Source organism: Flavobacterium alkalisoli, assembly GCF_008000935.1.
GTDB classification, from domain to species: domain Bacteria; phylum Bacteroidota; class Bacteroidia; order Flavobacteriales; family Flavobacteriaceae; genus Flavobacterium; species Flavobacterium alkalisoli.
The window spans coordinates 3,167,993-3,283,335 of sequence record NZ_CP042831.1 but is presented as its reverse complement, the minus strand read 5'-3'; the positions used below and the strand labels follow the sequence as shown (position 1 = coordinate 3,283,335).

Here is a 115,343-nt window from a genome sequence, read left to right as displayed (position 1 = left end):
TAAAAGTAAAACATGATTTTGCAGAAGAAGAGATTTTTCGAATAAATCATTTAGCAAGCAATTATTATTTTTCAGTAAAAGATTTTAATAAGACTGCCCAATTGGTAGAGGAAAACAGGTTCTTAGCCAAAAAAATGAATGTAGTTCCCAGCTGGAGGATTTATTATATATGGAAGTATAGAGTTGATTCGGCGAGAGGAAATTATAAAAATGCTCTAATTGCTCATCAAGAATATAAAAGGTTTGATGATTCCATTTCTAGTGTTAATAAATCTGAGCAGATAGCCCAACTTCAGGTACAATATGAAACAGAGAAAAAAGATCAGGATATAAAGCTAAAGCAACAAAATATAGAACTGCTTACGCAGGAAAGCGACCTGCAAAAAAGCAGGGCTGAAGATGCCCGAATCCTGCGTAACCTTACTTTTATAGGTATTATAGTACTTCTGATTATTCTTGGACTTTTATACAGAAACTATCGAAATAAACAAAAAGCCAACAGCAAGCTGGAAGAACAGCAAATTGTTATTAATGACAAAAATCATGCTCTTGAACATTTATTAAATGAGAAAGAATGGCTTCTAAAAGAAATACACCACAGGGTTAAAAATAACCTGCAAATTGTAATGAGTTTGTTAAATACTCAATCGGCTTATTTAAAAGATAAGTCGGCTTTAACAGCTATCAGGGATAGTCAGCATCGAGTGCATTCGATGTCATTAATACATCAAAAGTTATATCAAAGTGAAGATATGACTTCTATACCAATGCCTGCCTATATTACTGACCTTACAGAATATCTAAAAGACAGTTTTGACACCTCTAATATTCATTTTGATCTTACTATTGAGCATGTGGATTTTGATGTCTCCATTGCAGTCCCTTTGGGGCTTATCTTAAACGAGGCTATTACTAATTCTATTAAATATGGTTTTCCTGAAAAGGAGGAGGGTGTTATATCCATAAAACTTATACAAAATACAGAAGATACTTTTATGCTCTATATAAGAGATAACGGAGTAGGACTACCTGATGATTATGCCATTAAAAAAGAAAATTCACTAGGATTAAACCTTATAAAAGGACTTACCGAAGATCTCGACGGTTCTTTAAACCTCTATAATGATAATGGTGTGGTTATAGAAATTACTTTTATAAATAAGACATTTAAATAAAAACAGCGCTCAATTGAGCGCTGTTTTACTCTGTTATTGTTTGTGTGTTGACATTTGCTTCATCCAGTATATTAAACTCCAGTATTTTGTTCTTATCGTTAAAAAGAAAATTACTGTTTACCTTTTCTTTACTTTTTGAAGAGGTAAAGTACAGGTATATTCTGGTTCCGTTTTTTTCTTTTTTTACCTGTGTTACTTTATAAGAAGAAAAAGCGGGTAACTGCTGTATTATTTGTGGCAGTATTTGTTTTTCTAATCCCTTAGGCATTCCTGCAATGGTATAATTTTCTGCCAGTATAGGATTTAATTGGTTTATGTCTTTTTCCTGAAAGGTTTTTAATATTGTTTTTAACTGTGAATTAAATTTACTGCTATCCTGTGCGATAGCAGTAAAGGAAATAAGCAGTATGTATAGTAAATAAATCAGTTTAGTTTTCATGGTAATCAATTTTAGTTATAATTTGTAGGTTAAAGAGAACAGCAGGTATCTTGGCTGAACGGTATAAAGCGATGTGTTGCTTGAAAAAGAACTAAAGCTATCACTGTTTATGGTTTTAGTATTAAGCAGATTTGTTGCATTTATTCTGTATTCTAAAGCACTATCAGGTTTTTGGTAAGAAAGCCCAAGGTCTAAAAAGTCGTATTTGTTCTTAACAGTTTCAGAATGGTTACTATAGTTGTAGAACTGATAGTTTGATGTTAAGCTAAAGCCGTTAAGGAAATAATATTCCAGCCTGGCATTAGGCCTATGGGTAATGTAAGTATCGTTAGGATAGTTATTAACCAATAGCGAATAGCCTAGCGTTAGCGACGGTAGCTTATCAAAAGTTGTGGTTATAGAAGCATTGTAATTTTGACGATAGGATTCCTGAGGCGCTTCTGTCCAATCTCCTGTCTCATTATTTTTCTGGATATTATAGTTTTTACTCCAACCTAAAGAACCACCTAAGCCTATTTTGTAATTCCTGAAAACCGATCTTGAGTAACGGAAATCTGCATCCAGACTTTCATTAGCAAAATCAGAATTAAAAGGTGACTGAACACTGTTTACACCATTAAAGTCTGCTTTGTTATTAATACTTTCGGTTGTTTTATTATATCTTAAACTGCTACTTACACTACTCATATAGAATGAATTAAAATTTTGATAATATAACATATGACTTTGTGTTATGGAATTGTCTAGTGTACGATTACCATTAAACAGGCTATTATAACTCCCTATTACACTTCCTTCTGCCAATTGATTTATATCTGTAAAATTGTTAGCAAAAGAAAAATCATATTGTATTGACTCGTTTTTCCCCATTTGATAGTCAACTTTAAGATTAGGTAGCCAGCGTGTAAAATTGTTTTCATATAAACTACCGGACTGATTGCTTTTTGTATGGTAATTATGAAAACTTATACCGGGATTAAACGTGAATTTATCCAGAATGAATTTGTAATTTACTCCGGCAAAGAAATCATTAAAGGTATAGTCTGCATTATTGTTTACCGACGGATCATTAAAATCATTCCTGTTGCCATTGTCCAGTAACTGGAAAATATGAGAATTAAAATTTTGATAGGCATACTTGTTTGCAACCGTAAAATTTAACTGATTTCTGTCGTTAATAAGATGATAATAATCGAGCTTAGCATCAAATTTGTTTGTCTTTACAAATTTTTCCTGATTAAGGTTGTTTTTATCCTGTCCGTCAATATACTCAGGAAATATAAAAGGTGTTTGGGTTTGTATAGCATTATAAAAGGGATCTTCATCCTGATACAAATGCTGTATATTTAGGGTAAATACATCTTTTTTATTCTCCAAGGTATGGTAGATGTCTAATGCCTGATTTACAGAAAAGGGATTTTTATCTGTATTTTCAGAAACTTCCTGACCTTGTTCAATATTAGGAGAAACAGTTGTATTACTGTAACTGCCATTATTTAGCTTAGAACTTTTTAGAAATAAATTGTAATTAGCCTCAAACCTGTCATGCGGTTTAAAGTTAGTTTCCATTTTAAATAAGCCCAATGTATTAGTACTGTTACCAATACTACTTGTATTTTGAACGGTATTAACTTCGCCGGTTTGGTTGTTAAGTAATGAATTTATACTATTATTTTGAGTAGCTATGGTATTAGAAGACACTATGCCAAAACCACTAAAACTCCATGCTTTATTAGGATTAAAATTAAAGTTAGCAGCACTAAACCTTGAGATTATCTCTTTAGCCTTATTGTTTTGCATAAATAAATTTTCAATCTCAGGAGGTATAACAAAGAAATTGCTACCGCCTTTTTTCATAACATCTCTAAGTCCTCCTGAAAATTTGAAGTAATCGCCAAAGGTGAAAGGCATTTCTCCTGTATTATTAATATTACCTATATAGTTAAGGCTGTATTTAGGGCTGTAATAAAAAAGATTAGGATTTAATAAATAACGTTCGTCAGGACCGGCACCACCTTCTATATCGCCAAACCAAAAGTTCTTTTTACCTTCTTTTAGCTTAATGTTCATGGCAACATTATCCTTATTGTCTTCAACATATTTAAGCTGACTTATCTCATTATAGTTTTTAAGTACCTCTATTTTATCTACGGCATCGGCAGGAATATTTTTAGTTCCCAGTTTAGTGTCGCCATCAAAAAAATCGGTTCCTTCAACCATAAGTTTGGTTACTTGTTTTCCCTCGGCAAAAACCTCTCCTTCAGGAGTTACTTCCACACCGGGTAGTTTTTTAAGTATATCACCTAGTTTTCTCTCTGTACCATTTGTAAAGGAGTCAGAATTATAAACAATAGTATCTCCGCTTACCCTTACCGGTATTTCATGTACAATTTCTACACCTTCCAGTAATACACCTTCTTTAAGGTTTATTTCCCTTAAAACATTTTTATCGGTAGTGGTAAGTTCAAATTCCTGTGGTTCAAACCCAATAAATGATGCTTGTATTTTATAGGTTGTATTTTTTCTTAAACCCAGTGAGAACTTTCCGTCCTCATTTGTTATACTGTATGCTTCCGTCTCGTTGTTATTGCTGTTTATGGCCAATACATTAGCAGTTTCCAGTGGTATACCAAGAGTATCTTTCACAAAGCCTTCAAACTTTACCATTTGTGCATTAAGCCCCGTGGCAGCAAAGAGAACCAGCAATAAAATAATACGTTTCATAGCGGTATGGTTTAGGGGTTAATTAATTTGTTATTACTTCAAAATACACCCCGTCTTTATTATTGGGGTTTTTGCTTTTAAATTGTTTTTCAAGTTCTTCCTGCTTTTTCACCATTATTTCCTCAAATTCCTTCATGGTTACTTTTTTTCCTTTTTTAGGAGCTATTATTTCAGGCTTTTCTTTAGGGTTAAGCACAATTTTAGAACACAATATGGTTTGTTGCTCATTATTAAGTTCCAGTATTAATCCCGGCAGGCCTCCATACTCATCCGGGCCAAACTGTACTGGTATTTGTTTGGTATACCAGGCAGTAACAATACGATCTTTTGACTCTTCATTACTAAGGCTGTTACTTACTGTTATATCGCTGGCAGATATGGTGTAAGTAGCTTTATAACAGGTGTAATCACCTATTTTTTTTGTTTCATTTATCAGCTTCCAGGGATGCTTTACTATAGAGTCGGTTATAATAAATTGTTTGTCAAAGCCGGTTAACTGTCTAACAGTTTTTTTATCTTTAAGATTAGTATAAAACTTAGAATCATCACCTTCTGTCGTTATCATCACCATAGTGTTTTCTTCCAGTGATTTAGGCTTTTCAACCTGCTCGTATAAAGAAGAAGTTTTATTGAAGTTTAAGGTATAAGTATTGCGGCCTGCATTGTCCAGCTGTTCTTTTATCAACTGTTGAATGTCGTCAGGAAGTTCCTGAGCCTGTTCCTCCGGTATATCAATATCAGGAAAACTTATCTTAGACTCATAAGTTACGGTTCCGTAAAAGTCCTGTGCGTTTAAAACAGGGCTTAATAATATTGCCAAAAGGGCTACTGTTTTTACAAATAATTTTTTCATGGTTTAAATGTTTTTTGTTTGATACAAAGTAACTTCAGGCAGCTTTTTTATTGGGTTAACTAAGGTTAATGAGTGTTACGGTTTATAAAAAGGGAAGGAAAACCTTTATTAATAAGGGATTATCGCCTTATAAATAATAAAAAGGTTATAAATTGTTAACCGCTTTGTATAATGAAAGTTAACGTATGTTAACCGGCACTTTAAATGCTTTTTTGTTTATAATTTTGAGGTTATGAAAAAGAGTAATCAAACACGGGTAGTATATTTTATAGGTATAGTTATTATGATAACCTTATCTATACAGGCATACTGGAATGCAAAGAATTACAGTGTTAATAAGGCTGTTTTGACTAATGAAGTACTTTCTGCGCTCAATAATAGTGTAGATACCTATTACACTAATGTAATTAAGACAGATGTAACAACTGAAGTGACAGACTCTATTGGTAATAATCAAAGTAATATTGTTATTCAGGCTAATTCTCCCGAAGAACTACCTGGTTTACTGGATAGTATTAAAAAGAAATACAACCTTGATGATACTTCGGTTATTACTACCCATACTATTGAGAGTAATGATATGCCTATCACAACTAAAGGTACCCTAGTTAATATGGATAGTTTTATAACCTCTACAGATAGTAATACAGTTTCATTTGATAGTATTGCAAAACTTACTGAAATGGCATCTAAGGTTATTATTTCAATGTTTAACCAGAGGGTAGAACTCAATAAACTTTCAGATTATCTTAAGGATGAATTTAAAAGAAAAGGTTTTGATTTTGATTTTGCCCTTTCCCAAACCCAAAACGGAAAGGTAATAAACTCATATAACAATCCTCAGGATGCTCAATTTAAACTTTTTGTAGACTCTAAGTCGGCATATTTGCCTCAAGACAGTGCTGTAAGAATAAGTTTTCCGGATATAACTCTGTTGGTTTTAAAAGAGAGCTTTGCAGGATTATTCTTATCTTTAATACTGTCGGCTTGTACTATAGCTTGTCTACTATACCTGCTTAAAATCATTAATCAGCAAAAGCAGATTATGCTTAGTAAAAATGATTTTATAAGTAATATTTCTCATGAACTGAAAACGCCTATAGCTACCTCTATGAGTGCTATTGAAGGTATACAACATTTTAATAAGGAAGAAGACAGGGAGAAAACGCAAAAGTATCTTGGCATCGCTTCTGGGCAATTGCAGAAGCTGAGTGTCATGGTCGAAAAAATACTCGAAACAGTATCGTTAGATACTAACAGGCTTGCTATAGAGAAAGAAGATATTGACCTGATTGAACTGGTAAACGGAGTTGTGGAAAAACATCGTTTAAACACCAAAAAAGAGATACTTTTTAATCCGGACAGGAATGAACTTAAAGTAAAAGCCGATCCGTTTCATTTTGAAAATGTACTATCCAATATTATTGAAAATGGTATTAAGTATGGAGGCGATAAGGTTGAGATAAGTATTAAAGCAAATTATCTAAATGCAGATATCCTTATAGCAAATAACGGTAAGGCTATAGACAAGCATCAGAGAGAAAGGATTTTTGATAAGTTTTACAGAATACCTACTCAAAATCAGCATGATATAAAAGGGTACGGAATAGGATTATATTATTCTAAAATTATAATGGAAAAGCACAAGGGAGCATTGGTTTTGCTGCCTGATACAAAAGAAACCACATTTAAAATTACTTTGCCTTATGCCTGATACTATAAAAATATTATTAGCTGAAGACGAGCCGTCATTGGCATTGATTGTAAAAGAAAGCCTTGAAACAAGGGATTTTGAAGTAATAGTGTGTACCGATGGGGAAGAGGCCCTTCAAAGGTATGCAGAAGAAATCCCCCAGCTTTTAGTACTTGATGTAATGATGCCCAAAATTGATGGCTTTGCCGTGGCCGAACATATAAGGAAAACGGATAAAAAGACACCAATTATTTTTCTTACGGCAAAATCGCAAACCAAAGATGTGGTTGAGGGCTTTCAGCATGGAGGTAACGATTACCTTAAAAAGCCATTTAGTATAGAAGAGCTTATAGTTAGAATATATGCACTTTTAAACAGGGTAGGAGGGACAGATACCCAAAATCAGGAAGATGAGATTAATATTGGTAGTTATATATTTAACCCTACAAAGCAAACCCTTACCTACAAAGAGGATTCTGAAATACTGACACACAGGGAAACTGAAGTATTAAAGCATTTATATAAAAACAAAAATGAAATGGTAACACGCTCTTTTATATTAAACGATATTTGGGGGAATGATGATTTTTTTAGCGGTAGGAGCCTGGATGTTTTTATATCTAAATTGCGAAAAAAACTAAGTGCCGATCCTGCTGTGCAAATAATAAACAGCCGTGGTTTTGGGTATAAACTGGTATGTTAAAAAGGGCTCTTATTAAAGAACCCTTTTATTTTTTGCATTAGTAAGAAAGCTTTCAATATAGTTTACAACAAGTTCCACATGTTCATGCTGAGGTGCATGCCCCGTTTGTGGAAATACAATAAGTTGTCCTGTAGACATTTCACCTATAAGTGGATACCAGTTTTTAATATCAAAAGCAATATCATGATCCCCGCATATTATTAATATGGGAATAGTAGTGGTTTTAAATTTTTCCCTGAAATTTAAAGGGTCTTCGGCCAGGCCGGCACTGTTTTGAAAATAAAGCTGAAAAACATCCATTTGTGAAGGTATCTTAGAAACATCCAGCCGTTTTGCAATCCTGTCATGCGAAGCCTTTGCAGCAAGTTTACTTGCTTCGGATTTTGGTTCAAAAAATAAAACAATTTCATCTTCAAAATCATTAACAGGTTTTAAAGCCGCATCTAAAAAAGCCTGTTCCAATGGAACCTCTCTTTTCCCTGAAGGTCCTGTACCTACTAAAATGGCCTGTTTAAACAAATCAGGATAAGAAAATGCAGCAACCTGTGCAACCAAACCTCCAAACGACCAACCCAAAACAGCGGTATCTTTCAGTTCCAGAGCTTCGGCCACGTCTTTAGCGTCTTTAGCTACCAGTGTAATATCAGTAGGTAAAGTTCCTGTAGAATATCCTATGCCGGTGTAATCAAAAAATATAACCTGATGCTTTTGCGCCAGAGTGTCTAAAAATAAAGGATCCCAAGTGTCCAGTGTACCTCTAAACCTGTTTATTAATAATACAGGTGAACCTTCTCCTATTGAACGATAAGCCAGTGTACGTCCTTCCAGTTCAAGATATTTTGTTTCACTGGTTAATGCTGTTTGCTTTTTGTTTTGAGTTGTAGATTTCATATTTCTGTTTTTAAAAGTTCAAATACTACTAAACAAAACCTGTTCTATGTTTTTAAAATGTTTAAAATCAGTAATTTATGTATGTATATAGGTTTTTAGTTTATTATATATCGTTAAGCATTCAGCGATATATAGTGGTTAACAAGAATCGGGAGGCTACTTATATAAATAGCCTCCCGATTCTAATTGTGATAAGCCGTTAAGCTATTGATTTATCTTTTTATAATCTTTCTGGAATAAGTTTTTCCGTTTTGAGTTATCTGTATATTATACACTCCTTGTGTATAGTTGCTCATGTCAAGCGTTTTATTTTCCAAAGGAGCATTATATATTTTCTGTCCAAGCATATTATATACAGTTATGTTTACTTCATCATAAAAGTTGCCGGTAAAGTAAAGCTTATCAATAACCGGGTTTGGGTAAGTAATAAATGTTTCTTTTTCTACACTGTCTATTCCTAACATAGTATCAATTGCTGCTATAGCTTCGGGCATGTTAGGTAAGGGACCGATATTACCTGCCAATTCAGTGCCCTGAGGAGTACCTGTTACTTTCAATAATTGTCTCATCTCAACACAGCTAAGATAATCTCCTGTAAGGCTATGATAATAAGATTGTAATACAGCGGCACACGAGGCCACTATAGGTGTGGCGGCACTGGTACCGTTAAACCATCCGTAACTTTGATTCATATCCTCATTTATTACGGCAGCGGTATTATTGCCTATAGTTAACACGCCCCATCCCCATCCCTGGACATCCACACGCTGGCCATAGGTGCTAAAATAAAGACGGTTGTGAAATTCGTCATCAGATCCCGCACCAACAATTATTGCTCCGCTGTCACCTCTTGCCATGTAGGGCAGATAAGCGGGATCATCCATATTTTCTCCACCGTTTCCTGCTGCTGCAATTATAAGTATGCCGGCATCAGTTGCAGCTTTAGTTAAATCCCATATAGGGCTGTCATATTCCCCCGGGCCAAAATCACCTAAAGCCCCATAGGTTTGTAATTCATACAAAATGATATCTCCTTCTGTAGAGCTATTAAGACTTTCTGTTATGGTGCTTAGAACATCATATTCGTATTGCAATGATACCTCCGGGAAAAGTATTACTTCCTCTGCACCATAAGATAATCCGGTTACACCATAATCGCCATTATCAGCATACATAATCCCGATAACACCTGTGCCATGACTAAGGTCATCATCATCAAAGATATAGGGTATAAGTCCATATGAAACGTTTTTTTCGTTAAGTTCTTCGTGATGGGGATTAAAGCTGTATTCAATATCCCTTAGCCTTATCCCTTCACCGCTTAATCCTATTCCCCAGGCATATGTCATATTTACTCCAAAATCGGTAATATAGCTTTGCTGTTCAATAAACAACGGAGTTGCGGGAGGTATATCTGAAGGTGCTTTAACCGGACTGGCAGTTATTAGAGCACAGTAATTAACAACCTCAAATTTTTCAAGTTTATTACCCAGTTCCAATAGCTGCTCATTTGATATTGGTGCTTTAACCTCATAAGTAGCCATTAGCCTTTTTACCGATTCATCACTACCTGTATTTTTAATGGCCAGTTGTGATAATTCGTCAGCTTTTTCAGGAAGTAACGGATATGCTTTTTTTAAGCTCGCATTATATTCATCTAAAAGTGCTGTAATTCCTTCCGGATGATTGTTTTCACCCATAAAGGTTACATAAAGCCTCTGTGAGGAATTGTTTGGCAAAAGTTTTAAGTTTCCTTTGCGTGACTGGGCATTAGCTGGTATGCTTACCAATGCAAAAAGAAGAAGTAGGGTCAAGTACTTCTTTAGCGGGTTTAAAGTAATGCTTTTCAATTGTATAAGTTTTAGTTAGTTTGTGCAATTTTAGCGATTTAACCTGAATGTAATTATATGGGGTATTGGTAAAAAAGGCGACAAACAGTTTTTTTGATTATATTTTGCTGTTTGAATCATAAAACTCCCTTCCTTTTAGTAACAGAGTTTTGTTTTAGAAAAAGTTTATTAAATTTACCGCATGCAACGCATCAGGCAAATAGTAACTTCATTTCTTTCGGTATATCTTTTTATACTGATGGTTTTGCCGTGTACAGATGCGCATGCAAGAGTAAACAACGACCAAGCTGCACAAATTACTCAGGCAGACGATAATGACCATCATCATACTGATATTGAAATATGCACTCCTTTTTGTGTATGTGGCAGTTGTGTAGCAGCTGTAGTTTTACAACAGCTAACCGAGTTTACTTTTTTTATACCTAAACCTAAAAACAGGTTAATTTCTAACTTCTATCAGTCGTTAAACCACGAGTTTTATGGCTCCATCTGGCAGCCGCCCCAATTAGTATAATGATTTGCCGGTTAATAGCCGGCTGTAAATTCATGGCCTTATCCCAACCTTTAAGGCTGTTTAATAATCATTATAGTAATAAAAGAAACAGATGTTAGATAAGATTATTCATTTTAGCATTAACAATAAGTTTATCGTTGGACTTTTTACACTGGCGTTGATAGTTACAGGTATTTTTTCTTTAAAAAACCTTTCTATTGATGCTTTACCTGATATAACCAATAATCAGGTACAGATAATAACAACTTCACCATCGCTGGCTACTCAGGATGTAGAACAGTTTATTACCTATCCCATAGAAATATCATTAAAATCAATCCCGAATGTGGTTGAGTTACGTTCCATAAGCCGTTTTGGACTTAGTGTAGTAACCGTAGTGTTTGAAGAGGATGTAGATATATATTGGGCAAGGGCACAAATCTCGGAAAGGATCCGTGAAGCAGAAGATGTTATTCCTAAAAGTTTAGGTACTCCGGGAATGGCACCAATAAGTACGGGTTTGGGAGAAATATATCAATATGTTGTATTTCCCGAAAAGGGATATGAAGATAAGTATGATGCTACACAGCTTCGCACCATACAGGACTGGATTATAAAGCCGCAATTAACAGGAACTCCCGGAGTGGCTGAGGTTAATACCCTTGGAGGTTTTTTAAAACAGTATGAAATTGCCGTTCAACCCGACAGGCTTAAGAGTATGGATGTTACCCTTTCGGAAATATTTGATGCACTGAAATCAAATAATGAAAATACGGGAGGAGCCTATATAGATAAGAAGCCGTATGCCTATTTTATTAGGGGTATAGGTATGATAAATGGTATTGAAGACATTAAAAAAATTGTCATCAAGAATAAAAAGGGTATTCCGATACTGGTTCGTGATGTTGCCGAAGTTAATATAGGCAGCAGTATTAGGTATGGTGCCGTAACAAAAGATGGTAATGGCGAAGAAGTAAGCGGAATGGTAATGATGCTTAAAGGTGAAAACAGCGGTGAGGTTGTAACCCGTGTTAAAGCCAAAATGGAACAGATAAGAAAGTCATTGCCCGAAGGAGTCTCCATAGAACCTTTTATGGATAGGACCAAACTGGTAGATAAGGCTATAGGTACAGTGCGTACCAACCTTATAGAAGGGGCTTTAATTGTAATTTTTGTACTGGTTTTACTATTAGGAAACTGGCGTGCCGGTTTGGTTGTAGCTTCTGTAATACCATTAGCGCTGCTTTTTGCAATAACCATGATGCGGATTTTTGGTGTAAGCGGTAACCTGATGAGCCTTGGTGCGATAGATTTTGGTATTATAGTAGATGGTGCCGTAATTATAGTTGAGGCTATTATTCACAGACTCGAATCTGTCAAGAAGAGAGAACTTACTTCAGGAGAAATGAATGAGGAAGTTTACCAGGCCTCTTCTAAAATAAGAAGTAGTGCTGCCTTTGGAGAGATTATAATACTAATAGTATACCTGCCTATATTGGCTCTTGTGGGTACAGAAGGCAAGATGTTCGGGCCAATGGCTCAAACGGTATCTTTTGCCATATTAGGGGCTTTTCTGTTATCACTTACTTATGTGCCTATGATGAGTTCCCTAGTACTTAAAAAGGTAACGGGGCATACACCTAATTTTAGTGATAAGATAATTAACGCAATCTATAATTTTTATCGCCCTTTACTTAATAAAGCATTACAGATTAAAAAGATTATAATAGGTATGGCGGTTGCCTTATTCATAATAACCTTATTTGTTTTTAAATCGCTTGGAGGGGAGTTTATCCCTACTTTAGACGAAGGCGATATAGCAACCCATCTTATTATAGCTTCCGGAAGTTCGCTGTCGCAGGAGGTTGAGGCCACTACAAAGGCGGAAAAAATGCTTAAATCTAAATTTCCTGAAATTGAAATGATTGTTACCAAAATAGGTAGTGCAGAAATTCCAACCGATCCAATGCCTATTGAGGCAGGGGATATGATTATAATCCTTAAGGATAAGAATGAATGGACTTCTGCCGAAACCAAAGAGGAACTCATGGAGAAAATGGAAGAGGCTCTGGAGGAGATACCCGGTGCCATTACCGAGTTTTCACAGCCTGTACAAATGCGTATGAATGAGCTTATGACAGGGGTGAGAAGTGATGTAGCCATTAAGATATTTGGTGAAGACATAGATATGCTGGTGAGTAAAGGCGATGAAGTACTGCAATTGATACAGGGTATTGATGGTGTTACCGATGCCAGGGCAGAAAGAGTAGCCGGATTGCCTCAAATTACTGTAAGATACAATAAAGACAGGTTAGCCCTTTACGGATTGAACACCGGAGATTTAAACAGGGCTATCCGCATGGGGTTTGCCGGAGAGTCGGCAGGAACTGTTTATGAAGGGGAAAAACGCTTTGAACTTGTGGTTCGCCTTTCTGAAGAAAGCCGTCAGGATATTACTAATATCAAATCATTATATATTCCGCTGCCTTCAGGAAATCAAATTCCGTTAGAGCAGGTAGCTGAGATTAAATATGAAGACGGGCCGATGCAGATAAGCCGTGAGGACGGAAGAAGACGCATAGTGGTAGGATTTAATGTACGTGGTGCCGATGTGGAAACGGTGGTTAACCGAATTAAGGAAAAGCTGGATGCCAACTTTAAACTTCCGGCAGGTTATTACCTTACTTATGGAGGTCAGTTTGAAAATCTGGTAGAAGCCAATAAGCGCCTCATGATAGCTGTACCTATTGCATTGGGCTTAATATTCATTTTATTGTTTTTTACTTTTAAATCGGTAAAGCAGTCGGTATTAATATTTACGGCCATTCCTTTATCTGCCATAGGAGGTGTATTTGCACTTTGGCTGCGTGGTATGCCGTTCAGTATTTCGGCAGGAGTAGGGTTTATAGCTTTATTTGGTGTGGCGGTGCTTAACGGTATTGTTTTGATAGCTTATTTTAATCAGTTAAAAGAACAGGGTATGGATGATATTTATGAACGAATAAAAGAAGGAACTAAAGTAAGGCTGCGCCCGGTAATACTAACTGCTTCGGTAGCATCATTAGGATTTTTGCCTATGGCATTAAGTACGGGAGCAGGGGCAGAGGTGCAAAAACCGTTGGCGACTGTAGTTATTGGCGGACTTATAACTGCTACTTTACTTACACTTGTGGTACTGCCTATTCTGTATTACTATTTTGAAAAAGGATTTACTGCGAGACCTAAAACAAAGGTTTTGACACTTCTTTTCATGTTGATTTCGTTTACAGAAGTTAGTGCACAGGAACAGCCTATAGATTTAAATAAGGCTATTGGCATAGCCCTGGAAAGCAATAAAGGAATACAGGCTTCTGCAATGGATAGTGAAAGGCAGAAACAATTGAGAGGTACAGCATACGATTTGCCAAAAACAGAAGTCACAGGGACTTTTGGTCAGGTGAATACGGCAGAAAAGGATAAGTATTTTAGTATTTCTCAAACTTTTAATCCTTTTCAGTATGGAGCAAAAAGAAAGCTGTTAAATGAGAATGCTACAGCCGGAGAGCTAAAGCTGGGAGTAACCAAGCAGGAAATTGTTTACAATGTGCGTCAGTCATGGAATGCCATGCTATATTACAGCGAACTGAATAAGGTATTGCAAGACCATAATAAATACATGAAAAGGTTTGTAAAGGCATCCGATTTAAAATTCAGGGTTGGGGAAACGGGTTCTCTTGAAAGTACTACTGCCTTGGCAAAGCAACAGGAACTGGAACAACAGATAATGCAATACGAAGCATTAATTAAAGTAGAGAAGTCAAAACTTAAAGTACTGCTTGATCTTAAAGAAGGTTTTACGGTTTCTGATACTGTTTTTACCGCTTTACCCGCACTTCAGGTAGCAGATTCCTCAAAGGTTAAGGACAATGCCAATATAAAACTGGCTATGCAGAATGTAGAGATAGCGGAAGCCAATGTGAGAGTTGAGAAATCTGTATTATGGCCCGATATTACAGCGGCTTATTTTATACAGTCTATGCGTGGTATGCAGGATGTAAACGGCATTAGCGTTAATTATGACGGAGCCTTAAGGTTTCAGGGATTTTCTGTGGGAATAGGGATACCAATTTTTGCAGGAAATAATATTGCCAAAATAAAGGCTGCTAAAACCAATGCAGAAATACAACAAATGAATGCCGACTACCTGAAAGAACAGTTAAGTAGTCAGTACACTCAGCAATTAGATCAGTTAACCACATACCAGTCCTTGGTTAATTACTATGTAACTACAGCATTACCTAATGCCGAGGTTATATCAAACAACTCATCTAAGGCTTATCTAAACGGAGATATTTCTTATGTAGAGTATGTACAGGGGCTTGAAACGGCACTTAATATCAGGATCAACTATATTAATGCCATAAATAACCACAATCAGGCTGTAATTAATCTTCAATACCTTTTAAACAAGTAAACAATGAAAAAGATAAAACTAAATATTCCTCTTTATATACTTACGGCTGCTTTTCTATTTATAGGCTGTGATAAGAAGACTGATGACAGTAAAGAAGGAAATAATAATGCACAAGCGGAAGAGGCGCATAACCATGAAGAAGAAGGTTCTGCTAATAAGGAAGTAGAGTTGAATGAAGCCCAATTTAAAGCATCATCTATAGAGTTAGGTACCTATTCTATGAAGAATCTGAGTGAAGTTATAAACGCAAACGGATATACAAAACTGCCCCCTCAAAATCAGGCAGACGTATCGGTACACATGACAGGTATAGTGACTTCCATTAAAATAGTTGAAGGACAGGAAGTGAAAAAAGGACAGGTATTGGCAACTTTAGAGAGTCCTGAGTTTGCACAGCTTCAGGAGGCTTACCTGACATCTAAGAACAATCTTGAGTTTCTTGAACTGGAATATGACAGACAAAAGATATTGAGTGAGGAGAATGTAAACTCAAAGAAAGTTTTTCAGCGTACAAAATCAGACTATGAGATTGAGAAAGCCAGGTTTAATTCGTTAGATAAACAGCTTTCTATGCTGCATTTAAGCAAGACTTCGGTTAATTCTGTTATGGCAATTACAGCGCCTATTTCAGGCCATGTTACCGAAATAAATATTACTCTTGGTGCTAATGCAGAAGTTGGTAAGCCATTACTTACTATTGTAGATAATTCAAAATTGCACGTAGATCTTTTAATTTATGAGAAAGACTTGTATAAGGTTAAGCCGGGGCAAACAGTTCGCTTTATACTTACTAATCAGGATAATACAGAGATTACGGGTAAGATATTCAATATTAGTAAGTCATTTGAGAACGATACCAAATCGGTAGCGGTTCATGCTGATATAGTTAATTCCGGTCAGTCATTAATCCCGGGCATGTATGTTAATGCACTTATAGATGTAGGTAAAAGAGAAGTACAGTCATTACCTAATGATGCTATAGTTAGGGCAGACGGTAGGGAATATATCTTTATACTTGAAGAAGAACACGAGCATGATAAAAAAGAAGGCCATTCTCATGATGACGGTCATGACCATGATGCTACAGGACACTCACACGACGACGGGCATGCTCATGAGCATGATGAGGAAGAAGGCATGTATCATTTTCAGCGTATAGAGGTAAAAACAGGTACCTCACAATTGGGTTATACACAGGTTACAGTACTTCAAAAAATAGATGATGATGCCAAAATAGTGCTTAAAGGGGCATATTACATTCAGAGCCATCTTATAAAAAGTGAAGGTGGCGGAGAACACCATCATTAATAAAAAAGCTATTCAGAAATGAATAGCTTTTTTATTTGCCATAAATCTTATAGTATCTTTATCATCAAATAATAAACACCTCATGATTTATATTATACTGCTGGCAGTAATTCTTGTAGCCATTGGTTTTGTTTTAGTTAAAAAACCTAAACAGGTTGTAGTAAAACCCTTTCCTGCCGAATGGCATACTTTGTTGTTAGAAAACGTACAGTTTTACAGAAATCTTTCAGAAGGAAAACAAATTGAATTTCAAAAGCGAATTATGCAGTTCCTTAGTGAAGTGTATATAGAGGGAGTGCAGCTTGAAATAACCGATTTGGATAAGTTGTTAGTGGCAAGTAGTGCGGTTATTCCTGTTTTTGGTTTCAACGAATGGCATTATTATAACCTTAGCGGAGTTTTACTTTATCCTGATAATTTTAATGAAGATCTGGAATTTGCTGATACAGCAAGTTCACGTAATATAGGAGGCCTCGTGGGTACAGGCAGGTTTGAAAACCAGATGATATTATCTCAAAAGGCTTTATATCATGGTTTTTCCAATACAACAGATAAAGGCAATACGGGTATTCATGAGTTTGTTCATCTTATTGATAAGATGGATGGTTTGGTAGACGGTGTTCCTGAAAAATTACTGGGGCATAAGTATGCTATTCCATGGCTGGATTTGATACACAAGAAGATGGAAGCAATAAATGATGATAAGTCGGACATACGACAATACGGCGGAACCAATCAGGCTGAGTTTTTTGCCGTAGCGGCAGAGTATTTTTTTGAACGTCCCGATCTGTTAAAAAGAAAGCATCCGGAGTTATATAAAATGATGGAGGTTTGTTTTAATACAAAGAAATAGTAACTATCTTTATGGTAACGGATAAAAGCAGTTTCATATAATAATTTACAACTTATCATGGAAAATAACGGCCAGCCTTACCCTGATCCGCAATTTAACCCTTTTCAAAACATAGCCCTTGCTTTTTCAGGCGGAGGCTACAGGGCTGCTGCTTTTTCCCTGGGAGTGCTTAGTTATTTAGAAAATCTGGAACTTAACGGCTTACCACTTACTAAGCACATAAGTTATGTAAGTTCTACTTCCGGAGGTACAATTACCAATCTGTTATATACATCGGCTATTCATAAGGGAATTCCTTTTGATGAGTTCTACGAACAAACCAAAACCAAGCTTAACGGAGAGGATCTTTTGGAGAATGTTCTTACGATACTTAATGATGATAAATGCTGGGAAAAGGAAGGTGATGAAAAACGCAGAAACCTGATAAATGCCTTTGCTAAGGTTTATGATGAAATGTTGTTTATGGGAGATACTATGGAAGTGTATTCCAATAAAAAACATGTTAGTAAGTTTGAGGTATGCTGTAATGCTACAGAGTTTTACAGAGGGCTTACTTTTAGGTTTAAGGCAGACGGAACAAAGAAATGGTATCAGAGCATAGGTAACCGTTATCTTAAGTTTGATAATGCAGGGATAGAGACATTTCAAAAGCTTAAACTGGCCGATGTACTGGCAGCTTCTTCCTGTTTCCCTATGGGGTTTGAACCGATAGTATATCCGGAAGACTTTACGTATGATGATGGGGAAAAAGGAAAGTTAACATCGCAGGAACTTCGGGAGGCAATTGTATATGAAGATTATAATGAGGAGAAGCGACACCTTTCAGATGCCTTTATGACTAATGAGGAGGTGCACACCAAGCAGCCATTACAAATAAGGTCATTCGGACTTATGGATGGCGGTATAACCGATAATCAGGCATTAAAAAGTTTGATGCTGGCAGATGAGAACAGACGAAATAAAAAGAAGCCCAATCCTTTTGATCTGATGATTATTACGGATGTAAGCAGCTACTTTATGGATTATTATGAGGTGCCAAAGCAGTATGAAGCTAAAGGATGGAGAGGCAATAACATAGATCATTATGTAAAGGTTTTACAAAAAATATTAAAATACCCGAAACGAATTCAGTACCTGTCACTACTAATCGGTATTGTTTGTCTTGCTGGCGGTATTGTGTCTGAGAATTTATATGTTCGTATTCCTGGCTTGATAATCAGTGGAATTGCCATAGCATTCTTCACCATTATGCTGATTATAAGGAGATGGCCTGTTACCCGGGAAATTCTGCGTCAGCCACAATCTTTCGATCCTTTAAAGATAATACGTAATGCACTGCCTGTAGAATCCTTTTCAGACCGAATAATAAATAAAATCATTGATTACCTTAAGCTTTCTAAGCTTAATGTGTTGGAGCAGATGCTAAAAGCAAGGATAACATCGGTAATGAGTATGGTAATGGATGTTAACCTTAAACAGGTTAGGCGACTGATATATGAAATGTTTTTTGATGATAAGCGTTGGGACAACAGGCGTTTGCCGAATTTTATTTATGAGCTAAGTACTTTTAATCATACGAGCCGATATAATCGCCTGCATGATAAGGACCGTTTAGGGTGGAAATTAACCCCTGAAGATAAAAGACTGCTTTGTGATGATTTAGATAAAGTAGCTGTAATTGCTGAAAAAGCAAGGACTATGGGAACAACTTTATGGTTTGATAAAGAAGACCAGAAAAATAATCAGTTGGCTAATATTATTAAGACTGGGCAGTTTACTACCTGTATGAATCTTTTGGAATATGTTATAGCATTAGAGAGGAAAGCAGTAGATTTAAACGGACAGGAAGACAACGTAAAAAGGATTAAGGAGCTTTTAATTAGTGATATTACTAATTTCAAGAAAGATCCCGGCTATTTATATACCTGATTTTAAAAGCTGTTATTTCTTAACCTTTCGGTTAGTTCCCTTTTATATGTTATTCCAATAGGGATAAGGGTTTGTTTTATAACTACATAATCCTTGTTCATTTCGTCTACCTTTTTAATAGCGATAATGTAAGATTTATGGGCTCTCATAAATAGCTCAGAAGGCAGGTTTCTTTCTAAATCAGCGGTAGTTATAGTGGCTATATAATTTCTCTTTTGGGTTACTATTTTTACATAGTTACCATAGCTTTGCGTATATAGAATAGTATCAATAGGTATGTCTATAGTATCACTGTCTACCTTAACGCTTATGCTGTCCTGTAAAACCTCGGTAGTTTGTTTTTGTTGTGGTTCTCCTGTTTCAAAAAAGCGGTTTATAGCTTTTACAAAACGCGGATAGTATACAGGCTTTAACAGGTAATCTAAAACGCCATATTCATAACTTTCGAGAGCAAATTCGCTATATGCAGTGGTAAGTATTGTTTTTGGCGGATGTTGTAATTTTTGCAGAAGTTCAAGCCCTGTTATATCGGGCATGTCAATATCCAGAAACATCAAATCGGCATCATTTTCCTTAAGGTATTCCAGTGTGTCTTCACCATTATAGGCTTCAAATACCAACTCCAGTAAAGGATTTTGTTTTATATAATTGCTAAGCACATAATGTGCGGCAGGCTCGTCGTCTACAATTATACATCTTACGGCCTTTGTCATAATCTTTTCAGTTTTACTTTAAGGATAGCTGTATAAGTGCCATTTTCTTCAATAGTAAGATCGTGGTCAGTACCATAAAGCAGTTTAAGGCGTTCCTTAGTATTTTTAAGACCTATTTTGGTAGAAACAATATTCTTTTTCTTTTTAGGAATTGAGTTCTTAACCATAAACTCAAGTCTGTTGTCATTTACATTTATGTCAATATCCACAAAACAGTTTTCAGCTGTACAGGTCCCGTGCTTAAACGCATTCTCTATAAAGCAGATAAGCAGCATTGGAGGAATCTTATAAGTATTCTCCAAATCGATAGAGGTGTTAAGGGTAATGTTACAACGGTAGCCCAAACGCTCTTTTTCAAGTTCTACATAACTGCTCACAAAGTTTATCTCATCTTCAAGCGGTACACATTGTGTTTCATGGCTTTCCAGCTGATAGCGCATTAGCTGAGAAACATGCATGATAAGATCAGGTGTACGCTCCGGGTATTGTAGACTTATGCCGTATAGTGTATTAAAAGTATTGAAAAGGAAATGGGGGTTAAGCTGCTCTTTAAGTGAGTTAAGCTGAGCCCTGTTGTAAAGCAGTTTTTCGCTGTCCAGTTTCTTACTTTCACGGTAAAATTTAAGGATAAGTGTTACCGAGAGTATACAAATTAAGGTGGCTACCAGTGTAGCTGCCTGAAAGATGTAGCTTTTCTGTTCTGAAGTCTTATACAGGAAACAGTTTTTATAAATCCATAAAGTGGCTACCTCATATAAGAACAATGAGAATACCGACAACAATGCCAAGCTGGAAAGTATATACAGTAAAGGCTTATGCTTTTTTAAAAGTATAGGGAGCAGGAAAAACCTGTTTAATTGTGCGTGAGAATATAATAACAGAAAGTAAGCACAGCCCGACCATACACCGCGCCATGACTTAATTAATATCCAGTCGTTAAGGGTAAAAAGAACAAAGGAGAAAACCAGAATAAACAGTTCCTGCCACCATTTTTTCTCCAAAATGCTTTTTATATACTTGTTCATCAATCTACATTTTACTGCAAAGTAAGCACTTATACTTTAATATATACTCAAACGCATGACGAATTCAATTCGTCATTTAAAAAGGCAAATGCCCAAATCGGCATCATACATTTGTGCTGCATTAATCAAATGCATTTTAATAATCCTTACTAACTATTATCTAAATGTACTTCAGGAAAATTATCTTGCTATTGCTTTTTTATTCCGTATGGGGGAATTCGCAAACCCTTACACTTAAAGATGCAATAGAGACAGGAATGTCTAACTATGGTATTATTCATGCCAAACAAAACTACAGCGATGCCGCACAGGAATCGGTAAAGCAGGCCAAAAGAGATTATTTACCAAACCTTACCCTTGCTGCACAGCAGGATTATGGTACTGTAAATGGTCAAAATGGTCCTTTATATGGTTTTGGAGGGCTTGGGGTAGCCTCATCCGGGCTTCCGCTTGCCGAACAAAACTGGAATGCTGCTTTTGGTGCGTTGTATCTTGTAAACGTTAACTGGGACTTTTTCACTTTCGGAAGGGCAAAACAACGCATCAAAATTGCCAAAGCTGATGCTGAACGTTACCAGCAGGACTTTGAACAGGAAAAGTTTAAGCACAAGGTTAAAATAGCTGCCGCTTACCTAAACCTGCTGGCAAGCCACAGGCTTATGATTTCGCAGCAAAAAAACCTAGAACGTGCAGAGGTTGTACATCATAATGCTGCGGTACGCGTTAAAAACGGACTTTTACCGGGTGTAGATTCAACCTTGGCAGCAGCCGAGGTTTCAAGGGCAAAAATTGCCTTAAACCAGATTAAGCAACAGCTAAAGATTCAAAACAATGAGCTGGCAAACTATATGGGTATCGAAGCAAGGGATTTTGACATAGATACTTCTTTTGTTACCAAAGTACCTGCCGCTGTTTTAACTGCTGAGGTACAAAATGACAGCCTTAACCCAATATTAAAATTTTACAGGAGCAGGATTGAGGTAAGCAAAAGCCAGCTTAGTTTATATAAAAAAGAATACTATCCTACTTTTTCATTATTTGGTGTTTTTCAGTCACGAGGTTCGGGCTTTAATGCTGACTATGCCACAAACCAAAACTCTTATACGCGTAATTATTTTGACGGAGTTGATCCGGTTAGGAGTAACTATCTGCTTGGAGTTGGGGTTACATGGAATATCACTACTATAGCCCGTTCTTCTAAAAAAGTAGCTGCCCAAAAGCTGATTGCCCAGGGATTGCAGGAAGAATATAACGCCATAAGCAATGAACTTAAAACCCAGATTGATGCTGCCAATACCCGCATGGATTATGCCTTACAGAATTACAACGAGGCTCCGCATCAGGTGGATGCCGCTCAACAGGCATATAAACAACGTACAGCATTATACAACAATGGCCTTACTAACCTTGTAGATGTTACACAGGCATTATATACGCTAAACAGGGCTGAGACCGACAGGGATGTTATTTATACCAATGTATGGCAGGCCCTGCTGATGAAAGCAGCTGCTACGGGAGACTTTAACCTTTTTATTAACGAATTCTAACAGCATCAGATAATGAATTTAATCCGATTTGCACTTCGCAAACCCATATCCATACTCGTGCTCGTTGCCGGATTGTTCTTTTTCGGTATTGGGGCAGTGAGGACGGTTAAGGTGGATATCCTGCCAAAAATGAACATGCCGGTACTTTACCTGGCACACCCGTTTGCAGGTTATACACCAGACCAGATGGAATCTTACTTTGCAAAAAACTATATAAACATAATGTTGTTTGCCAATGGTGTAAAATCCATTGAAACCAAAAACCTTCAGGGGCTTACCTTAATGAAAGTAAGCTATTATGAAGATACTAATATGGCACAGGCTGCGGCCGAATTGAGTGCATTGGCTAATAGGATACAGGCTATTTTCCCTCCGGGATCTCAACCGCCGTTTGTTATCCGTTTCGACTCGTCTACGCTTCCTATCGGGCAGTTGGTTTTAAGTAGTAAAGAACGCAGTAATAACGAGCTTCAGGATTTGGCAAACGTATATGTACGTTCGTCGTTTACCTCCATTCCGGGATTATTATCTCCGGCGCCTTTTGGAGGTAGTCCAAGGACTATAGAAATCAATGTAGATCCGGCACAGCTTCGTGCACATAACCTAACGCCCGATCAGATTGTGGAGGCCATAAGGCTTAACAACCAAACGGCACCTCCGGGTAATGTAAGGGTGGGTGATATAAACTATCTTACCCCAACCAACAATACCATAAAAGAAATTAAGGATTTTGAAAAAATACCTTTGTTTAAAGGTGCAGTTCAAAACCTCTATCTTGGAGATGTGGCTACCGTAAAAGACGGTGCCGATGTTACTACAGGTTATGCATTGGTAAACGGTAAAAGATCTGTTTACATAAATATTGCTAAAGCCGGTGATGCCTCTACATGGGAAGTCGTTAAAAACCTTAAAAAAGCTTTACCTAAAATACAAAGTACACTACCGGAAGACGTAAAGGTTAGTTATGAGTTTGACCAGTCGGTATATGTTATTAACTCGGTTAAAAGCCTTATTACCGAAGGGGTAATAGGAGCAGTACTTACCGGACTGATGGTTATCCTTTTCCTTGGAGACAGGCGAGCAGCTCTTATCGTAATCCTAACCATACCAATATCCATTATATCGGGGGTGTTCTTCCTGAAGTTGTTTGGGCAAACCATTAACCTTATGTCCCTGAGCGGACTGGCTCTTGCCATAGGTATTCTGGTTGATGAGAGTACCGTAACCATAGAGAATATTCACCAACATCTCGATATGGGTAAACCAAAGGCCCTAGCCATTTGGGATGCCTGTAAGGAAATAGCATTACCTAAGCTATTGATATTACTTTGTATACTATCGGTATTTGCACCAGCATTTACCATGATGGGTATACCTGGAGCCTTATTCTTACCGTTGGCACTGGCAATAGGGTTCTCCATGATTACCTCATTCCTGTTATCACAAACATTTGTGCCAGTTATGGCTAACTGGTTAATGAAAGAGGGCAGACATGCAAAACACGACCACGCTCATTCACATAGTGATAAGGAAGCGGCTGCCGAAAAGCAGGCTTACTCTGAACGCGAAGATTATGATGATAACGGAAAAATAAGCCGTTTTGAAAAATTCAGGATGGGCTTCATGAGGCTTATCGACAGGCTTATGCCTAAAAGAAAAGTTATCGGAATTGGCTATCTGGTAGGGGTAACGGCTATAGCAGTTATGATATTAGGGCTAATAGGACAGGATGTTTTTCCTAAAGTAAACTCAACACAGTTCCAGTTAAGGCTTCGTGCTCCGGACGGTACCCGTTTGGAACGTACAGAGGAAAAAGCCGTTACAGTATTACACGAGGTTGAAAATATGGTAGGAGAGGAGCATATAGGTATCTCATCTATGTATGTGGGTACACACCCTTCCTTATTCTCGGTAAACCCTATTTATCTTTTTATGGCAGGACCTCATGAGGCCGTACTACAGGTATCACTAAAAGATTACCATGCCGATATGGATGACTTTAAAGATGAGCTAAGGGCAAGGATTAAAAAAGCGGTACCTGATATGAAAGTCTCTTTTGAGCCTATAGAACTTACCGATAAGGTATTGAGTCAGGGATCGCCTACGCCAATAGAAATAAGACTGGCAGGTAAAGACAAAAAGCGAAATGAAGAGTATGCCGAAAAGATAATGGCAAAAATGCGTGATGTGGACTATTTCAGGGATGTACAAATAGCACAGTCTATACACTATCCGGCACTGGATATTAATATAGACAGGGTTAAGGCGGCACAGCTTGGAGTAGATATGACCGATATTTCACGTTCTCTTATAGCCTCTACATCGTCATCACGTTATACCGAAAAAAATACCTGGATTGACGAAAAGGCCGGACTTGCATACAGTGTACAGGTACAGGTTCCGTTAGATAAGATGAACACAAAACAGGATATATCCGAAATTCCTGTATTGAGAAATTCGGCAAGGCCGGTACTTAGTGATGTGGCTACCATTACCGAAAGTGAAACACATGGTGAGAACGATAACGTGGGAGCTATGCCTTACATCTCTATTACTGCCAATATAGACCATACCAATTTAGGTACGGCATCTAATGAAGTGAATAAAATCATCGCTTCTCTTGGCGAACTGCCAAGGGGACTTTTTATAGAACCGATAGGGCTTAGTAAAGTATTAAGTGAAACCATGGATAGCCTTAGGGTAGGGTTATTGGTAGCCATTGTGGTTATCTTCCTTATGCTTTCGGCAAACTTTCAGTCATTTAAAGTTTCGCTTGTAATACTTACAACAGTACCTGCGGTAGTGCTGGGAGCATTATTACTACTATTGGCAACAGGATCTACGTTAAACCTTCAATCCTACATGGGTATAATTATGTCGGTCGGTGTGTCTATTGCCAATGCAGTTCTCCTGATAACTAATGCCGAACAGTTGCGTAAGGTAAGCGGTAATGCACTACAGGCAGCAAGAGAGGCAGCATCCATACGTTTAAGGCCTATTATTATGACCAGTGTGGCTATGATAGCCGGTATGTTACCAATGGCTATAGGACACGGAGAAAGTGGTGAGCAGGTTTCACCATTGGGTAGGGCTGTAATTGGCGGACTAATGTTCTCTACCTTTACGGTACTGGTAATCCTTCCGTTGATATTTGCCTGGGCACAGGGTAAAGCAAGTACCCAGTCGGTATCATTAGATCCGGAGGATGAAGAAAGTAAGTTTTATGTATCACCATCAGAAAGATAATATGAAAAGATATTCAGTTAAAAACATCATACTATTACCGGGTTTGCTCTTATTGATGGCAGGCTGCGGAAAAACAGATAAGGAAGTTACGACAGAGTCCAAAGCTCCGGTTTTAGAAACATTTAATCTGCAAAAGGAAATACTTTCTTCAAGTGTTTCTATTCCGGCAGAGCTAACAGGCTTCCAGTATGTAGATCTTTATGCTAAAGTAAGCAGCTATGTAAAAGAACTTAAAGTGGATATAGGAAGCAAAGTGAAAAAAGGACAGCTTCTTATAGTGCTTGAGGCACCTGAGATAAGCTCGCAACTTGCAGCAGCCGAATCGCAATTACACAGTCAGGAAGCGGTGTACACAGCGAGTAATAGTACTTATAATCGTTTTTTAGAGACCAGTAAGGTAGAAGGTACTATTTCTAAAAATGACCTTGAAGTGGCATTGTCACGTAAAAACTCTGACTATGCCAAACTTCAGGCAGCAAAAGCGGCATATAAAGAAGTACAGATAATACAGAGCTATTTACAAATAAGAGCTCCTTTTGATGGTGTGGTAACGGCCCGTAATATTAATACTGGTGCTTATGTAGGACCGGCAGGCAAAGGATCGGAACTACCACTACTAACCGTGCAGGATGATAAAAAACTACGCCTTTCGGTATCTGTCCCTGAGACTTATGCAGCCTATCTTAAGCACGGAGACAGTATAAGCTTTACAGTCAGGTCATTGCCTAATCAAACCTTTAAGGCAAAGATTGCAAGAATGTCCGGAGCGCTTGATGCTAGGCTACGTTCTGAAAAAGTAGAGATGGACATTGAAAACAATACATTGCTAATGCCGGGTATGGTTGCTGAGGTTACATTACCATTAACGTCTGCAGATAGTACGTTTGTGGTTTCTAAGTCGGCTGTTGTAACCTATAGCGAAGGCACTTTTGTGGTAAAGTCTATTAACGGTAAAGCGCATAGAATTGCTGTAAAAAAGGGTAGGACAGAAGGTGATAAAGTAGAGATTTACAGTGATAGCCTTAGTACAGATGATAAACTGGTTAAACTGGCCAGTGAAGAAATAAGAGAAGGAACAGCCTTAAATTAATTAGGCATCTTGGTTAATTGTTTTGGAAAAAAGGGAGCTTATGCTCCCTTTTTTATATAGTTTTTATTTCTGTTGAAGTATTAAAAAGCCTCACTTTATCCTAAACTATACACTCCAGTCATCTTTTTCAACAGCACTATCTACCAATATTGAATTTCATTGCTGTAAATACCCGATAACGGTAACCTATACCGACTTTGGGATGCATTTCCGGTTAAAACTAACTGTATCAAAACAGTAAATGGCAGCAAGTCGGGTAAACCCAACCATAAACATGGCTGGTGTAGAAGGCCTTAACTCGTAACCAGCATAAAATATCCATTACCAAATACGTTATGAATAACCTTATTCGGTTATAAGTGCCTCCCGCTCCCAGACACGGTGTTGTCCCAAAAGGTCTGTAAATTCATCAGTAAACTGTTTTGACGTATTGTTATTGATCAATATACCGGGTATATCATTACTCTTCATGTTTGGTTTTGTACCGATGGAGGTCTTTTTAATAAGATTCTCCAAATCATTGTCGAAACCTATAACCTTGCAATGTCTGTAAGCATTATTAATAAACTCGATTATATTATTATTTTCTGTTAATGCAGTATTGTTTTTTGAAGAAGGAACATATACGGCATCAAACAATACTGAAGAGGAAGAGAAAAAGGCAAAATCGGCCTTAATTTCTTTTCCGGTATCTGTTTTGATATTTCCGGCATTAGGCGCCACTATTTTTGCTGAGGCACCTTTTGATTCAAGTGCTTTTTTTAGTGCTGTAAGCGATTTTTCGTTTACACCCTCTCCGCACAAAAAGGCTACCTGTCTGGTCTCAATTGTGTTGGTAACAGTAGGATTTTTTATCATGCTCAATGCATCACTCAGCTCATAATTCTTATTTAGTGGTTTTGGCTCATGCTTTTTTTGATCTGCATCTGCACCAATACCTTTATTCATTGGTTTTTCAGGTTTACCGGGAACAGTTAGACCTAATCCCTCCGCTACTTTTTTTGCCAGGGTCTTATCGACCTGGCTTAATAAACCCAGCATACGTTCGCGTATGGCAACCGTTTCTACTTTGCTCAGCTCAAAACGCAGCGCATTGATGATATGGTTTTGCTCCACGGATGTCTGACTATTAAAAAACAGGGCGGCCTGGCTGAAGTGATCGGAAAAACTTTCACTTCTTTCACGAACCTTATGTGCCTCAATACGTTCATAATAACTTACAAACCCTCCTTCCGATTCTTTAGCCTGTATAGGATAGTTATCATTTAAGGAATTAGGACTGTAATGTGTTTTACCAACATTTATTTCCTGTCGCATGTGTCCGTCGCGTTGATTGTTATGCATAGGTGCAATAGTCCGGTTTATGGGTATTTCATGAAAATTGGGACTACCCAGTCTTGATAGTTGTGTATCGGTATACGAAAAGAGCCTGCCCTGTAGCAGAGGATCATTTGTAAAGTCGATTCCAGGTACTACATGGCCCGGATGAAAAGCAACCTGTTCGGTTTCTGCAAAAAAGTTGTCAGGATTTCGGTTAAGTACCATCCTGCCTATAGGGGTTACGGGTACTATTTCTTCAGGAATAATCTTGGTAGGGTCAAGAAGGTCAAAATCAAACTTATGCTCATCCTCTTCCGGTACTAATTGTACACCAAATTCCCATTCAGGGAAATTACCCATTTCAATATTTTCATAAAGGTCACGCCTGTGAAAATCAGGGTCATTTCCTGATATTTTCAGGGCTTCATCCCAAACCACTCCATGTGTACCCAGCTTTGGTTTCAGATGAAATTTTACGAAGGTCGATTTTCCTTCTTTGTTTATAAAGCGGAAAGTATGGATGCCAAAACCTTCCATCATGCGTAAACTACGTGGTATGGCGCGGTCACTCATTGCCCACATAATCATATGCATGGATTCGGGCATAAGTGATATAAAATCCCAAAAAGTATCGTGGGCAGATTGTGCCTGTGGTATCTCATTATGAGGTTCGGGTTTTACAGCGTGTATAAGATCGGGGAATTTCATGGCATCCTGAATAAAGAATACAGGCATATTGTTGCCTACCATATCAAAATTACCTTCCTGAGTGTAAAATTTAATAGCAAAACCCCGAACATCACGGGCAAGGTCGGTTGATCCCCTAAAACCTGCTACAGTAGAAAAACGTACAAAAACAGGTGTCTTTACAGAAGTGTCATTAAGAAAGGAAGCTTTGGTGTAGTCGCTTACATTTCCGTAAGCCTCAAAGTAACCATGAGCACCTGAGCCGCGTGCATGAACAATACGTTCCGGTATGCGCTCATGGTCAAAATGAGTGATTTTTTCACGCATTATAAAATCTTCTAGTAGGGAAGGTCCTCTTTCTCCTGCCTTAACGGTATTATGATCATTATTTATTTTAACACCCTGATCAGTAGTTATAAACTGTCCTTCACTATATTCTCTGTTGCGTTCAAGATCTTGTGATTTGGCATCCTTTTCAGGATTAGTTTTTGAATTTTTAGTATTATCTTTTTTCATAGTTGGTTATTTATTTCTTTAGTTTTATTTCGAAATTTCGGTTTGTTTGGCAATAGCCAATAGTTTTTCTGCCACACTGTGATTACCTTGCTGCAGGGCCAAATCAAGAGCGGTAAGCCCGCGTATATCCTTAAGAGTATAGTCTGCTCCCTGTTCTAAGAGTAGATCTGCTATAATGTTACGTCCGAACATAACAGCAAACATTAAAGCAGTTCCACCATTACCGTGTTGTGCATCCAGATTAGCTCCATTGGCTATTAGTACTTTAGCTACTTCCACATGCCCTTTAAAGCAGGCTCCCATTAATGCTGTGTTTCTTCCATTATCGGTTGTGTCAGGATTAGCCCCAGCTTGTAACAGCAGTGCTACAGCTTCAGGCTGGTTATTGTAAGCAGCAATAATCAGGGGGGTAAAACCACGTTCATCCCTGATATTCAAGTTTACATTATGAGTAAAAATTTCCTGTAGGACAGGAAGGTTTCCCTGTCTCGAAGCCGCAAAAAGTGCTTGGGTAAGAGTAGTCATAGGATTTTATTTTTGGTATAGCAAATTACAAAATGCTGATACAGAGTATCCTTAATACTATCTTTAAGTTATGCTAAATCTTTCCCAACAATGGGGGAGTAGTGGATGTTAAGCATAATTTTATCTGTTAAATACAATTCCGGATGTTCGGAATCTTCATTTATCATTTCAATTTTTTCTTTTGTAGGTGTAATTATCTAGTAAGGAATGATAATGTGTCTTATTATTGCAGGAAAAATTAATAAATAGTAATAAGAAAAATTGGGCTATATTTTTCGTGGCTGTATCCTTAAAGATTGCGCCTTTTTGAATTTTGGAAACGAACGGCTCAATACATAAAGGCTCAGCAAAAGTTTCTTAACAAGGTACAGTTTAGGAACAACTGCAAGATCAAGGGAACCGTCATTTAGTTTTTGCCTGAGGCGTAAGGCTCATGCCGTATAGTTTTTACGTACCTGATAAATTACTTTATGATTTTTTATTTTTACGATAGAAAATTTAAAGTAGATTCTTCCTCAATTTTTTCATTTATTTTAAGTAGAAATTGATCTAAAAGGTTATGATATACATTTTTTACATCACTTTCTTTAAGCAGCATTACAGCCTTATACATTGCTTGCTGTATAAATTGATCGTTTTTACCATACTTCCATATCGGTAAGATACATTGATGAAAAATTTCTTCAAAACCGGAAGAAGGGCAATATATACGGGTGGTATTGTGGTTATCTTTATAGATTTCAGGTTGTTTACAATACAAACGGTTTGCTAAAACATTTGTTAGGGCATTAAGGCTCAAAACAGCGGTTGCAGGGTCATTTATCCCGGGGCTCAACGCTTTAATGGCTATTTCTGCAAGTTGTAAACAGCCATAGTCTGCGTTTTGATCTATAGGTTGTCCGTTATATAAATCAACAGTATTTATCACCTTATTCATCATTTCCTTATTCATGGGTTTTTTGGTGAAGATCTCTAATAGTACAGTGTCTTTTAATAGAAAGCTACTGCGTTTATAACGGAACTGTACTACCATATCATTTTCTGTAGCTGCTTTAAGAAGACTCTCTTTGTTGAATCCCTGAAAATAACCCGACTCCGGAACACTTATAGGAATACCTCCGGAGTTTACTACATTGTATTCTGATTCTCCTGTTTCAAATATCCCGGATATAGCGGTAAGTGTTTTTTTTTCTACTCTATCAATAACCGTCTCATATTTTACAGTTTTTGTGACATAGTCTAAAAAGTAAATAAACATGAAAATAGCTATTACAGTAAGAACAATAAGAAGGTATATACTTAACGATGGAATAGAAGTGTTATTGCTTGTGTCTCGTATGGTACTTAAAATGGTGAGAGCATATACAATGGTACCTATGTAACACCCAAGAACAATTTGCTGAAAACGGTTTTGAATCATACTGGTTAATACCCTGTTACTCATTTGCGATGCAGCCTGATTAAGTACTATCATGACCATAGAAAAGCTAAATACAGTAAGGGAAAGAAGTGCAGCAGCTATTGTTGAAATTATTGACCGTGCAGTACTGGCATCTTTTAAGCGAAGCCAATCTGTATTTGTCTTTAGGTTTGTACCTATTGAAGAGAAATCTATTTCAAGCATTATAATTGATAGTATTAAAAAGCATAGAGCAATTATACCCGGTAAAAAAGCAATACTACCAACTATCCTTTTATATAGGATGCGAAATTGATTTTTGATATTCATAAGCTTAAAAAATCTGTTAATTCCTAACTATCTATACAGATATTACAAGTTACAATAAATCTTGTAAGAATACTACCTTAATTTGTATTTAAGGATTAAATTAATCGCAAAAGAATAACCTACAATGGACAGAATACTTAACTTTTTATTATTTAATGTTACCTAATAAAGATAAAGTGTTTAAAAGTGAAAAACCAGTTAAATTTCTGTTTTGTAACAATTTAACTGGTTTTGTTTATGTTGTTTTGCGCCTGCTATTTTCCGATGCAGAAATTAGCAAAAATATTACCTAAAAGTTCATCGTTAGTGACCTGACCTGTTATTTCTCCAAAGAAATAAAGTGCCTGCCTTATGTCTATAGCCATAAGGTCTGCCGAAATTCCTGAACGTAGCCCAAACTGTACTTTTTGTATTTCCTCTAAAGCTTTTAATAACGAATCATAGTGTCTTGTATTAGTTACTATGGTTTCGTTATTGCGAAGAGCCCCTGTATTTACAAACGATAAAAGTTTTTCTTTCAATTCCTCAACTCCTGTGTTTTCTTTTGCAGAAAGTAGGTAAAGTTCAGGTATTTCATTTATAATTTCTGATTTTTGGGCATCAGTAAGTTTGTCTGCTTTATTACCTAAAACAACCAGAGGTTTTAAAGGGAATTGGTTTTTAATTTTTTCGATCTCTATTTTCAGGCGTTTCATCTGTGTTTCTTCAGTAGCTAGTTGAGAGCTGTCTACTAAATAGATAACAACCTGAGCCTGTTCTATTTTCTCAAAAGTCTTTTTAATACCAATGCTTTCCACTACATCCTGTGTTTCCCTTATACCGGCAGTATCTATAAAACGAAAGCCTATACCATTTATAACCAGTTCATCTTCAATAGTATCTCGGGTAGTCCCTGCAATATCCGATACTATGGCACGCTCTTCATTAAGTAGTGCATTTAAAAGTGTAGACTTACCTACATTCGGTTCACCTACTATAGCTACAGGTATACCGTTTTTAATAACATTACCTACAGCAAAAGAGTCTATAAGCCTTTTAAGAACAAATTCTATTCTGTCTAAAAGGTCATGGAATTGTGTCCTGTCTGCAAATTCAACATCTTCTTCAGCAAAATCCAGTTCAAGCTCAATAAGTGAGGCAAAATTTAAAAGTTCATCCCTAAGTTTGGCAATTTCGTTAGAAAACCCACCACGCATCTGCTGCATAGCAATTTGGTGTGATGCCTCATTATCACTGGCTATCAGGTCGGCCACAGCCTCAGCTTGAGATAAGTCCAATTTACCATTTAGAAACGCCCTCAGGGTAAATTCTCCGGCATTTGCCATTCGGCATCCCTGACGAAGCATAAGCTGGATTATCTGTTGCTGAATATAGGTAGAACCATGACATGATATTTCAACCGTATTTTCTCCTGTGTAAGAATTTGGTCCTTTAAAAACCGAAAGCAGCACCTGATCGTATATCCTGTTGTCTTCGGCAATATGCCCAAGATGAATGGTATGTGTTTTTTGCTTAGTGATATCCTTGCCAGAAACAGAGCGGAAAACCTTTGAAGCAATGGTTATGGCATCGTTTCCTGAAAGTCGAATAATGGCAATAGCCCCGGCACCTGATGGTGTGGCAAGGGCAACAATGGTATCCTGAGAAATCATAAACAAAAATTTTATGCAAAGATAGTATTAAAACGAACAACTGCATTGTTTTACCATTCATCGCAAGAAAAGAGTCAATTAACTAAAAAATGATTTTCTATAATTAAGTATCAATACATTTGTATCATAATTTATAATAAACCCCACAAACAACTAAGAATGAAGATTAATTTTATGCGTTTTGGCGCACTTTTAGGAGCAGTTCTTTTAATGATTTCCTGTAATAATGATGATAACACTATCAACAATAATAATGTTCAGGAAAAAATTATTTTAAATACAGATTCTTCCACATTAAACAATCGAATCAAATTTGACAATTCAGGAGTTTTAGATATTAACCTTCCGTTTGCAGGAAAGGATAATGATCCTGTAGCCGGTAGCTTCCCTTTAGAGCTTGTAGCAGAAATTAATCCTCCTGTATACCAGGGTTTAACGCTTAAAGCTACTCACGTGGCTATTAACGGTAATTATGCTTATGTATCTTATAATATGCAGGGTGAAGCTTATGCAGGTGCAATAGATGTAATAGATATTACAAATCCTAACGTTCCACAGCTTGTTATGCAGGCTATATTGCCTAATACAGATGTAAGCTCGGTAAGTTACGATAACGGAGTATTATATATAGCAGGTGCTGCCAGTATTGATGCATACCAAGATTTAGATTCTCCTGCTTTTGTAGCTGCAATGACACTTTCTAACGGATTATTGACTACAAACTATGCCCAAACTACCCTAACAGGTAATGTAGGGACATCTGTAACTTCATCGGGTAACAAATACTTTGCAGTATCTGGTGATAACGGAGCGCTGGCTCAGCTAAACAAATCTACTCATCAGGTAGAAATGGCTATTCCTGTAAGCGATTTAAGGGCAGTAGCTTATAACAGCAATAAAGTAGTAATCCTTAGCGGTACTCAGGGGATTAAGGTTTATAACGCAAATAATCTTAACCAGCAAAACACATTTGCAACTTCTCAGGATGTTGCAGATGCCAAAAGAACTATCGATTTTCTTGGTAATAACTCATTGTTAGTTTCTGAAGGTTATAACGGACTTGGAGTTTATAACATGAACTCTGGTAATAAAACACAAACGGTTACTGTACCAACATCTGTTGAGGGTGTAGATCCGTCTGACATTACTACTAATGCAGTATCTGTTAATGACGATAAAGTTTATATAGCTAATGGTGGTGCAGGTCTTTACATTTATCAGAACGGTAACGGAAACCAGGGGCTTGACATTATGGGTTCTATAAACCTTGGCAGTTCTTGTAATTATGTTATAAGTAAAGACAAATATATTTTTGCAGCGATGGGTAACGGCGGACTTAAAATAGTTCATATCCTTTCTAATGTACAAACTATAGACTGTACTGACTTTCCTACCTATAATGGTTCTGCATGGTTAAATGTAAACTCTAACCAAACTAAAGAATATCAGGGTTCGGCTTCAATACAGGGAGCTAACATCAATTCTAACTCTAATCTTACCTTCTGTGGTTCGCTTGCAGTTTCTCAGGGGCTTAATGTAAACAGTAACGGTACTTTTTATATGAAAGGTTCTTTGGCACAAGGTCAGGCTAACAACCCTTGGTTATCGCTTAACGTAAACAGTAATGCAATATTTAGGGTAGAAGGTAGCGTGGTTATATATGGTAACCTTGTTTTAAACAGTAATTCTACTATAGAGTTTGTAGGCTCAGGCTCATCAATAACCATATATGGTAATGTTACAAAAGGAAGCAATGTAACAATTACAGGTACTTATACAGATACTTTTAATAAGCTAAACTAGAAATACAAAAACGACACAAATTATTTTGCCGGCTTTAAGCCGGCTTTTTTTTTAACAAAAACCTTACAAACAACCCTGATAAATATCATAATTTAGGTGTGTAAATTTTGTAACTTTACAGGAATCAACACTAAACTAAATTATGAAGCGTATTCTTTTTCCTACGGATTTTTCTCATGCCGCAAAAGCAGCTTATGTTTATGCACTGCGCTTTGCCGACAGTTTTAATGCCGAGCTTATTATACTCCATGTTTACGATCTTCCGATTGTAGATACTCCGCCTATGCCGGAAATGACCAAAGAGATTTTTGACATTGTGGAGATGAATCAGTTTGAAAGCTTTAGGGAAGAACTCCCTGAGCTTCATAGAATAGCAGAGAGTAAGGGACTGGGCCATGTAAAAATGAGAAACGTCCTGCTTTACGGAGATCTTGTTTATAACATCAATAAGGTTTGTAAAGATGAAGCAGCCGATTTTATAATAATGGGTACTAAAGGTGCCAGCGGATTAAAAGAAACGTTTATAGGCTCTACTACAGCATCTGTAATGTCTAATACCGAAGTACCTGTATTAGCGGTGCCGGAAGAAGCTGAGTTTCATCATCAGATAAAAAATATAGCCTTTACCACACAGTATAAGGAAAAAGATAACGATGCCCTTAGACAGGCACTTGAAATATCCGACAGGTTTAATGCTACGGTTCAATGCCTATACATTAAAAACCCTGATGATCCATCCGATATAGATGAGCGTATTGCCGAATGGAAACTGTATTACAGGGATGAGAATATTGATTTCTTTAATATAGCGGGAGACCATATAGAGCAGACAATTCTTGATTTTATTGAGAGTCAGCATGTTGATATGCTGGTTATGCGCAAGCACAAAAGAAACTTTTTTGAAAGGCTTTTCCATAGTAGCCTGACTAAAAAAATGGCCTATCATACCAAGATACCTTTGTTGGTTTTTAAGGAACAGGAAAAATAATATATTATCCCGCCATTTGGCGGGATTTTTTATGCCTTATATTATATTTGCTACTTAACCGTACTATAATGGATTTTTATACATCACGCCTTTCACAATTTACCCAGGAACTTGAACTTTTAAAAAAACGCTATAACACTATAAGTTTATTAAGGCTTATTGCTGCTGTATGCTTTCTGTTTTTTGGCTGGCAGGCTATTAAGAACAGTTGGGATATGCTGTTTAACCTTACCAGTATGTTTATTTGTGCCATTGCTTTTATAGTACTGATGAAAAAGCACTCGCAGGTAGCTAAAGCAAAAACCAGGGCAATTGCATTGGTAGAAATCAATAAGAATGAAATAGCCTATTTAAAACGTGAGGCAATTCCGTTTCCTGACGGAGGTGAGTTTGTAGATTTTCATCATACCTATTCCTACGATCTGGATATGTTTGGCAACAAGTCATTGTTTCATAATATTAACCGTACGGAAACCTATAGAGGTAAAGTAAAACTAGCCTCTATGCTTTTAAAAGTCCTGCCACAGCAGGAAATACTTCAAAATCAGGAAGCCATAAAAGAGCTTGCCGATAAGGCCGAGTGGAGGCAGGAAATAAGGGCCTTGGGGAAGGTTAATAAGGATAGCAATATTCTATATAAAAAGCTTACCGACTGGAGTAAAAAAGGGCTGTATGAAATTCCGAAATGGACAATGGTACTGGCTTATGTATTGCCAATATTATTAGCAGCCTGCTTATTAGGGTACATATTTGTTAGGGAAGAGAAACTGCTCACCTATGCAGGCTATCTTTTTATCTTTAATCTGGGTTTTGTTTCATCCCGATTTAAATTAATTAAAGCAGAAATAGCCGATACTACAGAGCTTCATGAGATTATTTATAACTACAGCCTTATAATTGAACAGATAGAGAACGAAACTTTTAAAAGTGAAAAGTTACAACAACTGCAAAAAAAGCTTTTACTGAATAACCATAAGGCAGGAGAGCAGATTAAAGTACTTTCTGAACTTTTTTCAAGAATGGATACGGTTAATAACCTCTTTGTGATGATTGCTTTTAACGGAGGTTTCCTATTTCATCTGCATACGCTTAATTCGCTTTTAAAATGGAAAAAACAGCATGCAGAGGCAGTTTCAGAATGGCTTGAGGTAATTGCTGAGGCCGAAGCCTTAAGCAGTATTGCCAATCTGTATTACAATAACCCCGATTTTGTATTCCCGCAGCTTAATAATGAATATAAAATATCCTTTACTAATGTTGCACATCCGTTGCTTAATGCACAGACGAGGGTAGGCAATGATGTTGATTTCAATCCGAAGTTTATGATTCTAACAGGATCTAACATGTCGGGTAAAAGTACATTTTTAAGAAGTTTAGGAGTAAATATGGTATTAGCTGGCATTGGGGCTCCTGTTTGTGCCACTCAGGCTAATATACACCCGATGCCTGTGTTGGTTTCCATGAGACTTTCCGATTCATTATCTGACAGTGAATCGTACTTCTATGCTGAAATAAAGCGTTTAAAACAGATTATGGACAGTCTGGAACAGGAAAAGGCATTTGTGTTATTGGATGAAATACTTCGTGGTACGAACTCTGACGATAAGCGTACGGGAACTATTGAAGTGGTTAAGAAAATGGTTGCCCGAAAGGCTATTGGCGCTATTGCAACCCACGATGTTGAAGTTTGTAATACCACTTTTAAATATCCGGAAGATTTGAGTAATAATTGTTTTGAAGCACAGATTATTAATAACGACCTTTATTTTGATTATACACTTAGGGAAGGTATTTGTAAAAACAAAAGTGCGACTTTCCTTATGGAAAAAATGGGTGTTATATAAACAGCACCTGGTTTAACTTTTATTAACAGCTAAATATTTCTTAATGAGGTAAATGCTGATTTTTGGCTTAGTAACTTTATGCTATTATTAATTCAAAACAATAAAAAGTTATGCCATTTATTACAACAAATTCTGTTAGTTTATCCGGAAGTTCAGAAGAAGTAAAGATATTTTATCAGGATATCGGTAGGGGCAAACCGGTAGTTTTAATTCACGGTTGGCCGCTTAATCATGCCATGTGGGAATACCAGCTTAACGAGCTTCCTAAACATAATATTAGAGTTATAGCTTACGACAGGAGAGGATTCGGAATGTCTTCACGCCCTTGGGAAGGTTATGACTACGATACCTTTGCTTCCGATCTTAAAGCACTTATAGAAGAACTTGAGCTTAACGATGTGACCCTTGTAGGTTTTTCAATGGGAGGCGGAGAAGTAGCCCGTTACCTTTCTAAATACAATGAGGACGGAAGAGTTACAAAAGCAGCTCTTATAAGCGCTGTAACGCCTTATTTATTGCTTACGGATGATAATCCTACAGGAGTGAATCAAAGTACGTTTGATGCTATTCATGATCAGTTAGAGCAGGACAGGGCACATTTTCTGGCAGGTTTTGGTAAAACCTTCTTTGGGGTTCATTTGTTTAGCCATCCTGTTAGTGACGACCATTTACAGCATACCCTTAATATGGCAATGAACTCTGCCGGATATGCAACCATCAAATCAATGCAGGCATGGTCTACAACCGATTTCAGGAGAGATTTACCTAAGATAAAAATCCCTTTACTTATAATTCACGGTAAGGCCGATGAAACGGTACCTATTGATGGTTCTGCCGAAGAAACCGCCAAATACGTGCCTCACAGTCAATATATAATATATGATGATGCTCCTCACGGGCTTTTCTATACACATAGGGAGAAATTTAATGAGGATATTATAAACTTTATAAATTCATAATTTGCTAATACTATTAGCAAAGAAAAAAACCGCAACTCAATTAAGTGTTGCGGTTTTTATATATAAAAAGGGTTGGATAAATAGCTTATTTAAGGCAACAGTTCTCTAATCGTGCTATGTTTACGATTAAGTTTTGTACTGTTTTAAAAACTAAGGTATTAGCTGTTTAGCATAACAGGCATTACCAGCATGGTAACGGTTTCTCCTTCATCAAGCCCGTCTATAGGGGTAAGGATACCGGCACGGTTTGGTAACGACATTTCCAGCATAATTTCGTCGCTTTGCAGGTTAGTAAGCATCTCAGTAAGGAAACGCGAATTGAAACCTATCTGCATATCATCACCCTGGTAATCACAAGTAAGTCTTTCTTCTGCTTTGTTTGAGTAATCAATATCCTCAGCAGAAATGTTTAGTTCTGTACCTGCAATTTTAAGACGTATTTGGTGGGTAGTCTTGTTAGAGAAGATGGCCACACGACGAACAGAGCTTAAGAAAGAAGTCCTGTTTATTAAAAGCTTATTAGGATTCTCTTTAGGTATAACCGCTTCGTAGTTAGGGTATTTACCGTCAATTAGTCGGCAGGTTAATACGTAGTTGTCAAAAGAGAATGTAGCGTTAGAATCGTTGTACTCAATTTTAACTTCAGCATCAGATGTTGCAAGGATACCTTTAAGTATGTTAAGCGGCTTTCTTGGCATGATAAAATCGGCCACCTGAGAAGCTTTTACATCAGTTCTTGCATATTTAACCAGTTTGTGAGCATCGGTAGCTACAAAAGTAAGTCCCTCCGGTGAGAACTGGAAAAATACACCCGACATTACCGGACGAAGATCGTCGTTACCGGCAGCAAAAATAGTTTTACTTACTGCTGTTGCAAGTACATCTGCAGGAACCAGGGTAGAAGAAGGATCTTCAAGCGATACCGCTTTAGGGAATTCTTCACCTGCTGCATAAGCAAGTGCATATTTACCCGAGTTTGAGCTTATTTCTATAGTGTTGTTATCTTCTACAGTAAAAGTAAGCGGCTGCTCCGGGAATGTTTTTAAGGTTTCCAGTAACAGTTTTGCAGGCACGGCAACGCTACCCTGACTCTCTGAATCTATTTCAAGAGTAGCAGACATTGTTGTTTCAAGGTCTGAAGCAGAAACCGTAAGCTCATTGCTGTTTAATTCAAAAAGGAAGTTATCTAGAATAGGCAGTGTGTTACTGCTGTTGATAACGCTTCCTAAAACCTGAAGCTGTTTTAGTAAATATGAACTGGATACTATAAATTTCATTTCTTTATTCTTTGATTTTCGTAAAAATTACGTTTCACAAATATATCGTAATCAAACCGAATGTGAAATATTTTTTATTAACACTATCGGGAATACTTCCTTTTTCTGATGAACGTAAACAGCAAGCCGAATACAAGCAAAATTATTATTGGTAATCCGACAGTTATAAACTGCGCGGTTGTATATTGTTCATAAACTTTTTCCTTATCCAGTAACGGAAGGTCTACATCTTTGCTTCGGATGTTAATAAGTCCGTTATCATCTAACAGATAATTTACGCAGTTCATAAGGAAAGGCTTGTTGTCATAAAGGCTGTTTGTCCATTTGTCATAACCAAGCTCAAGCGGCTGATACGATTTGTCCAGCTGGTTTTTTATAATGTCTCCATCAGATATGATAATCATTTTGTTTTCACCCCCTACAGGCTTAAAAGAAGAGTCTTTAAACGGTAATACCCTGTTCTCGTAAACCGAATGGAACTTACCTTCTAAAAGGACAGAAACAGGGATATCGCCCTGCCCTTCATAATCAGAAGGATTCGTTTTCTCATTAACCATGCTAAGGCTTATCTGGGTAGGTATACCCAGTCTTTTAGAATAGGGTGATGAGTGTAGTAAAACAGTCTTCTTGATATCATTTTTAAGCGTATCTATCGAGTTAGCGAACTCAAAACGGATACCACTCATATTCTTAACGATAGGGTTTTCTGAATCAGGATATACAAAAGGAGATAGTTTCCAAAGGAAGTCCTGATATTCTGTTTGGCTGCCTCTTTGGCCTACAGCAAGTTTTATTGAAGTTGCCAACTCGTCTTTAATAAGATCTGGATTGACTCTTACTCCATATTTAAAGAACATATCGGTAAGATTCAGATTTCGGTTAAAGGCAAGAGTATTGCCGGTCTCGTTATACAGGCTATCCATCTCAGCCTGTACCTGATCTATCATCCACAGCGTTTTACCGCCATTTATTATAAACTGATCCAATACCTGTTTTTCCTCTTCGGTAAACTCTTTTGTAGGTTTTGCAATGATGGCAAGGTCAAAATCGTTTAAAAGCTTTAATGTTTTGATTGGGTCTTTTGCAACCGAATCCAGTGTTACAGGACCTATGAAATAGCTTTCTCCGGCCTGTTTAAGAAAATCGGCAATAAGAAGGTCGTGTAACTCACCATTACCTTTAATAACCGCTATTTTTTTCTCTTTTTCATTTATAGCTTTGCTGATAGCTTCGGCAAAAGCATATTCTAAATGCTGTACAGAACTTACCACTTTTTCTGCGGTTGAAGTGGTCATTACATTTTTAAGTAACTGTACTTTAGATGTTTTTGTCCCGTAGTTTACCATTGCCCAGGGGAAAACCACCTCCTGGCTTTGTTTTCCTTTATCGTCAACAGTTACACTTATAGGAGTAAGGCCTCTGCTGTAAAGCATACGCATATCTTCCTGCATGTTATCCTCGTTTTCAAGAGGGTTTTCAAACTGGAAAATAATATTAGAATTATGCGCCTTAAACTCTTCTAAAAGCTGCCTTGTTTCTGTTTGCAGCCTTTTAAACTCTCCCGGAAATTTTCCGTCAAGTAAAACATCTATATATAAAGGCTCATCTATCTGGTCGATAAGATTTAAAGTAGCTTGAGATAGGGTGTAACGTTTATCCTGGGTAAGGTCAAAACGTTTAAATAAATAACTTCCTGCTATATTCAGGGCTATTAAAATTACAACGGTAATAAGCAGTTGTTTCCTTATGTGTTTTTTAGTCTGTTCCATTACCATTTAAGAGTTTTAAGTTTATAAACAGTAAGCGATAAGAACAGGATAGTAATGCTGACAAAGTAAATAACATCTCTGGTGTCTATTACACCGCGGCTCATACTCTTAAAGTGGTAATCCATACCAAGAGAGGAAATAAACCCGCTAAAGCCTCCTATAAGACCTGAAGCGCCCTCAAAACCAAAATAGAACAAAAAGCAAAGGAATACCGAAACGATAAATGCTACAATCTGATTATCTGAAAGGGCAGAGGTAAATATACCAATTGCAGTATATCCCGCTATAAGGAACAATAGCCCGAAATAAGAGCCTAAAGTGCTGCCCATGTCAATATTACCTTCAGGGTTACCAAGTGATGATAGTACGAATACATACACTACTGTAGGTAGTATTGCTAATACTATTAGCAAAAGGGCACCAAAAAATTTGCCGTTAACTATTTCCCAAACGGTAAGTGGTTTTGTAAAAAGTAATTCTATAGTTCCCTGTTTTTTCTCGTCGCTAAAGCTACGCATGGTAACTGCCGGGATAAGGAATATAAGTATCCACGGTGCAAGGGTGAAGAAAGGGCTTAAATCGGCAAATCCACTGTTAAGTATATTAAAGTCGCCATCAAAAACCCACAGGAACAACCCGTTTAGTAAAAGGAAAATTGCAATAACCAAATACCCTATGGGCGAACCAAAAAAGGATTTGATTTCTCTTAGCAGCAAAGCTTTCATTAGTAATGCCTGTTTTTAAATCAAAGGTTAATAGTTGTATTCTTAGGGTAAAGTTACTACTTTATCCACACTCCATGCCTGAGGCTTGTCTTTAAACAGTTTTTTTGTAAAAGACCATACTTCATCAAACAGGTCAGAATAGCGGTAACTTTCAAGATCTTCTTCGGTTTCCCAATAGCTATAGGTAAAAAATACCGAAGGGTCCTGTTTGTCCCTGTATAATTCTAAAAAACGGTTACCCGGATAGTTTCGTATGTGTTGTTTGAATTCGTGGAAATTATTAAGGAACAAATCAACCTTATCTTCCTGGAAACTCATTTTTACAATTCGTACAAACATACTGCTTTTATATTAATATTATAAGTGTTTATAATTATACCAAACTATTTAAAAACCACATTAACCACATCCCTGAACTTAAGCCCTAAAAGGGTTCTTGCGGTACCTACGGTTTGAGGGTTACTTCTGTAAATGGCAATTTCAAGGAAGCCTGCCTCGTTAAAAATAGCCAGCTTTTCGCCTTCATAATCTTTAAGTGAAAATTTAGTGTTCACGGCAAAATCAGAATAACTCTCCTTAACCGACTTGATGGTCTTAGTACTGAAGGTAATTTCAAAATCCCTGCCTCTTGCTACCTCTTTAATAAGCTTTTGCGAAATATTGGTCACACAGTTACCAAAGTGGTCTATATATACCACATAACCCTTAATGGAGTTTTTATCTCCCGCAACAACAGCCTGCAGTTCATTAGTTTCCTTAAGTGACTGTATTTCTTTCCCTATAACACTTAATGATCCTCCTTTAGCCAGATGACAGGCGACAGTTACAAATGCATCCATATCGGTTGAGCCACCTGGCAAGCGGTCGTGAATATTTATTTCAACAATGCGCTGCGGAACCATTTTTCGTGTAAGTATACTAAGGATACCGTTATCGGCACAAACAAAATAATGGTCGTTCCATTGCATGGCTATGTGCCTGTTTTCCTTAGTAAGCTCTGCGTCAACCCCTATTAGGTGTACCGTACCTTTAGGGAAACTGTTATAGGCTGCGCCCACTACATAACTGGCTTCCGATACGTTAAAGAGATCTATGTCGTGAGAAATGTCAATAATACGGGCATCTGCATAATCAGATATAATTTTCCCTTTCAAAGCGCCCACAAAATGGTCTTTGATACCAAAGTCAGTAGTAAGGGTAATTATTGACATAAAATTGTGCAAAAGTTTTAAAAAGTGGTTTTAAAAATTCACTAAATTTGAATGCAAAGCTAATAATTATATAGCTATCATTTCTAATTAAAAACAACTGCTTTTGAACGAAAGAACTATTGAACTTGTTGACATCGCTCCGAAAGATTTTTGGGGCGCTCAGGATTCCCATCTTGAAACCATTAAAAAATACTACCCTAAGCTAAAGATTGTAGCACGCGGTACCACACTTAAAGCCTTTGGCGAAAAGGAGATGCTCGACGAGTTTGAAAAGCGGTTTAAGAGGCTTATGCTTCACTTTTCACGCTATAACAATATAGACGATAATGTTATTGAAAGGGTAATACAGAGTGATTCTCAAGTTGAGATGATGGACTCTAAAGATAAAATTTTAGTGCATGGTGTAGGAGGTAAGCTTATTAAAGGCAATGACTCCAAATCAGCAAAAGCTGGTAGATTACATGGCTAAAAATGATATGGTATTTGCCATAGGCCCTGCCGGTACAGGTAAAACCTATACAGGTGTTGCCCTTGCTGTAAAGGCACTAAAGGAGAAACAGGTAAAGCGTATTATACTTACACGCCCGGCTGTAGAGGCAGGGGAGAACCTTGGTTTTCTTCCGGGGGATATGAAAGAAAAGCTTGACCCTTATATGCAGCCATTGTATGATGCCCTTAGGGATATGCTTCCTCCCGAAAAACTGGAGGACTATTTACTGAAAGGTATTATACAGATAGCGCCGCTTGCTTTTATGAGGGGACGTACGCTTGATAATGCTTTTGTAATACTGGATGAGGCTCAAAACACCACGCATTCGCAAATGAAGATGTTCCTTACCCGTATGGGGCGTAATGCTAAGTTTATGATAACCGGTGACCCCGGACAGGTAGACTTGCCGAGAAGAACCATATCCGGGCTTAAAGAGGCAATTTTAATATTAAAAGATGTTGACGGTGTAGGTATTTTATACCTGGATGATAAAGATATCGTTCGCCACAAACTTGTGAAGAAAATTATTGATGCTTATAAAAGCATAGAGAACCACGATTAATAATTCGGGGCTATTGGCCCCGTTTTTTTTCCATCTCAATGCTTTTTAAAACTATAAAAGATGGAAGAATCAAAAAAACTTTTATCCCTTATTGATGCAGTAGCAAAATGGGGGGTATACACAAATCCGACTGAAACCGCTCTGGAGGAATTAAGGCGCAGCCTGGCAGAACTTTATGCGTTTTGCGTAAATATTCACTATGATTTTGATGAGGAGTATTATCCTGATTCGCCGGATACGGATTATAATGCCATAAGGCAAACCATTGCAGTTAATTTTCCCGATTTTGGGTATTATTACGTGCTTTCTACTTTTAATCCTAATGAAAATCCGGAGCTATACATGGGCGACGCTATTGATGACCTGGCAGATATAATAAGTGATTTGCTGGAGACCAAATGGCGTTATGAGCATAATGGGGAGACCGATGCCTTATGGTTTTTGGAATTAAGTTTTGTTTCTCATTTTGAACAACATATTATAGATTTGCTGCATTATATAAGAAATACATAATTAATGATGGATTTTGCTAAACCAAAGAATGCTGTTCTTTTTACATTTATTTTATTAATTCTAACGGCTATTTACATAGAGTTTGAGTATGGAATGGAAAATTTCGGAATTAATAAAACAGTAGGCTATACCTGGGAGTTCAGTAATATAAAAGCTGTTTTGTCTTTGCTAGTGTTATTTCTTTCTTTTTTTAGTTACTGTGTAATGTGGTTTTTTGATTTGAAATTAAATAAATCACTTACTCTTTTTAATTTAGCCTTCCTTGTTTTTTGCCTGGCAGTGATGAGTTCAGGTTTTCAGACTGTTTTAAGTATATATGCATTACTAATACTTATTGTAAATATAACTTATGCAATAAGAATTAAAATGTATGATAAAAAGCAAAATTTGCAATAATAAGTTTCTTATTTTTGCAGCTTGTTAAACATGAAATAATAATACATAGGTAATGAACACCATCACGACCACTGATTTCAATTTTCCGGGACAAAAATCGGTTTACCGCGGTAAGGTAAGAGAAGTATATAATATTAACGACGAGCTGCTTGTTATGATAGCTACAGACAGGCTTTCTGCTTTTGACGTGGTTATGCCTAAAGGTATACCTTACAAAGGTCAGATTCTTAATCAGATAGCTACTAAATTTATGCGTCTTACCGAAGATATCGTACCTAACTGGTTAATTGATACTCCGGATCCTAATGTTGCAGTAGGTCATTTATGTACGCCTTTTAAGGTGGAAATGGTTATTCGTGGTTATCTTTCAGGACACGCGGCGCGTGAGTATGCAGCAGGTAAAAGAGTGCTTTGTGGTGTAGAAATGCCAGAAGGCTTAAAAGAGAATGATAAATTCCCTTCACCTATTATTACCCCAACTACTAAGGCAGATAATGGTGAGCATGATATGGATATCTCTCGTGAAGATATTCTTGCAAATGGTATAGTAACAGAGGAAGATTACCTTGTACTTGAAAAATATACAAGAGACCTTTTTCAGAGAGGTACCGAAATTGCTGCTTCAAGAGGCCTTATTCTTGTTGATACCAAATATGAGTTTGGTAAGACTAAAGAAGGTAAGATTGTACTGATAGATGAGATACATACACCAGACTCTTCCCGTTATTTTTATGCAGACGGTTACCAGGAGCGTCAAAATAAAGGAGAGGCTCAAAAACAGCTTTCTAAAGAGTTTGTTAGACAGTGGCTTATTGCTAACGGTTTTCAGGGAAAAGAAGGCCAGCAGATACCGGAAATGACCGAAGAGTACATTGAGAGTGTTTCTGAAAGGTATATTGAACTGTATGAGAATATTTTAGGAGAGAAGTTTGCCAAAGCGGATATTTCTAACATAAATGATCGTATTGAAAAAAATGTTGTCGCTTTTTTAAACAAATAATTTTTTACATAAAAAATCGTTGAAAGCGTCCTGCATATGCAGGACGCTTTTGTTTTTATATGCCTGCATAGTAAGATGATTTGTGTTAAAATAATGTTAAAAATAATATAACTCTGTAACGATTAGGTTTTTGTGAACGTCTATTACAGTAAATCAAATCATCAATTAAAAATCAATCATCATGAAAAAAACGATCATTTATTTAGGCCTTGCCATATTTACATTCAGTAATGTTACAATGGCATCAACTTCTGTTAAACCTGCTACCGGATTTGAGTTAGTAAAGGAGTATAAAACCAACACTCCGCTTTGCAATGCTGTTTGCAAAGGTGATGTGGAGACAGTTAAAAAATTCATTGAATATGGTGTTGATGTAAATGAAACATCAAACGGTAAAACGCCTTTAATGCTGGCAGCTCGCTATAACAATGTTGAAATTATAAAGTTATTAGTTGATAACGGCGCATACATTAATGCAAAAGACGAAAAAGGTTATACAGCCTTAAAATATGCAGAGGCGTCTAACGCAAAAGAAGCAGTGGAGTTTCTTAAAGATGCATAATTAATACTTTATGTCCTAAATGAAAAAAGCACCTCTTAGAGGTGCTTTTTATATTATTTGAAGTAAGAGAAAGTCTCTTCGTTTTCAATTTTTAAAAGTGATTCATAAATCAGCTTTATTACATTTTCAACGTCATCTCTGTGAACCATTTCCACCGTGGTATGCATATAGCGAAGAGGAAGCGAAATAAGAGCAGAGGCCACACCGCCATTACTGTAAGCAAAAGCATCGGTATCTGTACCTGTAACACGAGAAGAAGCCAGTCTCTGGAAAGGTATTTCGTTTTTCTCAGCAGCCTCAATTATAAGTTCTCTTAAGTTATTTTGTACAGCAGGAGCATAGGTAATAACCGGCCCTTTACCTATTTGAGTTTCGCCTTCAATACGTTTGTCTATCATTGGTGTTGTGCTGTCATGGCAAACATCTGTAACAATAGCAACATTAGGGCGTATGGTTTTGGTAATCATTTCTGCACCTCTTAGGCCAACTTCTTCCTGTACCGAGTTTGTTATATAAAGTCCAAAAGGCAGTTTCTTTTTATTTTCGTGAAGTAGTCTTGCTACCTCGGCAATCATAAATCCGCCAATCCTGTTATCTATAGCTCTGCAAACAAATTTATTGTCGTTAAGTACCATAAAATCGTCAGGATAGGTAACAACACAACCTACATGTACACCCAGTTTTTCAACCTCTTCTTTAGATGAACAGCCCAGGTCTATAAAGATATTCTCTATTTTTGCCTGCTCTTCCTTATCGCGTAAACGGGTATGTATAGCCGGCCAGCCGAATACACCTTTTACAATACCTTTTTTGGTATGTATGTTTACACGTTTAGAAGGGGCAATCATATGGTCAGATCCTCCGTTTCTGATAACATAAATAAGTCCGTTATCCGTTATATAGTTAACGTACCATGAAATCTCGTCGCTATGTCCTTCTATTACAACTTTATATTTGGCATCAGGATTGATTATACCTACTGCAGTACCATAAGTATCAGTTATAAAAGTATCAACATAGGGCTTAAGGTATTCCATCCATATTTTTTGGCCTCCGGACTCATATCCTGTAGGAGACGGATTGTTTAAATATTTCTCTAAAAAGGCTAAAGAATCGTTGTTAAGTATAGATTTTGTAGACATAAATATAATTTTTGGCTAAAATATAAATAACATTACAGAGTTAGGTATAATTGTATAAATTTGACATAAATTTTCTTATATGAAAGCAGGAATTTTCTCTTTATTGCTATTTTTCGGTACAGCTTTTTGCTTTGGGCAGGAAGTTGTAAATGATACTGTGAAAAATGGTATTGTAAATGAGGCAGAGACCGATAGCATAACTTTTAATTATGAGTTGGAAGATCTGGTGATTTCTAATGTAAATGATGAGCTTTCTGCAGATGAGAAAAAAAGGCTTTTAATTCTTAAAAGAAGAGTACTAAAGGTATATCCCTATGCTAAAATAGCGGCTGACAGGCTTACCCTGCTTAACGCTAACATGGCTAAGCTTAAAACCGATAAGGAAAAGAAAAAGTACTCTAAGATAGTTGAAAAATACCTAGAGGATGAGTTTGAAGCCCAGCTTAAAAAACTATCAAGAAAAGACGGTCAAATTCTGGTTAAGCTTATACACAGGCAAACAGGGGAGTCTACTTTCGATTTAATAAAGGAACATAAAAGTGGCTGGAAGGCTTTTTGGTCTAACCGTATGGCTAAACTGTTTGATATAGATATTAAAAGAAAATACAGCCCTGCAACCGTACCGGAAGATTATTATATTGAAGGTTATTTACTTGAAGCTTTTGATGCGCACAGACTGGCAAGACAGGAACCCGCTTTTGAAATTGATTATGAAGCCATATCTGAAATGTGGCGTGAAAAGAATAAAAAGGATAATTAAAAATTACTTAATACCTGCTTATCAATTACTTAAACTTTAAGCCGCACCTTTGCACCAATGCTAAAGCAATGCATTATGGAGAACCTGACAGGTAAACCCAAAAAGCAAAAGAAGGTGAAGAAAGAGCAGTTAAACACCCCACAGGAACTGGCTACACTACTGCAGGCCAGAAATATTGACACCGCCCGTTTTGAACCTATAGGGGCAGGATTTTACCACTTATATGAAGATTGTTTTAATGCCTCGGTTATTTGTATAGACCGAAAAAAGTTTGAGGAAGGAACTCCTTATTTGGTAAAAATAATTCTTGAAGATTTTACTAATGATGAATATCTGGCTTTTCGTAAGCGTTTTGAAGTTATTATTAATCCGGAGTATCGCAATTATTATAATTTAAACATTGCAGACGAGCTGCTGCAAAGCCAGATAGCTTAAATATCTAAGTCGAAAGTTTTTCGTAGTACTTCAAGAGCAGGATTAATAGCCTTTAGTTTTTCATAACGTTCTTCAGGAGTAAACGCATATTTCTTTTCTACAACCTCATTTACATGTGTCTCTACTACTATGTCGTGATTATGAAGTTTGCCTCTTAAATAGCCTAAAAGGTCTATTTTATTGTTATCAAAATCTACTTTAGATCCTTCGTTTGGCAACTCAAGCTTAATGGTAAACCCGTCATCCTGTAAAACAGGGTCGTTAATCTGCATGTAGGTAGCCATAATCTTTTGGCCGCTATCGCTTAGTCGTTGCGCAAATTTATTCCATAATAAGCGCATGTCCGTTTCATTAAAAGCTTCTTTAGGAAGCTCATCATGATGCCTTTGGCTAACCTTTTGCTGTTCGGCGATTTCACGTTTCTGCCTGATGCTGTTAAGCGATAAAGCAGATACTTTTACGGTACCGTCAGGTTCTGGTTCCGGTTTAGGTGGTGCTTTTACTTCAACAGGCTCTTCAACTTCAAGTTCTTTTGCCGGTAATGGCGATATTCCTGTTGCCTTTTGTTCAGTAACAACTGGAGCAGGAGGGGTGGTGTTAGTAGTTTGTATTGATGAATTTGCAGGAGTGCTTTGCTGCGTACCGTTTACAGGTGCAGTTGTTCCTTTATAATAATGTGGTGGAATTATAAATTTGTCAGCTTTTTTTTTTCTCCATCAAAAGTGATAGAGGCAAGCTGCATAAGGCAAAGTTCAACTAAAAGCCTTTGATTTTGGCTTGCCTTATACTTTAAATCGCAGTCGTTAGCAATATCTATAGCTGTTAGTAAAAAATCCTGAGGTGCTTTTTGAGCCTGTTGGCCATACATAGCCTGTGCAGCTTCTCCGGCTTCAAGTAATACCAGTGTTGCAGGGTTTTTACAAACTAACAAATCACGAAAGTGTGAAGCCAGTCCCGCTACAAAATGATGTCCGTCAAATCCTTTTGCTAAAATATCGTTATAAGCTAAAAGTAGCTCAGGTATTTTGTTCTCTAAAACAAGGTCGGTTACCTTAACATAGTACTCATAATCAAGTACATTTAGGTTTTCTGTTACAGCCTGACGTGTTAGGTTAGTGCCACAATAACTAACTACCCTGTCAAAAATAGAAAGGGCATCACGCATGGCGCCATCAGCCTTTTGAGCAATTATATGCAATGCATCGTCTTCAAATTCAATGCCCTGGCTTTTAGCTACCTCTGCAAGGTGTTCTTTCGCGTCTTTTACCGTTATACGCTTAAAATCAAATATCTGACAGCGCGATAAAATTGTTGGAATGATTTTATGTTTTTCGGTAGTCGCCAATATAAAAATGGCATGTCTTGGTGGTTCTTCAAGTGTTTTAAGAAACGCATTGAAGGCCGCCTGAGAAAGCATATGTACCTCGTCGATGATATAAACCTTATATTTTCCTGTTTGCGGAGGTATCCTAACCTGGTCAATAAGATTACGAATATCGTCTACAGAGTTGTTTGATGCCGCATCGAGCTCAAATACATTGAATGCAAAATCTTCGTTAGGGTCATCATAACCTTCCTGATTAATTTTACGGGCAAGTATACGCGCACAGGTTGTTTTTCCAACTCCTCTCGGGCCTGTAAAAAGCAGTGCCTGCGCAAGGTGGTTGTTATCTATGGCATTTAGAAGCGTATTGGTAATAGCCTGCTGACCTACAACATCCTTAAAGGTTTGCGGGCGGTATTTACGGGCTGATACTATAAACTGTTCCATAGAAAAATCTGTGCAACAAATATAATAATTGCAGGGGCAATGACAATATTGTTTAAAAGGTAATAATTAAAAGTTACTAACATTTAGGCTACCACTTCGGCAATATCTTCCGTTGTTAGCAGTTCCAAAAGTGCTTTCTCTTCGGCATTAAAACGGTCTTCTTCCTTATTTACAGGTTTGTAGTTCCAAATGGAGCCATTTTCATAAGAAGCTATAACTGTAGGGTGAACATAATATTTTTTACAAACAGTTCTTGTGTTGCCCAGTTTTGCTGCTACACTATCCAATACGTTTACAATTTTCTTTTTGCAATCTGTAATATTAGTATGTTCACCTATTTCATGAAAAGCGCATAGCGCGTTAAGGCTTCCTGCCCACGACCTGAAATCTTTTGCGGTAAAATCTTCTCCTGTTATTTCTTTTAAATAGGCATTTACATCGGCCGAGCCTATACTATGATGGGTACCATCATCGTCATAATACTGGAAAAGCTCATATCCGGGAATATCGCGGCATTTTTTTACTAAAGCTGCTAACCTGCGGCTTTGCAGTTTTATTTTATGTTTAACCCCTTTTTTTCCTGTAAAATCAAATAGTACAGTAGTATTTTCAAACTTTACATGTTTATCCCTAAGGGTAGTTAACCCAAAGGAGCCATAAAGCTTTTTATAAGCATCATTACCTATACGGATATTAGTTAGTTCGATAAGTTTAACTACCAGTGCCACAACCTTTTCATAGGGAAGTCCTTTGCGCCTAAGGTCTTTTTCTACCTGATCACGAATATCAGGGAGAGCCAGGGCAAATCTCCTTAATCTGTAAAATTTTGATTGATTACGTATTTTATTCCATTCCGGATGATAACGATATTGTTTTCTGCCTTTAGTATCTGTACCTGTTACCTGCAAATGGCCATTTTCAAATGGCGATATCCATACATTTTCCCATGCGGGAGGGATAACCAGTTTTTTAATACGGTCTAAAACTTCGGAATCCTCAACTTTATTGCCGTCATGGTCCAAATAGGAAAAGCCATTGGGTTCCCGCTTTCTGTAATAGCCTTTATCGCAATTTAAAGAATAACGTAAGCCAACGGCTTTTGCGGTAACTTTTGGATCGGTACCTATTTTTTCGAGTTTATTTTTAAGCCTTCGCATTGTTTTCGGCACAGCCTTGGTCTCTTCCTTTAATACTCAAATTATGTAGCATTTTTGCAGCACTTTTTTCTGTATAAGCACCTTGTCCAGCTACAAAAACCCCTTTTTCCCCATCATTAGAAATTATACCGTATACGGTTGCCTCGTCACCCGGATCGGTTTCACCTTCATAACGATATATATGCTCTATGGTGAAATCTTCGCAGTGCTGCTTAATACGGTCTTCCTCAAGATTAAAATCGGTTGTAAACCCTTTTTGATACAGCTCTTCCAAAGCTTTGGAAACAGTTGCGTAATGATACATTTGCCTATCCATAATTTCTGTGTTTTAAAGTTAAGTTTGTTTGATATTTAAAATTAACCATTTAGAATCTAGGCTGCTGCCAACTAAATGTTAAACAAAAAGCCTCTAGTTATAAGAAAATCTTAAATGATTTGTAAGGCTTTACATGTTTTCTCCAAACACTTTAAAAACTTAATGTATCTTTGCCGCCGCAGGCCGCCTTATCGCTGCGCTAACGCGCGGAGGAAAGTCCGGACACCATAGGGCAGCATAGCGGGTAACGCCCGTCATTCCGTGAAAGCGGGAGAGGACAAGTGCAACAGAAAGGATGTACAGGTAATGCTGTAGTGAAATCAGGTAAACTCTATGCGGTGAAATGCCATGTATACCGGCAACTAAGAACTGCCCGTTCAATGCCGGGGGGTAGGCAGATAGACCCCTGCAGTAATGCAGGGGCCAGATAAATGATAAGGGTTCCGTAAGGAATACAGAATCCGGCTTACAGGCCTGCTTTTTTTATAATTTGTAGCTAAACATTATACCTGCCCTATAAGGCAGCCATTCACCACTTTTATTATAATTTTTTACGTGCTCGTAGCGAATATCGGTACCCAGGTAATAGCCTTTATAGCTAGCCTGCTGATTACCGCCTCCCATAAACATGTCAACCATCCACTTTTCGTTTATTTTTAGTTGATAGCCTACGGTAACACCAAAAAACAAAGCGTATCCTTTTTGGTAAAGATTGGAGTTGATGTAATTCCATTTTTGTAAAGTGAATTTACTGCCTCCAATGTGACCGCCCACGTAGATACCATTATAATTTTCGGTGAAATGATATCTTAATTCAGAAATACCCATGATTGTTTTAAACGGAGCACCATTTAATGATTGCCAATACGCTCCTAAAACATCAAACTGATAAGTAACTTTTTTACCCAATGAAGTCTCCACCCCAACCTGAGGGATTCCCAAAATAGTTGAAGGTGCATTAAACTTAAAATAAGTTTGTGAAAATGAAAGGGTAACAGTAAATAAAAGAACAATTAAAAAAAACTTTTTCATAGCTAAAAAAAGACCCCTTGTGTGGCCTGTATTATTGGTAAGATTAATGATTATTCCAATTCATCATCTTCTGAAATACCGGTGTCTTCAAATTCTTCATTATCAAATTCGAAGAAAGTAAAGTAGGATCCCCCATAATTTTTCTGGAAAGAGAAATTCATCAGGTGATCCATTTTGGTATACTTTGAATGCTCGATAATCATAATGCCATCTTCCTGCAACAGTTCGTTTTCAAAAACAAGTGTTGCAATCTCTTCAAAATTCTCCTGACTCATATCGTAAGGTGGATCGGCAAAAATTATATCGTAAGAAGATTTGTTGGTTTTCAGGAACTTAACAACATCACTTTTTATGGCAGAAATTGGCAATTCAAATTCAGCAGCGGTTTGCTTAATGAACTTGATACAACCAAAATCGGCATCAACCGATGTTATATTATCCGCACCTCTTGATCCGAACTCATAACTTATATTCCCTGTGCCTGAAAACAGGTCAAGTACTTTAAGTCCGTCAAAATCAATGCGGTTATTAAGGATATTGAACAGCGATTCTTTAGACATATCTGTAGTTGGTCTTACAGGCAGGTTCTTAGGGGCTGTAATCCTTCTTCCTTTATATTTTCCTGATATTATTCTCATGAGTTAAACAGTATATAATGCTGCAGTGTCTGGTCCATGCTTCTGTCCCATTTCTCCTTAAGGGCAAAAGGCTCAAACAACACAACATTTCTTATGTATTTATAAGCTATTTCATAACACGGATGCATCTCATTTATTTTACCAAGTAATGAAACTTTTATGAACTCAGGGTTAAGCTGTAGTTGTTCAAAAGTAAACAGGAGGTAATAAAGAAAGTCTTCCGGGGTGTTATATTCAAACGAATTAAACAGCAACAGTTTTTGGTTACGTACCACAATAATCTCAAAATGAGTGGCCTGTATGTGCACAAAAACCTGCTTGTCATCTATATTTCTTGATGTGTCAAGAAGTTTAGAAACCAGTATGCTGTTTGTATTCTTATATTCAAAAGAGCCGTAGCGGTCTATTAAAAAGTTGTTTACGTCCATAAACGGAACGTGAACGTTGTTTATATCGTAATTTTCAATAGTATCGTAGGCAAAAAAGTCGGTATCAAAAACCTTTGTGTTGTATTGAAGGTAACTACCTAAAAATTCGTCGTCAAAAAGGGCGGTAGGAACAAAGGTATTAAGGCTGTTGTCATGAAGCACCACAATCTCATCATAGTCATACATCAACTCAGGGTGGTTAACAAATGCCTTCCATAACTGGTCTTCCAGTGGTTTTAATATGGAAAATGCAATACTGTGGCAGTCTGTTATCTTCTGATTCAAGGTGTCAAAACAACAAAAAGACATTTCGTTCAGCGAAATCTGCATCGAAAGTTTCTTATAGTTTTTTGTTGTGATGGTTTGGCTCATTTAGTAATTTTTGATGAGTTACAAATTTACATTCTTTTTTGGTTTGGCACGGGCTACTCATAAAAATCCCCTTATCTTTGAGCTTCAATTTAAAAAAGACTTCAATTATTAATGACTTCAGCCGCTTTTTACAAAATACTCCGCAAACAGTTTCCTTACAATCCAACTGTAAAACAGGATGTATTTTTACAAAAAATAGCCGAATTTATAACCAATAACGAAAATAATGACCTCTTTGTTTTAAAGGGATATGCGGGTACAGGTAAAACTACCATAATAAGTACGCTGGTAAACCATTTAAGGGAAGCGGAAAAAAAATATGTATTACTGGCACCAACGGGCAGGGCAGCCAAAGTAATAGCCAATTATTCCCAAAAACCGGCTTTTACCATCCATAAACGTATTTATTTCCCTAAAAAGAGTAGTGGCGGTGCTATGGGTTTTACCATGCAGCAAAACAAGCATAAAAACACCATTTTTATTGTAGATGAAGCATCGATGATATCTGATGTGGCAGCAGAGTCTAAAATGTATGAAAACGGCTCTCTGCTGGACGATCTTATCTCATATGTATATTCGGGTCAGAATTGTAAAATGATCTTAATTGGGGACACCGCACAGCTTCCTCCGGTAAATTTAGATATAAGTCCTGCGCTTAATATTGATACATTATCGCTGAATTATGATAAAAATGTTCAGCAGATTGAACTGGACGAGGTAATGCGACAGGAAACAGACTCGGGTATCCTTTACAACGCTACAGAATTGAGGGAAGTACTTAAATCTCACTTTATAGATACTTTTCAGTTTAAGGTAAGGGGATTTAAGGATATAATGCGACTGGTTGACGGTTATGATATACAGGATGCTATTAATCAGGCATACAGCAATTACAGTATAGAAGATACGGCTTTTATAGTGCGCTCTAACAAACGGGCTAATTTATACAACCATCAAATAAGGACAAAAATACTTTCAAGAGAGAGCGAACTTTCTACCGGAGATTTTTTAATGGTGGTAAAGAATAATTATTTTTGGCTTACCGAAAAATCGGAAGCAGGATTTATTGCTAACGGTGATATTATTGAAATACTGGAGATATTCCGTATACAGGAACTTTACGGTTTTAAATTTGCAAGTGTTAAGATAAGGATGGTAGATTATCCAAATCAGCCTGCCTTTGAGACAGTATTATTACTGGATACCATAACAAGCGAATCGCCATCACTTACTTATGAGGAGTCTAACAGGCTCTATCAGGAAGTGCAAAAAGATTATGAAGGAGAAAGTAATTACCGTAAATTCATGAAGGTAAAGAACAATCCTTATTTCAATGCGTTACAGGTAAAATTTTCTTATGCCATAACCTGCCACAAATCGCAGGGAGGGCAATGGAATACTGTTTTTATAGAGCAGCCTTATTTGCCCGAAGGTATAGACAGTGACTATATAAGATGGCTTTATACTGCTGTAACACGTGCTAAAGACAGGCTTTACCTTATCGGTTTTAAGGATGATTATTTTGAAGAATAAAATTTTAATACACTGAAAATGAAAATTATAGCAGTTATACCGGCACGATATGCCTCAACACGTTTTCCGGCAAAATTAATGCAGGATTTGGGAGGTAAAACAGTTATTTCACGCACTTATGAGGCAGCTGTAAAAACAGAACTGTTTGATGATGTGTTTGTTGTGACGGATTCTGATATAATTTTCAATGAAATTACTTCAAACGGAGGTAAGGCTATAATGAGCGTTAAGGAACATGAGAGCGGTAGTGACCGTATTGCCGAAGCTGTAGAAAACCTTGATGTTGATATAGTGGTAAATGTTCAGGGAGATGAGCCTTTTATAAACAAAGAGCCGCTTGCCGATTTGCTTGAAGTTTTTAAAAGCGATGCAGCCCGCGAAATTGACTTGGCTTCTGTAATGATGCATATAACCGATTGGGAAGATATAGAGAATCCTAACAATGTAAAGGTTATTGTAGATCAAAAACATTTTGGCCTTTATTTTTCACGATCAGTAATTCCGTACCCAAGGGATAAGGAAGCAGGAGTGAGGTATTTTAAGCATATAGGTATTTATGCTTTCAGGAAACATGCCCTTATGGATTTTTACAAACTACCGATGCAAAGCCTAGAAGCTTCTGAAAAACTGGAGCAGCTTCGTTACCTGGAATACGGAAAAAAAATCCGTATGGTGGAAACCTCACATGCAGGTATTGGTATAGATACTCCTGAGGATTTGGAAAAAGCCAGAAAAATGTTAGGTTAATTTACATTCAGTTTTTCAGCCCATTTAATTTCTTTAGGTAATTCCATATTACTGAATTCAATATGAATAACCCTTCTGTTGCTATTGTTTACTGTTCTGGCAGAGCTATGTAATATTAGTGGTTTCATTATCATGACACCTCCTTTGTCTACGTTGCAGGTAGCCTCTTTTTCTGTATTCCAGTCAATGGTTTCCGGGCGGTATATCTTTTTAAGATGAGATTCCGGTATTACTTTAAGTGCTCCGTTATTCTCATCGGTATCATCGAGGTGGATACGGATAGTGAAAATATTTTCTAATATTTCAATAGGGGGCTGCACGGCAAACTGATTTTGCTTTACAGTCCACGGACCAAAATTTTCAATTTCAGTCTTTTTATCGACCGATATGGTTAAATCCTGATGGTAAGCCACAAACCAGTTTGAATTACCCGGTTTATCAAAATAAATGGATTTTATAGAAAAGTAATCGTTTCCAAAAAGAGCACTGATTATAGTTTTAAGTTTTCCATTAAAAACCAAAGGTTGTACATCAGGAATTTCTTTTAAAAACTGCCTTATCGCAAAAAGGTCTTTAGATTTTCTAAAAGTATCTCCGGTATTTTTTGTGCTATTTATTATGGCTGCGATATCTTCTGTTTCCTGTTTTGTATAGATGTTATTTAAAACAGTAAATCCGTTGTTTTCAATCTCGTTTTTGTTAACAGCAAAATCCATAAACTTATTGTAGTTTTTTTATGGTGAACAGTTCGTTGTGGTCCTCAACTTTCGGGTACATTCTAACGGAATAATCCTCTGTAAAACGGGAGCGGTAAAGCAAATTACGCTCTTTATCTTTTTTGTTTAAAGTCATGGTATTAAAAAGTATAAAACCATTTACCTTAAGTAGAAAATTAATTCTGTTTATAAAGAATTCTTCAAATAAAAAATTAGGCATTACCGTATCCTGGAAGATGTCAATTATAATTAAATCGTACTTTTCTTTTGTTTTTAAAACAAACTCAAAAGCATCATCATTTATAAGGGTTAGGTTAGGTATTTCGTTAAGCTTAAAATAATCGTTGGCAATTGTAATTACATCGGCATCCAGTTCAACTCCAGTAATCCGGCCTTTAAAGCCTATTTCGTTGGCAATAGTTTTAATAACACTTCCGCCGGCAACACCTAATACAAGTACGTTGTCAAATTTTTTAATTCGCTCAAAGCCAATGTAGTGAAGCCCTTTTCTTAGTATACGTTGCAGACTACCATAAGAATAATTTGTACTTTTAGAGTCAAGTACCAGTTGTCCGTTATTCCAGGTAACTTCAAGGGTTTTATTAATTGCAGAATTTCGTTTATAGATATTTACGGGGATAAAATAGCTAAGGAATTTCTTAAGCATTTCAATGTATTTCGTTATTGTAAATATATGCTATTTTTGCGCCTGTTTCTTTAAAAGCCTATGAAAAAAATATATCGATTTATCTTCTTTAAGTTAATGGGTTGGCGCTTAAACGGTTCTATGTCGCCCGAACTTAAAAAATGTATTATAATAGTAGTTCCCCATACCAGTTGGATGGATTTTGCTATTGGGGTTTTTGCCCGGGGGAGTATAGGTCTGGAAATGCACTATGTTGCTAAAAAAGAGCTTTTTGTATTTCCGGTAGGGGCGTGGTTTCGCTGGATGGGAGGTGCTCCGCTTGACAGGCAGAAAAATGAGAACAAAGTAGAGGCTATTGCCAATATCTTTAAAAACAGGGAAGTGTTTAGGTTAGCTATAGCACCTGAAGGAACCCGTAAAAAAGTAGATAGCTGGAAAACCGGGTTTTATTATATAGCACTTGAGGCTAAAGTACCTATAGTAGCTGTAGCTTTTGATTACGGTAAAAAAGAGGTGAAATTAGCACCGCCGTTTTATCCTACAGGAAATAAGGAAGAAGACTTTAAAATACTGGAGTCTAACTACAAAGGTGTTACGGGCTATATACCCGAAAACAGCTATAAAAATGATTAAGAATAGTTTAACTAAAAATTATATTTGTTTAACATTTAATAGATGTAAATTTACAATACACCAATAAAAATAATATTAAGTGTATTTAAAAACAGCCGGGAGAAGGCTACTTTTTAGGAGAAAATAAATTTGTGTTTGTTTTATTGGTTAATGGACCCCGGAATTCTGGTTGAATTTCGGGGTTTCTTTTTTTATGCTTTAGGTTTATAATGTTTAAAAGTCCCGTCTTTATAGAAAATCACAACCTGTTCCACTTCAGAGTGATTATAAGTGATTGGTATATTGTTAACTTGAGCAGCGGCTTTATTCTTTTCTTCAATATGCTGTTCAGTAACTTCCGGCTCATTTATTTCAACTTCTTCGGTTTTCTTTTCTGACACTGAAAACAAATCTTCAAAATTAGTTTTGGTTTCATTTACCGAAGGAGGAGGAGGGGTAAGCTGAACTATATTTTCATTTTCATGTTTTGCCTCACCTTTAGGAAAAGATCCCTTACCATTTAGTAACCAATACAAATCTACCTCAGGATAATTGTCTGTAATACGCATTACAAAATCCAGACTGGGTTTATTTCTTCCGGATAAAAGATGTGATAATCCTGATCGCTGTACACCAATCTGATCTGCAAAAACAGAAGCAGATATACTGTAGTAATCTAAAATTGTTTCAAGTCTTTTAATGAAATCTTCTGTGTTTATCATTGTAAACAAGTATTGATTTATTAGTATTTTACAAATGTAAACAAATATATTTGATTACACAAACACGTATTATAATATCTAAAAAACACTAAACAAAAAGTTTAACTATATATACTTAAATCCCTGATAATTAAAATAATAATACTTGTATTTAAGAGACTGTTAAAGTGTTTGCTGTAATAATGAAGGTATTGTTTACAAAAGTAAACAAAAGAATTAATTTCATTGTTTACAATTGTAAAAATTAAGATGTTTACTTTTGTAATCTAAATTATTAAGCATGGATTTTGAAGGGATTTTCAGTAAATATGTAAACACTCAATTACGAGGAAGATACATTACTAATAAACATATTGAACCAATATTAAACGACTTAAAAAACGATTTTGAAATTGGTGTTGCAGGTCATTCAGTTTTAAATAAACCTATATATAGTATTAAAACCGGTACTGGATCAACCAGAGTTTTTATATGGTCTCAAATGCACGGAAATGAATCAACCACCACTAAAGCGGTTTTTGACTTCTTAAACTTCCTTAAAAGCGATGATGAACTTGCAAAGTCATTTAAACAACATTTCACCTATTATATATTGCCCATAGTTAATCCTGACGGTGCTGAACTTTACACGCGTGCTAATGCTAATGAAGTGGATTTAAACCGCGATTCGGTAAATCTTTCACAACCGGAAGCTAAAGTACTGAGGGGAGCTTTTGACTCCTTTAAACCGCATTTTGCATATAACATGCATGATCAGCGTACAATATTTGGATTAGGAGATGATAATCCCAAACCGGCTACTGTATCATTCCTTGCACCATCTTATAATGAGGAGCGAGAGGTAAATGAACCGAGACAAACAGCGATTAATGTTATTGCTGCAATGAATGAAACTTTACAGGAGTTTATACCGGGGCAGGTAGGTAGGTTTGATGACGGATTTAATATTAACTGTATAGGTGATATGTTTCAATCAATAGGGGTGCCAACAATCCTTTTTGAGGCAGGACATTATCAAAATGACTATTTAAGAGAAAAAACACGAAAATTTGTGTTTTTTGCAATATTATCAGGATTTAATGCTATTTACGAAAACGTTATAGTTGTTAACAAAAGAGAAGATTATTTCAGAATTCCTCAAAATAAGGTAATATTTTTTGACTTCATGTATAAAAATGTCAAAATTAATTATGAAAATAAAGAAATTATCACGAATTTTGCATCTCATTACAAGGAAGTCTTAATTGATAATTCTGTAATTTTTGAAGCTTTTATTAAGGAAATAGGGGATTCTGGTAATTTTTATGGTCATGAAGAGTATGATTGCCAGCAAGAACTTTTTACAGGGGAGGGCGGAAGTCATTTGCCAAAAAGTGAAGAAAAAGCAGATTTTATAATAGGTAAAAACAGAGAATTTGTTAATGGATTAGAAAAAAAATAACAATATTCTTTTTTTATTGAAAATAAATTAATTTTTTTGTAGTGGTTTTATTATTAACAAATATATAATCTACCTAAAAAAAGTTACGCTTATGAGCAAGTTTCGTTTAGATGAAGTTGATCACCAGATATTAGATATGCTGATTGACAATACTAGGGTTCCGTTTACTGATATAGCCAAAAAACTATTAATTTCTGCAGGAACAGTCCATGTAAGGGTTAAAAAAATGGAAGATGCAGGAATTATTCAGGGTTCTTCTCTTACTTTAGATTACGAAAAACTTGGATATTCATTTATCGCTTATGTAGGTGTATTTCTTCATAACACTTCACAAACTAAATTTGTTCTTGAAAGGATAAACGAAATACCGTTTGTAACTGTTGCACATGTTACTACTGGTAAATTTAATATATTCTGTAAAATAAGAGCAAGAGATACCAAGCACGCAAAAGAAGTTATCTTTATGATAGATGATATTGAAGGTGTTTACAGAACGGAAACTATGATATCACTTGAAGAAAGCATAAACGACAAAAAACGTTTAATGCACACAATCTTCAAAGATCTGTAAGATTTTTTATAAAAAGTTTATAACCCTCATGTTAGTCGCATGAGGGTTTTTTTATTAAATTCAGTAAAAAATAATAAGTATGTACCCAGCAACCAGAATAGAACGTTTTAAAGAGAATGTTGAGCTTAAATATCAGCTATTTAACAGCATTTTCATGACGCTTCCTTTTGATGCCATTGATAATACCGGTGTGTTGTTACCATTGTTTACTGAAACTTGTGAAAATGGATTTAAACAAAATAAGAGCCCACGGGAAATTTTTGATGCATTTATAGAAAAATACCAACAGGACAGTACCGAACAGCAAAAAATAGACCTTATGTTCCGCTTTATACAATATGTGGAGCGGCAGGTTGTGCTTTTTGACGCAATAGAGGATGCTGCTTTTTTGAATCTTCATAATATAGAAGGAGCAGGTTCTTTAAGGGAAATCCGTGAAAAGGCAGAAATCCAGGGTTATGGCGATGAATTAAAAGATTTTTTAGAGGAGTTTCAGGTAAGGACTGTGTTGACCGCGCATCCAACGCAGTTTTATCCAGGATCAGTATTAGGTATTATTACCGATTTGACAGAAGCCATTAAAAACAATAACCTTTCTGAAATAAAAACATTACTGGCTCAATTAGGAAAAACCCCTTTTATAAAAAAAGAAAAACCAACCCCTTTTGATGAAGCGGTAAGCCTTATATGGTATCTGGAAAATGTTTTTTATAAAACAGCTGGTGAGATGTCTTTTTATATTCAGGATACTATATATAAAGGAGAGAATCTTAACCATCCGGTTATGTCTTTTGGCTTTTGGCCCGGAGGTGATAGGGACGGTAATCCGTTTGTAACTACAGAGATAACTCTTAATGTTGCTGCAAGATTACGTACTTCCATACTCAAATGTTATTATAGGGATATCAGGAAAATGAGGCGCAAGCTTACCTTCCCTGGGGTAGAGCCTTTAGTAATTGAAATTGAACAAAAGCTTTACCGTTCGGTATTCTATTCTCAGGGAGAATTATATATTGAGTTGGACGAGCTTAAAGCATTGCTTAATGAAATTAGGGAAATAGTAGTTGAAAGACATCAGTCACTTTATATAGATGAAATAGATAAACTTATAAATAAGGTAAATCTTTTCGGTTTTCATTTTGCAACACTGGATATAAGGCAAAACAGCCGCATACATGATAATGTAGTTAAAGATGTGCTTAGTAATCTTGACGGCAAAAATAGTACTGATGTGGCTTCAGGATATGATTCATTAGCCGAAAAGGAAAAGCTAAAAGCTTTATTAGGACTTAAGGGTACTATTGAAACTAAGGATTTTGAAGATGATAATACCAGAATGACACTGGAGTCAATCCTTGCAATGAAAACCATTCAGGAAAGAAACGGAGAACAGGGCGCAAACCGTTATATTATAAGTAATAACGAAAATGCTCACAATGTCCTGGAACTACTGACTTTGTTTGAATTGCTGGAGTGGCAGGAACCGGATGTTGATATTGTTCCGCTTTTTGAAACCGTAGACGATTTGAAAGAAGCAGGTGAGGCAATGCGTAAATTGTATGAAAATCCAAAATATGCCCATCATCTAAAAAGGAGAGGTAACAGGCAAACTATTATGCTTGGTTTTTCTGATGGTACAAAAGACGGAGGGTATCTTATGGCTAACTGGAGTATCTATACCGCAAAAGAAAATCTTACTGCTGTTGCCCGTGAATACGGTATTAAAGTAATATTTTTTGACGGCCGTGGCGGACCACCGGCAAGGGGTGGGGGTAAAACCCATAAGTTTTATGCTTCATTAGGGCCTTCTATAGAAAATAATGAAATTCAGATAACTATTCAGGGGCAAACCATCAGTTCTAATTTTGGTACGTTGGATTCCTGCAGGTATAATCTTGAAAATCTTTTAAGTGCCGGAATTATTAACGGTGTATTTAATAAGGATAAAAAACAACTAACTTCAGGACAAAGGAAAATGTTTGATGAACTGGCAAAGCTAAGTTTTGACAAATATACCGAGTTTAAAAATCATCCGAAGTTTCTGCCGTACCTTGAAAAAATGAGTACGCTTAACTATTATGCGAAAACCAATATCGGCAGCAGGCCTTCAAAAAGAAGTAAATCGGCCCAGTTGGATTTCAACGATTTAAGAGCTATTCCGTTTGTAGGGTCTTGGAGCCAGTTAAAACAAAATGTTCCCGGATTTTATGGTGTAGGATATGCATTAGGCGAAATGGAAAAAAACGGAAAATGGAATGAAGTGGAAGAATTATACGAACAGTCGTTATTTTTCAGGACACTTATAGAAAACAGTATGATGTCACTTTCAAAATCGTTTTTCCCGTTAACGGCTTATATGAAAGAGGATAAGGAGTTCGGCTCATTTTGGGAAATTATTCATAATGAATACCTTGAAACAAACAGGCTATTGCTTAAAGTTTCGGGTTACAAAGAATTGATGGAGAATTATCCTGATGGTGTGGCTTCCATTAAAATGAGAGAACATATTGTATTACCTTTGTTAACTATACAGCAATATGCCCTTCATAAAATAAGGCAGATGAAAAACGGGGAAGAGAAGGACAACTTGCTTGAGGTTTATGAAAAAATAGTAACACGTTCCCTTTTCGGGAATATTAATGCCAGCAGGAATTCTGCCTAAACTTAAAAAATGAAAGTAAAAGAATTATCGAGTGACGAGTATGCTCCGTATTGTGAAACCTATCTCATAAATGTTGACGACACCTACACTTTAACCGAATGGCTGGAAGTGAGTGTACATGAATTTATCCACTTTGTACAGGATATCCCAATGGATAAGCATGGCTACAGATATGCGGAAGGAAAATGGACAATTAAAGAAATTATTCAGCATATTATTGATACTGAACGTATTTTTGCTTACAGGGCGTTGAGAATTTCAAGAAATGATAAAACTCCGTTGCCTGGTTTTGATGAAAGTGATTATGCTAATAACACTGATGCAGAAAACAGAGGCTTACAGGATATACTTACTGAACTTGCATTAGTAAGGCAGTCTAGTATGATGCTGTTTAAATCTTTTTCTCAGGAACAATTACTAAGAAAAGGAGAGGCATCAGGACATCAGGTGTCGGTAAGGGCATTAGGTTTTTTGATTACGGCACATCAAAAACATCATATGAAAGTTTTTAAGGAAAGATATCTATAATAATAAAAAAAGCCCTTTCGGGCTTTTTTTATTTACAGTCTACCTTAGAAAGCGTTTGGGTAGAAGCGGCTTCTTTGTTTTTATATTTCCATATACCGTCTTCACCTTCAATCATTTCTCCATATATAATAGAGACCTGATTTTCTCCTAAGGTAAATACCAGTTCTTCTTTATAATTCATGCCTTCGGCAGAATAATCGGCAATAGCGTTCCCTGTATTTCCGCTAAGCGTACCTTTAAAAGTGCTTAATTTTTTGTCTTTCTCAAAAGGTAACCAGTTAAAAGTACCGCTAATACTGTCACCTTCTCTTTCAAGCTCAAAAACAATGCTGTCTCTAATAACTCTGTTCTCATTGTACTCGGCTTTACTTTCTGTAACTTTCAAAAAGCACATTTTTTCATAAGAAGGAGTTTCCGTTACATTTTTCTCTGCTTTTTCTTCGGGTACTACAACCTCTTCATTTTTTTTATCGTTACATGAGACAAATAATGATGTTGTAATAATAAGTAATGCTGCTGTTTTCTTCATGATTAATGGTTTTTTATAAAAATAAACCATTACGCAAAAAAAAAGAACTCAATTAAGAGTTCTTTAATATATCATTATTCCTGATACCTGTTATTCTTCTTCTTCTTCTTCAGTATCCTCGCTTTCGTCAGCAATTTCAAGATCTTTTAAAGCATCAAGATCATCGCTGCCGTCTGCATCAAGATCGTCATCTTCATAATTTTCGATTCTGTCTGCAAGCTTAGTACTTACTTTTACCAGGTAAATGGTATCCTCAGTACGTACTTCTACCGCTTCGATAGTTTCGTTTTTTGCATTTTTAAAACGGATGATGTCCGAATCATCATATCCGTCAGGAAATTTTTCCACAAGAAGGGTTAAAATTTCATTAGTCAATTTGGCGTAATCAACAATAACTCTTTTCATAAAATGATATTATAAATCTAACAGGTAAGCAAAAATTAGAGGGGCAACAATTGTTGCGTCCGATTCGATAATGAATTTAGGTGTGTTGATATCCAGTTTACCCCAAGTGATCTTTTCGTTAGGAACAGCACCCGAGTAAGAACCGTAACTTGTTGTTGAGTCTGATATTTGACAGAAATAGCTCCAGAAAGGAACATCGTGCATTTCCATATCCTGATAAAGCATTGGTACTACACAAATAGGGAAGTCACCAGCTATACCACCACCAATTTGGAAGAAGCCTACGCCATTGTTACTGTTTTTAGTATACCAGTCTGCAAGGAAAGTCATGTATTCAATGCCTGATTTCATTGTAGTTGCTTTAAGTTCGCCCTTAATTACATAAGAAGCAAAAATATTTCCCATAGTACTGTCTTCCCAACCCGGAACCACTATTGGAAGGTTCTTTTCGGCAGCTGCATACATCCAGCTGTCTTTAAGGTCTATTTCATAATACTCTTCAAGAGCACCGGAAAGTAAAAGTTTATACATAAACTCATGAGGGAAGTATCTTTCACCTTTATCATCAGCATCTTTCCAAATCTTGTAGATGTGTTTTTGCAGCCTTCTGAAAGCTTCGTGTTCCGGGATACATGTATCTGTTACACGATTAAGCCCTCTTTCCAGTAAGTCCCATTCCTGTTGCGGAGTAAGATCTCTGTAGTTTGGCACTCTTTCATAATGAGAGTGGGCTACAAGGTTCATAATATCCTCTTCAAGGTTAGCCCCTGTACATGAAATGATTTGCACTTTATCGCGACGAATCATTTCAGCGAAAATTTTACCAAGCTCCGCTGTACTCATAGCACCTGCTAATGTCACCATCATTTTAGCACCGCCTTTAAGCTGATCTTCATACGCTTTTGCAGCATCAACTAATGCAGCCGCATTGAAGTGTAGGTAGTGCTTTTCAATAAACTGGCTAATTGGTCCTTTGTTCATTTTAATATTGTTTATGTATGTTTTTTTAAAAAGTCAAAAATAGATTATTTTTTTTCGTATCCTAATATTTTTAGGATATCTTCTGCTTGTTGCTGCTCAGAAAATACTTCGGTAGCTAAAATACCGTTTTCGTCCCTGTCTATCAGGATGTGTTTTGGCTGTGGGATAAGGCAGTGGTGTAACCCTCCATATCCGCCAATTGTTTCCTGATAAGCCCCTGTATTAAAGAATCCGATATATAAAGGTTTCTCTTTATTGTATTTAGGCAGGTAAATGGCGTTCATGTTTTGCTCTGAGTTGTAGTAATCGTCACTATCACATGTCATACCACCTAAAAGAACCCTTTCATACTGGTCGTTCCAGCGGTTTATGGCAAGCATAATAAAACGCTTGTTAATTGCCCATGTATCCGGAAGGGTAGTAATGAAAGATGAATCGATCATATTCCATTTTTCCCTGTCATTCTGTTGTTTTTGGTAAAGTACCTGGTATATTGCACCAGCACTTTCACCTACAGTAAACGAACCGAACTCTGTAAAGATGTTTGGTACATCAACATCAGCTTCCTCACATGCAATCTTGATCTGATTAACAATTTCATCAATCATGTACTGGTAATCGTAATCAAAAGCCAGTGAGTTTTTGATTGGGAAACCACCACCTATGTTAAGGCTGTCCAGTGTAGGACATTCTTTTTTAAGGTTGATGTAAACTTTTAAACATTTTAAAAGTTCATTCCAGTAGTATGAAGTATCCCTTATACCTGTATTGATAAAGAAGTGAAGCATTTTAAGCTCCAGGTTCTTGTTTTCCTGTATTTGTTTTCTGTAAAAAGGTACAATGTTTCTGTAACCTATACCTAAACGAGAGGTGTAGAATTCGAACTTAGGCTCTTCTTCGGCAGCAATACGAATACCTATTTTAAACTTACCCTCAATTTGTTCCTGTAAAAGGTCCAGTTCTTCATAGTTGTCTATAATAGGAACAGTTTTATTATGTCCGCTGTTAATAAGCCTTGCAATACCTTCTATGTATCCGTCTCTTTTAAAGCCGTTACATATTACATAAGTATTCTTGTTTATTTTTCCTGACTCAAGCAGATTTTCAACAATATTTATGTCAAAAGCTGATGAAGTCTCTATATGTATATTATTTTTAAAAGCCTCATTCATTACATATTCAAAATGAGAACTCTTGGTACAGTAGCAATAGTAGTATTTACCATCGTACTTGTTTTTTTCCATGGCATTTCTAAACCATCCTTTTGCTTTACGGATGTTGTTAGAAATTTGTGGCAGGTATGTAAATTTTAAAGGTGTACCATATTGCTCCACAAGCTTCATAAGGTCTATGTTGTGGAATAACAGGTTGTCTTTATTTAAAGTGAATTCTTCCTGAGGGAAATAAAATGTCTGGTTTATCAGGTCAAAGTATTTTGTATTCATTGCTATTATTAAGTTTTGACAGATTATAAAATTAAGAAATACCTAAAGGAACAATCTGTTTTCAAACTCTTAAATTAGCATACATTATCTCTAAACTTTTGTGAATATTTTTATTAAATAAATTTTCATAACCTGTAATATTTTTCAGAAAAAGCATAAAACGCTTAATAAGGGCTAACTTACTGTTATCCCTTGTAGTTGCTGCTGTAGAAAGTATATTCAGGTCTCTTTTCATCGGCGCAAATGTAAAAAATATTCATTCGTATTTAAAAACAAATTTCTTAAAAAAATGTTACCCCAAATAGTTATTGAATGCGTTGATTATCAAATCGTTTTTGACAGGCTCATTAAATACGGCTTTTCCGATGCCTTTTAACAGCACAAACTTAACTTCTCCAAACTCACTTTTTTTGTCGTGAGACATTATATTTATGATGTTTAGAATATCGCTTTCTCTAAAGTGGGTAACCCCGAATAATGAAGTTATAACTTCTTTTATCTCGGTATATTCATTTAAAGTTAATAAATCTTTTTTAAATGATATATAACTTTCTAGAACCATACCTATAGCAATAGCTTCACCGTGAAGCAATTCTTCCTTTTCAGGGTCTTCCAGAAAATAAGATTCTATGGCATGGCCAAGGGTATGACCGAAGTTTAATATCTTTCTAAGGCCTTTTTCATTGAGGTCCTGAGATACTATATCGTTTTTAATAATTACAGAAGTATATATAAGCTCAAGCAGATCATCTGTTGTTAATCCGCTAAGGTCTAAAAACTGATTCCAGTAAGCCTTATTGCATATAAGTCCGTGTTTTAGCATTTCTGCAAGGCCCGATAACATTTGGTTTTGTGGTAATGTGTCCAGGTAATTAACATCTATTAAAACAGCAACAGGTGTGTTGATAACCCCAACCTGATTTTTAAGTGTCCCCAAATCGACTCCCGTCTTTCCGCCTACAGAAGCATCAACCATGGCAAGTAGGGAAGTAGGTACATTAATAAAGTCAATCCCCCTTTTAAAAGTAGAGGCAACAAATCCGCCCAAATCGGTAACCATACCGCCACCTACATTAATAAGAAGGCTTTTTCTGTCGGCACCCATTTCCGTAAGTGCATGCCAGGCCTGCACACAGGTTTCAATGGTCTTATTTATTTCTCCGGCATCAATTTCAAGTATCTCAATTTCCACCAGCGTGGCAAACTGGGCCAGAAAATTAGGGAGGCAAAGCTGAGAGGTGTTACTATCGGCTAATACAAATACTTTAGAATACTTTTCGGGAGTTACATTATCCCTTAGGAAAGCATAACAATCGGCATTAAAATAAACGGAATATCCTGTGGATTGAATAGCCTGCATAGTGTAGTGTTTTAATTATATCGCAAAATAAAGTATTTTATATCATTAATTCTTGAACAGTATTTATATTTGCACAAATTTTTTAAACACAATGGAAAAAATCTTCAACAATACAGCGGTTGCTTTTTCCCTTAAAAGTGATACTGAACTTGACAGGGCTTATTTTCTTTTTAAAATGATAGCTTCAGAGCCCTTAGTAAGAATAGGGACAGCGGTAACTAACTTTGCCCTAAAAGTACATTTACCTGTTGAAGGCCTTATAAGAGCTACAGTTTTTGATCATTTTTGCGGAGGTACTACAGAAGAGGACTGTCTTCCTGTTGTAGATAAAATGTTTACCAAAGGTGTTACTTCGGTTCTTGACTATTCTGTTGAAGCAAAAGAGGAGGAGTCGGAATTTGATAAAGCCCTTGAAAAAACATTAAAAACCATTGTTTTTGCAAAAGAAAGAGCAGCTATACCTTTTGCGGTATTTAAGCCTACCGGTTTCGGACGTTTTGAATTGTACCAAAAATTAGGTGAAGGAAAAACCTTTACTGTAGAAGAAGCTGCAGAGTGGAACAGGGTAATTGAGCGTTTTGAGAAGGTTTGTAAAACTGCTCATGAAATGGATGTTGCCTTATTGATTGATGCTGAAGAAAGCTGGATGCAGGATGCAGCCGATGATCTTGTGGCAGACATGATGCGTAAATACAACAAAGAGAAAGCTATTGTATACAATACCCTTCAAATGTACCGTTGGGACAGGCTGGATTACCTTAAAAAACTTCACGCTCAGGCTCAGGAAGAAGGTTTTCATATTGGTATGAAGGTAGTAAGAGGAGCTTATATGGAAAAAGAAAACAAAAGGGCAGAGGAGAAAGGTTATAAATCGCCTATTTGTGTTTCTAAAACAGCTACCGATGAAAATTATGATGCTGCTATAGAATATATGGTAGAACACATAGACAAGATGGCAGTTTTTGCAGGTACTCATAACGAAGAGAGTTCTTATAAGCTTATGCAGCTTATGGAAAAGAACGGTATAACTAAGGCCGACAGAAAAGTATTTTTCGGACAGCTTTATGGAATGAGCGACAACATTAGCTTTAACCTGGCTGAAAACGGTTATAATGTAACCAAGTATCTTCCGTTTGGTCCCGTAAGGGATGTTATGCCATACCTTATAAGAAGGGCAGAGGAGAATACCTCTGTAGCAGGGCAAACAACCCGTGAGCTTAATCTTATAAGTGCTGAAAGAAAGAGAAGAAAATTAGAATAATACACTAAAGCAGGCTTAGCCTGCTTTTTTCAAAAATATATTTACTATGAAATTTAAACACCGTTTAGCTTATTACCTTTTTGGAGCCCTTATTGGCTGTATGTTCTTATTTATGTTTTTAGATAAGAAAGATGCCGAGTTTTGTTATCTGCCCAACTGTAGGGTATTAAAGAATATTAGAAATAAACCTTTTACTATGTCAGAGGAGGCCAAGCAAAAATTAGAGGAAAACTGGGTAACAATGGATGATATAAAGAAATGTACAGAGCATGGCGACGTAGATTTTTCAAGAAGTAAAACCCTTTATAAAGGAGGTAAAATTTATGTTATTGAGGGCAGAAATGCTAATAATGAGCCTATTGAGATTGAGGTAGTAAATTTTGAAAATAAAGTACTTTTAAAAGACATAAAAAAACTTTAAAATATTTTTTAAAAACGCTTGCAAATACAAATACTAGATGTATATTTGCACTCGCAATAAGGAACTGATTAAGGGACGAAATTGCAGACATATCGGGCGATTAGCTCAGCTGGTTCAGAGCACCTCGTTTACACCGAGGGGGTCGGGGGTTCGAACCCCTCATCGCCCACCACTTCAAAAACTCCTCAGGAAACTGAGGAGTTTTTTGTTTATATTTTTGTAATTTTCACTATTATAAAACAGCTAGAGAGAATTTTAGTTAAAGTTTTTTGTGATGTTTAATATTTTACCAGTTCTAATTCTTCTAATCTAATTGCCATAGCTTCAACTGAAACATTAAATTGTTTGAAAAGGGAATTGTAGGAATTGTTATTATAAAATTCAGTTTTAGCTAACTTCCTGGACAAAGCTCTTAAATTATTACACTCTTTTCTTAAATCAGAACTAGACCGTCCACTAAATTTGAACGCATTGTCTTCGTTAATTTCGAATATATGTGTGTTAAATATTTTATAGAATTCTTTTTTTATTAGTTTACTAGGCATTAGAAAATATGTAGCAAACTTATCGGCTTCAATTTCGACTTGTTCGCGTTTCCTTTTATTAGCAGAGGAATCAGCTGGAATGTCTCTATGTAAAATTGATTGCTTATGAAGTATTGCGTGCCCAAGCTCATGAGCTGCAGTGAATCTCTGGACCTCTTTAGGGTATGAATTAGAAACTGCAACTATCTTTTTTGGTTGATCAATTATTCCTGCAATTTCAACTTCATGATTATTTTCTAATGGTATACCATATCTTCCAGAGTTAAAATAATCATAACCCAACACTGTTTTTAAAATAGAATCTGGGCTTAAAATATCTTTCTCTTCTTTAGGAGGAGTCTTTTTCCATATTAATTTATGATGTTTCCAAACAAGATTTTGTAAATCTTTCGTGCATTGTTCAATATTTACATTCTCTCTTCCTTTATACTTTAATAATAGATCATTAATACTTTCAAATAGTGGAATTTTCGTTTCAAACTCTTTCTCGAGAACTTTAATTTTTTCATCAGCTAGTACTGCCAATGTTTTATATTTGATGTTAAGTTTATTTACTTTATCAATAATAGATTTACAATAATTATATTCAGAACTATTGAATGAAAGTACATTTAATCTTATTATTGCAATACAGCCAGCAATAGCTGATACTGCACCACTTAAACCTACTTGAGAATCGCCTCTAGCTGATTTAAAACCTTTATCAAAAACATATGATGATATATCAGCAATTTCGGCACATAGTTCAGCAATTTCAAATGGAATCTCAATTGAAATTTTTAGTTCTTCTAGAGCTTCTCTTCTTAACTTATTTTGAGTAGCCTCATCATTTTCTTTATCTCTTGCAATTCTTAATTTAATAGTTTTATCAAATTGTTTAGAATCTTCTATAAAAAGATGTGTAAGTGTTGGATAAATATTTTTTTCAATTCTTTCTTGAAAGGTTATTAACTCAGTACTATACATAGTATATGCGGGTTTTTCCAATGTTAAACTTATAACTGTTGAAATAAGCTTGGCAGATACCATTCCTTGAAAGGCTGCAGCACTTCCCGAACCAGGTTTATGATTTCCTGCTCCGAATTTTTTCATTAATTCATTTACGGTAACTTCTAAAAGATTCATTTGTAAGTATATATGTTGTAAATATAACAAATACAAATATAATTTGTATAAATAATTATTAATTAAATATAATTAGAATTAGTTACCATATATCATGTTCTTTTTATAATAGTTCTAATGTATTATTTCGAATTTAAATGATTATTACCTCTCTACGATTTACTTCTTAAAAAAAAGACTTTTTAATTTACTCTAGTTATTTAAGTTAATAAACATCGATTGCTTTGTAATATTTATTTTATTACTACTAACCGGGAACAAAAAGCTTACTATTGCGTAACCGCCATAATTTTAAAAAGGCCTGCATTGCTCATCAATAAACTGTTTTCAATATTAATTTGCTGTATTCTTGCAGCTATAAGATTGGTCTCACGGGAATTGATAATAAAGATGGAACTTTCCCCAAACGAAAAAAGACGGTCTTCAGCTTCAAGCATTGTCTGGTAATCTTTTACAAGGCTTTCCAAAAGGTTTACCTGCCTCTTTAGCGATGCTATTTCTGTAAGCTGTGCATCAATCTTATTTTTAATTTGTAACTGTTCCTGTTGCAGTTCAAACTTTGTATCCTGTAGCTTTAGCTTAGTTAAGTTTAAGGCTCCTCTTTCTTTCCTTAAAAAAATAGGGAAGGAGAAGTTAAGTCCTATCTTGTAATCTTCTGTGCGGAAATTGTCAAAATAGGAGGGCTCTGAAAGATAATAATACCCTAAATCAATTTTTGGAAGTAAATAATTGGCCTTGAGTTTTCTTTCAATGTCCAGCATCTCAATTTTGGTTTCCAGCATTTTAAGTTTTGGATGCGTTGTAATGATGGCTTCGGTATTATTTATCTCTCCTGTGCTTAATATGGTTTCAATCTGCTCAATAAGTTCCACTTCCGGTTTTAAATCTTCTGCAGGTTCTACCGGAGTCCCGTTAATCCATAAATAGTTAGCCATTTCCAGCCTGGCTTTATTTAATTTAAGAGTCGCATTTTCTAAGCTTAACTTACGGTTTTTTAGAGATATGCCTGTTTCAACACTATCAATGGCAGGTTTATCTCCCTGTTCTATAAGCTTTAAAACACCCTTATAGCGCTCTTCTGCATAATCAAGATACTCTTTATACATTTGTACCTCATTATAATGTTTAAGCCATGAAAAATAAGCCTCAGAAGCATTATACAGCACATCTAAAGCAGAAAGGCGCTGTTGAGCCTGACTAAGGTTTATTTGTAGTTTAGCGTTCCTTAAATCGGCCATTCGCTGATTAATAAATAATCCCTGCCCAATCGGTACTGTAACACCAACAGAAGTAAGTCCCTGGTTAGGTGTTGAGTTTTGCGGATTAAGGTAAACACCTTCACTATTATCAAAAGCAGCCTTTATTTCGATGCCATACCATGTAGGGATTTTAAAGCTGCTGTTTAAAATGGAATAATATTCTGTATCCTTGAATTGTTTTTTATCAAAGTCCACTTCAATTTTAGGATCAAATCCGCCACGTGCCTGCATAAGTTGCGCCTGCGCTTTATCAATTTCAAGATTGGCACGGCTCACCATTGGGTGATACTTTTTTACATAACCCAAATATTCACTAAAACTAAGTATGTCTTTATCAAATTCCTGAGAAAATGCTCCCAAAGGAATTAAAACAATAAAGACAAGAAAGAGAAACGGTTTCATGATTATTTCTTTTGGTTATCTTTTGATGAAGCTGTTTTATCAGTTTGCGCGCTGTAATAGTTAGGAGGGAAGCCGTTTAGGTTTCGCCATATCTCATACCATACAGGTACATTATCAAGCAAGGCTATTGTTTGTGCACCGGCACCGATACTCAATTGTTCCGGCCAGTCCTGCTCATCCTTATCAGGAGATACAAGTACCCTGTATTTACCGTTAGGGCTTATAAAGTTTTCTATTGCCACTACACGCCCGCCAAATGTACCATAAGACATTCCCGGCCATCCGGAAAATACTATTGTAGGCCACCCGTCAAACCATACCCTTATTTTTGACCCTTTCCTTATTAAAGGTAAATCTATAGGGTCTACATAGGTTTCTACAGCAATATCATAGCCCGCAGGCATAATACTTACTACAGAAGTACCTTCTTTAATGGTTTCTCCTATACCGCTTAGTAAAGCCTTATTTATATAACCGCTTTGTGGTGCTTTTATGTAATACAAACCATTACGGATGCTATAGTTAACATATTGGTTTTCCAGTTTTGTAACCTGTGCCTCGGTATCATAAAGACTGCTTAGGGCAGTATATTTATCACTTCCCGCCTTAGAAATCTTTTCGGTATACTCAGCCCTTATTCGGTTAATTTCTACACGAGCATTAATAAGCTCATTTTTTGATCCAAGGAGTTTGTTTTCCTGTGTAATTATTTTAGCCTCTGCTTCCTGTAGCTTAAGCCTTTTTTCCTCTACGTCGGTTAAAGGTTTTAAACCTTCACGGTTAAGGGTTACGGCACGGTCAAACTGTGTTTTTGCAATTGTAAGCTGCGTATTTACAGCAGCAAGGTCCATACTGTCGCTCTTAACTTTTAGCTGTGCCTGCTTTATTTTATTGCGCCCCTGTTCAAGTTTTAACCCTAATTCGGTATTTAAAGACTGCATTTGGCTTTCTAAAGCCACTACCTTATTGTCATAGGATTCTTTAGCCATTTTTTTGGCATCTACCTGCTGCTTGGTGTTTTCTACAAGGTTAGGGTCAAAGTATTCTTCCTTAATTTCAGAAATAAATACAATGGTATCGCCTTTGTTTACAAAATCACCTTCCTGTACATACCATTTTTCAATTCTTCCTGCTATGGCAGAGTGAATGGTTTGTGGCCTTTGGTCGGGTTTTAGTGTTGTTACAGATCCTGTACCTCTAATGTTTTGTGTCCACGGTAAAAACAGACCTGCAAAACATATAACACAAACAAAAACAATTATCCTGTTCAGGATTTTATAATGAGGCCTGTTGTTAAGCACTTTTATGGTCTCATATCCCGTACCGTTTTCAATTTTAACCGGGTTATTATCAGATATATTAAGCATTGCCTGTTATTTTAATGTCGTTAACAATCTCTCCGTTGTTCATTTCAATAAGCCTGTCGCAGGTTTTTTCCCAATACTGGTCAACCGATGATACGATAACCGTCCAGTTGTTTTGAGGACTAACCAAAAAGTCGGTAATCTTTTGGGCACTTTCAGTATCCATACTTATGGTTGGTTCTTCCAGGAACAATATTTTAGGACGTGTAATTATGGCTCGTGCAATCATTATCTTTTGGATTACCGATCTTGTTAACTGTCTTCCGTCAGGATTAATTTGTGTTTCCAGTCCCATAGGCAGCCTTTTAACTATTGTAGTAAGGCCAACAGCGTTTAAAGCCCATTTAATATCTTCACCCTGAATGTAGGGATTATTAAAGGTTAAATTCTCCAAAAGTGTACCTTCAAAAAGTGTGTCATCCTGCATAACTACACCTATGCGGTCTTTATAGCACCCGTTATCTGATTTTTTTATGATATTATCGTTTGCATAAAGTGTTCCGGAAGAAGGAATTAAAAAACCGGAAAGTAACCTCACTAATGTTGTTTTGCCGGAATTATTATTACCGGTAATAAACACTTTTTCAGACGGTAAGATTTTCAGGCTAACTTTTTTAATGATATCAATATCGTTATCCGGGTAACGGTAACTCATTTCCTCAGTTTCTAAAGTAATCTCATTCTCAAAAAGATCTGATTTATTACTTTTAAAATCTTCCTGAATTTCAAGATCTGTTACCACACCTATTTTTTCAACAGCAGTAAGTACATCGTATAGGGTTTCAAGACCAATGATGATTTTCTCTACTGAGTTAATAATAAGAAGGATTATAATTTCGGCAGCAACAAACTGTCCGATGTTCATTTTTTGACTAAGCACTAAAAAACCACCAACAGACAGAAGACCGGCTGTTATAAAAACCTTATATAATATAAGCTGGGAGAACTGTCTTTTTATTACATTAAAGTGTTTTTCCCTAAACGATACATAGTTGTTTACCAGTTTATCATTTTTATTAAGGGAGAAATCAAAATTACTTTTTCTTCCAAATGTATTTTTATTACGGGCTATTTCCTGTAGCCAGTAAGCTACCTTGTATTTAAATGTAGATTCTTTAAGGCTGGTATTTAACCCTTCCTGAAATGAAAATTTAAAGATTATATAGAGTATCCCTACCAGTAATACACCAAATATTATAAAGAACGGGTGATAAAGAGATAGTAATATTAACCCAAGACTAACCTGTAACAGGGCAGTAGTGAAGTCCAGTAACAGTTTTGATGTCCCTTTTTGTATGGTTAGGGTATCAAAAAAACGATTAGCTACTTCAGGGGGATATTTATCATAAAGTGCATTAAAGCTTAGTTTTGGTAAGCGGTATGCAAACTCAAATGAAGATCGTATGAATATTTTCTGCTGAAGGTTTTCCGTTATTCTTAACTGCATCAGTGTAAGAATGCCCACCAATGCTACCCCCAGGGTTACTATTATTATTAGTACTATCCATGATATACTTATCTGACCTCCCTGTATAAAATTAACTATGGCTTGTACACCCAGAGGTAAAGAGAGGCTTATAAGCCCGGAGAAAGCTGCATAAAAAATTATTTGATAAATGTCTTTTTTATCCAGTTTCAGTAAATTATAAAATCGTTTTAATGGGGTCATATCTTTAATTTAAAACTTTGTTAATCATATCCATATAAAAATCAGCTGGCGTAATTAAATCATCGCAGTTAGTTATGGACTTTAAATGTTGCTTTAAAAAATGCTGGTGCAAAGCCCCTTCAATTATAGAACTTGCAAGGGAGTCGGGATAGGGGTAATTACTGTTTACCTCTTTTATCAGTTGTGAAATACGATGTATTACCCGTTTATAGATTAAAAAGAAACCATTTCTGTTTTCTAAATCAACTTCCTTCGTTAAAATTGTTTTTGTAAAATCTGATATAATTATTCGTTGTAATACAGATTCGTTAATATGTTCGGTAGATAAATCATCCTCAATCTCTTCAGTAAACAATAAAATTGCTTTTTTCAGCCTCTCATTTGCACTTTCAAGATTAGCGGTTTCAAAAACTAAACGATATTCCATCCAACTCCAGTACCACGAAGTAAGATATATTAAGAGTTTGTGTTTGTTTTCAAAGTATCGGTATATAGAACTTTCGTTACTTTCAATTTTTTGTCCCAGTTTTTTGAAAGTAAAAGCTTCAAAGCCCATCTCATCTATAAGCAAGATACTTTCATTCAATATTTTTTTACCCAATGCTGAACTTTCGGGATCTTTTACATAAACATTTTCGTTTATAATCAATTTAACGTTAGACAGAACAACTCGCATATTAAAATATTTACTTGCAAATTTAATAGTATTACTTTTAATATTGATGTATAATTCTAATTTTAACTTTTGTTGATGTTTAAATTTAATATAATTAACTGAAATTATAGCTTTTAAGTATGATGTAAAATACCTGTTTTAAAGTGAGTTAACATTATATGCGTAAGCATTAAATTTACATGACGTAATTTAATGTAAAATGCAAGGTTTGGATTTAATACGCGTTTTTGAGAAAAAGTAGTGGAAGGATTTTAAGAAAATTTATATTTAAAATCCTTCAGGTGCTTCAAAACTTATTTTTTCTTCTGTTACTGGATGTACAAATTCAAGATAAGCTGCATGTAGGTGAAGTCTCTCTGCAGCGGTTCCATACAAATCGTCCCCTACAATAGGAGCGTTAAGGCCCAACTCATGTGCCGAGTGCATACGTAACTGATGTGTACGCCCCGTAAGTGGCCAAAAGTGAATCTTAGTTGTACTATCTGTTTTTTCAACAACTTTCCATCTTGTAATGGCTTTTTTACCATGCTCAAAACAAACAAGCTGTCTTGGTCTGTTATCCAGATCACCACGCAATGGTAAGTTTATTTCACCTTCCTGTCCGTCTATGGCTCTGGAAAGCAGTGCAGTATATCGTTTGGTTACAGTTCGTTTTAAAAACTGTTTTTGTATGTTTTTATGTGCTTCTTTGGTTTTTGCTACCACTAAAAGGCCTGATGTAGACATATCAAGTCTATGTATAATAAGAGGCTCAATATCTTCCCACATAGCCTGAAGCCTTGAATAAACGGAATCCTGAACCAATATGCCGGGAACTGAAAGCAGTTCAGCAGGTTTATTAACCACGATTAGATGATCATCTTCATAAACTGTCTCTAGTTTTTTTCCTTCGCCTTGGTTGATAAGGAATGGATTATCATCTACAGGCATCCCTTCCAGCATGTGTTTTAGGATAGGCTTGCATTTACCTGTACAGGCAGGATAGTATTGTTTGTGCTTCCTGACTTCAGATTTTGGAGATGCTCCCCACCAAAACTCAGCCATTACTATAGGTTTGAATCCGTGAAGGAAAGCATATTGAAGTAATTTAGGAGTTGCACATTCACCTGCACCGGCAGGAGGTTTGCCAAAAACGGTATCGCTAAATATGGAGTGAAGACTTTTTTCTTTGAGGTCTTTATTTAAGAAAGCATATTGCTCAAAAAGCTGTTGCTGTAATGCTGCCGATTTTTCCCTTCTTTCTTTCTTGAGACTTTCAATAGTATTTTCATATTTTGCCACTTCGAGATGCACCTCTTCCAGAGTTTTTTTCCATTGATTGGAAAGAAGTGAGAACTGGTGGTTGTCATAATGGCTAAAGCGTATTAAGTATGCTTCAAAACGAGCATAGTCAGTCTCGTTTATTATATTTTTCCTACGGTCACGCAGGCTTTTTCTGTAAGCCTTATTGCTTTTTAAACGTTTTTTAAACGCTGCTATTTCTTTTACAGACTGTGCCGTAAATTTTTCTAAATCCTCTTTTAGCTCGATATATCTTTCATCCTGTTCAATTTCCTTAACCTTATCATTAATGCTGTTAAGTATGTATTGTTCCTTAAGAAAAAAACTGTCTTCCACAAGCATATCAAAAACAGGAGGTACAAACATAGGATGGTCATTAGAATCGGCAAGTTTTCCTGAAAAAGCCGAAAGATATCCTAATCTGCCTTCTTCGTCCTGAATTACCAATACCCCAAACATTTTACCTATAACTAGTCCGGGTTGATTTTCTATAAGTCCGAAGTTATGGTTTAAATCAGTTTGATTTTCTAAGTATTCCTGTAATTGAGCTGTAGCAATTTTAGTGAGCGGGTGGGGTTCGTAAAAAAACGGAAAAGTAAAGCGCTCCGGTAAATCTATATCATTTATCAGGCTCTCAGGAAAATACGTAATTCTGTCTTTTGGATTGCTTACCACCGCTACAATTATTTTTTTGCGCGAAAGTAACTGATTTTGATTAAAAACTAAAAGAAAGCTACATTTGTTATCTATTATTTTGCAGGAATTTTATGGAATACGATAAGTTTATATTTTGCCTTGAGGCTGTTAATGATGTTGAAACAGATACCGAAACAGAAGTAGTAAGGAATCTGGAAAAGTTGGCTTATGAAGGAATAGACAGTATTTACAAGAGTTGTGATACAATAGAGGGAATGGAAGAAAGCCTTCAGATATTGCTTTATAATGACCATAATTTTAAAAATTATGAAATTATTTACCTGGTAATGAAAGGGGAGGCAAACAATATATGCCTTAACGGTTACTACTACAGTATTGAAGAAATAGCCGAGCTTTTTGAAGGAAGAATGAAAGGAAAAGTAATTCACTTTGCTAATTCAAAAATTTTAGATCTTGACGAAGAAGAAGCTCAGTATTTTTTAGATATTACAGGAGCTAAGGCCATTTCAGGATACGGAATTCCTTTTAGCGGTGTAAGCAGCATTAATTTGGACAAGATATTCTTCAGCCTTTTTCAGGATAGTGATGATGTAGTTGATATTGTAGAAGAGCTGCATGAAAAAACCTATGCGCTTTGTAAAAGGCTTGATTTTAGGTTGTATTATTAATTAGACTTTAAGCGATTTATATATGGAGATATTTAGCGATATAATAAGTTTAATTAACCTTTTATTTATCAAGCCTCTTTTGGTTACAGTTTTTATTTTACTTTTTTACAGAATTTTATCTAGCAGAAAAGATGTTGTCACAGAAGCTGTTTTAATTGTAAAATGGGGAGTGCTTTTGTATATTTTTCTTGATATAATTTTCTATTCAGTACTTTTAATTTTTCCTAATGAAGAATATGATTTTGTAAACAGGGCTACCGGGCCATATTGGTGGAGTTATTTAATAATGATGTTAGGACACCTTTTAATACCTCTGTTGCTGTTAGTAAAAAAGTTAGGTATAAACATTTATTTCCTGCTCTTTGTAAGTTTTGTAATTAATATAGGCTGGATGTTCGAGAGATTTGTAATAATTATGACGTCAATACACAGAGATTATGAACCGGATAGTTGGTCAGGTACTTCAATTCCTTTGTATGGAGATTGGTCATTACTATTAATAGGTGTTATTGAAGCTGTATTAGTATTGACTTTAGCCTATTTTTTAACTCTTAAATCTAAGAAAGAAGAAATCAGTACTAATTAATTTTTTCTAGACTATTTTCCATTCTGTATAAGTCCAGGTCTTTACCCCAGTAATCTTTCACGATTTCCTGAGTTTCAAAACCAAATTTCTGGTAGAATTTGTAGGCCAGCTGAGAGGTGCGCACCATTATTTTTGTAATGGTTTTAATTTCTTTTAATTTCTTAATCCTGTATAGGGTAAAGGTAGTACCAAGTCCGGCGCCCTGATGCTCCGGATGAAAAAAATCCCACGAAAGAATACCTGTGGTTTTATCTTCAGAAATATTAAAGCCTCCCGCACCTACAATTTCGTTATGCAGTAATATTACAAAATAGCTGTAAATGTGTTTATCCAGATAATCAATAAGGTCCTGTTCTTCTTCGGGAGCAAAATATTTTGGAATATTAAGACGAAGCAGCTTTATAAGAGATTCTCTATCAAGAGGAGTATATTCTCTTATTGTAATCATCTCTTGTAGAATAATATCCTGAAGCCTACAATAATTAGGCATACAGCTAATGCCCTTATGATAATATGGCTTTTTATCCTGTGAGAAAAATAGGCTCCTAACTGAGCTCCGGGTACTACTCCTAAGCTTAGATAAACGATGGTAAGAATAATTTCGTTATTGCTGTATGTTCCGCTAAAGGCATGGGTAATAACACTAACCGTAGCCATTACAGCTAAAATAAAGTGTGAGGTAGCTGTTGCAATATGAACAGGGAAACGCAACCAGTTTACCATTGCGGGTACGTGTATAATACCTCCGCCAATACCTAAAAGAGGGGAGATGTAGCCTACAAATACACTTATTATAGCTCCAAAAGATTGTTTGTAGCTATATTCATAAGTTGTTCCGGCCTTATCGGTAAGTTTAGTGTGCTTGTATCCTTTTCCGGTAACCTGAGTTATTTTTTGTGCAACAACCTTTCGGTTTTTGAAGAAAAGGTAGATTGATAATACAACGAGTAGTATACCGAAGATAATATTAAATGTTTTTTGGTCTATATATTTAACGGTCCATACACCTAATATAGATCCCGGGATGGTGTATAAGGCAAATGTAACACCTGCTTTATAATCTATCCTTCCTGATCGTGCATAGGCAAATGAACCCGATATGGAATTTAAGGCAACTACAGCTATAGAGATTGCGGTTACGGTTTCAGGTTCAAACTGAGGGTAAAAGAACAAAAGAAAAGGAACAAGGATAAAGCCTCCTCCAGCTCCAATAAGTGTTCCGACAGTTCCTATAATTAATCCAACAATGATGAGTAGTAGTGTGTTTTCCAAATCGGAGTTTTAAATTTAAAATATTAAGAGATTAATATCTCTAAATGGTATATTAAACCAGTCGGCTATAGATCTGTTGGTTAGTAACCCGTGATAGAAATATATACCGTGTTTTAAACCATAATTACAGCGTATTGAGCTTTCTATACCACCATCTTCGGCCATTTGAAGTAAAAACGGACTAATGATATTACTGATAGACATTGAAGCCGTTTTAGAATAGCGTGACGGTATATTAGGAACGCAATAGTGAATTACATTGTTCTTAATAAATGTCGGCTTTTCGTGAGTGGTAATTTCCGAAGTTTCAAAGCATCCACCCGTATCAATACAAACATCAATAATAACAGCACCTTTTTTCATGTGCTCTACCATGGTTTCGCTAACTACAATAGGAGTACGTTCTTTTCCGCGCATTGCACCTATGGCTACATCACAACGCATAAGGGCTTTTAATAATACCTTTTCCTGTATGGTTGATGTAAAAATGCGTTGGTTAAGATTGTTTTGCAACCTGCGCAGCTTATTGATGGAATTATCAAACACTTTTACGTTAGCACCAAGTCCAAGCGCGGTTCTGGCAGCATATTCGGCAACCGTTCCTGCGCCCACAATAACAACCTCAGTAGGAGGAACACCGGTGATATTACCCAACAGAAGGCCTTTACCTATTTTTTGGTTTATCATTAACTCTGATGCTATAAGCACAGATGCGGTTCCTGCAATTTCACTTAACGATTTTACGGCAGGGTAAGAGCCGTCTTCGTCCTTAATGAATTCAAAAGCCAGGGCTGTTATTTTTTTAGAAGTCAGAGCCTCAAAATATTCTTTTTTCTGGGTTTTTAACTGAATGGCAGAGATGATAAGTGTTTGCTGATTCATCATCTCAATCTCCTTAACTGTAGGTGGTTCTACTTTAAGAATAACCGGGCAGCCAAATACTTTTTTTGTATCATTTGTTATTTCGGCGCCTGCGTCGCTGTATTCTTTATCAGTATAGCTGGAACTCAATCCTGCACCTGCTTCAATCATAACACGGTGGCCATGAGCCGTAAGCGAAGTTACTGCATCGGGTGTTAGGCAAATTCTTCTTTCCTGATAAGATGTTTCTTTGGGAATACCTATAAACAGGTTACTTCGTTGCTTTCCTACTTCAAGTTTCTCCTCCTGCGGAAGCAATTGCTGTTTTGTAAACGGTGTTAACGACATGGTTTGGCTGAAAAAATTTGATACAATTTACAAAAATTATACTAAGTTAAATAACTATTTTACAACTAGATGCCTCTTTCCGTCCGGCAGTTGTTTTATGGTAATTGTAGTGTGGTCTAAAGGTATAAGGTTAGGTGTTTTTTCCGGCCATTCTATAAGGCAAAGATTGCCTGAATAAAAATACTCATCAAGCCCCATATCATAAGCTTCTTCTTCGGTATTTAAACGATAAAGGTCAAAATGGTAGAGTATATCGCCATTTTCTGTTTCATATTCGTTTACCAGAGAAAAAGTAGGGCTGGAGGTCATGTCCTTAACTCCCAGCTGTTTTGCTATAGCTTTAATAAGTGTTGTTTTACCTACACCCATACCTGCATGAAACAGCACAGTCTTTTTCATGTCATGTGCCAGTATCTGTTTAGCAGCATTATCAATCTCCTCAAGGGAAAAAGTCAGTTCCATATAATTAACCTATTTTGGGTTAAACACTAAAAACGGAATAATCATTTCTTCCAGTGAAATACCACCATGCTGGTAGGTATTTCTGTAATAGCTTACATAATGATTAAAATTGTTTACATAAGCCAGGAATAAATCGTTTTTAGCAAAAATAAAAGAACTGCTCATATTTACAGCAGGAAGCTGTATACTTTTTGGATCTTTTACATGATAAACATCACGATCTTCAAAAGTAAGGCTTCGTCCTGTTTTATAACGCAGGTTAAGACTTGTGTTTCTGTCTCCTATAACTTTAGAAGGGTTTTTTACATTTATGGTACCGTGGTCTGTAGTCAGGATAAGCTTAAAGCCCATTTGCTGAGCCTGTTGTATCATTTCCAGTAACGGAGAATTTTTAAACCAGCTTAATGTAAGCGAGCGGTAAGCCTTGTCGTTACTTGCCAGTTCTTTTACCACATCCATTTCGGTTTTGGCGTGAGACAGCATATCCACAAAGTTGTATACTACAGTGGTAAGGTCATTGTTTTTAAGTCCCTTAAAGTTGTCTACAAGTTTTTTACCGTCTTTAAAGTTGGTTATTTTATAATATTCCTGTTTGATGTTAAGACCTAAACGGCGAAGCTGTTCGGTTAGGAACTCGGCCTCATAAAGGTTTTTACCGCCATCGTCCACATCATTTTTCCAGTATTGTGGATATTTCTTCTCCATTTCCAATGGTGTTAAACCAGAGAAGATGGCATTACGTGCATACTGAGTGGCAGTTGGCAGTATGGAATAGTAGGCATTTTCTTTTTCAAGCTTGTAATGATTGTTTACTACGCTTTCAAAAGCTTTCCATTGGTCATACCTAAGATTATCAACCACAACAAAAAGTATAGGTTGTTTCTTTTGAATTTCAGGCACAACAAGTTGTCTGAACAGGTTATGTGAAAGTACCGGTTTGTCATCTTCTTTAGGATTAAACCAGTCTTCGTAATTTTTCTCTATGAATTTACCAAACTGTGAATTAGCCTCTAATTTTTGAGATTCCAGTATTTCTATCATACTGTGGTCTTCAATGTTTTCGAGCTCAATTTCCCAGAAGATAAGTTTTTTGTAAAGGTCTACCCAGTCCTCATAACTGTTTACCATAGAAAGATCCATGGATATTTTACGGAACTCTTTTTGGTAATCAAGTGTAGTTTTCTCTGATACCAGTCTTGAGATGTCAAGGTTTTTCTTTAAGCTAAGCAGTATCTGGTTAGGGTTTACCGGTTTTATAAGATAATCGGCAATTTTAGACCCGATAGCCTCTTCCATAATGTATTCTTCTTCACTTTTGGTAATCATAATTACCGGAACAGAAGATTTTTTCTCCTTCATTTCGGCAAGCGTTTCTAATCCGCTTAGTCCGGGCATATTTTCATCAAGGAATACTATATCGAAGTTTTCTTCGTCAAAAAGATCAAGTGCATCCTGCCCGTTATTGGCAGTAGTAACTTTATAGTTCTTTTTTTCAAGAAAAAGTATATGTGGTTTTAAAAGGTCAATTTCATCATCAACCCATAATATCTTTATTTCATTCATAATTCTGGTAGTTATTCTGCATAAAATTATCTTGCAATTTAACGCTAAATCCCCATTTTAGTATTAATTATTTTATAAAAATAACCCCTAACAACAAAAAAAGCGCAAGTATATACTTACGCTTTTAAGTTAGGTTGCTGTAACACTATTTTTTACCTTTTTTGTAAATAGGTATCAGGTAGGAAACAGTATAATTAAATCCGGTTCCAAAGCTACCTTCATAAGTTCGGTTAAAGCCCGGAATGTATAGATTATCAAAGTTATCAGGCTTATTGTTTACGATAAGTGTCTTAAGCCTTAAGCTAAAACCAAGGAAAAGGTTGTTTACCAGTTCTGCCTTTACACCGGCTACAAATTCAAGCCAATGTGCATTTAACCCGGTGTATTCCTGATTAGGATATATTATAGTTGGGTCATAATATCCTGACGGATCATAAATCTGGTAACTGTTAAGGGTTTGGCTAAAACTGCTTACCCCATAACGCATACCTACATAGATCATGTTTTGCATGTCCAGCCAGTTCTCGTAAGTATTATAATCAAACCCTACTTTAAGATAGGTTCCGTTTGTGGTAAAGTTTAACTGGTCGTCATCAACAGTAATTTTTGTATTTCCTATTTCGGCCGCAGCAAAGAATTTTTGAGAAAGCCTGTAATCACCTACAATTTCAAAGCCCTGAAACTTATCGTCATAAATAGAGCGTGCAGCAGTATATAGGTCGGCACCTATACGAAGGCCATAACGCTGATTTTTTAAAGGGGTGTTTACTATTGTATCCTGTTCCTGTTGTGAAAATGCTGATGTAAAAACCAACATTAAAACGACACTAAAAATAAATTTTGACATGTACTTCATCTGAGGTTTCAATGTTAGGCTGTTCTATTGTATAATCCTGTATCCAAAGACCGTCTGCATCCTGAGAATCATCTACCTGTGGGTTAGGATCATCCTGTATATTTGGGTTAAGTATAAAATTAGATTTAAAACCGCAGGCTCTGGAAACATAAATTTCGTTGTGCAGGTATTTAAAAGTAATAGCGTCTTTGTTATAGATGGTATCGCTGTTTACTTTTTTACCCAAGCTGAAAACCCATTGCGATTCTTCATTATTAGTCCTTAGGGGTACTAATATTTTATTAGTATTTAAATATGTTTTGTAACTCGGAAGGGTATCGCCATCAGTTGTGAAATATTGAAAATAAGTTACATTTTTTAGTACAGTACGGTTGTCTTTGTCATAAAACTCAACCACCAGATTTGGGGTAGTAACAGTACCTTCTGCACATATATCGTCTTTTTCACAACTCAAAAAGCCTATGGCTGCTAGGAGTAGGAGAAAAGAACCTGTAATTATTTTTTTCATATTGATAAGGCGGATATTAAATTATCGTTTTTCCAAAAGTACAACATTTTCCACATGATGCGTTTGCGGGAACATATCTACAGGGCGTACACGAGTAACTTTATATTTTTCGTCCATTAAAGCAAGGTCACGTGCCTGTGTAGCTGAGTTACAGCTTACATATACTACTTTCTCCGGTGCAATTTTTAAAATTTGCTCTACCACATCTTTATGCATACCATCGCGTGGTGGATCGGTAATAATTACATCCGGCTTGCCATGAGTACTGATAAATTCTTCGTTGAATACAACTTTCATGTCTCCTACAAAAAACTCGCAGTTGGTAATATTATTACGCTTAGCATTTTCCTTAGCATCAGCAATCGCTTCCGGTACGGCTTCAACACCAACAACCTTTTTAGCCTTTTTAGAAACAAACTGAGCAATTGTACCTGTACCTGTATACAAATCGTATACCAATTCGTTACCTGTTAGTCCGGCAAATTCGCGAGTTATCTTATAAAGCTCAAAAGCCTGGTCAGAATTAGTCTGGTAGAAAGACTTGGCATTAATACTGAACTTAAGCCCTTCCATTTCTTCCAGTATATAATCACGCCCTTTATATAGTTTAATATCCTGATCGTAAAGCGTGTCGTTAGCCTTGCTGTTAATTACATATTGTAATGAGGTAATTTGTGGGAAACGCTCTGCAAGGAAATCCAGTATAAGCTCACGCTTTTCTTTATCATCTTCAAAAAACTGTATAAGTACCATTATTTCTCCAGTAGAGGCAGTACGTATCATCAGTGTACGAAGAAGCCCTTCGTGGTTACGCGGATTAAAGAATGTAAGTCCGTTTTTATTGGCAAAGTCCCTTATCTCATTTCTTATGGCATTGCTTGGGTCTTCCTGCAGGCTGCAATGGGTAATGTCAAGAATCTTATCCCACATTTTAGGAATATGGAATCCCAGGGCATTAGCATTATCAATTTCTTTTCCGCTTTGAATCTCTTCTTCAGTCATCCAACGGCTGTTGGAAAAAGAGAATTCCATCTTATTACGGTAAAAGAACTGTTTTTCCGATCCTAATATAGGTTCAAAATCAGGCAATTCTATTTTACCAATACGCTTAAGGTTGTTATATACTTCCTGATTTTTATAGAAAAGCTGCTGGCTGTATTTCATTTTTTGCCATTTACAGCCTCCGCAAGAGCCAAAGTGACTGCACACAGGGTCTATTCTGTGTTCAGAATATTCATGAATGTTAATGGCTTTTCCCTCGTAGTACGACTTTCTTTTTTTGAAAGTCTGAATATCTACCACATCACCAGGAACCACGTTTGGTATAAATATAACTTTTCCGTCGGGAGCTTTAGCTACCGATACGCCTTTAGCGCCTGCATCAAGAACTTTGACATTGTCAAACACTATCTTGTCTGATCTTTTTCTTCCCATGCGGCAAAAATAAGCTATTGCTTATAAAATTTAAATATTTTTGTAATTAAACTCTTTATACTACAATAATGGCTTTATACTTAGCGCTTTTCAGGGGGATAAATGTTAGCGGAAAAAAAATCATAAAGATGGAAGATCTTAGGAAGCTCATGGATGCCGAAGGATACAAAAACGTGAAAACGTACATACAAAGTGGTAATGTGATTTTTGAGTCAGATGAAACTTCTAAATCAAAAATAGCTGCGGCTATTGAAGTTATGATTGAAAAACAATACGGATTTGAAGTGGTTGTTTTTGTAGTGGATATAGACGATGTTAACAAGGCAGTAGCTAATAATCCTTTTGCCAAAAAAGGAGAGTTAGAGGAAGGAACTAAAAAGCTGTATGTAACTTTCCTTTCGGAAAAGCCATCTGTTGAGAATATGAAAAAATTACAACATGCTCCTATAGGGGAAGACATAATAGAACTGAAAGGTGATATTTTATATTTTAAACTGGTTTCTAAAGCATCTGAAACTAAACTTTCCAATAACCTTATAGAGTCTAAGCTTAAGGTAAGGGCAACTACCAGAAATTGGAATACAACCCTAAAACTGCAGAGTATGATGGAAGATTATGAGTAACGACTTACAATTTTAATCTTTTGTTAAATTTAAGTAGTTCATAATATGTTGCTTAACAATTGAGTAACTTTATAAGGAATTAAAAAACAACTACAAAAAAGAATTTACTTATGAAGAGAAATGCAACAGCCGTTTGGGAAGGCTCATTAAAAGAAGGAAACGGTAAAATTAGTACCCAGAGTGGCGTTTTAAATAACACACAATATTCATTTAAAACCCGTTTTGAGGATGGAAATGGTACCAATCCTGAAGAACTAGTAGCGGCTGCCCATGCAGGTTGCTTTACCATGCAGTTAACTGCTTATATAAATGAGGCAGGTTTTGATGTAGCTTCTATTGAAACTAAATGTGATATCGACTTTCAAAACGGGAGTATTGTAGAGTCGCATTTGTCATTAATAGCGAGAATTGATGATATAAGTACGGAACAGTTTCAGGAACTGGTTAAAAAAGCTGAAACCAACTGCCCTATATCAAGACTGCTTAATACAAAAATCACGTCGAATGCAACGCTTGTGCAGAACTAGATAAATTACAAAGGTTACTTAAGGCCCCTTATTAAAGGGGCTTTATTTATTTAAGGGATTTGTATATTTGGCATATCAATCTCCAATCAAATGAACCGTTTTGACAGAATAACTGCAATACTAATACAACTGCAGTCTAAAAAAGTAGTAAAAGCACAGGATCTGGCCGACAGGTTTGATATAAGCCTTCGTACCGTATACCGCGATATCCGAACACTGGAAGAGGCAGGTGTTCCTCTTTATGGTGAAGCAGGGGTGGGGTACTCAATAGTGGATGGCTATAGATTACCTCCTGTTATGTTTTCCAGGGAAGAAGCGATGGCTTTTTTAACCGCCGAAAAGCTCATGGAAAAGTTTACCGATGCCTCACTTCAAAATCATTTTTCTTCTGCCATGTATAAGGTTAAGGCTGTTTTAAGAGGAACAGAAAAAGACCTTGTTGAGAATCTTGAAAATCAGATTATAGTAAACCAGAGAAAGCGTAATAATATACCTCCCGGCAATATACTGGATACACTACTTAAAGCCGTATCTGACAAGCTCGTTGTAAAGATGGAATACAGGGCTTTTGGTAACGAACAGACTTCTGAAAGAAAAATAGAACCAATAGGTATATTTCATGAAAATGAGAATTGGTATACTATAGGCTACTGCCATTTAAGGCAAAGCTACAGGCAATTTAGAATTGACAGGGTAATAAATATATTCCTTACCGATGAACAACAGCAGGAACGAACCTCTCTTAAGGAGTATTATGAGATGAAGGAAGAAGCCAGGGCTACACTTACAATGCGAAGAGTTGTAATAAAAGTAGAGAAGTCTATAGCATTATACATACAGGAACGTAGGTATTATTATGGATTTGTTTCTGAAAGGGCAGTAGACGACTGTATAGAGATGACATTTTTAACGCAATCGCCCGAGGAAGGCTTTGCCAGATGGTTTATAATGTTTGCGGATCATGCAGAAATAGTTGAACCTCAGTCTTTAAAAAAAGATATAAAAAAGCTTTTGGAAAGAATTTCAAAAAAAATTGAAGCTTAAAAATCCTGCTGACATACTGTTGTCACAAACCGTGGTTTACTTTGTCTTGTCAAACAATAAACCACAACAGTTATGGATTTAATTAAGTTATTACAAAGAGAAATGAATCAGGAAGCTTTAACAACCCGCAAAATGCTTAGCAGGGTTCCTCCTGAAAAATTTGACTGGCAACCTCATCCTAAGAGTATGACGCTTGGAAGACTTGCCTCTCACGTTGCCGAGTTACCGGGATGGGTAGCAATGGTAGTAGATACTGATGAACTGGATTTTGCTAATAATCCGTATGAACCTAAGGATGTAAAGAACACAGGAGAATTACTGGACTATTTTGAAGATTCTTTAAAAAACGGCAAAGATGCTTTAAATAGGGTAAATATTGAGCAGTTCTCAGAGCCCTGGACACTTCGTAACGGAGATCAGGTTTACAGTACAGAGCCTAAGTATGATGTAATCCGTATGGCACACTCGCAGGTAATTCACCACAGGGCACAATTAGGAGTGTATTTAAGGCTTCTTAATATACCTATACCGGGTAGCTATGGACCAAGTGCCGACGATGTTACCTTTTAAGGTTAAAAATACAATAAAATTACTAATCCCTCACTGCAGTATTGCGTGAGGGATTTTTATTTACATTTTAATCAGTTTAAGCTGTAAATCGTTTAAATTTTATTAATTTGCAGTAAGGATGATTTCTCTCCTAAAACAAAGCAGGAATTGTAAAGTGAAAATTAAAAATTAAGATTACAATGTCAGTTTTAGAAAAATTGAGTTCGGCAGATGCCATTGCTTTAGAAGACAAATATGGAGCACACAATTATCACCCGCTTCCTGTGGTGTTAAGTAAAGGTGAAGGTGTTTATGTTTGGGATGTGGAAGGAAAAAAATATTATGATTTTCTATCGGCATATTCAGCAGTAAATCAGGGTCATTGCCACCCGAAAATTGTTGGTGCAATGATGGAGCAGGCTCAAACTCTTACGCTTACATCAAGAGCTTTTTACAACGACCAGTTAGGTAAGTATGAAAAGTTCATAACAAACTATTTTGGATTTGATAAGGTATTGCCGATGAATACCGGTGCCGAAGCGGTTGAAACAGCTATTAAGCTTTGCCGAAAATGGGCTTATGAGAAAAAAGGTATTGCCGAACAACAGGCTAAAATAGTAGTTTGTAAAAACAACTTCCACGGAAGGACTACAACTATTATCTCTTTCTCTAATGATGAAGGAGCCAGAAAAAACTTTGGCCCTTATACAGAAGGTTTTATTAAGATAGAATATGATAATCTTGAAGTATTAGAAAATGCTTTAAAGAATGATAAAGATATTGCAGGTTTCCTTGTAGAGCCTATTCAGGGCGAGGCAGGAGTTTATGTTCCTTCAGAAGGCTACCTTGCAAAAGCTAAAGCACTTTGTGAAGAACATAATGTATTATTTATTGCTGATGAAGTACAAACAGGTATTGCAAGAACAGGTAAGCTTCTTGCTGTTAATCATGAAAATGTGCAGCCTGATATCCTTATTTTAGGGAAGGCACTTTCAGGAGGCGCATATCCGGTTTCTGCAGTTTTGGCAAATGATGCTATCATGAATGTTATTAAGCCGGGTCAGCATGGTTCTACTTTTGGGGGTAACCCTGTGGCTGCTGCAGTAGCAATTGCAGCACTTGAAGTAGTACAGGAAGAAAAACTTGCTGAAAATGCGGAAAGACTGGGATTTATTTTCCGAGAAAAAATAAATCAATATATTAGCAACAGCAATGTTGTTACTTTAGTAAGGGGTAAAGGTTTACTTAATGCTATAGTAATTAATGATACTGAAGACAGTTCAACAGCTTGGGATATATGTGTTAAGCTTAAAGAAAACGGACTTTTGGCAAAACCTACCCACGGAAACATTATTCGTTTTGCACCACCATTGGTAATGAATGAAGAGCAGCTTTCAGACTGTATCAGTATTATTACAACTACGCTTAAAGAATTTGAGAAATAATAAAAACCGATAACCAATTATTAATTAAATATTTTTCTATGGAAAACAATTCCGCATTTGAGTCATTTGAATTACAATTAACAAATGAATCTAAAGATTTTTTACGTGAAGCCGGTAAATGGGCAAACTTTTTAGGTATACTTGGGTTTGTAGGTTTAGGACTTATAGTGATTGTAGCTTTTGGTGTAATGGCTATGGGTAATGCTTTTAGTAGTGCTATGGGAGCTGCTAGTCCTATGGGAGGGCTTGGTGGTGCTCTGGTAGGGGTAATCTATTTGTTGATGGCCCTTCTTTATTTCTTTCCTGTATTATATCTTTACAGATTTGGTTCAAGAGTTAAAAAAGCATTTGCTAATAACGATAGCGCTATGCTTACCTCTTCTTTCGAGAGTTTAAAGTCTCACTATAAATTTGTGGGTATTTTAGCTATAATCATGCTTTCTTTCTATGCGCTTGCTTTTATTATCGCTATTGTTGGAGGACTGGCAGCAGCTTCAATGTAATATATTAAATATAGTTTATAATAAAATCCCGCTTAAAGCGGGATTTTTTATTTAAAAAGATATAGTAAATTTGATGCTTTAATTTGATTTTGATGAAAACCGTATATATAATATTGATTTTTGCAGCAGCATTCCTTGCCTTGTTTGAGCAGTCTAAAGAACACCCTAACCAAATAATAATGGTTTTGGCCTTTGTATTTTTTGTAGTAGGATTAATGAGGCTTATGGCTAAGGTGCCAAGCAAAAATGCCGAAAATGAAGATAAGAACGATGAAGAAGTTTGAGATAGGTGATGAGGTAACTGTTTTGGATGATTCTTTTAGCGGAAAGGTGAAAGGATTTAAAAACGGTAAAATTGTTATAGAAACCCGTGAAGGTTTTGATCTTGATTTTGAAGAACACGAACTCGTTAAAATAAGCGGAGGAGGAGAGTTGAAATCTTTATTTTCTTCTCAAAGCCTTTCGTCTGTATTAAGAGACAAGGAAGAACCTAAAAAGAGAAGCTTCGTTAAAGAGAGACGCTCTAAAAAAGACGAGTTTGTTTTAGAGGTAGATCTTCATATAGAAAAACTGGTTCCTAATAAAAAAGGAATGTCTAATTATGATATTCTTACCTTACAAACCGAAACAGCAAAAAGACAGCTGGATTTTGCTATTAAAAACAGGATGCCTAAAGTAGTTTTTATTCACGGTGTAGGTGAGGGTATTTTAAAAGCCGAGCTCGATTTTTTATTGGGCAGGTATGATAATATTGTTTTTGGTGATGCCAATTATCAAAAATACGGTCTGGGTGCTACCGAGGTATACATAAAACAGAATCCTAACAGGTAATAAAAAAGGCAGCGTTAAGCTGCCTTTTTTATTACGGATAAATCCCAAAAGGATATTCTGTTTCGTCTTCCGGATAATAGTCCTGAATCTCAAATGTTTCTTCTGTATTACCTGAGTTTATAAATGTTATTCCAACTAAAGCTATATGATGTTCATAAGAGCCATCAATTTCACTAATAGTGGTCCTTACCCTTATTTCCCCTCCGTCACCATTCCATCTTTCAAGAGTAACCGGATTAACAGGAGGTACATTACTGCAAATTACATCTGATGAAAGGCTACCGGAGTAGATGTCAAAAATAATTCTGTTGTTTTCATCAAACTCATATACCCTGTATTCATCTCCCGGAGTTACCTCGTCTACAAAAAGGGTGTTTTTTGCTTCCGGTGTCAAGTCCAGTTTAAGGGCTTCGTAGTAAGCATTATATTTAAATATCAAACCGGCATCGCCATCGCAGTGCAGTACATCAATTTCATTATCATTGCTGTCTACAATAAATTCAAACTGATAGCTTTGTTGAGTAGTGTAAGTACCAAAACTTTGGTTTTCTATAACTGTACTTTGACCACCGTTAACAAATTCAAGATAGATTATAGTAATAACGTGCTGATAGCTGTTATTTTCAAGCTTTTCGGTTTGAATTCTTAATGTTCCTCCTGCAGAAGCGTTCCATTCTTCAATCACAATAGGGGATGATGGAGGGATGTCACTGCATATAACTGATGAGTTTGCCGTATTATTATAGTTACGGTAAATAACCTTATTGTTATTGCCTATTACTACTGTTTCATCACCTTCTACATTAGTAAAATATGAAGAGGGAATATCCAGTATAAGCATTTCGGTACCGTTATATTTATATAGTAGGTCGTTTAACGAACAATACTGTAAGGTTGCATTACCAAAATCAAAATTTTTAAACGTCATATCGCCGTCATCACAACTGATAAATAATATTACGCTTAAAATAGCCAGTAGCTTTTTCATAAATGTATTTTTCAACAAAAATAATGTTTTTAGCGAGTTAGTAAAACGTTTTTAAGGATGTATAGAATACAGGAACGATTTTTTATACATTTTAAGTAATTTTGCTGCTATGAAAAAAGCATATCTTGATAATGCCTCTACAACGGCAATGCGTCCTGAAGTAATACAGGAAATGACTGCTGTTATGACAGAAAATTTCGGTAACCCCTCATCAACCCATAGCTATGGACGTGCTGCAAAAGTTTTAATTGAAACAGCACGAAAAACTATTGCTTCACTTCTTAAGGCAGAAGCTAGGGAGATAATTTTTACCTCCGGAGGCACAGAAGCCGATAACTGGATATTAAGGAGTGCTGTAAAAGATTTAAAGGTTAAACGTGTAATTACTGCAAGAACAGAGCATCATGCCGTTTTACATACTGTTGAGGTTTTAGTGACGGAGTATGGTATTGAAGCAAAGTTTGTTAACCTTAACCCTGACGGATCGTTTAATTTAAATCATCTGGAAGAGTTGCTTGCTGAAAACATGCCAACTTTAGTTAGCCTGATACATGTTAATAATGAAACAGGGGTAATAGCCGACTTGCAAACTATAGGAACTTTGTGTAAACAGTATGGAGCATGGTTTCATTCGGATACTGTGCAATCAATAGGGAAGACCGAATTTGATTTGCAAAACCTTCCGATAGACTTTATGGCTGCCAGTGCCCATAAGTTTCATGGACCTAAAGGGGTAGGATTTGCTTTTGTAAGAAAAAATACTCCGCTTCATGCCATGATTTACGGAGGCGAGCAGGAAAAAGGGATGAGAGCAGGTACAGAGGCAATACATCAGATAGCAGGAATGGCAAAGGCACTTAAATTGTCTTATGACAATCTTGAAGAAGAAAGAAACTATATATTTTCACTAAAACAATATTTTATAGAAAAACTTGATGCAGAAATACCGGGTTATCGAATTAACGGAGAGGGTGCAGATCTTTTTTATAATATAACCAATGTATTATTACCGCTAGCAGACGATAAAACCTCTATGATACTTTTTAATCTTGATATGAAGGGAATTGCCGTATCAAGAGGCAGTGCCTGTCAGAGTGGTAGTATAAGGCCCTCACATGTATTACAGGAAATGCTGTCAGAAGAAGATATCAAGAAACCTTCTTTAAGGATTTCCTTTAGTCATTACAATACCAAAGAAGATATCGATTTACTTATTGATGCCTTAAAATCTATTTAAATACTTCCTAATACATAAAAATTATACCAATAACTAGGTATTGGAGTACATTTAATATGGTGTTATATTTGTTAGTAAGCTTATAAAACACAATGGTTTAGTTTTATATTAATTACTATCTTGTAGTATAGCATGGTTAATTGAATGTACTCATGATTAGAGCATTTTTGTTTAAACTTTTTGTGTTTTTACTGTTTAGTAATTGTATGCCTCTAATTGCACAGCAATCTACAGGCTACGAAGATGTTTTTTATATTAACGGACCTAACAGCGAACATTTATCTAAGTATACTACATTTTGGGTTGACAAAGAGCTAAAGGGTTCTCTAAATAATGCAGTTAAGGCTTTAAACGAAGGAAGTTTTGAACACTGGAAGATAAATACCACCCTTAATTTAGGACAAAATCCATATCCTTTGTGGTTACATTTAAGAGTTAAAAACATGTCTGATGAGTTCCATCATTATTGGTGGAGTGTGTATAGTCAGGCAGATTATATGTTCGTTTATGAAAAAAAACCGGAAGGTTGGATTGTTACAGATACTATTGCAAAAGCTGTATTGAAGAAAGACAGAAAATTACCGGTTAGGTTTTTAGCAAAGGATTTTGAGATGAAATATGGAGAAGAAAAAGATATCCTTATTAAAATAGTAAATCCGAGACATTTGCAAAATGCCATAACCGACTTTACAACACCGGATAATAATCTTTTATGGGAAAAGAATTTTTACTGGAATATAGGCTTCTTTCTCGGATGTTTTTTGTTTATAGGTGTAATCAGCTTAGTAATCGCAGGCATATTAAGGGAAACTGTTTTTTTTCAGTATGGGTTATATCTATTTTTAATAGTTAGTGTTATGCTACTTCAGGAAATAATGGTTACTGTAATTGATGTAGACAGCTTGTTTTATTTTTTTAACAGACTGCATTCTCTACCGTTAATTATAATATCCTTGGCAGTGCATTTCGAAATATTGGCATATATACTCAATATTAAAAAATACAGATCTAAACCGGTAATTTTATTTAGAAAAATAAATAGGGGGATTTTATTATACGGAATAATAATAGCCATACTCTATTTTGTGTTTATGGAAAAGCTTCATTTTGGACAGTTTTTATATTCGTTGATATGGAAAATAAGTGTTGCTTTAGCTTTTATAGTAGTTGTAAATACTTTTGCTATGGTTGTAACACTTATGAATAGCCGAAAGCAACTTATAACGGGTATACTCTTAGGGCTTATATTACTTTATTTAAATCCTGCAGGATACTTTATAAACTATTCAGGAATGTTTAATTATTACAGAATAACCTATCCGAACTATTTTTATTGGATTGTATGTGCAGAACTCTTGATTTTAGGAGGTGTGGTTACCTGGAGATACCGTAAGACCATTACAGATAATTATAAACTTATTAAAGAAAAAGCTATTCAGGAAGAAAGGGCTTTACAAAGAGAAGTTGAAATACAGGAACAGGAACGGCAACAGATTGCGCGTGACCTGCATGATGATTTAGGTACCACCATAAGCGCAATTAAACTTATTATAACCAATAGTTATGATGATGATAAAACCCTTGTTAATATGATAAATAAAGCGAATACTGATGTGAGACACTTTTTTTCGAAACTATCATTAGAACAAGGTAAAAATGAAAATATAGTAGAAATAATCAGGACAAAAATAGCCGAATTGAACCGTATAGGTAATGTGGACCTAAGCTTCATTACCGTAGGGGATGAGTTGACTCTACCTGATTATCTTACACAGCCACTTTCGCGTATTGCGGTTGAGTTACTCTCTAATGTTATAAAGCATTCTGAAGCAACTGAAGCCACGATACAGTTATTAATAGAGAAAAGGGAGGTACAGCTTATTGTAGAAGATAATGGTATTGGGTTTGACCTAAAAGAAAAGAAAGGGAAAGGAATGGGTTTGGAGAATATTTATTCGCGAACTAACAGATGGAACGGTGAAGTACATTTATCAAGCAATCATTCCGGGACTACTGTAATTATAACTATACCTTACTAATATGGAAACAACATATAATATAGTAATTGTTGATGATCACAGACTTTTTGCAGAAGGTCTTGAGCGTATACTTATGGATGAGCCTGATTTTAGTCTTCAGGGTATTTATAGTAATGGCAATGAACTCTTACATCATTTAAACAGTAAAAAACCAAATCTTGTTATGCTGGATATTCAAATGGCAGGTATTGATGGTTTAGAATTATGCAAAAAGATAAAATCTAATTATACAGATATAAAAGTAATATTGATATCGATGTTTGAATCGAACACTATTATAAATGAAGCCAAAAACAATGGGGCTGACGGTTATATACCCAAAACTACTGATGCCTCAATGATGAAAAAGACTATACATGATATTCTTGAAGGAAGTCCTGTTTATTTAAGACCAATAGCAGAAGAGTGTAAAGAAGAGAACAGCTCGTTACCTAATTTCCATTTAATTAGTAAAAGGGAAAGGGATATTATTAAGCTGATAAAAAAAGGCTATACCTCTAAAGATATGGCCGACGAACTTAATATTAGTCAGTACACTGTTGAAACTCACAGGAAAAACATACTCAAAAAGCTAAACCTTAAATCGGTTAAAGATTTAATAGGCTTAGCTTATGAATATGATTTGTGATTCTAAGTGTTAGCCTTGTACTTATTATAGAAATAAGCAGGCAGGTATCCTAAATTTAAAAGTAAAATACCCATGCATAGCTGCATGCTTGCTGAAGGCCAGTGCATAATTTTAAAAAGGATACCATTTCCAATCAAAAAGAAAGCTAAGAAGCCAGCTACATAAAATAACTTTTTCATAATTTAAAGTTTTTATAGTTAATAATGTTTATTTAAATGCATTTTTATAAAATGTATATGAGTTAAAAAATAAGGCTATTAGCCTTATAATTATTGATTATTATTGTTTTATGAGTTTCTTATATAAGCAAGTTTATATCTATGATAAAAATATAAGGGAAGAAAAGTAGTAATTAAAAGTAAAAAGCCTATTGCTAATGATATACTTGCAAATGGCCAATGCATAAATTTAAACAGCATGCCTATACAAATTAAAGAACTGCTTGTAAAACCGGATATTGCTACAGCTTTTTCTCGTTTCATGTTTTTCCTAAACATTGTTTCTAAATAAGCATTTCTTTGTAAAGCTCTTATTTCACTGTATCCGCCAAAATTTTTAATTGCTTTTTTATGCGCCGTATCAAAATCGTCAAATTCCCTGTTTTCAATATAAGTACAGATGTGATCTAATACATCGTTATGAAGTTCTTCAGATGTCAACCCGTAAAGCTTCAGATTATCTGAAATAAAATCTATTTCCTGTTCTGTTAATCTCATTTTGCCAGTTCTTTTTGTTTAAAAATTATAGAAAGAGTTTCAATAAAATTAGTAAGCTCAACCGTAACTTTTTCAGCAGCTTTTTTACCGTCATCCGTAACCTGGTAGTATTTTCTAACCCTTTTTCCTATATATACTTTTTCGGTATTCAGTATGCCTTCTGCTTCCAGTCTGTGCAATATTGGGTAGAGGGCACCTTCAGATATATCTATTTTTCCCTTTGTTATGTCCTTTACCGTTTGGGTAATTTCATAACCATACATTTTTCCTTTGTCGTTCAACAATTTCAGGATAATGGGCTGTAATGTTCCTTTTGTTAGTTCTTTACTATACATATTGTAAATATACATTTTATTTAAATGTATTAATAAAATAACGACATTTTATTTTGTTTAGTATAAGGGAATAAAAAAAGGAGCCCATTTGGACTCCTTAATTTTTATTTTAAATGTGTTTCAAAATAATCAGCTATTTTGTGGTTTAGGTGAATTCTGTCTTTTCCGCGAACATTATGCTCGTGAGTAGGGTAAAGGAAGTAATCAACCTGTTTGCCGGCAGCAATACAAGCGTTTATGAACTCCATACTATGTTGTTGAACAACTACATTGTCCTGAGCACCATGTATCATTAAAAGCCTTCCTTTTAATTGGTTTGCTTTATTAACTATGCAGGCTTTCTCATAACCTTCAGGATTTTCCTGAGGCATATCCATATAACGCTCGCCATACATAACCTCATAATATTTCCAGTCGCATACCGGGCCTCCGGCAATACCAACCTTAAAAGTATCAGAATGGTTAAGCATTAATGAACTTGCCATAAAACCACCAAAACTCCAGCCATAAACTCCTATCTTATCCTGATTTACAAAAGACTTAGATTTCAGGAATTCTATTCCCTTCATTTGGTCAGCCATTTCGTTTTGACCTAAGTTTCTGTGTATAACATGTTCAAAGTCACGACCACGGGCATCACTACCTCTGTTATCAAGTGTAAATACTACATAGCCTTGTTGTGCCATATAGTAATCAAATAAAGATGCGCCTCCTAACCAGTCGTTATTAACTAATTGGGCATGAGGACCTCCATAAACATATACCATTACCGGATATTGTTTGTTAGCATCAAAGTTACTAGGGTAAATTAGTCTGCCGTTTAGCGGAGTTTTTCCATCGGCAGCAGTAATTGTTACCAATTCCATTTTAGGTAACTCAGTTACACCTGTGTAAGGATTATTAGCTTTAAATAAAGAAGTGGTTTTTTTGTTAGCTGTATTTATAATGCTTACATCATTAGGGGTAGTGGTATTACTAAAGCTGTCTAAAGCTAAAGCACCGTCGCTACTAACCATTACAGAGTGTGTTCCCGAGCCTGTAGTGATTTGTGTTGTTTTACCAGACTTAAGGTTTACCTGGTATAAATGTCTGTCCAGTCCATTATTTGCAGTACCTACATAAGATACCGATTTACCTTTAGTATCAAAATCTAATAACTCTGTAACTACAACATCGTTATAACCTAAGTTTTTAAGTAGTTTACCATCAGTATTGTATAGATACAATTGCTCATATCCGTCTTTCTCTGTTCTGTATAAAAACTCTGTATTGCTGTTAGGAACAAAAGTAAGTTCGTGTAAAGGTTCAACATAAGTTGAAGACTGCTCTTCAAAAAGGGTTTTTACAAAATTACCGGTCGTAGCTTCATACTTATTAAGCTTTAGATGGTTTTGCTCGCGGTTAAGTACACCTACATAAATATATTTGTTATCTGGACTCCATGTAACACAAGTTAAGAACTGTTCTTTAGGGCCTTCTGTTTTTAAAGTTGTTTTAGCGTTACTGGCTACGTTGTAAACAACCAGAGTAACTTCTTCACTTTTCATACCCGCCATAGGGTATTTAATATCTTTTTCTGTAGCGATACGCTGACCGAAATCCACTAGAGGATAATCAGCAACCATAGTTTCGTCTTTACGGTAGTATAAAAGCATTTTACTGTCCGGAGACCACCACATACCTTTATTTATACCAAATTCCTGACGGTGAACATAATCACTTCCGTTTACAATACCTTTATCAGTATCGTTGGTAACATTAGTGTTTTGTCCGTTTTCAGTAGTTATTACGATATTGTTTTCTTTAAGCCAGGCTACTGCGGTACCATTTGGAGCCATTACCTGTTGGCTGGCATCTGCTGCGATTGCTATTGCATGCTTTACTTCTTTTTTCTCTACATCAAAAAGAACAAGATAGTTTCCGTTAGATCCTGCTGCTTTAAAAGCAATAGTGTTTTTGTCTTCCCATTTGTATTGGTAAGGGAATATCTGGAAATTGAAAAACTCTGAAGGGTATTTACTTTTAAGTGCTGAAGTTAGGTCTTGCTTTGTAAGGAATGTTTTTTCTTCCCATTTAGAATCTTCACTTCTTGACATTAATTTAGAGTAGGTATTGTCAAGATAGGTAATTGTTTTAGAATCTTTTCTCCATTGAGGCGCTGTAAGGCTTTTAGGGGCATAGGCTTGGTATTGCCCGTAAGTAGCCTGCTCTATGGTAAGGTTTTGTTGTGCAGTCGCAACCATTCCCGATAAGAGGAACAGCAATAAAAGTTTTTTCATGTTTTTATAATTTATGGCGAATTTAGTTAAACTCTAACTTTTGCTGAAATATAATAATGGTAATTAGTAGTATTTACTGCTGAATAGTTACAAAAGAGGTAGAATTAATAACGTTTTTTGAATAAAATAAAAAAACCGTTTCCTAAGAAACGGTTTTCAGTTGTTTATGTTTGTTTGAATAATTATAATACTCCAAGCTCCTGCATACAGCTCTTCATCATATTATAAGTTCTTTCAATATCGTTATCAAGTCCTATTGAAAAACGGATAAGACCATCAGTTAATCCCATTTCTTTTTGCTCGTCCATTGGTATTTCACTTGAAGTGGAAGTTCCCGGAGCACTAAATAATGTTTTGTAGAAACCTAAGCTTACAGCAAGGTATCCAAGATTTCTGTGCTGCATAAGCTCCATAAGTTCGTTAGCCTTATCAAGAGTACCAACATCCACTGTCATCATACCTCCAAAACCATACTCAGGGTTAATCATGCCTTTGTAAAGTTTGTGGCTTGGATGACTTTCTAAACCAGGGTAAACAACTTTTAATCCGTCTTTTTCAAAACATTCAGCCAGATACATAGCATTATGGCTGTGCTGTTTCATTCTTATATGTAAAGTTCTTAAGTTTTTAAGTACACTTGCCGCTCTAAGGCTGTCCATTGTAGGGCCTAAAAGCATGCTTGCACCGTCGTTTACATTACGTAGGGCATCAATAAATTCCTGAGTACCACATGTAACACCACCCACAGTATCACTACTTCCGTTAATAAATTTAGTAAGACTGTGTATAACTACATCAGCACCCAGTTTAACAGGTGATACAGAAAGAGGAGAGAAAGTATTGTCTACAACAAGTTTAAGGTTGTGTTTTTTTGCAATTTTAGCAAGGCTTTCAATGTCAGCCACCTCAAGAAGCGGGTTACTAACGGTCTCACAATATAAAACTTTAGTGTTAGGTGTAATAGCTGCCTCAACTACATCAAGTTTGGTAATGTCTACAAAAGACGTATTGATGTTTAGCTTTGGTAAAAAGTTTTTCATGAAAGCATATGTTCCTCCATATATAGTACGGCTGGAAACGATATGATCTCCGGCTCCGCAAAGCTGTAACAATACAGGCGTAATTGCACCCATTCCTGAAGCTGCAACGTTAGCAGTTTCGGTACCTTCCATAGCAGCAAGTGCCTGACCTAAGTAAAGGTTACTTGGAGAAGAGTGGCGTGAATATAAATAACATCCTTCTGCATTACCTTCAAATGTATCAAACATTGTTTTTGCAGATAGGAATGTGTAAGTGGATGAGTCTGATATAGATGGGTTTACTCCTCCAAACTCTCCAAAATATTGCAGATCCTGAATATTGTCAGCCGGGTTGAATTTCATGATGATTTGTTTTAATTTTTAGTAAATTACTGTTTCAAAGAGACAAAAATGTAAACTAAAAATCAATAATAAGGTTTTTAATTAGGCAATTAATCTATAAATTTGAATATTATTAGTTTATTTTTTTACTTCTCATAGATAAATAATAGTTTAACCGAAAATTTTTCACATGAACTTTGATGCAACAGATAAGAAAATATTAATGCTGCTTCAGCAGGATAGTACACGTACTACCAAAGAGTTATCACTTAAACTGAACCTTTCGGTAACAGCTGTTTATGAGCGGGTAAAAAAACTGGAAAGGGAAGGGGTTATCAGTAAATATGTTGCCCTGCTTAATCAAAAGAAGGTCAATAGGGGATTTGTGGTTTTTTGTCATTTAAAATTAACCCAGCATGCTAAAGACTATCTTACACGTTTTGAACAGGAAGTAGTGAGGCTTGATGAAGTAGTGGAATGTTACCATGTAAGTGGGGATTATGACTATATATTAAAAATATATGTAGCAGATATGGATGAGTATAGGGAGTTTATGGTGACAAAACTAACTACTTTGCAACATATTGGCAGTACACACAGTACCTTTATGATTAGCGAAGTGAAGAATACAAATGTGATAACTTTATAATATATTTACATAAACCAACCGCATTATTATGAGAAAATACCTTTTTATACTTTTTGGAAGTATACTTGTTTCTTCCTGTACTCAAAATGAACTTGAGGTTAGGGTAGAGCAGGGAGTTTTGGAAGGAGTTTTATTACCTGGAGGAATACATAGTTTTAAAGGAATACCATTTGCCCAACCTCCTGTAGGTGAACTGAGATGGAAAGCACCACAAGCTCCTCTTGAATGGCCCGGAATACGTAAGGCAGATAAATTTGCTGACAATGCCATGCAAAAACCGGTTTTTGGAGATATGAGTTTCAGATCCTCAGGTATGAGTGAAGATTGTCTTTATCTGAACGTCTGGGTACCTGCTGATGCTAAGGACAAAAAGCTACCGGTATTGGTTTATTTTTATGGAGGAGGATTTATTGCCGGAGACGGGTCGGAAGGGCGTTATGATGGCAAAAGTCTTGCAGAAAAAGGAATTGTAACAGTTACCGTAAATTATAGATTAGGAATTTTCGGGTTCTTTTCTCATCCTGAGTTAACTAAAGAAGCGCCTGATAAAGCATCGGGTAATTACGGTTTACTTGATCAGCAGGCTGCTTTGGTATGGGTTAAAAAGAACATTGCTGCTTTTGGCGGTAATCCTGATAAGATTACTATTGCTGGAGAATCAGCAGGGTCTATATCTGTATCGGCACAAATGGCATCTCCTTTATCCAGAGATCTTATAGCAGGTGCAATAGGGCAGAGTGGTGCTATGATAAAACCTACACTTGATGCCATACCGCTAAATGAGGCAGAGCAACACGGCGTTGAATTTGCACAGCGTGTAAAGGCAAAATCGCTGGCAGATTTAAGGGCAATTCCTGCGGAAAAATTATTAGATGAAGCTTCAAAACCCGGAGCTTTCAATACAAGGGCTACTGTAGACGGTTATTTTTTACCTAAACTACCTTCTCAAATATATGCTGCCGGAGAGCAGGCTAAGATACCTTTATTGGCAGGATGGACCTCTACTGAAATACCTTATATGGCTTTTATGCAGGGACAGTACCCAAGTCCTGAAAATTATAAAACTAAAGTTGAACAGATGTTTGGAGATAAAGCAGAGGAGGTATTAAAACTTTATCCGGGTAATACTCAGGAAGAGGTAATTAGCTCTGCTACTGCATTAGCAAGCGATAATTTTATTGTCTTTAGCACATGGAAGTGGGCTGAACTGCATAAAAACACAACAAGTCAGCCAACTTATGTATATAAATTTGCCAAACCAAGACCTGCTTTAAGGTCTGAATTAGGCGACGTTACAGAAGGACTGGCAGGCGGTTTAAAGGAGAAAAGCGAAGAGCAGAAAAAAGATACAATGCCCGCAGCTTTATCCGGGGCGTCTCATGCTTCGGATATTGAGTACTTATTAGGGAATCTGGATAAGAATGAATCTTATAAATGGAGTAAGGAAGATTATAAGGTTTCTGAACTTGCAGAACAATATATAGCCAATTTTATTATAACAGGTAATCCTAACGGAGATGGTTTACCACAATGGCCTGTTAGTAAGGCAGGGGAAAATATGAATATTATTACCATTGATACTGTTACTAAAGCAGCGCCGTTATCCGACAGAGCCAGATATATTTTCCTGAATAGTTATTACGGATTTTAAGAAACGACTAAGCAAATTATTAAAAGAGGGATACAAATTCCTCTTTTTTATTTGGTATCATGTAAATGATATTGACTAAATTTGCCCTACAAAATTAAAACACACTAAAAGTTATATTATGAGTTCATTTGACGTAGTCGTTATAGGCTCTGGACCCGGCGGATATGTAGCTGCAATCCGTTGTGCTCAATTAGGTTTTAATACCGCAATCATAGAAAAATACCCTACACTTGGCGGTACTTGCCTTAACGTAGGTTGTATTCCATCTAAAGCTCTACTTGATTCTTCTCACCATTATCACGATGCTATATCTCACTTTAAGGAGCATGGTATTGATATTCCGGGAGAGATAAAAGTTAACTTTGAGCAAATGATTGCCCGTAAACAGGGAGTTGTAGATCAGAACGTTAGCGGAATTAAATACCTTATGGACAAAAACAAGATAACTGTTTTTGCCGGTGTTGGTTCATTTGAAGATGCCACTCATATTAAAGTGACTACAAATGACGGTTCTGAAGAGGTTATCGAAGCTAAAAATACTATTATAGCTACAGGTTCTAAACCATCTTCATTGCCTTTTATCAAAATAGACAAAGAAAGAATAATTACTTCTACAGAAGCACTTAAACTTAAAGAAGTACCTAAACACCTTATCGTTATTGGTGGTGGTGTTATTGGTCTTGAGTTAGGTCAGGTTTACCTTCGCCTTGGAGCTCAGGTATCTGTAGTGGAGTATCTGGACAGAATTATTCCTGGTATGGATGGTGGTTTATCAAAAGAACTTACTAAAGTACTTAAAAAACAAGGTATGAAATTCTATACTTCTCACAAAGTGAAATCTGTAGAGAGAAGTGGAGAAGGAGTACAGGTACAGGCAGAAAACGCTAAAGGAGAAACGATTACTCTTGATGGTGATTACTCTTTAGTTTCTGTAGGTCGTCGTCCTTTTACAGACGGATTAAATGCTGATAAAGCAGGAATTAAAGTTTCTGACAGGGGAATGATAGAGGTTAACGATCATTTACAAACTAATGTATCTAATATCTATGCTATTGGTGACGTAGTACGTGGTGCTATGCTTGCTCACAAAGCAGAGGAAGAAGGTGTATTTGTAGCAGAGACTCTTGCAGGACAAAAACCACATATTGATTATAACCTGATACCTGGTGTAGTTTATACATGGCCTGAGGTTGCTGCTGTTGGTAAAACAGAAGAGCAATTAAAAGAGGCTGGTGTTGAGTACAAGTCAGGTAGTTTCCCTTTCAAAGCATTAGGTCGTTCTCGTGCAAGTATGGATACTGACGGATTTGTAAAAATCCTTGCTGATGCAAAAACTGATGAAGTTCTTGGTGTACACATGATTGGTGCCCGTGTTGCCGATTTAATTGCTGAGGCTGTTACAGCTATGGAGTTTAAAGCGTCTGCAGAGGATATTTCAAGAATGTCTCATGCTCACCCTACTTATGCTGAAGCTGTAAAAGAGGCTGCACTTGCTGCAACTGATAACAGAGCATTACACGTATAATAAGATATTTTATATCATATATAAACCCCGCAACTAAGCGGGGTTTATTTTTTTATACTAGATCCTTATTTAGTTTACTGAGAATGGTATAAACTAAAAATCCCCGCTTTATAAAGCGGGGATTTTAACGCACTAATAAACTAAGTTAAAAGGTTTACCTTAATCGATCTACTGATTTTACGAGATCTTCGTCCTTTTTGATTGCCTTATTGGCAAGGCTTAAAAAAACGATAGAAATAATCGGAAGAATCATCCCAATACCCTTCTCAGAAACAATAAGATCCTTATTAGTTTCTCCGGATAAGTTTAGCAGCCGAATTATAAATAATCCTAATAAAATTAAATTTAATATTATATTAAGCCTGCCCATTACAAACTGGCTTTTTCTTTTCTTAAATGATACGATACTTATAATTGAAAGTGTCGTACTAAGGCCAAACAGCGCAATAAACGCCAGGTTTTTCATAAAAAAATATTCTTCCCCGGCAGCCGTAACCCATAAAGGAAAAACAAAAGGTAAAACACCTGCAGCAACAAAGGCTATAAATAGATATACTGTTTGTATTCGCTGTAACATTACTTCTTATTTTCGGTCACAAAAATATGGTTTCTTTTTTAAAAATAGCTATTGTATAGTAAAAATAAATTCGTATTATTGCAATACAAAACCGTAAGCGCTTCATTCTCCGAGGCGTTATATTTCAGAAAAAATACACCCTCACTTTATTTTTACTTAAATTTTGAATACACTCTCAATTAATTTAATTTAACATTGATACATGTTTGATATTTCCGAACTAAAAGAAATGAAGCTTCCCGAGCTTCAGGAAATTGCTAAAAAAGCTAAGATCAGTAAATACCGCGGCTTAAAAAAAGACGAGCTTGTTTACCAGATTTTAGACCACCAGGCTGCAAACCCGGCACAAATAAAACCTTTATTTGATGAACCGGCACCGGCAGCAGCAAAAGAAACAGCTGCGCCACAGGCAGAAAAGCCAAAAAGAGCAAGGATTGCTAATGATAAAGCCCCTGTAAATAAAAAGGCTCCTGTAAAACAGGAACAACCTAAACAGGAAGAGACTAAAGTTACTGCTGAAAAGGTTGTCGAAACAAAACCGGTTATACAGGAAAATGCAAAAGAGAAAAATATAGTGGCTAAAAAAGCTGACTTTAAACCTCAGCGCCCTGTAAAAGAGCCTGAAACTACACAGCAGCCGGCTGCTGAAGCAAAAACAGAAGCACCTGTTCAGCCAAAAGAAGATAACAGGAAGAAAAATATACCGGATAACAGGCAGAAAAACCAAAAACCTGCAGAAAGTAAGTCCACAAAAGCTCAGATATCGGAAGAAGAGCGTTTAGCGCAAATAGAACGTGCTAATGCAAACAATCCAAATCATCCGAGTTATAAGAAGAAGCAAAATTTCAGAGAACCCGATTATGAGTTCGACGGAATTATTGAGAGTGAAGGTGTTCTTGAAATGATGCCTGATGGCTATGGTTTCTTACGTTCATCTGACTATAATTACCTGGCATCTCCGGATGATATTTATTTATCAAACTCTCAAATACGACTTTTTGGTCTAAAAACAGGAGATACTGTAAAAGGTGTGGTTCGCCCTCCTAAAGAAGGGGAGAAATACTTCCCGTTAGTTAGGGTATTAAAAATTAACGGACACGATCCTCAGGTTGTAAGGGACAGGGTTTCTTTTGAGCACCTTACACCACTTTTCCCTGAAGAAAAGTTTAATCTTGCTAATAAGCAAAGTACTATATCTACAAGAATTATTGATTTGTTTTCACCTATAGGTAAAGGTCAGCGTGGTATGATCGTTGCCCAGCCTAAAACAGGTAAAACAATGCTTTTAAAGGATATTGCTAACTCTATAGCAGCAAATCATCCTGAAGTTTACCTGATTGTATTACTTATTGATGAAAGACCTGAAGAGGTTACTGATATGCAGCGTAGTGTAAGAGGAGAAGTTATTGCTTCAACTTTTGATGAACCTGCAGAACGCCACGTAAAGGTTGCAAACATAGTGCTTGAAAAAGCCAAGCGCCTTGTAGAGTGTGGCCACGACGTGGTTATACTTCTTGACTCTATTACCCGTTTGGCAAGAGCTTACAATACAGTTCAGCCTGCTTCAGGTAAAGTATTAAGTGGTGGTGTTGATGCAAATGCACTTCAAAAACCAAAACGTTTCTTTGGTGCTGCACGTAACATAGAAGGAGGAGGATCTTTAAGTATTATTGCTACAGCCCTTACAGATACCGGTTCTAAAATGGACGAAGTTATCTTTGAAGAATTTAAAGGTACAGGTAATATGGAGCTTCAGCTTGATCGTAAGATTGCCAACAGACGTATATTCCCGGCTATCGACCTTACTTCTTCAAGTACACGTAGGGATGACCTTCTTCTTGATGAGAAAACAATACAGCGTATGTGGATCATGAGGAAATATCTTGCGGATATGAACCCGGTTGAAGCTATGGACTTTATAAACGACCGATTCAAGAAAACAAGAAACAATGAAGAGTTTCTTCTTTCCATGAACGATGACTAATAAAAAAAAGCCCTGCTAAATGCGGGGCTTTTTTTTATTTCCTAAACTTACTTATAAGCCATATTATAAGTATTATAACAACAATTACAATAAAAATACCTACTCCCATGCCGGCTTCAAAAATATCTCCTGCAAGTTCACAACCGGTAAGTGTGGTTAACATTAAAGCTAAAAAGCTTAATTTCAACATTCTCTTTTTCATATCTCTTGTTTTTAGGTTCGATATAAAATTAAAGCACTAAAAACCGTATTTAGTTAAAATTAAATTAATCTTAAGCCTGCCTGAAGAAAATAGGTGATTAAATATGATATGTTATTTTTTCTAATTCTGTTTTTTCACTACTTTTACACTCCAAACTTAACACAGCACTATGAGCCATAAAATATTGCTAACTTCAAAAGAAGTCAATATCATCCTTAATCGTTTGGCCTGCCAGTTAATTGAAAAACATCTTGATTTTTCGGATACGATACTTATTGGATTACAGCCCAGAGGCCGTTATCTGGCAGAACGTATAAAACAACTGCTTGAGCAGGAATACAATGTAAAAAACGTCCCGTTAGGGTTTTTGGATATTACTTTTTTCAGAGACGATTTTCGTAGGTCTGATAAGCCTTTAGAGGCTAATAAAACCCAAATAGACTTTTTGGTAGAAAATAAAAAGGTAGTTTTTATTGATGATGTATTGTATACAGGTAGAAGCATTCGTGCGGCACTAACTGCAATACAGTCTTTCGGGCGTCCGTCAGAAATAGAACTGCTTGTACTTATAGATAGGCGTTTTAGCCGTCATTTACCTATTCAGCCTGATTACAGGGGGAGGCAGGTAGATGCCATAAATGACGAAAAGGTAAAAGTAACCTGGGAGCAAAACGAAGGAGAGGATAGTGTTTATTTAATATAGGCGTAACAGCAAGTAACAGCAATGAAAGAATTAAGCGTTAATCATTTATTAGGAATTAAATATATCAACAAAGCTGATATTGACCTTATTTTTGAAACGGCCGACCATTTTAAAGAAGTAATTAACCGACCTATTAAAAAAGTTCCTTCTCTAAGGGATATTACAATAGCTAATATATTTTTTGAGAACAGTACGCGTACTAAGCTTTCTTTTGAGCTTGCTCAAAAAAGACTTTCGGCAGATGTGATCAGTTTTTCGGCTGCACAGTCATCTGTAAAGAAAGGGGAAACGCTTATAGATACCGTAAATAATATACTTTCCATGAAAGTGGACATGGTGGTTATGCGTCACTCAAATCCGGGAGCTGCACACTTCCTTTCTCAAAATGTTGGAGCAAGTATTATTAATGCCGGAGACGGAGCCCATGAACACCCTACACAGGGATTGCTGGATTCTTATACTATAAGAGAAAGATTAGGTGAAGTAGGAGGTAAGAAGGTAGTTATTGTTGGAGATATACTTCACTCAAGAGTAGCACTTTCTAATATATTCGCATTACAGATGCAGGGTGCAGAAGTTATGGTTTGCGGACCAAAAACCCTTATACCAAGATATATTGATTCTTTAGGGGTTAAAGTTGAGCCTAACTTACGCAAAGCTTTAGAATGGTGTGATGTGGCTAATATGCTAAGAGTTCAAAATGAACGCCTTGATGTAAATTACTTCCCGTCTACCAGAGAATATACACAACAATACGGAGTTGATAAAGAATTACTTGATTCCCTAAACAAGGAAATTGTAATTATGCACCCGGGGCCAATTAACAGAGGTGTTGAGATTACAAGTGATGTAGCAGATTCTCAGCAGTCTGTAATATTAAATCAGGTTGAGAATGGGGTAGCGGTCAGGATGGCTGTTATCTATCTGTTAGCTTCAAAGATTAAGCAATAAATATTAAAATTATTATAAGAGGTAGCTTTTTTTCTAACCAGTTTGTAAATTAGCTATCAGTAATTGATTAAAATGAAAGTAGAAGAAAAAGGACATACCGTTACTCTAAAAGATACCCAGGGCGATATTATAGCTTTCAGGGATAAGATAGAGGGCGAATACAATACATTCAAAAAACATAATATCGTTATTGATATTACTCAGGATGTTGATGTCGAGTTAAAAGACATCCTGTCTTTTCTTTCATTATCTAACAAACACAGGAAATCAAAAAAATCGTTTGTAGTTGTTGTAAACGATTTTGACTTTAATGAAGTGCCGGATGAAATGATAGTGGTGCCAACAGTTCTTGAGGCTCACGATATCATTGAAATGGAGGAGATTGAAAGAGACCTGGGCTTTTAATTCTTTAACTTATTATCTGTTGCAGGCAACAGGCTGGCAATTAGGTGCTATTGTATCATAGTACCTTAATAATTGCTTTAAAAATTTAGGCAAATGAATCTTACCATATTAGGCTGTTATGCTGCTACTCCCAGAACATTAACTAATCCTACATCACAGGTATTGGAAATTAAAAACAGGATGTTTTTGATTGATTGTGGTGAAGGTACTCAGGTACAGCTCAGAAAAAATAAGGTTCGATTCTCAAAAATCAATCACGTATTTATATCCCATCTTCATGGTGATCACGTTTACGGATTAATAGGATTGATTTCCACCTTTTCGTTACTTAACAGAAAAACAGATCTTCATATTCATGGCCCGAAAGGAGTTAAGGAGCTAATTCTTATTCAATTGAAGTTAACAGCATCGTGGACAAGTTTTGATTTGTACTTTCATGAACTGGAAGGAAAAGAATCTCAGGTTGTTTATGAAGATGATAAGGTGATTGTGAGTACAATTCCGTTACAGCACAGGGTTTATACTAATGGTTATCTTTTTAAGGAAAAACCTGGAGAAAGAAAGCTTAATCTTGGGAAGGTAGAGGAATACGGTATAGAAACCTGTTATTATCAAAAAATAAAGAACGGTAGTGATATTACACTTGATGACGGAAGGGTAATTCCAAATGCGTTGATGACCTTTGATCCGCCTGCTCCTCAGAGCTATGCATTTTGTTCGGACACGATATATAAAGAAGATATAATCCCGATAATTAAAGATGTTAATGTTTTATATCATGAGAGTACTTTTCTTGATTCGGAAGAACATCTTTGTGAAAAAACAATGCACTCTACAGCCAAACAGGCAGCCACTATAGCCAAGCAGGCCAATGTTAAGCAATTGGTTTTAGGGCATTTTTCTACCCGATATGATTCTATAGAACCTTTTAAGGAACAGGCTCAAACTGTTTTTGAGAATGTGCATTTGGCTGATGACGGAAAAATATTTGAATTTTAGCCACTAGATAAGATTAGCGATAATCAGAAAATAATTAAATTAGAGGAGGCTGCTTAGCCGGTAATACCCTTTTAATATGAAAGATTTAAGCAACTATAGGCGCTCTTATGAAAAGAGTGAACTAACTGAACAGAATTTACCTGAAGACCCAATCACTCTTTTTAAAACCTGGTTTCATGAGATAGAGGAGTTTGATGGTTCAGGAGAGGTTAATGCCATGACGGTATCTACCATAGGTAAAGATGGTTTTCCTAAAGCAAGAGTAGTGTTACTTAAGCAGTTTACCTACGAGGGTTTTATCTTTTATACTAATTACAATTCGGAAAAGGGAAGGGCGATAGAAGCCAATCCAAATGTTTGTCTGTCCTTTTTCTGGCAGGAAATGGAAAGGCAGGTAATTATTAAGGGTAAGGCAGAAAAAGTAGCTGAAAACCTTTCTGATGGATATTTTGAGAGCCGCCCGGCAGGAAGCAGGCTGGGAGCTATAGTTTCTCCGCAAAGTGAAGTGATACCTTCAAGAGATTATCTGGAAGGAAAACTACATGATCTTGAAAAAGAATACGCTGAAGGAGAAATTCCACGTCCTAAACATTGGGGAGGTTATATTGTTAAGCCTGTTGAAATTGAATTTTGGCAGGGAAGGCCAAACAGGCTACACGACAGGATAAGATATAAACTACAGGAAAATTTTAACTGGTTAACAGAAAGGTTAGCGCCATAATAAAAAATTAACAAAATGTTTGTATTTTATTATGTTAATTTTTCAGATATTTAATATATAGATATTAATTAAAATGCAGGCTCATGAAAAACTTGATATTAATCCGTCATGCTAAATCTAGCTGGGATGCCCCTCTAATAGACAAGGACAGGCCGTTATCTAAACGCGGAATTAACGATGCTCATCTGGTA

109 protein-coding genes, 1 tRNA gene, 1 other RNA gene and 1 pseudogene (2 of these 112 running past the window's edge) are annotated in these 115,343 nt (G+C 36.2%); 57 read left to right on the top strand and 55 right to left on the bottom strand.

Features of this window, described 5'->3' with window-relative positions; all coding sequences use genetic code 11:
• Positions 1–1,175, top strand: the 3' portion of a protein-coding gene (locus FUA48_RS14880) for a tetratricopeptide repeat-containing sensor histidine kinase (RefSeq protein WP_147584261.1). The gene continues 1,063 nt to the left of window position 1, outside the view; 1,175 of the gene's 2,238 nt are visible here — the last part of the coding sequence; its start codon lies beyond the left edge, outside the window; its stop codon occupies positions 1,173–1,175.
• Positions 1,176–1,200: 25 nt separating this feature from the next.
• Here the strand turns inward: FUA48_RS14880 and FUA48_RS14875 are convergent, their stop codons facing one another.
• Genes FUA48_RS14875 through FUA48_RS14865 form a run of 3 tightly spaced genes read right to left on the bottom strand, consistent with a single transcriptional unit; the run spans position 1,201 to position 5,191 of the window.
• A complete protein-coding gene (locus FUA48_RS14875) occupies positions 1,201–1,614 on the bottom strand; it encodes a hypothetical protein (RefSeq protein ID WP_147584260.1) in 414 nt (137 codons plus the stop codon).
• A 15-nt stretch (positions 1,615–1,629) separates the two neighbouring features.
• Entirely contained in the window at positions 1,630–4,338 is a 2,709-nt protein-coding gene (locus FUA48_RS14870; protein WP_147584259.1) for a TonB-dependent receptor, read from the bottom strand.
• Between the two features lie 22 nt (positions 4,339–4,360).
• Complete coding sequence (locus tag FUA48_RS14865) at positions 4,361–5,191, bottom strand: GLPGLI family protein (protein WP_147584258.1); 831 nt, start codon at positions 5,189–5,191, stop codon at positions 4,361–4,363.
• A gap of 232 nt (positions 5,192–5,423) precedes the next feature.
• Between FUA48_RS14865 and FUA48_RS14860 the strand changes: the two genes are divergently transcribed.
• On the top strand, positions 5,424–6,905 hold the full coding sequence (locus FUA48_RS14860) for a sensor histidine kinase (RefSeq protein ID WP_147584257.1): 1,482 nt from the start codon (positions 5,424–5,426) through the stop codon (positions 6,903–6,905).
• Positions 6,898–7,587, top strand: a complete 690-nt coding sequence (locus tag FUA48_RS14855) for a response regulator transcription factor (RefSeq protein WP_147584256.1) — start codon at positions 6,898–6,900, stop codon at positions 7,585–7,587. The genes FUA48_RS14860 and FUA48_RS14855 overlap by 8 nt, the downstream gene beginning before the upstream one ends.
• A gap of 12 nt (positions 7,588–7,599) precedes the next feature.
• Here FUA48_RS14855 and FUA48_RS14850 read toward each other — a convergent pair whose 3' ends face one another.
• Both FUA48_RS14850 and FUA48_RS14845 read right to left on the bottom strand, forming a co-directional pair.
• Positions 7,600–8,478: an alpha/beta fold hydrolase gene (locus FUA48_RS14850; protein WP_147584255.1), complete on the bottom strand. Its 879-nt coding sequence runs from the start codon at positions 8,476–8,478 to the stop codon at positions 7,600–7,602.
• Positions 8,479–8,690: 212 nt separating this feature from the next.
• A complete protein-coding gene (locus tag FUA48_RS14845) occupies positions 8,691–10,328 on the bottom strand; it encodes a S8 family peptidase (protein WP_147584254.1) in 1,638 nt (545 codons plus the stop codon).
• A gap of 181 nt (positions 10,329–10,509) precedes the next feature.
• Here FUA48_RS14845 and FUA48_RS14840 point away from each other — a divergent pair, with 181 nt between their 5' ends.
• From FUA48_RS14840 to FUA48_RS14820, 5 genes are all read left to right on the top strand, one after another.
• The gene (locus tag FUA48_RS14840) at positions 10,510–10,842 is read left to right on the top strand and encodes a DUF6660 family protein (protein WP_147584253.1); all 333 of its coding nucleotides are present in this window, start codon (positions 10,510–10,512) and stop codon (positions 10,840–10,842) included.
• A 91-nt stretch (positions 10,843–10,933) separates the two neighbouring features.
• Positions 10,934–15,274: a CusA/CzcA family heavy metal efflux RND transporter gene (locus FUA48_RS14835; RefSeq protein ID WP_147584252.1), complete on the top strand. Its 4,341-nt coding sequence runs from the start codon at positions 10,934–10,936 to the stop codon at positions 15,272–15,274.
• 3 nt (positions 15,275–15,277) lie between these two features.
• The gene (locus FUA48_RS14830) at positions 15,278–16,582 is read left to right on the top strand and encodes an efflux RND transporter periplasmic adaptor subunit (RefSeq protein WP_147584251.1); all 1,305 of its coding nucleotides are present in this window, start codon (positions 15,278–15,280) and stop codon (positions 16,580–16,582) included.
• Positions 16,583–16,664: 82 nt separating this feature from the next.
• Positions 16,665–17,435 (top strand): M90 family metallopeptidase, encoded by a 771-nt coding sequence (locus FUA48_RS14825; RefSeq protein ID WP_147584250.1) that lies wholly within the window; start codon positions 16,665–16,667, stop codon positions 17,433–17,435.
• Positions 17,436–17,492: 57 nt separating this feature from the next.
• Positions 17,493–19,364: a patatin-like phospholipase family protein gene (locus FUA48_RS14820; protein ID WP_147584249.1), complete on the top strand. Its 1,872-nt coding sequence runs from the start codon at positions 17,493–17,495 to the stop codon at positions 19,362–19,364.
• Positions 19,365–19,366: 2 nt separating this feature from the next.
• Here the strand turns inward: FUA48_RS14820 and FUA48_RS14815 are convergent, their stop codons facing one another.
• Complete coding sequence (locus tag FUA48_RS14815) at positions 19,367–20,077, bottom strand: LytR/AlgR family response regulator transcription factor (protein WP_147584248.1); 711 nt, start codon at positions 20,075–20,077, stop codon at positions 19,367–19,369.
• Positions 20,074–21,102, bottom strand: coding sequence for a sensor histidine kinase (locus FUA48_RS14810; RefSeq protein ID WP_147584247.1), 1,029 nt, complete (start codon positions 21,100–21,102; stop codon positions 20,074–20,076). The genes FUA48_RS14815 and FUA48_RS14810 overlap by 4 nt, the downstream gene beginning before the upstream one ends.
• 164 nt (positions 21,103–21,266) lie before the next feature.
• Here FUA48_RS14810 and FUA48_RS14805 point away from each other — a divergent pair, with 164 nt between their 5' ends.
• Genes FUA48_RS14805 through FUA48_RS14795 form a run of 3 tightly spaced genes read left to right on the top strand, consistent with a single transcriptional unit; the run spans position 21,267 to position 26,985 of the window.
• Positions 21,267–22,649 (top strand): TolC family protein, encoded by a 1,383-nt coding sequence (locus FUA48_RS14805; protein ID WP_147584246.1) that lies wholly within the window; start codon positions 21,267–21,269, stop codon positions 22,647–22,649.
• Between the two features lie 12 nt (positions 22,650–22,661).
• Positions 22,662–25,895 (top strand): efflux RND transporter permease subunit, encoded by a 3,234-nt coding sequence (locus FUA48_RS14800; protein ID WP_147584245.1) that lies wholly within the window; start codon positions 22,662–22,664, stop codon positions 25,893–25,895.
• A 1-nt stretch (position 25,896) separates the two neighbouring features.
• Positions 25,897–26,985, top strand: a complete 1,089-nt coding sequence (locus tag FUA48_RS14795; RefSeq protein WP_147584244.1) for an efflux RND transporter periplasmic adaptor subunit — start codon at positions 25,897–25,899, stop codon at positions 26,983–26,985.
• A gap of 345 nt (positions 26,986–27,330) precedes the next feature.
• On the opposite strand, the gene FUA48_RS14790 is transcribed toward FUA48_RS14795, so the two are convergent.
• From FUA48_RS14790 to mnmE, 4 genes are all read right to left on the bottom strand, one after another.
• A complete protein-coding gene (locus tag FUA48_RS14790; RefSeq protein WP_147584243.1) occupies positions 27,331–29,508 on the bottom strand; it encodes a catalase in 2,178 nt (725 codons plus the stop codon).
• A 24-nt stretch (positions 29,509–29,532) separates the two neighbouring features.
• Positions 29,533–30,033 (bottom strand): ankyrin repeat domain-containing protein, encoded by a 501-nt coding sequence (locus FUA48_RS14785; RefSeq protein WP_147584242.1) that lies wholly within the window; start codon positions 30,031–30,033, stop codon positions 29,533–29,535.
• A gap of 484 nt (positions 30,034–30,517) precedes the next feature.
• Positions 30,518–31,762 carry a DUF2254 domain-containing protein gene (locus FUA48_RS14780; RefSeq protein ID WP_147584241.1) on the bottom strand — a complete coding sequence of 415 codons (1,245 nt, stop codon included), beginning with the start codon at positions 31,760–31,762 and terminating at the stop codon, positions 30,518–30,520.
• Between the two features lie 254 nt (positions 31,763–32,016).
• A complete protein-coding gene (gene mnmE, locus FUA48_RS14775; RefSeq protein WP_147584240.1) occupies positions 32,017–33,414 on the bottom strand; it encodes a tRNA uridine-5-carboxymethylaminomethyl(34) synthesis GTPase MnmE in 1,398 nt (465 codons plus the stop codon).
• A gap of 159 nt (positions 33,415–33,573) precedes the next feature.
• On the opposite strand from mnmE, the gene FUA48_RS14770 reads away from it, so the two are divergent.
• From FUA48_RS14770 to FUA48_RS14755, 4 genes are all read left to right on the top strand, one after another.
• Positions 33,574–35,217 carry an LVIVD repeat-containing protein gene (locus FUA48_RS14770; RefSeq protein ID WP_240732479.1) on the top strand — a complete coding sequence of 548 codons (1,644 nt, stop codon included), beginning with the start codon at positions 33,574–33,576 and terminating at the stop codon, positions 35,215–35,217.
• A gap of 142 nt (positions 35,218–35,359) precedes the next feature.
• On the top strand, positions 35,360–36,205 hold the full coding sequence (locus FUA48_RS14765; RefSeq protein WP_147584239.1) for a universal stress protein: 846 nt from the start codon (positions 35,360–35,362) through the stop codon (positions 36,203–36,205).
• A gap of 68 nt (positions 36,206–36,273) precedes the next feature.
• The gene (locus FUA48_RS14760) at positions 36,274–38,049 is read left to right on the top strand and encodes a MutS-related protein (RefSeq protein WP_147584238.1); all 1,776 of its coding nucleotides are present in this window, start codon (positions 36,274–36,276) and stop codon (positions 38,047–38,049) included.
• Positions 38,050–38,159: 110 nt separating this feature from the next.
• Complete coding sequence (locus tag FUA48_RS14755) at positions 38,160–39,008, top strand: alpha/beta fold hydrolase (RefSeq protein WP_147584237.1); 849 nt, start codon at positions 38,160–38,162, stop codon at positions 39,006–39,008.
• A 158-nt stretch (positions 39,009–39,166) separates the two neighbouring features.
• Here the strand turns inward: FUA48_RS14755 and dnaN are convergent, their stop codons facing one another.
• The 5 genes from dnaN to FUA48_RS14730 form a co-directional block, all read right to left on the bottom strand.
• Positions 39,167–40,285, bottom strand: a complete 1,119-nt coding sequence (dnaN, locus tag FUA48_RS14750) for a DNA polymerase III subunit beta (protein ID WP_147584236.1) — start codon at positions 40,283–40,285, stop codon at positions 39,167–39,169.
• An 83-nt stretch (positions 40,286–40,368) separates the two neighbouring features.
• The gene (gene gldG, locus FUA48_RS14745) at positions 40,369–42,054 is read right to left on the bottom strand and encodes a gliding motility-associated ABC transporter substrate-binding protein GldG (protein WP_147584235.1); all 1,686 of its coding nucleotides are present in this window, start codon (positions 42,052–42,054) and stop codon (positions 40,369–40,371) included.
• A complete protein-coding gene (gene gldF, locus FUA48_RS14740; protein WP_147584234.1) occupies positions 42,054–42,779 on the bottom strand; it encodes a gliding motility-associated ABC transporter permease subunit GldF in 726 nt (241 codons plus the stop codon). The genes gldG and gldF overlap by 1 nt, the downstream gene beginning before the upstream one ends.
• A gap of 42 nt (positions 42,780–42,821) precedes the next feature.
• Positions 42,822–43,118: a putative quinol monooxygenase gene (locus FUA48_RS14735; protein WP_147584233.1), complete on the bottom strand. Its 297-nt coding sequence runs from the start codon at positions 43,116–43,118 to the stop codon at positions 42,822–42,824.
• Positions 43,119–43,162: 44 nt separating this feature from the next.
• A complete protein-coding gene (locus FUA48_RS14730) occupies positions 43,163–43,990 on the bottom strand; it encodes an SAM hydrolase/SAM-dependent halogenase family protein (protein ID WP_147584232.1) in 828 nt (275 codons plus the stop codon).
• A gap of 103 nt (positions 43,991–44,093) precedes the next feature.
• Here FUA48_RS14730 and FUA48_RS14725 point away from each other — a divergent pair.
• From FUA48_RS14725 to FUA48_RS14705, 5 genes and pseudogenes are all read left to right on the top strand, one after another.
• Positions 44,094–45,042, top strand: a pseudogene (locus FUA48_RS14725) (PhoH family protein).
• Positions 45,043–45,102: 60 nt separating this feature from the next.
• Entirely contained in the window at positions 45,103–45,555 is a 453-nt protein-coding gene (locus FUA48_RS14720; RefSeq protein WP_147584231.1) for a DUF5063 domain-containing protein, read from the top strand.
• Between the two features lie 3 nt (positions 45,556–45,558).
• Complete coding sequence (locus FUA48_RS14715; RefSeq protein WP_147584230.1) at positions 45,559–45,951, top strand: hypothetical protein; 393 nt, start codon at positions 45,559–45,561, stop codon at positions 45,949–45,951.
• A gap of 52 nt (positions 45,952–46,003) precedes the next feature.
• On the top strand, positions 46,004–46,951 hold the full coding sequence (locus FUA48_RS14710) for a phosphoribosylaminoimidazolesuccinocarboxamide synthase (RefSeq protein WP_147584229.1): 948 nt from the start codon (positions 46,004–46,006) through the stop codon (positions 46,949–46,951).
• Between the two features lie 181 nt (positions 46,952–47,132).
• Positions 47,133–47,513: an ankyrin repeat domain-containing protein gene (locus FUA48_RS14705; RefSeq protein WP_147584228.1), complete on the top strand. Its 381-nt coding sequence runs from the start codon at positions 47,133–47,135 to the stop codon at positions 47,511–47,513.
• A gap of 53 nt (positions 47,514–47,566) precedes the next feature.
• Here the strand turns inward: FUA48_RS14705 and FUA48_RS14700 are convergent, their stop codons facing one another.
• Positions 47,567–48,655 (bottom strand): M42 family metallopeptidase, encoded by a 1,089-nt coding sequence (locus FUA48_RS14700; protein WP_147584227.1) that lies wholly within the window; start codon positions 48,653–48,655, stop codon positions 47,567–47,569.
• Between the two features lie 79 nt (positions 48,656–48,734).
• Between FUA48_RS14700 and FUA48_RS14695 the strand changes: the two genes are divergently transcribed.
• Together FUA48_RS14695 and FUA48_RS14690 are read left to right on the top strand one after the other, a co-directional pair.
• Positions 48,735–49,415, top strand: coding sequence for a DUF4294 domain-containing protein (locus tag FUA48_RS14695; RefSeq protein WP_147584226.1), 681 nt, complete (start codon positions 48,735–48,737; stop codon positions 49,413–49,415).
• A gap of 75 nt (positions 49,416–49,490) precedes the next feature.
• A complete protein-coding gene (locus tag FUA48_RS14690; protein WP_147584225.1) occupies positions 49,491–49,850 on the top strand; it encodes a hypothetical protein in 360 nt (119 codons plus the stop codon).
• Here FUA48_RS14690 and FUA48_RS14685 read toward each other — a convergent pair.
• Positions 49,847–50,191: a DNA polymerase III gene (locus tag FUA48_RS14685; protein WP_240732477.1), complete on the bottom strand. Its 345-nt coding sequence runs from the start codon at positions 50,189–50,191 to the stop codon at positions 49,847–49,849. The genes FUA48_RS14690 and FUA48_RS14685 overlap by 4 nt on opposite strands.
• An 88-nt stretch (positions 50,192–50,279) precedes the next feature.
• Between FUA48_RS14685 and FUA48_RS14680 the strand changes: the two genes are divergently transcribed.
• Positions 50,280–50,522: a hypothetical protein gene (locus tag FUA48_RS14680; RefSeq protein WP_147584223.1), complete on the top strand. Its 243-nt coding sequence runs from the start codon at positions 50,280–50,282 to the stop codon at positions 50,520–50,522.
• 13 nt (positions 50,523–50,535) lie between these two features.
• Here the strand turns inward: FUA48_RS14680 and dnaX are convergent, their stop codons facing one another.
• The 3 genes from dnaX to FUA48_RS14665 all read right to left on the bottom strand — a co-directional run bounded on the left by dnaX (position 50,536) and on the right by FUA48_RS14665 (position 53,094).
• Positions 50,536–51,621 (bottom strand): DNA polymerase III subunit gamma/tau, encoded by a 1,086-nt coding sequence (gene dnaX / locus FUA48_RS14675; RefSeq protein WP_147584222.1) that lies wholly within the window; start codon positions 51,619–51,621, stop codon positions 50,536–50,538.
• Between the two features lie 83 nt (positions 51,622–51,704).
• Positions 51,705–52,778, bottom strand: coding sequence for a DNA topoisomerase IB (locus tag FUA48_RS14670; protein ID WP_147584221.1), 1,074 nt, complete (start codon positions 52,776–52,778; stop codon positions 51,705–51,707).
• Positions 52,765–53,094 carry a hypothetical protein gene (locus FUA48_RS14665; protein WP_147584220.1) on the bottom strand — a complete coding sequence of 110 codons (330 nt, stop codon included), beginning with the start codon at positions 53,092–53,094 and terminating at the stop codon, positions 52,765–52,767. Before FUA48_RS14665 ends, FUA48_RS14670 begins: the two co-directional genes overlap by 14 nt.
• Positions 53,095–53,269: 175 nt before the next feature.
• On the opposite strand from FUA48_RS14665, the gene rnpB reads away from it, so the two are divergent.
• An RNA gene (gene rnpB / locus FUA48_RS14660) (RNase P RNA component class A) lies at positions 53,270–53,579 on the top strand.
• On the opposite strand, the gene FUA48_RS14655 is transcribed toward rnpB, so the two are convergent.
• Genes FUA48_RS14655 through FUA48_RS14645 form a run of 3 tightly spaced genes read right to left on the bottom strand, consistent with a single transcriptional unit; the run spans position 53,578 to position 55,564 of the window.
• Entirely contained in the window at positions 53,578–54,126 is a 549-nt protein-coding gene (locus FUA48_RS14655; RefSeq protein ID WP_147584219.1) for a DUF3575 domain-containing protein, read from the bottom strand. The two genes, rnpB and FUA48_RS14655, sit on opposite strands and share 2 nt — an antisense overlap.
• 50 nt (positions 54,127–54,176) lie before the next feature.
• Complete coding sequence (rsmD, locus tag FUA48_RS14650) at positions 54,177–54,764, bottom strand: 16S rRNA (guanine(966)-N(2))-methyltransferase RsmD (RefSeq protein WP_147584218.1); 588 nt, start codon at positions 54,762–54,764, stop codon at positions 54,177–54,179.
• Positions 54,761–55,564 (bottom strand): DUF3822 family protein, encoded by an 804-nt coding sequence (locus FUA48_RS14645; RefSeq protein ID WP_147584217.1) that lies wholly within the window; start codon positions 55,562–55,564, stop codon positions 54,761–54,763. The genes rsmD and FUA48_RS14645 overlap by 4 nt, the downstream gene beginning before the upstream one ends.
• Positions 55,565–55,675: 111 nt before the next feature.
• On the opposite strand from FUA48_RS14645, the gene FUA48_RS14640 reads away from it, so the two are divergent.
• The gene (locus FUA48_RS14640; protein WP_147584216.1) at positions 55,676–57,097 is read left to right on the top strand and encodes an ATP-dependent DNA helicase; all 1,422 of its coding nucleotides are present in this window, start codon (positions 55,676–55,678) and stop codon (positions 57,095–57,097) included.
• Between the two features lie 18 nt (positions 57,098–57,115).
• Positions 57,116–57,844, top strand: a complete 729-nt coding sequence (kdsB, locus tag FUA48_RS14635) for a 3-deoxy-manno-octulosonate cytidylyltransferase (protein WP_147584215.1) — start codon at positions 57,116–57,118, stop codon at positions 57,842–57,844.
• Here the strand turns inward: kdsB and FUA48_RS14630 are convergent.
• Positions 57,841–58,560, bottom strand: a complete 720-nt coding sequence (locus FUA48_RS14630) for a phytanoyl-CoA dioxygenase family protein (RefSeq protein ID WP_147584214.1) — start codon at positions 58,558–58,560, stop codon at positions 57,841–57,843. The genes kdsB and FUA48_RS14630 overlap by 4 nt on opposite strands.
• A gap of 4 nt (positions 58,561–58,564) precedes the next feature.
• Positions 58,565–59,227 (bottom strand): spermidine synthase, encoded by a 663-nt coding sequence (locus tag FUA48_RS14625; RefSeq protein WP_147584213.1) that lies wholly within the window; start codon positions 59,225–59,227, stop codon positions 58,565–58,567.
• Between the two features lie 60 nt (positions 59,228–59,287).
• Here FUA48_RS14625 and FUA48_RS14620 point away from each other — a divergent pair, with 60 nt between their 5' ends.
• The gene (locus FUA48_RS14620; protein WP_147584212.1) at positions 59,288–59,839 is read left to right on the top strand and encodes a 1-acyl-sn-glycerol-3-phosphate acyltransferase; all 552 of its coding nucleotides are present in this window, start codon (positions 59,288–59,290) and stop codon (positions 59,837–59,839) included.
• Between the two features lie 191 nt (positions 59,840–60,030).
• Here FUA48_RS14620 and FUA48_RS14615 read toward each other — a convergent pair whose 3' ends face one another.
• Positions 60,031–60,540, bottom strand: a complete 510-nt coding sequence (locus FUA48_RS14615; RefSeq protein WP_147584211.1) for a helix-turn-helix domain-containing protein — start codon at positions 60,538–60,540, stop codon at positions 60,031–60,033.
• A gap of 280 nt (positions 60,541–60,820) precedes the next feature.
• On the opposite strand from FUA48_RS14615, the gene FUA48_RS14610 reads away from it, so the two are divergent.
• The 4 genes from FUA48_RS14610 to FUA48_RS14595 all read left to right on the top strand — a co-directional run bounded on the left by FUA48_RS14610 (position 60,821) and on the right by FUA48_RS14595 (position 65,742).
• A complete protein-coding gene (locus tag FUA48_RS14610) occupies positions 60,821–61,981 on the top strand; it encodes a M14 family metallopeptidase (protein ID WP_147584210.1) in 1,161 nt (386 codons plus the stop codon).
• A gap of 91 nt (positions 61,982–62,072) precedes the next feature.
• Positions 62,073–62,552, top strand: coding sequence for an Lrp/AsnC family transcriptional regulator (locus tag FUA48_RS14605; protein ID WP_035130789.1), 480 nt, complete (start codon positions 62,073–62,075; stop codon positions 62,550–62,552).
• 79 nt (positions 62,553–62,631) lie between these two features.
• Positions 62,632–65,214, top strand: a complete 2,583-nt coding sequence (locus FUA48_RS14600; protein ID WP_147584209.1) for a phosphoenolpyruvate carboxylase — start codon at positions 62,632–62,634, stop codon at positions 65,212–65,214.
• A 9-nt stretch (positions 65,215–65,223) separates the two neighbouring features.
• Positions 65,224–65,742, top strand: coding sequence for a DinB family protein (locus FUA48_RS14595; RefSeq protein WP_147584208.1), 519 nt, complete (start codon positions 65,224–65,226; stop codon positions 65,740–65,742).
• Between the two features lie 28 nt (positions 65,743–65,770).
• Here FUA48_RS14595 and FUA48_RS14590 read toward each other — a convergent pair whose 3' ends face one another.
• The 6 genes from FUA48_RS14590 to aroB form a co-directional block, all read right to left on the bottom strand.
• Positions 65,771–66,271 (bottom strand): hypothetical protein, encoded by a 501-nt coding sequence (locus tag FUA48_RS14590; protein WP_147584207.1) that lies wholly within the window; start codon positions 66,269–66,271, stop codon positions 65,771–65,773.
• A gap of 90 nt (positions 66,272–66,361) precedes the next feature.
• Complete coding sequence (locus FUA48_RS14585) at positions 66,362–66,676, bottom strand: hypothetical protein (protein WP_147584206.1); 315 nt, start codon at positions 66,674–66,676, stop codon at positions 66,362–66,364.
• 9 nt (positions 66,677–66,685) lie between these two features.
• Positions 66,686–67,657, bottom strand: a complete 972-nt coding sequence (locus FUA48_RS14580; protein ID WP_147584205.1) for a deoxyhypusine synthase family protein — start codon at positions 67,655–67,657, stop codon at positions 66,686–66,688.
• A 44-nt stretch (positions 67,658–67,701) separates the two neighbouring features.
• Positions 67,702–69,102: a type III PLP-dependent enzyme domain-containing protein gene (locus tag FUA48_RS14575; RefSeq protein WP_129749697.1), complete on the bottom strand. Its 1,401-nt coding sequence runs from the start codon at positions 69,100–69,102 to the stop codon at positions 67,702–67,704.
• Between the two features lie 61 nt (positions 69,103–69,163).
• Positions 69,164–69,337, bottom strand: a complete 174-nt coding sequence (locus FUA48_RS18425; protein WP_168196995.1) for a hypothetical protein — start codon at positions 69,335–69,337, stop codon at positions 69,164–69,166.
• Positions 69,338–69,394: 57 nt separating this feature from the next.
• Positions 69,395–70,462, bottom strand: coding sequence for a 3-dehydroquinate synthase (gene aroB / locus FUA48_RS14570; RefSeq protein ID WP_147584204.1), 1,068 nt, complete (start codon positions 70,460–70,462; stop codon positions 69,395–69,397).
• A gap of 91 nt (positions 70,463–70,553) precedes the next feature.
• Between aroB and FUA48_RS14565 the strand changes: the two genes are divergently transcribed.
• The 3 genes from FUA48_RS14565 (at position 70,554) to FUA48_RS14555 (ending at position 72,316) form a co-directional block, all read left to right on the top strand.
• Complete coding sequence (locus FUA48_RS14565) at positions 70,554–71,723, top strand: proline dehydrogenase family protein (RefSeq protein WP_147584203.1); 1,170 nt, start codon at positions 70,554–70,556, stop codon at positions 71,721–71,723.
• A 46-nt stretch (positions 71,724–71,769) separates the two neighbouring features.
• The gene (locus tag FUA48_RS14560; RefSeq protein ID WP_147584202.1) at positions 71,770–72,144 is read left to right on the top strand and encodes a DUF4258 domain-containing protein; all 375 of its coding nucleotides are present in this window, start codon (positions 71,770–71,772) and stop codon (positions 72,142–72,144) included.
• Positions 72,145–72,238: 94 nt separating this feature from the next.
• Positions 72,239–72,316, top strand: a tRNA-Val gene (locus FUA48_RS14555).
• 106 nt (positions 72,317–72,422) lie between these two features.
• On the opposite strand, the gene FUA48_RS14550 is transcribed toward FUA48_RS14555, so the two are convergent.
• From FUA48_RS14550 to FUA48_RS14525, 6 genes are all read right to left on the bottom strand, one after another.
• Positions 72,423–73,814: a cyclodeaminase/cyclohydrolase family protein gene (locus FUA48_RS14550; RefSeq protein ID WP_147584201.1), complete on the bottom strand. Its 1,392-nt coding sequence runs from the start codon at positions 73,812–73,814 to the stop codon at positions 72,423–72,425.
• 269 nt (positions 73,815–74,083) lie between these two features.
• Positions 74,084–75,475, bottom strand: a complete 1,392-nt coding sequence (locus tag FUA48_RS14545; RefSeq protein ID WP_147584200.1) for a TolC family protein — start codon at positions 75,473–75,475, stop codon at positions 74,084–74,086.
• A gap of 2 nt (positions 75,476–75,477) precedes the next feature.
• Positions 75,478–76,842 (bottom strand): HlyD family secretion protein, encoded by a 1,365-nt coding sequence (locus FUA48_RS14540; protein ID WP_147584199.1) that lies wholly within the window; start codon positions 76,840–76,842, stop codon positions 75,478–75,480.
• Entirely contained in the window at positions 76,835–78,508 is a 1,674-nt protein-coding gene (locus FUA48_RS14535; protein ID WP_147584198.1) for a peptidase domain-containing ABC transporter, read from the bottom strand. The genes FUA48_RS14540 and FUA48_RS14535 overlap by 8 nt, the downstream gene beginning before the upstream one ends.
• Before the next feature lie 4 nt (positions 78,509–78,512).
• On the bottom strand, positions 78,513–79,184 hold the full coding sequence (locus tag FUA48_RS14530; RefSeq protein WP_147584197.1) for a TetR/AcrR family transcriptional regulator: 672 nt from the start codon (positions 79,182–79,184) through the stop codon (positions 78,513–78,515).
• Positions 79,185–79,451: 267 nt separating this feature from the next.
• A complete protein-coding gene (locus tag FUA48_RS14525) occupies positions 79,452–81,140 on the bottom strand; it encodes an RluA family pseudouridine synthase (protein WP_147584196.1) in 1,689 nt (562 codons plus the stop codon).
• Between the two features lie 92 nt (positions 81,141–81,232).
• Here FUA48_RS14525 and FUA48_RS14520 point away from each other — a divergent pair, with 92 nt between their 5' ends.
• Both FUA48_RS14520 and FUA48_RS14515 read left to right on the top strand, forming a co-directional pair.
• Complete coding sequence (locus tag FUA48_RS14520) at positions 81,233–81,790, top strand: DUF6642 family protein (protein ID WP_147584195.1); 558 nt, start codon at positions 81,233–81,235, stop codon at positions 81,788–81,790.
• Between the two features lie 22 nt (positions 81,791–81,812).
• Positions 81,813–82,376, top strand: a complete 564-nt coding sequence (locus FUA48_RS14515) for a hypothetical protein (protein ID WP_147584194.1) — start codon at positions 81,813–81,815, stop codon at positions 82,374–82,376.
• On the opposite strand, the gene FUA48_RS14510 is transcribed toward FUA48_RS14515, so the two are convergent.
• The 8 genes from FUA48_RS14510 to rlmD all read right to left on the bottom strand — a co-directional run bounded on the left by FUA48_RS14510 (position 82,369) and on the right by rlmD (position 89,680).
• The gene (locus FUA48_RS14510) at positions 82,369–82,824 is read right to left on the bottom strand and encodes a GNAT family N-acetyltransferase (protein ID WP_147584193.1); all 456 of its coding nucleotides are present in this window, start codon (positions 82,822–82,824) and stop codon (positions 82,369–82,371) included. The two genes, FUA48_RS14515 and FUA48_RS14510, sit on opposite strands and share 8 nt — an antisense overlap.
• Positions 82,821–83,648: a sulfite exporter TauE/SafE family protein gene (locus FUA48_RS14505; protein WP_147584192.1), complete on the bottom strand. Its 828-nt coding sequence runs from the start codon at positions 83,646–83,648 to the stop codon at positions 82,821–82,823. Before FUA48_RS14505 ends, FUA48_RS14510 begins: the two co-directional genes overlap by 4 nt.
• Positions 83,649–83,663: 15 nt before the next feature.
• Entirely contained in the window at positions 83,664–84,857 is a 1,194-nt protein-coding gene (locus FUA48_RS14500) for an alanine dehydrogenase (protein WP_129749713.1), read from the bottom strand.
• A 54-nt stretch (positions 84,858–84,911) separates the two neighbouring features.
• Entirely contained in the window at positions 84,912–85,319 is a 408-nt protein-coding gene (gene tsaE, locus FUA48_RS14495; protein ID WP_147584191.1) for a tRNA (adenosine(37)-N6)-threonylcarbamoyltransferase complex ATPase subunit type 1 TsaE, read from the bottom strand.
• 9 nt (positions 85,320–85,328) lie between these two features.
• Positions 85,329–86,882, bottom strand: coding sequence for a T9SS response regulator signal transducer PorX (gene porX / locus FUA48_RS14490; RefSeq protein ID WP_147584190.1), 1,554 nt, complete (start codon positions 86,880–86,882; stop codon positions 85,329–85,331).
• Between the two features lie 145 nt (positions 86,883–87,027).
• Entirely contained in the window at positions 87,028–87,729 is a 702-nt protein-coding gene (locus FUA48_RS14485) for a DUF6048 family protein (RefSeq protein ID WP_147584189.1), read from the bottom strand.
• The gene (locus FUA48_RS14480; protein ID WP_147584188.1) at positions 87,710–88,246 is read right to left on the bottom strand and encodes a DUF6452 family protein; all 537 of its coding nucleotides are present in this window, start codon (positions 88,244–88,246) and stop codon (positions 87,710–87,712) included. Before FUA48_RS14480 ends, FUA48_RS14485 begins: the two co-directional genes overlap by 20 nt.
• A 21-nt stretch (positions 88,247–88,267) precedes the next feature.
• Positions 88,268–89,680: a 23S rRNA (uracil(1939)-C(5))-methyltransferase RlmD gene (rlmD, locus tag FUA48_RS14475; RefSeq protein ID WP_147584187.1), complete on the bottom strand. Its 1,413-nt coding sequence runs from the start codon at positions 89,678–89,680 to the stop codon at positions 88,268–88,270.
• A 68-nt stretch (positions 89,681–89,748) separates the two neighbouring features.
• Between rlmD and FUA48_RS14470 the strand changes: the two genes are divergently transcribed.
• From FUA48_RS14470 to FUA48_RS14435, 8 genes are all read left to right on the top strand, one after another.
• A complete protein-coding gene (locus FUA48_RS14470) occupies positions 89,749–90,303 on the top strand; it encodes a DUF1697 domain-containing protein (protein WP_147584186.1) in 555 nt (184 codons plus the stop codon).
• A 110-nt stretch (positions 90,304–90,413) separates the two neighbouring features.
• Positions 90,414–90,830, top strand: a complete 417-nt coding sequence (locus FUA48_RS14465) for an OsmC family protein (protein ID WP_147584185.1) — start codon at positions 90,414–90,416, stop codon at positions 90,828–90,830.
• A 90-nt stretch (positions 90,831–90,920) separates the two neighbouring features.
• Positions 90,921–91,874 carry a helix-turn-helix transcriptional regulator gene (locus FUA48_RS14460; RefSeq protein WP_147584184.1) on the top strand — a complete coding sequence of 318 codons (954 nt, stop codon included), beginning with the start codon at positions 90,921–90,923 and terminating at the stop codon, positions 91,872–91,874.
• Between the two features lie 72 nt (positions 91,875–91,946).
• Positions 91,947–92,444 (top strand): DinB family protein, encoded by a 498-nt coding sequence (locus tag FUA48_RS14455; protein WP_147584183.1) that lies wholly within the window; start codon positions 91,947–91,949, stop codon positions 92,442–92,444.
• 179 nt (positions 92,445–92,623) lie between these two features.
• A complete protein-coding gene (gene rocD, locus FUA48_RS14450; protein ID WP_147584182.1) occupies positions 92,624–93,868 on the top strand; it encodes an ornithine--oxo-acid transaminase in 1,245 nt (414 codons plus the stop codon).
• Positions 93,869–93,906: 38 nt separating this feature from the next.
• The gene (locus FUA48_RS14445; RefSeq protein WP_147584181.1) at positions 93,907–94,371 is read left to right on the top strand and encodes a DUF5362 family protein; all 465 of its coding nucleotides are present in this window, start codon (positions 93,907–93,909) and stop codon (positions 94,369–94,371) included.
• A 92-nt stretch (positions 94,372–94,463) separates the two neighbouring features.
• Positions 94,464–94,655, top strand: coding sequence for a hypothetical protein (locus tag FUA48_RS14440; protein ID WP_129749725.1), 192 nt, complete (start codon positions 94,464–94,466; stop codon positions 94,653–94,655).
• On the top strand, positions 94,627–95,202 hold the full coding sequence (locus FUA48_RS14435) for a Smr/MutS family protein (RefSeq protein WP_240732475.1): 576 nt from the start codon (positions 94,627–94,629) through the stop codon (positions 95,200–95,202). Before FUA48_RS14440 ends, FUA48_RS14435 begins: the two co-directional genes overlap by 29 nt.
• 31 nt (positions 95,203–95,233) lie before the next feature.
• On the opposite strand, the gene FUA48_RS14430 is transcribed toward FUA48_RS14435, so the two are convergent.
• On the bottom strand, positions 95,234–96,190 hold the full coding sequence (locus FUA48_RS14430; protein ID WP_147584180.1) for a hypothetical protein: 957 nt from the start codon (positions 96,188–96,190) through the stop codon (positions 95,234–95,236).
• A 109-nt stretch (positions 96,191–96,299) separates the two neighbouring features.
• Here FUA48_RS14430 and FUA48_RS14425 point away from each other — a divergent pair, with 109 nt between their 5' ends.
• From FUA48_RS14425 to FUA48_RS14415, 3 genes are all read left to right on the top strand, one after another.
• The gene (locus FUA48_RS14425; RefSeq protein WP_147584179.1) at positions 96,300–97,427 is read left to right on the top strand and encodes a cysteine desulfurase family protein; all 1,128 of its coding nucleotides are present in this window, start codon (positions 96,300–96,302) and stop codon (positions 97,425–97,427) included.
• Positions 97,428–97,579: 152 nt separating this feature from the next.
• Positions 97,580–99,466: a sensor histidine kinase gene (locus tag FUA48_RS14420; RefSeq protein WP_147584178.1), complete on the top strand. Its 1,887-nt coding sequence runs from the start codon at positions 97,580–97,582 to the stop codon at positions 99,464–99,466.
• Between the two features lies 1 nt (position 99,467).
• Entirely contained in the window at positions 99,468–100,094 is a 627-nt protein-coding gene (locus FUA48_RS14415; RefSeq protein ID WP_147584177.1) for a response regulator transcription factor, read from the top strand.
• Positions 100,095–100,096: 2 nt separating this feature from the next.
• Here FUA48_RS14415 and FUA48_RS18420 read toward each other — a convergent pair whose 3' ends face one another.
• From FUA48_RS18420 to FUA48_RS14395, 5 genes are all read right to left on the bottom strand, one after another.
• The gene (locus FUA48_RS18420) at positions 100,097–100,273 is read right to left on the bottom strand and encodes a hypothetical protein (protein ID WP_168196994.1); all 177 of its coding nucleotides are present in this window, start codon (positions 100,271–100,273) and stop codon (positions 100,097–100,099) included.
• 108 nt (positions 100,274–100,381) lie between these two features.
• A complete protein-coding gene (locus FUA48_RS18560) occupies positions 100,382–100,810 on the bottom strand; it encodes a hypothetical protein (RefSeq protein WP_240732473.1) in 429 nt (142 codons plus the stop codon).
• Positions 100,807–101,145: a PadR family transcriptional regulator gene (locus FUA48_RS14405; protein WP_147584176.1), complete on the bottom strand. Its 339-nt coding sequence runs from the start codon at positions 101,143–101,145 to the stop codon at positions 100,807–100,809. The genes FUA48_RS18560 and FUA48_RS14405 overlap by 4 nt, the downstream gene beginning before the upstream one ends.
• 104 nt (positions 101,146–101,249) lie before the next feature.
• Positions 101,250–103,424, bottom strand: a complete 2,175-nt coding sequence (locus tag FUA48_RS14400; RefSeq protein ID WP_147584175.1) for a S9 family peptidase — start codon at positions 103,422–103,424, stop codon at positions 101,250–101,252.
• A gap of 182 nt (positions 103,425–103,606) precedes the next feature.
• Positions 103,607–104,806 (bottom strand): aminotransferase class I/II-fold pyridoxal phosphate-dependent enzyme, encoded by a 1,200-nt coding sequence (locus FUA48_RS14395; RefSeq protein WP_147584174.1) that lies wholly within the window; start codon positions 104,804–104,806, stop codon positions 103,607–103,609.
• Between the two features lie 169 nt (positions 104,807–104,975).
• Here FUA48_RS14395 and FUA48_RS14390 point away from each other — a divergent pair, with 169 nt between their 5' ends.
• The 3 genes from FUA48_RS14390 (at position 104,976) to lpdA (ending at position 108,610) form a co-directional block, all read left to right on the top strand.
• Positions 104,976–105,434, top strand: coding sequence for an Lrp/AsnC family transcriptional regulator (locus FUA48_RS14390; protein ID WP_147584173.1), 459 nt, complete (start codon positions 104,976–104,978; stop codon positions 105,432–105,434).
• 28 nt (positions 105,435–105,462) lie between these two features.
• A complete protein-coding gene (locus tag FUA48_RS14385; RefSeq protein ID WP_147584172.1) occupies positions 105,463–107,085 on the top strand; it encodes a carboxylesterase/lipase family protein in 1,623 nt (540 codons plus the stop codon).
• Positions 107,086–107,203: 118 nt separating this feature from the next.
• Positions 107,204–108,610: a dihydrolipoyl dehydrogenase gene (lpdA, locus tag FUA48_RS14380; protein WP_147584171.1), complete on the top strand. Its 1,407-nt coding sequence runs from the start codon at positions 107,204–107,206 to the stop codon at positions 108,608–108,610.
• 154 nt (positions 108,611–108,764) lie between these two features.
• Here the strand turns inward: lpdA and FUA48_RS14375 are convergent, their stop codons facing one another.
• Complete coding sequence (locus tag FUA48_RS14375) at positions 108,765–109,187, bottom strand: DUF4293 domain-containing protein (RefSeq protein ID WP_129749734.1); 423 nt, start codon at positions 109,185–109,187, stop codon at positions 108,765–108,767.
• A 202-nt stretch (positions 109,188–109,389) separates the two neighbouring features.
• Between FUA48_RS14375 and rho the strand changes: the two genes are divergently transcribed.
• The gene (gene rho, locus FUA48_RS14370) at positions 109,390–111,171 is read left to right on the top strand and encodes a transcription termination factor Rho (RefSeq protein ID WP_147584170.1); all 1,782 of its coding nucleotides are present in this window, start codon (positions 109,390–109,392) and stop codon (positions 111,169–111,171) included.
• A gap of 34 nt (positions 111,172–111,205) precedes the next feature.
• On the opposite strand, the gene FUA48_RS18415 is transcribed toward rho, so the two are convergent.
• Positions 111,206–111,373: a hypothetical protein gene (locus FUA48_RS18415; RefSeq protein ID WP_168196993.1), complete on the bottom strand. Its 168-nt coding sequence runs from the start codon at positions 111,371–111,373 to the stop codon at positions 111,206–111,208.
• Between the two features lie 169 nt (positions 111,374–111,542).
• Here FUA48_RS18415 and pyrR point away from each other — a divergent pair, with 169 nt between their 5' ends.
• From pyrR to FUA48_RS14340, 6 genes are all read left to right on the top strand, one after another.
• The gene (gene pyrR, locus FUA48_RS14365; RefSeq protein ID WP_147584169.1) at positions 111,543–112,076 is read left to right on the top strand and encodes a bifunctional pyr operon transcriptional regulator/uracil phosphoribosyltransferase PyrR; all 534 of its coding nucleotides are present in this window, start codon (positions 111,543–111,545) and stop codon (positions 112,074–112,076) included.
• A gap of 21 nt (positions 112,077–112,097) precedes the next feature.
• A complete protein-coding gene (locus FUA48_RS14360) occupies positions 112,098–113,027 on the top strand; it encodes an aspartate carbamoyltransferase catalytic subunit (protein ID WP_129749737.1) in 930 nt (309 codons plus the stop codon).
• Positions 113,028–113,099: 72 nt separating this feature from the next.
• Complete coding sequence (locus FUA48_RS14355) at positions 113,100–113,432, top strand: ribonuclease Z (RefSeq protein WP_147584168.1); 333 nt, start codon at positions 113,100–113,102, stop codon at positions 113,430–113,432.
• Between the two features lie 93 nt (positions 113,433–113,525).
• The gene (locus FUA48_RS14350) at positions 113,526–114,431 is read left to right on the top strand and encodes a ribonuclease Z (protein ID WP_147584167.1); all 906 of its coding nucleotides are present in this window, start codon (positions 113,526–113,528) and stop codon (positions 114,429–114,431) included.
• Between the two features lie 76 nt (positions 114,432–114,507).
• Positions 114,508–115,152 carry a pyridoxamine 5'-phosphate oxidase gene (gene pdxH / locus FUA48_RS14345; RefSeq protein ID WP_147584166.1) on the top strand — a complete coding sequence of 215 codons (645 nt, stop codon included), beginning with the start codon at positions 114,508–114,510 and terminating at the stop codon, positions 115,150–115,152.
• Positions 115,153–115,235: 83 nt separating this feature from the next.
• A protein-coding gene (locus FUA48_RS14340) for a SixA phosphatase family protein (protein WP_129749741.1) crosses the window boundary here: on the top strand, positions 115,236–115,343 show its beginning. 417 nt of this gene lie beyond the right edge of the window; 108 of the gene's 525 nt are visible here — the first part of the coding sequence; its start codon is at positions 115,236–115,238; the stop codon falls past the right edge of the window.

Bases quoted from the DNA above. Each gene is read 5' to 3' on its own strand.
- FUA48_RS14500 (WP_129749713.1), bottom strand. From the start codon at position 84,857: ATGTCGTTAACACCGTTTACAAAACAGCAATTGCTTCCGCAGGAGGAG.
- FUA48_RS14425 (WP_147584179.1), top strand. From the start codon at position 96,300: ATGAAAAAAGCATATCTTGATAATGCCTCTACAACGGCAATGCGTCCT.
- FUA48_RS14705 (WP_147584228.1), top strand. From the start codon at position 47,133: ATGAAAAAAACGATCATTTATTTAGGCCTTGCCATATTTACATTCAGT.
- FUA48_RS14835 (WP_147584252.1), top strand. From the start codon at position 10,934: ATGTTAGATAAGATTATTCATTTTAGCATTAACAATAAGTTTATCGTT.
- FUA48_RS14510 (WP_147584193.1), bottom strand. From the start codon at position 82,824: ATGATTACAATAAGAGAATATACTCCTCTTGATAGAGAATCTCTTATA.
- FUA48_RS14375 (WP_129749734.1), bottom strand. From the start codon at position 109,187: ATGTTACAGCGAATACAAACAGTATATCTATTTATAGCCTTTGTTGCT.
- FUA48_RS14805 (WP_147584246.1), top strand. From the start codon at position 21,267: ATGTACTTCAGGAAAATTATCTTGCTATTGCTTTTTTATTCCGTATGG.
- FUA48_RS14875 (WP_147584260.1), bottom strand. From the start codon at position 1,614: ATGAAAACTAAACTGATTTATTTACTATACATACTGCTTATTTCCTTT.
- FUA48_RS14700 (WP_147584227.1), bottom strand. From the start codon at position 48,655: ATGTCTACAAAATCTATACTTAACAACGATTCTTTAGCCTTTTTAGAG.
- FUA48_RS14470 (WP_147584186.1), top strand. From the start codon at position 89,749: ATGGCTTTATACTTAGCGCTTTTCAGGGGGATAAATGTTAGCGGAAAA.
- FUA48_RS18420 (WP_168196994.1), bottom strand. From the start codon at position 100,273: ATGAAAAAGTTATTTTATGTAGCTGGCTTCTTAGCTTTCTTTTTGATT.
- FUA48_RS14670 (WP_147584221.1), bottom strand. From the start codon at position 52,778: ATGCGAAGGCTTAAAAATAAACTCGAAAAAATAGGTACCGATCCAAAA.
- FUA48_RS14795 (WP_147584244.1), top strand. From the start codon at position 25,897: ATGAAAAGATATTCAGTTAAAAACATCATACTATTACCGGGTTTGCTC.
- FUA48_RS14465 (WP_147584185.1), top strand. From the start codon at position 90,414: ATGAAGAGAAATGCAACAGCCGTTTGGGAAGGCTCATTAAAAGAAGGA.
- FUA48_RS14485 (WP_147584189.1), bottom strand. From the start codon at position 87,729: ATGTCAAAATTTATTTTTAGTGTCGTTTTAATGTTGGTTTTTACATCA.
- FUA48_RS14355 (WP_147584168.1), top strand. From the start codon at position 113,100: ATGAAAGTAGAAGAAAAAGGACATACCGTTACTCTAAAAGATACCCAG.
- FUA48_RS14625 (WP_147584213.1), bottom strand. From the start codon at position 59,227: ATGCTTAAGAAATTCCTTAGCTATTTTATCCCCGTAAATATCTATAAA.
- FUA48_RS14395 (WP_147584174.1), bottom strand. From the start codon at position 104,806: ATGAAATTCAACCCGGCTGACAATATTCAGGATCTGCAATATTTTGGA.
- FUA48_RS14575 (WP_129749697.1), bottom strand. From the start codon at position 69,102: ATGAATACAAAATACTTTGACCTGATAAACCAGACATTTTATTTCCCT.
- FUA48_RS14640 (WP_147584216.1), top strand. From the start codon at position 55,676: ATGACTTCAGCCGCTTTTTACAAAATACTCCGCAAACAGTTTCCTTAC.
- FUA48_RS14520 (WP_147584195.1), top strand. From the start codon at position 81,233: ATGGAATACGATAAGTTTATATTTTGCCTTGAGGCTGTTAATGATGTT.
- FUA48_RS14755 (WP_147584237.1), top strand. From the start codon at position 38,160: ATGCCATTTATTACAACAAATTCTGTTAGTTTATCCGGAAGTTCAGAA.
- FUA48_RS14685 (WP_240732477.1), bottom strand. From the start codon at position 50,191: ATGCGCTTATTATGGAATAAATTTGCGCAACGACTAAGCGATAGCGGC.
- FUA48_RS14820 (WP_147584249.1), top strand. From the start codon at position 17,493: ATGGAAAATAACGGCCAGCCTTACCCTGATCCGCAATTTAACCCTTTT.
- FUA48_RS14580 (WP_147584205.1), bottom strand. From the start codon at position 67,657: ATGAACAAAGGACCAATTAGCCAGTTTATTGAAAAGCACTACCTACAC.
- FUA48_RS14440 (WP_129749725.1), top strand. From the start codon at position 94,464: ATGAAAACCGTATATATAATATTGATTTTTGCAGCAGCATTCCTTGCC.
- rsmD (WP_147584218.1), bottom strand. From the start codon at position 54,764: ATGAGAATAATATCAGGAAAATATAAAGGAAGAAGGATTACAGCCCCT.
- FUA48_RS18560 (WP_240732473.1), bottom strand. From the start codon at position 100,810: ATGAGATTAACAGAACAGGAAATAGATTTTATTTCAGATAATCTGAAG.
- FUA48_RS14430 (WP_147584180.1), bottom strand. From the start codon at position 96,190: ATGAAAAAGCTACTGGCTATTTTAAGCGTAATATTATTTATCAGTTGT.
- FUA48_RS14415 (WP_147584177.1), top strand. From the start codon at position 99,468: ATGGAAACAACATATAATATAGTAATTGTTGATGATCACAGACTTTTT.
- FUA48_RS14730 (WP_147584232.1), bottom strand. From the start codon at position 43,990: ATGTCAATAATTACCCTTACTACTGACTTTGGTATCAAAGACCATTTT.
- FUA48_RS14455 (WP_147584183.1), top strand. From the start codon at position 91,947: ATGGATTTAATTAAGTTATTACAAAGAGAAATGAATCAGGAAGCTTTA.
- FUA48_RS14420 (WP_147584178.1), top strand. From the start codon at position 97,580: ATGATTAGAGCATTTTTGTTTAAACTTTTTGTGTTTTTACTGTTTAGT.
- FUA48_RS18425 (WP_168196995.1), bottom strand. From the start codon at position 69,337: ATGAAAAGAGACCTGAATATACTTTCTACAGCAGCAACTACAAGGGAT.
- FUA48_RS14530 (WP_147584197.1), bottom strand. From the start codon at position 79,184: ATGCGAGTTGTTCTGTCTAACGTTAAATTGATTATAAACGAAAATGTT.
- FUA48_RS14480 (WP_147584188.1), bottom strand. From the start codon at position 88,246: ATGAAAAAAATAATTACAGGTTCTTTTCTCCTACTCCTAGCAGCCATA.
- FUA48_RS14435 (WP_240732475.1), top strand. From the start codon at position 94,627: ATGAAGATAAGAACGATGAAGAAGTTTGAGATAGGTGATGAGGTAACT.
- FUA48_RS14605 (WP_035130789.1), top strand. From the start codon at position 62,073: ATGAGCAAGTTTCGTTTAGATGAAGTTGATCACCAGATATTAGATATG.
- gldG (WP_147584235.1), bottom strand. From the start codon at position 42,054: ATGGAACAGACTAAAAAACACATAAGGAAACAACTGCTTATTACCGTT.
- FUA48_RS14790 (WP_147584243.1), bottom strand. From the start codon at position 29,508: ATGAAAAAAGATAATACTAAAAATTCAAAAACTAATCCTGAAAAGGAT.
- FUA48_RS14720 (WP_147584231.1), top strand. From the start codon at position 45,103: ATGGAAGAATCAAAAAAACTTTTATCCCTTATTGATGCAGTAGCAAAA.
- FUA48_RS14350 (WP_147584167.1), top strand. From the start codon at position 113,526: ATGAATCTTACCATATTAGGCTGTTATGCTGCTACTCCCAGAACATTA.
- FUA48_RS14800 (WP_147584245.1), top strand. From the start codon at position 22,662: ATGAATTTAATCCGATTTGCACTTCGCAAACCCATATCCATACTCGTG.
- FUA48_RS14390 (WP_147584173.1), top strand. From the start codon at position 104,976: ATGAACTTTGATGCAACAGATAAGAAAATATTAATGCTGCTTCAGCAG.
- FUA48_RS14765 (WP_147584239.1), top strand. From the start codon at position 35,360: ATGAAGCGTATTCTTTTTCCTACGGATTTTTCTCATGCCGCAAAAGCA.
- FUA48_RS14735 (WP_147584233.1), bottom strand. From the start codon at position 43,118: ATGTTTGTACGAATTGTAAAAATGAGTTTCCAGGAAGATAAGGTTGAT.
- tsaE (WP_147584191.1), bottom strand. From the start codon at position 85,319: ATGGAACTGACTTTTTCCCTTGAGGAGATTGATAATGCTGCTAAACAG.
- FUA48_RS14620 (WP_147584212.1), top strand. From the start codon at position 59,288: ATGAAAAAAATATATCGATTTATCTTCTTTAAGTTAATGGGTTGGCGC.
- FUA48_RS14445 (WP_147584181.1), top strand. From the start codon at position 93,907: ATGGAAAACAATTCCGCATTTGAGTCATTTGAATTACAATTAACAAAT.
- FUA48_RS14385 (WP_147584172.1), top strand. From the start codon at position 105,463: ATGAGAAAATACCTTTTTATACTTTTTGGAAGTATACTTGTTTCTTCC.
- FUA48_RS14665 (WP_147584220.1), bottom strand. From the start codon at position 53,094: ATGGATAGGCAAATGTATCATTACGCAACTGTTTCCAAAGCTTTGGAA.
- FUA48_RS14615 (WP_147584211.1), bottom strand. From the start codon at position 60,540: ATGATAAACACAGAAGATTTCATTAAAAGACTTGAAACAATTTTAGAT.
- FUA48_RS14360 (WP_129749737.1), top strand. From the start codon at position 112,098: ATGAAAGAATTAAGCGTTAATCATTTATTAGGAATTAAATATATCAAC.
- FUA48_RS14840 (WP_147584253.1), top strand. From the start codon at position 10,510: ATGCAACGCATCAGGCAAATAGTAACTTCATTTCTTTCGGTATATCTT.
- FUA48_RS14715 (WP_147584230.1), top strand. From the start codon at position 45,559: ATGATGGATTTTGCTAAACCAAAGAATGCTGTTCTTTTTACATTTATT.
- gldF (WP_147584234.1), bottom strand. From the start codon at position 42,779: ATGAAAGCTTTGCTGCTAAGAGAAATCAAATCCTTTTTTGGTTCGCCC.
- FUA48_RS14690 (WP_147584225.1), top strand. From the start codon at position 49,491: ATGGAGAACCTGACAGGTAAACCCAAAAAGCAAAAGAAGGTGAAGAAA.
- FUA48_RS14760 (WP_147584238.1), top strand. From the start codon at position 36,274: ATGGATTTTTATACATCACGCCTTTCACAATTTACCCAGGAACTTGAA.
- FUA48_RS14515 (WP_147584194.1), top strand. From the start codon at position 81,813: ATGGAGATATTTAGCGATATAATAAGTTTAATTAACCTTTTATTTATC.
- FUA48_RS14630 (WP_147584214.1), bottom strand. From the start codon at position 58,560: ATGGATTTTGCTGTTAACAAAAACGAGATTGAAAACAACGGATTTACT.
- FUA48_RS14655 (WP_147584219.1), bottom strand. From the start codon at position 54,126: ATGAAAAAGTTTTTTTTAATTGTTCTTTTATTTACTGTTACCCTTTCA.
- FUA48_RS14400 (WP_147584175.1), bottom strand. From the start codon at position 103,424: ATGAAAAAACTTTTATTGCTGTTCCTCTTATCGGGAATGGTTGCGACT.
- FUA48_RS14540 (WP_147584199.1), bottom strand. From the start codon at position 76,842: ATGCTTAATATATCTGATAATAACCCGGTTAAAATTGAAAACGGTACG.
- FUA48_RS14645 (WP_147584217.1), bottom strand. From the start codon at position 55,564: ATGAGCCAAACCATCACAACAAAAAACTATAAGAAACTTTCGATGCAG.
- FUA48_RS14850 (WP_147584255.1), bottom strand. From the start codon at position 8,478: ATGAAATCTACAACTCAAAACAAAAAGCAAACAGCATTAACCAGTGAA.
- FUA48_RS14780 (WP_147584241.1), bottom strand. From the start codon at position 31,762: ATGAATATCAAAAATCAATTTCGCATCCTATATAAAAGGATAGTTGGT.
- FUA48_RS18415 (WP_168196993.1), bottom strand. From the start codon at position 111,373: ATGAAAAAGAGAATGTTGAAATTAAGCTTTTTAGCTTTAATGTTAACC.
- aroB (WP_147584204.1), bottom strand. From the start codon at position 70,462: ATGCAGGCTATTCAATCCACAGGATATTCCGTTTATTTTAATGCCGAT.
- FUA48_RS14865 (WP_147584258.1), bottom strand. From the start codon at position 5,191: ATGAAAAAATTATTTGTAAAAACAGTAGCCCTTTTGGCAATATTATTA.
- mnmE (WP_147584240.1), bottom strand. From the start codon at position 33,414: ATGATTTCTCAGGATACCATTGTTGCCCTTGCCACACCATCAGGTGCC.
- kdsB (WP_147584215.1), top strand. From the start codon at position 57,116: ATGAAAATTATAGCAGTTATACCGGCACGATATGCCTCAACACGTTTT.
- rho (WP_147584170.1), top strand. From the start codon at position 109,390: ATGTTTGATATTTCCGAACTAAAAGAAATGAAGCTTCCCGAGCTTCAG.
- dnaX (WP_147584222.1), bottom strand. From the start codon at position 51,621: ATGGAACAGTTTATAGTATCAGCCCGTAAATACCGCCCGCAAACCTTT.
- rocD (WP_147584182.1), top strand. From the start codon at position 92,624: ATGTCAGTTTTAGAAAAATTGAGTTCGGCAGATGCCATTGCTTTAGAA.
- FUA48_RS14590 (WP_147584207.1), bottom strand. From the start codon at position 66,271: ATGAAGAAAACAGCAGCATTACTTATTATTACAACATCATTATTTGTC.
- dnaN (WP_147584236.1), bottom strand. From the start codon at position 40,285: ATGAAATTTATAGTATCCAGTTCATATTTACTAAAACAGCTTCAGGTT.
- FUA48_RS14550 (WP_147584201.1), bottom strand. From the start codon at position 73,814: ATGAATCTTTTAGAAGTTACCGTAAATGAATTAATGAAAAAATTCGGA.
- FUA48_RS14680 (WP_147584223.1), top strand. From the start codon at position 50,280: ATGCTGTTAAGCGATAAAGCAGATACTTTTACGGTACCGTCAGGTTCT.
- FUA48_RS14610 (WP_147584210.1), top strand. From the start codon at position 60,821: ATGGATTTTGAAGGGATTTTCAGTAAATATGTAAACACTCAATTACGA.
- FUA48_RS14710 (WP_147584229.1), top strand. From the start codon at position 46,004: ATGAACACCATCACGACCACTGATTTCAATTTTCCGGGACAAAAATCG.
- rlmD (WP_147584187.1), bottom strand. From the start codon at position 89,680: ATGGGAAGAAAAAGATCAGACAAGATAGTGTTTGACAATGTCAAAGTT.
- FUA48_RS14810 (WP_147584247.1), bottom strand. From the start codon at position 21,102: ATGAACAAGTATATAAAAAGCATTTTGGAGAAAAAATGGTGGCAGGAA.
- pdxH (WP_147584166.1), top strand. From the start codon at position 114,508: ATGAAAGATTTAAGCAACTATAGGCGCTCTTATGAAAAGAGTGAACTA.
- FUA48_RS14460 (WP_147584184.1), top strand. From the start codon at position 90,921: ATGAACCGTTTTGACAGAATAACTGCAATACTAATACAACTGCAGTCT.
- FUA48_RS14830 (WP_147584251.1), top strand. From the start codon at position 15,278: ATGAAAAAGATAAAACTAAATATTCCTCTTTATATACTTACGGCTGCT.
- FUA48_RS14695 (WP_147584226.1), top strand. From the start codon at position 48,735: ATGAAAGCAGGAATTTTCTCTTTATTGCTATTTTTCGGTACAGCTTTT.
- FUA48_RS14855 (WP_147584256.1), top strand. From the start codon at position 6,898: ATGCCTGATACTATAAAAATATTATTAGCTGAAGACGAGCCGTCATTG.
- FUA48_RS14595 (WP_147584208.1), top strand. From the start codon at position 65,224: ATGAAAGTAAAAGAATTATCGAGTGACGAGTATGCTCCGTATTGTGAA.
- FUA48_RS14535 (WP_147584198.1), bottom strand. From the start codon at position 78,508: ATGACCCCATTAAAACGATTTTATAATTTACTGAAACTGGATAAAAAA.
- FUA48_RS14825 (WP_147584250.1), top strand. From the start codon at position 16,665: ATGATTTATATTATACTGCTGGCAGTAATTCTTGTAGCCATTGGTTTT.
- FUA48_RS14785 (WP_147584242.1), bottom strand. From the start codon at position 30,033: ATGACTACTCTTACCCAAGCACTTTTTGCGGCTTCGAGACAGGGAAAC.
- FUA48_RS14600 (WP_147584209.1), top strand. From the start codon at position 62,632: ATGTACCCAGCAACCAGAATAGAACGTTTTAAAGAGAATGTTGAGCTT.
- FUA48_RS14860 (WP_147584257.1), top strand. From the start codon at position 5,424: ATGAAAAAGAGTAATCAAACACGGGTAGTATATTTTATAGGTATAGTT.
- FUA48_RS14405 (WP_147584176.1), bottom strand. From the start codon at position 101,145: ATGTATAGTAAAGAACTAACAAAAGGAACATTACAGCCCATTATCCTG.
- porX (WP_147584190.1), bottom strand. From the start codon at position 86,882: ATGAATGAAATAAAGATATTATGGGTTGATGATGAAATTGACCTTTTA.
- FUA48_RS14815 (WP_147584248.1), bottom strand. From the start codon at position 20,077: ATGACAAAGGCCGTAAGATGTATAATTGTAGACGACGAGCCTGCCGCA.
- FUA48_RS14770 (WP_240732479.1), top strand. From the start codon at position 33,574: ATGAAGATTAATTTTATGCGTTTTGGCGCACTTTTAGGAGCAGTTCTT.
- FUA48_RS14565 (WP_147584203.1), top strand. From the start codon at position 70,554: ATGGAAAAAATCTTCAACAATACAGCGGTTGCTTTTTCCCTTAAAAGT.
- FUA48_RS14545 (WP_147584200.1), bottom strand. From the start codon at position 75,475: ATGAAACCGTTTCTCTTTCTTGTCTTTATTGTTTTAATTCCTTTGGGA.
- lpdA (WP_147584171.1), top strand. From the start codon at position 107,204: ATGAGTTCATTTGACGTAGTCGTTATAGGCTCTGGACCCGGCGGATAT.
- pyrR (WP_147584169.1), top strand. From the start codon at position 111,543: ATGAGCCATAAAATATTGCTAACTTCAAAAGAAGTCAATATCATCCTT.
- FUA48_RS14870 (WP_147584259.1), bottom strand. From the start codon at position 4,338: ATGAAACGTATTATTTTATTGCTGGTTCTCTTTGCTGCCACGGGGCTT.
- FUA48_RS14560 (WP_147584202.1), top strand. From the start codon at position 71,770: ATGAAATTTAAACACCGTTTAGCTTATTACCTTTTTGGAGCCCTTATT.
- FUA48_RS14585 (WP_147584206.1), bottom strand. From the start codon at position 66,676: ATGAAAAGAGTTATTGTTGATTACGCCAAATTGACTAATGAAATTTTA.